The following is a 115,343-nucleotide window of genomic DNA, read 5'->3' as shown; positions in this document are numbered from 1 at the left end:
TTTGTATAACATGGCCCACTGAGCGTTATGCCTGTGCCCATCTCGTTTTTAAAGCAGTTTCCGTCTTTATCAATTTCCGCCTTCAAAAACACTGCATCAGGAATCCCGTCCGAGGAAAAGTCTACTGAATTTGCAACTTTTGAAACAATTTTTTTCCCTTCATCGGTCGAAAGAAGATTTCTCAGTCCTTCTTTTTTCGCATCATCAAGATACAAACAATCGAGCATTTTCGGATCTCCAACAGAAAACCAAGTGAAGAAATCAATAGTCATATTTCTAAGCTCATCGCTTCTTATTACAATATTTCCATCTTCATACTCTCTTCCGTATTTGTCCTTTGAAGTGTCCTCTACTTCTTCGCTCTCAGACTTTGAAGACTCGGTTTCATCATTTATTTTTTCATTTGTCGTTTTATTGCACCCTTGAAGGATGAAGATAAAAGCAAATAACAAAACCATTACTTTTTTCATAATTCACCTCATGATAATTCTGATGACTCTAATTTTAAACTTATCATTAAATCATTGTATTGTGTCGGTTCCAATAAATCGACTGTCTCATACTCTTCTTTTGTATAATTTTCAAGTTTTTTCATAAAACCTGAGAACTTAACAAAAACCAAATCTCTCCACTTTGCATCGTGTAAAGGACAATATGATTTTGAAAAAGCCATGAATTGCTTATCAATAAACGTCGAATTATTCATCAGCTCTCCAAATGCCATAATATTGTCAGCTATATTTTTATAAAATATTTTTCCTCCTCGAAACATCAGTCCGAAATAATTGTTTTTATTATCAACTCTCCCAGATTCAATCCCGCCTTCAATCGATGCAATTGAAATAGCAAACACAGCGTTTGCATTATACTTATCTTCCATCTCTCTAAATATCTTACCATAACCTTTTAAACTTGTTTCAGAAAGGATATGATCGATTTCCTCTGAAGTCAAGCCGCTAGGTCTGTGTATATTTGTCTTGTATATATTTGTGTTGTGAAAAACTTTTGGCTTTACTTCTGTTTTTAGCTCTCCCTCCGCTAAGGCAGTTGAAATCAACATTCCTACGCAAGCGAGAACAGTTAAAAATTTTCGCATATTACCTCCGTTCTTGTGAACATAAAATATTATATAATATTTTTCTAAATAATGCAAATTTTAAGAAAACACCCCCACTTTTATGAGCTATAATGCGGTTTATAAGATTTAAGTTCTCCACTTCCGGGTATATATCCATTGAAAAGGGGGTTTTGATTTTTATGGGAATAATTATAATATTCTTGCTCCTGGTTCTTGTCGTTGCAACGATGACAAACTCCGATTCAAACGGAGACCAAGATGGTGACGCAAAAGATTTCATGGGATATATGGATGAAATAAATAGAAAAAAATAACTTGTAATCAATTTCACAAGTTAGATATTGAGTCGTCAATATATAACTGACACGACTGTTTTATGTATTTTAAAAGGACATGCCATTTGAGCATGTCCTTTTTTTAAAACATATTTTTTATTGAGTCAACAGTTGAAATAATTCTGCTTAATACATCTTTTTTTGTTTCAAAAAACCCGTATTTAACTCCGTTTACTCCCCTTTGAAATAGATTAGAAACGCTTTCTGCTGTTTCTTTTGTCTTATTCCCCACTTCTTCAAGTCCGGTTGCAACTTTTCTTATCCCGTATGCAATATTATCAGTCGCATCTTTTGCTGTCCCTGTTACATGTGATACATCGTTTGAAACACTTGTCACATTGGATAGTATTGCTGCAATTTCGGGTTTGCTCTTTTCAGCAATTTCTCCGACACTAAAAGTTATATCTGAAACGTTTTCCATTACTTCAGGTAATACACTCATCGAGTGGTCTATTGCAGGTTTGTTGTCATCCAAAATAGTCTTTGCACTTTTCACAGCCTTTGCAAGATTGACCATAAATATTCCAAGTCCAACGAGAGCAAAAACTCCCGCACCCATAACGATATATAACAGGATATATTTAATTATTTCCCAAGTTGTCATAAATCGTCACCTATTTCTTTGCTTTTTCTACTTTTTCTTCTGCTTTATCTGCTGCTTTTTCAGCTTCTTTTTTTGCTTTTTCAAGGCCTTCTCTTGTGTTATCGATAGCATCTTCAGCTTTATCAAGAGCTTTCAACTTCAAATCATCTGCCTTATCCTTTGCATTGTCTAAGGCCTTCTTGCCCTTGTCATAAATTCCTTGAGCTTTATCTTGAACTTTTTCTCTAGCATTTCTTGCTATTTCTTCAGCTTGATCTTTCTTTTCATTATAGAAATTCTTAATGTCTTCTCTCGTTTCATCTCCACTCTTAGGTGCAAATAACACACCTGCTGCTCCGCCGATTGCTAAACCTGTTGCAAGACCAGCAAAACATTTCAACCCGTCTTCAATTAATTTCTTTCTTCTTTCTTCTCTTCTTTTAGCTTCAATCATATCAAAAATTTTCATATCTAAAACCTCCAAATATATTTGTATCAATAAATTCAAATTCTATTGAGTTTATTAAATCCAACTATATATTTGATACCCGTTATATATCATTTTAAACATAGTATAAAACATCATATAATATTTTTTTGACAGTGTTTATCTATTTTCAATTTAAGTTTTTCATAAATATGTGTTTATATTTTTTAACTTTGTGGTATAATAACTATTAGATGAATTATTTTTTTATTATTATATTTCGGTAACCGAAATGATAAGGAGGTACTATGAAATTTTTAAAGTCTATCTCAAGATATATGAAACCATATAAGACACAATATATAATGGGTGTTTTATGGCTCATTGTCATTGATACTCTCGTGATTTATGTGCCGCAAATCTTAAGAAATTTTGCAAACGACTACCAAAACGGTACGATTACAAAAGACAAGCTTGTTACTTACGCTCTTTTGACTATCGGCACAGGGCTTATTATGAGTATAGGAAGGTATTTTTGGCGAGTGTACCTCTTCGGAAGTGCAAGAAGAATTGAATATGATATAAGAAGTCAACTCTTTAACCACTGGCTTAGCATGGACAATGAATTTTACAATTACCATAAAATCGGGGATCTCATGGCGTATGCCACAAACGATATAAACTCAGTCAGAATGTTTACCGGTGAAGGTATTATGATGAGTGTCGACTCTTCTTTTATGCTTATTTTTACAATTATTATGATGATTCGAACAGTCGGAGTAAGAATAACAGCAATAACTCTTTTCCCGATTCCTATAACCGCCGTAATAATTATTGCTTCCGGAAAGGTTTTCTATAAAATATTTAGAAAAAGACAAGAGGCATATGCAAAATTAAGTGACGTTACTACCGAAAGTTTTTCAGGCATTTCCGTTATAAAAGCTTTCGTTGAAGAAGATGAAGCAAAAAAACGTTTCGACGAAGCAAACAGAAACTATTACAACAAAGATTTGAACGTTGTAAAAACGCAAACATTCTTTTTTCCGTTTATGGTTCTGCTTGCAGGAATAAGCTATATGCTTGTTATATTCTTCGGTGCAAAATACGTTATTGACGGCACTTTAAGCCTTGGTGACTTTGTCGCATTATATACTTATGTAGGAATTATTATGTGGCCGGCAAGAAGTCTCGGCATTATTATCGGACAAATACAACAAGGAAGTGCCGGTCTTTTTAGAATCGAAGAAATGCTCAAAAATAAACCTACAATCAAGGATGTTGAAAATCCAATTCGTCTTCCTGAAGACAAGACATCCATAGAATTTAAAAATGTTTCTTTTAAATATCCGGGTGAAGAAGATTATGCATTAAAAAATATCAGTTTTAAACTTGAAAATGGAAAGAGTCTAGCTCTTGTAGGTAAAACCGGAAGTTCTAAATCCACAATCTTAAAACTTATTTTTAGAGAATATCTACCGAACGAAGGAGAAGTTTTAATAGACAATCACCCGATTGAAAACATAAGAATAAATGACTTGTCTGAAAAAACCGGCTATGTACCACAAGACAATTTCCTTTTTTCTGAAAGTTTGAGAGAAAACATTGCTTTTTCATATGAGAAGGACTATGATGTCGACGAAGTATATGAAGCCGCAAAAAAATCCGGAGTTTATAACGATATCATGGACTTTAAAAACGATTTTGACACAGTCATAGGCGAAAGAGGTGTCACATTGTCAGGTGGTCAAAAGCAACGTGTTTCAATTGCCCGTGCACTTATAAAAAAACCGAGCCTGCTCGTGCTTGACGATTCGCTCTCGGCTGTTGATACAAATACTGAAAAGAGCATTTTGGATGCACTAGATAAAATTCATGCAACAGAAGTTATTATCGCACACAGAATCTCAACAATTAAAAGTTGCGATGAAATTATATTCCTCGAAGCCGGACATATAAAAGAAAGAGGAACGCACGACGAACTTGTAAAACTTGATGGCGAATACAACAAGATGTATCAAAATCAATTGCTTGAAGATGAACTGAAAGGAGAGTTTTAGATGCAAAAAGTAGTTAATGTAAAAGAAGATAAATCAAAGCTCTTCAAATATCTTTTAAAGTTTGCAAAGCCGTACACAAAGCAGCTTTTGATGGCATTATTTTTCGTCATCATTTCTACCCTGCTTTCGCTATTAAATCCGTATTTAGTAAAAATCGCAATCGATGATTATATTTCCGGCGATGTTATTCCAATGGTCGAAGTAAAAACGAGTGAAGATGCACTTAATGTTGGAGGAAGATATTTTAAACGTACAACCGAACTTAAAGAAGTGCCTGAAAATGCAAAGAATTTTACAATCGAAACTCATGAAAACGAAAGATATTTGGTTGAAGACGGAAAAAGAATTGAAGTTATCGATAAAGATGTCTATAAAGATTACCGTCAAAAGGATATTTCTGCTGTAACAAAAATCGGTTTATATTATTTAATCGCAGTATTTTCGAACTTCCTTGCAACGTGGATTTTTAACTTTACACTTGGAAAGAGTGGAGCAAGCATAATCTACGATATAAGAAAGCTCACATTCAACCACGTACTCGAGCAAAACCATACATTCTTCAACAATATGCCGGTCGGTCGACTTATGACAAGAGTTACAAGTGACACGCAAACGCTATCGCAATTCTACTCCAACGTTTTGATAAGTTTTATTGCTGACTTTGGAGTTATTGTAGGTATCATGGTTCTCATGCTTAAACTCAACTACAAACTTGCACTCATGTGTTTTACAATGATTCCTGTAATCGTTGCAATAAGTGTTGTCTTTAGAAACATTCAATTTAGAATTTTCAGAGCCGCAAGAACAAAACTTTCAATAATAAACACAGTTCTTAACGAATATTTAAGTGGTATGAGTATAATAAGAATATTCGGAAAAGAAAGAAAAATGGAGCAAAAGTTTGACGACAGAAACAAGGACTATCTCGACACGATTTTGAAGCAAGTTAAAAACCACGCATTTTTTAGACCTACAATCGAAATTATAAGATCGCTCGGAGAAGCATTTTTAATTTACTACGGCGGAGGTCAAGTTATAAAATCAAAGATTGAGTTCGGTACCCTCTTTCTCTTCATAACATATCTAAAACAATTTTTCAGACCTATTATGGAAATCACAGAAAGATACAATATCATGCAACTTGCATTTGCAAGCGTTGAAAAGATTATAAAGCTTTTGGAAACAGACACAAAAATAAGACCGCTTCCTGAATACGCAAAAGAAAATATAGAAGCGGAAGAAGGTTCGATTGAATTTCGTGATGTAAGATTTTCTTATATCCCGGGAGAAGAGGTTTTAAAGGGTATAAACTTCAAAGTTAAGAAAGGTGAATCGGTTGCATTTGTCGGTGCAACCGGAGCCGGAAAAAGTTCAATTATGTCACTTCTTGCAAGATTTTACGACATCGACTCCGGCAACATCTTTGTCGATGGCATAGATATAAGAACTATGGACACCGATGAGCTTAGACGTAGACTCGGATTTGTGCTTCAAGACGTATTTCTTTTCTCTGGCGATATAAAATACAATATCACGCTCGGAGAAAAATTTAATGACGAAGCCATCGAAGCCGCATCAAAACGTGTGCGTGCAGATGATTTTGTAAAACATCTAAGTGAAGGCTACAACACTCCGGTACAAGAACGTGGAAGCACGCTTTCAACCGGTCAAAGACAGCTTCTTTCATTTGCAAGAACTATTCTTAGAGACCCTGAAATTTTGATACTGGACGAAGCGACCGCTTCAATCGATACAGAAACAGAAATTCTGATTCAAGAAGGACTAAAGGAACTTATGAAAAACAGAACCACTATCGCAATTGCACATAGACTCTCGACAATAAGCGATATGGATAGAATTTATGTAATGAATAAAGGCGAGATTGTTGAAGTCGGAAACCACGAAGAACTTATGGAAAAACGCGGTTACTACTACAGACTCTATCAACTTCAACTCGACAAGAAAAACTAAAATTGCCCCGGCATGTCCGGGGTGTTTTTTTTGAATCTTTAATTTAGATTAGTTTTGATATTTTTATACGACTAAAATTGTTAAAAACAAATTTTTATTTCGTTGATATATATATGGTAGAATATATTTGTAAATATGTTATAATAATATTATAACGATTTATACAATTAAATTCATATTAAGGAGGAGAACATGATAAACAAAACACTTAAATCGTACTTAAAAAAGTATCCCGGAAAGAATTTTACATTTCTCGCACTCGTAATTGTTGAAAACCTTATTTGGCTGGTAAACACTTTTTTCAACATCAATCTTACAAACGAAGCCATTGCACAGGACAAACATGCGTTTCTCACAACGCTTGTCTACTCGCTTGTTTCTATGCTTGCACTTGTCGTTGTAAAGAGGCTCACTTCACTTTCGGGCTACAAGCTTTCTCAATATATCATTAATGACATTCGAAACGACTCGGCATTTGCAATAATAAATGCAACCGGTGTCTCTGATTTCAGCTCAAGCGGCTCGTATGTGAGTCAGCTTTCGACCGACACAAGCTACATAAGAAACAACGGAGTCGGCGCATATATTCAAATCGTTCGTGCAGCCGTTTCAATTATTTTCTCGCTTGTCGGAGCTGCGCTTGTCCATTGGAGCTATATCCTTATTTTCCCGCTCACAATGGTGCTCTCGATGATAACACCAAAACTTCTTTCCCCGAAAATCGAGAAAACAAGTGCATTTTACAGTAACTCACGCGAAACTTTTCTCTCCTTTTTGACGGATATCCTAAATGGATTCAGTATATTTAAAAGAAACAATCTCGAAAATAATTTTAAAGAAAAGATTGGAAACATATCCGAAAAATTTGAGAAAGACATCTATGAATATTATGTGAACATGTCTTTATATGAAAGTTTCATCTCATTCGCAAGCATTTTCAGTCAATTTATTTATGTTTTGGCAAGTCTTGTGCTTGTATATCTCGGGTACATTTCAGTCGGTGCAATTGTCGGGCTCTTCAATTTCTCTCAAACAATTTACGGCGGAGTGTCTTCTCTATTGAATGGATACGGCACAATTAATTCGATAAACCCTATTATTGATAAGCTGTTCCCAAAAAGATACGACACTGACGTAAAAGAGCTCGCCGACATCAAGAATATAGACTTTGAAAATGTTTCGATTTCCTATGGAGACCACGACGTTATAAAGGACCTCTCATTCTCGATCGGAAAGGGTGAAAAAGTTGCAATCACCGGAAAGTCCGGTTCCGGAAAAACTACGATAATAAAAAGTATACTAAAGGAACTCGAGCCGAAATCCGGAGCGATTCTTTTAAACGGTGACAACATCGAAAACATAAACTACAGAAGTATCTACGACAACATCGGAGTTATTAGTCAAGACCCATATCTTTTTAACACATCTATAATAGAAAATATAACTCTCGGTTTAAAAAATCCGCCGATGGATAAAATGGAAAAATTAATCGACAAACTTGACCTTCGAGCATTTATAAATTCTCAAAAAAATGGAATTGAAACTGTGCTTTCAAACAACGGACAAAATATTTCGGGTGGACAAAGGCAGCGCCTTGTTATTCTAAGAGAAATTCTTAGAAATAAAAACGTACTTGTACTCGATGAGGGAACGTCGAGTCTCGACAAGGAGACAAAGGACACAATAGATGATTTCCTTTTAAAAACTGATTTAACTATCATATACATCACTCACCCTCGCTCTGACGATGAGCTGAAGGATTTCGACAAAATTATAAATCTGGCATAATAAAAAAGAACGAATGTTTAAATGCATTTCGTTCTTTTTATTTGTCATTCATCTTCTATTTCTTCGCCGCAAAACGGGCAGTAAAAATGTTCCCTATAAAACGGAACGCGGTTCCCTAAATATCTATTGCAATTCGGACATCTCCAGAAAATCAAATCCGGTATAAGAAACAACAGCCCGAGTAAAATGAGTAAAAGTGTCAACGTCGTTGAATTTTTCACTTGATCTGCAACAACTGCCGCTCCAATTACATAACCGAAAAATAAAAATATTCGAAGTCTTCCCCAAAATTTTGCTTTCATATTAAATCCTCCTAGTTTTACTTTTGAGCACTTTTTATCTCTTCATTAAGCTTGCCGTTCACGTCAGCTTTTAAAATCTTATACAACGTTGCAGTAATCGGCACTGCTATAAGCATTCCAAGAATACCCATAATTCCACCACCTACCGTTACTGCGGCAAGCACCCAAATGCCCGGAAGTCCGATTGATGAACCTACAATTTTCGGATATACCAAATTTCCATCAGTTTGTTGTAGCACAATTATAAAAATAAGAAATATCAGTGCTTTTATCGGCGATACTGTTAAAATCATAAATGCTCCAAGTCCCGCACCGATATACGAGCCTGCAACCGGTATGAGTGCTGTGAATGCAACTATCGCACCGATCATTGTCGCATAAGGAAGTCTCAAAATAAACATACCTATTGTGCACAAAATTCCAACTATCATTGCATCCAAACATTGCCCTGAAATGAAACTTGAGAAAGAATCATTGAGAACAGAAAGAACATATTTCGTCCTTTCAAAAAATTTATCGTTCATATATCTTCTCATAACTTTATCGAATTGTCTTCCAATTTTTTCCTTGTCAACCAAAAGATACACAGCAAATATAATTGAAAGAACAGTAGTAACAATACTTGAGAAAACTGTTCCTACTACATTTACAGCCATACCCATAGCATTGCCGACTCCTGATGTTATGGTCGAAGTGAAATTCGAAAGTTTAGATTTCCAATCTATATTCTTTATCGGCTCCAGCCATTCAGATTTTATCCACTTTGAATCTTCTATTTTGTTTACTATTGTCTTTATTGTGTTCGGTGCACCGTTTACAAGTACCGTTATACTTGCAATAAGTTGTGGCACAACAAGCCAAACTAGTATGATTACTATTAGAACGAGTGTAAGAAAAGATAGGAGCAAACAAACCCCGCGTCTACTTTTTTCCACAGCTTTTTTATTCGACTTTGGAAAATAATGAGATTCATAAAAACGCATGAGTATATTTAAAATATAAGCAATTGCACTGCCGATTATAATAGGTGACGCCGCAACAAACGCCGTCTTTACAAATTTTGCAAAACTGCCCCAATAGCTAATACATAAATACACTAAAACTGTGCTTATACCTACTCTAATACATGTTTTCCAATCCAATCTCATAATCTAGCCTCCTCTTGTAACTATATTAAAATTATATCACAACAGCCTACTATTTTCTATATTAAAAAACTGCGACAAGTGTCGCAGTTTAAATTAAAGTTTTTTATAAAATGCAATTCTCGGTTTTATTCCATCTATAAAAACATCTCCAAGGTTCGTAAAGTCGTGACGTTTAATGAAAGCTAGCATCGCCTTATTGTCACGATGCGTGTCAACTCCGAAAATTTCATATTTCTTTTCAATTGCAATTTTTAAAATCTCATCAAAAAATTCGTCCGAAACGCCTTTACCCCGAAGACTTTGGTCCACCACGAATGTATGAAGCACTACATAGTTTCCGCTCAAGTATTCCTTATAGTCCGGATCTTTTTCGACAAGCGCACCGAACGCAGTTAAATCTTCGTTTATAAACCCATTTTCATGTTTCACATATTTTTCCAATGTTTCAGTTGATGGGCTGCCGTCTTGCCATTGGTCAATTCCCATATTTTTCATATTGACCTTTGCTTCGTTTATCATTTTCATGGCTGCGGGAATGTCCTCGCGTGTAATTGTTCTTATTTTCATTAAAGTCTCTTCAGTGCTCTCAAGTTTGCTTCGATTGTAGCATCGATAATTTCGTCAGTGTGTGCAGCTTGGAAGAAGATAGCTTCAAACTGTGCCGGAGCAAACATATAGCCTTCTTTAATCATTTCTCTGAAATATTTTGCAAACATTTTTGTGTCCGCTTTTTTTACATCGTTATACGATTTTATTTGATCGAATTCTCCAAAGAAAAGACTCATCATTGATTTATATCTCGTGACTTTTCCCGGAATGCCAGTTTCTTTTAAGTTTTTATTGAAACCGGCCTCGAGTCTTGTTGCCATTTCTTCGAGTCTGTCGTAAATGTCCTTGTGTGCTTCAAGAGTCTTTAATGTATCTCTTCCCATTTTCATTGCGAGCGGATTACCGGAAAGTGTTCCCGCTTGATAAACTCCGCCGACCGGTGATAGTTTTTCCATAATCTTTCTCGGTCCTGCAAATGCTCCAACCGGAAGACCGCCTCCGATAATTTTTCCGAAACAGAAGAGGTCCGGTTTAACGCCAAATTCCTTTGAAATCGAGCCAAATTGTGTTCTAAAGCCGGTTATAACTTCGTCAAAAATTAAAAGTATGCCATTTTCCTCAGTGATTTTTCTGAGTTCTTTTATAAATTCCATATCAGGCACAACAACGCCCATATTTCCTGCAATAGGTTCTATGATAACGCATGCGATGTCGTCGCCGTATTTTGCGATTTTGTCCTTTACGTCGTCAATGTTGTTGTACTCACACACAATTGTATAGTCCGTAATTCCCTTCGGCACACCGAGTGAAGACGGTGCGTTGTATGTTAGCGTACCTGAGCCCGATTTTACAAGTAGTCCGTCGCTGTGTCCGTGGTAGCAACCTTCAAATTTTATAAATTTATCGCGTCCGGTGTAACCCCTTGCGAGTCTGATTGCGCTCATTGTCGCTTCGGTTCCGGAGTTTACCATTCGAACCATTTCGGTTCCGGTGTATTTTGTGAAAAGTTCCGCCATCTCAACTTCAACTTCCGTCGGCAAACCGAATGTGATTGCTTCGTCGAGATAGTGCTTTGCGTTTTCCACAATTTCTTTCGGGCGATGTCCCAAAATCATCGGTCCCCACGAATCGATGAAGTCTACATATTTGTTGCCGTCGACGTCATAAATATATGCCCCGTCAGCTTTTTCAAAAAATATCGGGTCCATATCGACCGAGCCGAATGCTCTGACCGGCGAATTTACTCCACCCGGAATAACTTTTAAAGCTCTTTCATATAAATTCATTATGCTCTCTCCTTCAATAGTCTTGCCATTTCCTTCGCATGATATGTGATTATGAGCTTTGCTCCGGCTCTCTTCATCGCAATCATATTTTCATAAATAATGCTTTCGTTTAAAAGCCCCTTCTTTACCGCTTCTTTAATCATCGCATATTCACCGCTCACGTTGTAGACAACAAGATTTGTGTTGAATGTTTCCTTAACGCGACGAATTATGTCGAGATATGCAAGTGCCGGTTTTACAATTATAAAATCTGCATCTTCTTCGAGATCGAGTTCCACTTCCTTCATCGCCTCGTCGGAGTTGTGGAAATCCATTTGATAGCTCTTTCTGTCGCCGAAGCTCGGTGCGGAGCCTGCAGCATCTCTAAATGGTCCGTAATATGCAGATGCATATTTTGCGGCATAACTCATAATCGGCACATTTTTAAATCCGTTTTCATCAAGTGCTTCTCTTATTGCCCTCACTCTGAAGTCCATCATATCTGATGGTGCAACAATGTCTGCACCCGCCTTTGCATGAGAAAGAGCTGTGCTTGCAATATATTTTATAGTTTCATCGTTTATAACACATCCGCAGTCGTCAAGAATGCCGCAGTGTCCGTGGTCGGTATATTCGCACATGCAGACGTCAGTGATAACGATAAAGTCCGGATGGTTCTTTTTTATTTCTCTTACAGCACGTTGAACGATACCGTTTTCATCATATGCACCGCTTCCGACGCTGTCTTTTTTATCAGGTATTCCAAAAAGTATGACCGCTTTTATGCCGAGTCTCTCAAGCTCTTTGATTTCATCGTCAAGCATGTCCACAGAATAGTGGTATTGATCAACCAAAGAAGGAATTTCTCTTTTTATCTTTTCACCTTCAACAACAAACAGCGGATAAATAAAATCTTTTACATCTAAACTTGTCTCTTCCGTCATTTCCCTTAAAATCTTATTATTTCTTATTCTTCTCATTCTCATTTTTTAAGTCCTCCTCTACACAATCAATTATAGAATCTATAGTCGAATATTCCGACTCCTTATAAACATTAAGACCACACTCGCGAATCGAGTCCGTTGTTATAGGTCCTATTGAAAATATCTTTTTTCCACTCAAACTTTCTTTGCCGTACATTTTTATAAAATTCTTAAATGTTGAAGTTGCGGTAAAAATTATGTCTGTAAAATCCTCCGGCAATTCTTCAATTTCTTTTGGAATAACGCTGTCGTAAATCGGAATGTTATGAAATTCCCCAAGCGTGTTATACTCTTTCAAAAGTTCTTTTCGGGTGAGCCTTGAGTGCGGCAAAAAGATTTTTCGCTCTTTAAAACCGTCCTCTTTTATTATTTTTACAAGCTCATCGCCGGTGAACTTCTCCTTCGGTGCGACACAGCCTAAGCCGTATTTTTCAATCGCCTCTTTTGTCGCCTTTCCGACCACATATATTTTCACATTTTTTAATTCAGACAAATCTTGCTTTTTTAAAAATTCATCCATAAAAATCTTTATTGCATTTTGTGAGTGAAAAACCAAATGCGTGAATGAAAAATCTTCCACACATTTTTTTAACTCAGCCTCATTTATCGGAACAATTTCAATTGTCGGGATTTCAAAAACTTCCACCCCAAGTTTTCTTAAACCCGATGCAAGTCTTGAAGATTTTTCGCGATTTCTCGTGACCACAAATTTTCTTTTCGAGCTATTTTCCAATTGCATCTTTAAACTCCCGTGCAATATTTTTTGCTGCTTCTTCCGCTTCTGAAATTTTCACACATACACTCTTTTTTAAAAGAATATTTTTCGATTCATCTCCGAAACACGCTCTTAAAATTGCCTCACCTGTTTTTAAATCGACCTCGGCGTTGAACCCCATCGGACTGTGGCAGCCCGCATTCAGTTCACGTTGAAACGCCCTTTCAATATTCATCCGAACAGTCGTTTCCTCGTCTCTTATTTTCGAAATTATCTCAAGAATTTTTTCATCATTTTTTCTGCCTTGAATTGCCAAAATCCCCTGACAAGGTGACGGTACAATCTCTGATTTATCGAACACATAAGAAACTTTGTCGCCGTAGCCCCCTCTTAAAATTCCGGCATATGCAAGCACAACTCCGATAATTCCCTCTTCACCGACTTTGGACATTCTCGTTTCAATATTTCCCCTGATCGAAGTTGTGGAAATATTTGGACAAATTGTTTCAATTTGCAGTTTTCTTCGAAGCGATCCGGTTCCAACAATGCCTGAGCAAAGCTCCGACAACTTTTCTATTTTTCTTGAAGAAATAAGCACATCTCTTGCGTCCTCAGCTTTAGGCGGGTCAAAAAACATAAGTCCTTCAGTTTCGTCGCTCGGCATATCCTTCATAGAATGCACCGCCAAATCAATGTCCCCTCTAAGAAGCGAGTCTTCAATCTCTTTTACAAAAACTCCCTTTCCCACTTTGTGAATAGGATTTTTTAAGTCAACATCGCCCTTTGTTTTTATAACAACAATTTCGCATGAAACATTCGGATTCGCTTCTTCAATCATATTTTTAACCATATTTGTCTGAGTCAGAGCGAGCTTGCTTCCTCTCGTGCCTATTTTAATCTTCATTGTATATCTCCTCAAAAAACTTTATAACATCGTCCTTCATCTTTGACGGCTCCATCTCTTTTGCGTAAATAAGTGGCTCCCTCGATGCCTTATTTATTGAATATCTCACAATTTTTTCGACTTTTCTAAGCTCATGGCTCGAAAGATTGGTCTTTGCCTTTATATATGAAACAGTGTCGTTTGCAAGCCTTTCGATATAATTTTGTGCACTGTTGAAAACCGGGTCCATTCTCGTATTTTCTTCCCAAGTTAAAATCTCTTCAATTTTGTCTTCAATCTCAGGAGCATACGCCTTCAGAATCTTCTCTTTCTCTTTCAAATTTTCCTTCGCAACCATATTTATTGAGTCGATGTCATAGAGTTCTATATTTGGCAGATCGCCTGCATTTTTGTCTACTCCTCTCGGCACTGATAAATCAAGTACATAAGTCTTCTTAGATGAATGAATAAAATCCCCTTCGTCTAAAATTGTATGCGGTGATGCCGTTGCAACTACAACCACTTCGCACTCTCTAATGTATTTATTCACATCACTGTATAAAATTATATTTATATCTTCATTTTCACCTTTAAATTTCAACGAGTTCTCATATGTTCGGTTTGCAATCGAGATATCAGCACCTCTTTCCGCTAAGTACTTGTATGCAAGCATACCCATTTGACCGATGCCGATTATTAAAGCCTTTTTATTTAAAAGCTGAATCTTATCTTCAATCATTCTTATTCCCAAATACGCTGTTGAAGACGGCATGTCCGAAGCACGCGAAGTGGTTTTTACATATTTTGAGAACGAAATAACTTCACGCATAACTTTATTTAAAAATTTTTTCGCTCCACCAAGTTGTTTTGCAGTTTCATAGGCATTTATAACTTGCCCTTGAATTTGATCTTCGCCCACTACCATCGAGTCAAGACCAATCGCAACATAAAATAGATGGCGAAGTGCTTCCGTTCCCATTTTGTAGAATCTGTACTCCTCATCAATTTTTGTCTTGAAATATTTTTCGATATAGTTCCAAAGCTCATCCTTTGTAATGTTGTCCGAATAAATATAAATCTCGGACCTGTTGCAAGTTGACAAAATTACAATTTCACTGTTCTTTGTAAAAGCAAACTTTTCGGTAAATTCAATTATATCCGTATCTCTGAAAGAAAGACGCTCTCTTATTTCAATAGGCGTCTTGTGATGATTTATTCCAATAACAAAAAATTCCATATATTTCTCCAAACTATTTTAGATTGAGTGTAAAAGGAAATGATGCGATTATTGTAAAGTAATAAGAAATAAGTCTCCAAAGTAAAATCGCCATCAATATCGGTGCCCCTTCAGGCACAATTTGACTGTATATAAGATAAAATATTCCCTCTGCCCCGACGCTTCCACCCGGCATCGGAATGTATGCACTAACAAGTGCAATCGTTGTTTGAGCCGCGACACAAAGAAGGAATGAATCAATTTTCACATCAAACGAAAGAAAAACAAAATAACTGACTCCATAATAAAACACAAACGAAATTATGTTTTGCAAAATTAAAATAATATAAACTTTGAACTCCTGTCCACGGAAATCTTTGATCGAGTTGTAAAACATGCTCACTTCTTCTTGTAGTCGCCTGATCATCTTATCTTTATTCTTTACAAGTTTAATCCTTGACAAAAAATTTACTATAGCTGTTGAGAATTTTAATAATTTCTCAGGTTTATATGCTGCGATGAGCATGAAAATCGCAAGTCCCATATTTATCAAAATTCCAACCACAATAAATACAGTAAACGGATGACCGCCGGTATAAAAAAATGAAGTGAAGCAAAAAGTAAGTAGCAAAGTCATAATCATTCTTCCTATATGATAGAAAAAAAGTTGAATTCCCAAAATCGAGGTTGCTCTTCCACTAGTGATGCCCTTTTTATTTAAGTAAATAACTTGCATAGGTTGACCACCCGTTGCGAGCGGTGTGATTGCACTAAAAAATTCTCCAATCATAAAGGTTTTCAAAGCCTGTCTAAAAGACAAATTCTGTCCGACATTGTTTGCGATTTCCTTTGTGATAAGAGTTTGCATTAACCAGTATATAATCATCATAACTATTACAGTCCTAATTGTTATGATATTTACATTTGAAATTACGTTTTTTATAGCATCCGGTCCATCGAGAAAATATATCCCGACAACCAACATTAAAAATGTCAGTGCGACTATGAATCCGGTATATTTTTTTGACATTTCACACCTCTATTCTATATTATCATTTATTATAATTTTCTTCAACCTAAAAATGTTACAGCTTTTTAATAACTTACTTTATTTTTTATCCAATATTTAAAGAATTATTTCCATGAATATGTTATAATATTTTTATGGAGGTATGTAGAATGGATTTAAAACATTTTATGAATTTTCTTGATTCGTCAAGATTAAATATGAGTGCAGTTGAGAACTTAAAAAAGGAACTCGAATCAGCTGGGTTCAAAGCAATTAAGGAAAATGAAAAATGGAATCTCGAAGGTGGTGGAAAGTATTTTATTACGAAAAACGAATCTTCAATCATGGCATTTAGACTCGGACATGACATCAAAAAAGGTTTCTCGCTTGTTGGAAGCCACAGTGATTCCCCATGCTTTAGAATTAAGCAAAATCCGACAATGAAACGTGCGTCCGCAGTTTGTTTAAACACGGAAGTTTATGGCGGTGCACTGCTCGGAACTTGGTTTGACAGGCCTCTTACAGTAGAAGGAAAAGTAACTGTTAAAGGAGAGTCGGCTCTTAAACCAAAAACTATTCACTATAAAGGCAAAGACGGCATGATTTTTATTCCGTCAGTTGCAATTCACATGAACAGAGAAGCAAACAAAGGTGTTGAGATAAATCCTCAAGAAAACACCCTTCCGGTTTGCACAATGGATGGAGATTTTGATCTTATAAAATCAATTGAAAAAGAAATCGGTGCAGAAATTCTTTCACACGAACTTTATGTAGTATCGTGTGAAAAAGCACATGTTGTCGGAGTTAACGACGAATTTTTGATGAGTGGAAGACTCGACAACCTCGCAATGGCTTATGCAAATATAATGTCTCTTATAAATGCAAAAGCAGGCGAAATGACAGCTGTCGCTTATGTCGGTGACAACGAAGAAATCGGTTCAATGACAAAACAAGGTGCTTTCTCACCGTTCCTTCGCGACACACTTTTAAGAATTGTTGTTTCAATGGGTGGAACATACGAAGACTATCGCATCGCTCTTTCAAATTCATTTATGATCAGCAGCGATGAAGCTCACGCTTTCCATCCTAATTATCAAAACTATGCAGATCCGACAAACAGACCTCTCATTGGAAAAGGTCCTGTTATAAAAATTGCTGCAAACGGTGCATATACATCCGATGCAGTTTCAATCGCAGTATTTAAAGAACTTGCAAACGAAGCAGGAGTTGAAACACAAACATTCCACAACAGAAGCGACAAACGCGGCGGTTCAACAATTGCATCAATCACAACTTCAAAAATCGATATTCCTATCGTCGATGTCGGAAATCCGCTTTGGGGCATGCACAGTGCTGTTGAAACAGGTGGCATTAAAGATCAGGAAGACATGATGAAAATAATGGAAGTTTTACTTTCAAAATAATTTAAAGACTGATAAAGCTCACTTATGTGGGCTTTTTCTTTGAAACTTTTGTGGAGGTTTTATGAAAAAATTCGTTTTATTAATTATTCTTTTAATTTTTACAGGGTGTGCAAATTCAATAATTTCAAAGCCTGATATTGATTCCAATTATACAAAATTCTTAAATGATAACAACTTCGACTCGGACTACACTATTACAGTTAATATTTCAAAAAACGACGGCGAACCAAATAAGTTTATTTTTTCAAAGAAAGGCTCGCATTTTGCAAGAGCCGCATATAAAAGCGACGGAACAATCGGACTTAGAAGCTTCGACGACGAACGCACTCTCTACTCCATCGACGAATCTGGAGCGGTAAAAAAAGACTATATAAAAAAAGGTTCCGATCAAGGTGATGATCTTCGAAGAATTTTTACAGGTATACTTCTCTTTAGAAAAACCAATCCGGAAATTTCAACGGATGGTGACATAACAGTTGAAAAATTTGAAAAAGATGACGACATTTATGAGTATAAGTTTAAAAACGACAAACTCGTTGAGGTCAAATTGCAAACAAAAAATGAAACTCTAACAATGGAACTCATTTCGATTGAAAAGAGCGCCGACGAGTCGTTGTTTGTTGTTTAAACTCTTGAAAAACACGCTTTTTATGATATAATATAAAATAGATATAGAAGCATCTCGGTCTCGATATCGAGATGTAATTTTTTATTGGAGGTATGGTATGGATAGAGACATCAGTGTTGATAAAATCAAACACAAAACCACTTTTACGGAAGTATTACTAATTGGACTTGGAGTTTTAATGGTTGCAAGTGGTATACACTTTTTCTTGGTTCCATCAAATCTTTCAACCGGTGGAGCCAGCGGACTTGCAGTTGTTCTCAGTCACTATATTCCACTTGATTACGGACCTATTTTTGCACTATTAAATATTATACTTTTTGCTGTAGGTTTCATGATTATCGGAAAAGAATTCGGCATAAAAACGGTTTTAGTAACCGCTGCCCTCTCCGGTGCAGTTTGGCTTATGGAATATTTTTTACCCGTCACAAATCCACTAACAGATGATTTACTTTTAAATACAATTATGGGAACAATGCTTCAAGGAGTAGGCGTTGGAATAGTTTTAAACCAATACACCTCAACCGGAGGCACGGACATCATTGCAAAGATTTTACAGAAGTTTTTCGGTCTCGACCTTGGTGCCGGTTGTCTCATCACGGATGCTTTAATCGTTCTTGCAGCTGCAAATGCATTCGGAATTGAAATCTTTTTATATAGTGTAATAGGCATCATAGTAAACAGCGTTATGGTCAGTGTCACGATAAGCGGTATGAACACAAGCAGATTTGTTTTCATAAACTCGCTCAAACACAAAGAAATCTCAGATTATATTGTAAATGAGCTCGACAGAACAGCAAACCTTATTCCTTACGTTGGTGCTTATTCGAAAAAGGAAAATACACTCATCGTTACATGTATAAGCAACCGTGAATATATGAAACTAAAAGAATATGTCTATAGAATCGACAGTCGTGCATTTGTAATCGTTTCAAGTGCAAGCGAGATTTTAGGAGAAAAATGGAGAAGATTCCTCGATTAATATGAATAACGAAATTTTAAACTCAATCGACATAAAAAATGCCGATGAAATTATAGAAAAACTCGAGAGCAGAGCCGGAAACATTCCGGACAGAACATTGACGAGAATGAAAACTGCAATCGAATTTTTTGATTTAAAACCACAAAAAATTGTGAACATTGTCGGCACAAACGGCAAAGGCACAGTTTCGAATGCGATTTTTCAAACTCTTAAATCGTTCGGTTTAAAAGTGGGAATGTACACTTCGCCGCATCTTGTAAATTACACCGAAAGAATTGTGGACAACGACGGCGAAATTGACTATTCAGTCTTTTTAAAACTTGTGAAATATGTATCGGACCACGAAGACGAGATTGATTGTGGCGATTTCACATATTTTGAAGTGATTACACTTGCCGCTATGATTTATTTCGAGATGAAGAACGAAGACATACTCGTTGTTGAAGCGGGTGTCGGCGGTAGAACCGATGCCACAAAGGCTCTCGAATCATCAATCCTTCAAGTTATAACTTCGATTTCAATCGACCACAGCGACTATCTCGGCGACACTATTTATAAAATTGCGCAAAACAAATCCGGCATAATGAACGGTACAAAAACCATCACATTAAACACCGGAGATGCATTAAAAGCACTGTCTGAAGAAAAAGAAAAAACAAACACAACTCTTTACACTTCGAGCAATTTTGAGTTCACCGTCGGCGGAAAAATTGTGGAAAAAGAAATGATTCCGGTGTCGGGAGAATTTGGCGTAAAATTTTTGGCCCGCGAGATAAAAATAAATCCGAAACAATTCGGCGTTTTTCGCGGCGAAAACTATGCGCTTGCATTTGCCGCAATAGTGACTATTTTAAAAGAACTTAAAATAGAATATGACAACGACAGAATTGTAGAAGCTTTAAACACCGCATCGTGGATTGGAAGGACCGAAGTCATCGGACGTGAACCACTGACGATTTTGGACGGTGCACACAACATCGACGCTATTGAAAAACTTTTCAAATCTGTTTCCAAGATAAATCACAAAAAACTAATCACAGTTTTTGCGATAATGTCGAGAAAAGATCACGAGCATATTGCACCGATAGTTCGAAAAAATTCGGACATCTTAATCGTCACAACAAACAACGACAGCAAAGCTTTGGACCCTGAAACACTGAAAAAAGAAACGAGTGCCGACTACTCTTTTTATAACCTAAAAGACGCTTTAGAAAAATCCAAAGAACTCGCCGACAAAGATGACACGATTCTCATCTTCGGCTCGCTCTATCTCGTTGGAGAAATTTTAAAATTAATAAAGTAATAAAAACCCATTCGGAATTTGTAAACGGATGGGTTTGTTTTGTGAAAAAGAATTTATTCAATTAAACAGAAAATACCCTAAATAATACTGTTGTTTTTTCTGGGGGGGTGTTATAATATATATAGTAGATTGACGCATTGTATTACATAATGGTTTTTTAAATTAAAAATTACGGAGGTCCCTATGTTTAAAAAGATATCATCCGAGCTCGGAGTTTTGGACAAAATTCTCATACCAATCGGATTTCTCGCAGATTCTTTACTCAAAGTTTTTAATATCTTTATCATCGTTTTTGTACTGATGAAAAATGAAGAGATTAAAAACTTCGGTTTCGTTAAATTTTTTGCTCTTTTCACTCTCGCATTTCTATTCATATTTGCGATTGATTTTTTCATAAAAAAGCGAAATATTTTGCGATTTGCGGATTTAAAAGATAAATATTTTAAAATGTTTTTGGACCGATCAATGAGTATGCCGTATGATATGTTTGAAAATTCGGAAATTATGTCAAAGGGCAAAGAGAGCAACAGTTTTCTCGCAAGCTATGAGTCCGGGTTTCAAAACGCATACAATCAGCTCCTTACAATCGGCTCAAATCTAACATTTTTATTAATCATTTTTGCAGTCGCGATATATGTTGACTTTAAAATATTTCTTGCTCTACTATTTATCGTCGTTTGTGAATTTATTTTTGTGGATTTGATTTCGAAATACAAAGAGAAATATAAAAAAGACGGCTCAAAAATTGAATTTAAAATTACAAATTATTCCAATTTTGCAACCGACATAAAAAATGCAAAAGACATACGACTTTTTTCAGCGGACAAGATGTATGAGCTTTACCAAAACGAAACTTTAGAAACTTATATAAAATTTATGAACAAATATTATAAGGCGGAAAATGTTTACAATCTTATGCTAAGCATATTTACCGGAATTTCCATTTTTACTATTATTTTTATTTTAAAGGATGCATCCGTGGAAAGTATAATTTTAATCTCCGGAATTTTAAGCATTTTCAGTGCATCTGTTTCGATAACTTTAAAGAGTTTTATTCAGTACAATGAAGAAAAGCTGAGATACAATGTTTTTAACGAATTTATGACCACGACCGACAAACGCTATACGATAGATAAAACCCCAATCTTTAAAAATTCTATCGAATTTAAAAATGTAACTTTTTCATATCCGGGTTCGAGCGAAGTCATTCTTAGAGATTTATCTTTTAAAATTTCAAAAGGCGAACACATTGCCCTTTTGGGTTTAAACGGTGCAGGAAAATCGACGGTTATAAAACTTTTGATGGGCTACTACAAGCCTGACAAGGGACATATTTTAATTGACGGAAACGATTTGAGCGATTATTCCTACAAATCGCTATCCACGCTTTTCGCTCCTATGTTTCAAAATGTTGAACCGCTTGCTCTCACAATTGCGGAAATTGTTTCTTCGAGCGAGAGAGAAAATCAGGATGAAGAAAAAATTATTTCATCTCTAAAAACCGTCGGTCTTTATGAACTCGTTGAAACTCTTCCCGAAGGAATCCACACTCCGCTTACAAAAATATTAAATCCGACCGGCTATGTATTTTCGGGCGGCGGCAACCAAAAACTTGCCATGGCAAGAGTCATTTATAACAGCGAAAGACCAATTGTAATTTTGGATGAGCCGACCGCTGCCTTGGACTCCATCGCAGAGGAGCGTGTATACAGAGATCTCGATTCGGTCCTGAAAGACAGAAGCGCCATTTTTATAACGCACCGACTTGCTAGTGTCAAGTTTTTGGACAAGATTATGCTTTTAAACGATGGGAAAATCGTTGAAGAAGGAAGCCACGACGAGCTTATGATGAAGGATGGAGTTTATAAAAGTATGTACGAGAAACAAGCATATTATTACAAATTCGAGGGCGAGCTATGAAGAACATATTTAAAATTTTAAAAGACATTCATAAAATTGACGGAAAATACCTTTTCACCTCGGCTCTGTTAAGTATAAGCAAGACATTGGAATCTTTGTTTCTCGCAATTTTGCCGGTCGTTTTGATTTCTATTTTAAAAAACGACAGCGACTCACTAAAAATCGCAATTCTTTTTGCGGCCGTATGGACACTCCTTCATTTTATTTCGCAATATTTGGAAACATACAATAACAAAATCGGGCGAAAAATAAATACCGTATACAAAAATAAGTTTGCATTAAAAACAATAAGACTTCCATATCACATGGTCGAAGATGTTAATACAAATGTTTTAAAACGCGAGGCGGAACAAGCGCTTTTCAATATGAACATTCTCTCCGGAATTTTGGACAATATAGAAAAATTCGCCAAATCTCTTTTATTTTTCATTTCGGCGATTTTAATTCTAAACACAAGCAGCTACTATCTGATTCCGATATATCTTATTATTCTAAGTCCGATTATCATTCTCTCAATAAAAAGAGGTAAAATCGAAGGTGAATACGCTCCGAAGTCCGCACCTATAAGCTGGAGAGTTATTTATTTCATATCCGAAGCGATTATGCCGTTTCACCAAATGGACTTCAGAGTCTACAACACAAACAAACTTCTGAGAAAAAATATTGATGCTCTCACAGTTGATGAAAGAGCGCTTGTGCTTGAAAAAACAACAAAGACTTTCAAATACGACGAAGCAATTTCTCTTCTTCGCGGTCTAAACACGATAATACTTCTTTTGACGGCATATTTTATGAGCAGTAAACAAACATTTGACGTTGAGCTCTTCACTTTAATAGTTATGCTTATTCCGAGAGTTGTAGATTCTTTGACCGATATGATTGTTTCAGGTTCGGAGCTTAAAGAACTTGTGAGCGAGTTTAAACCGGTCGAAACATTTCTCAATCTCGATTCCGAAAATCGGATTAAGTCCGGTAATTCAAGTGCATTGAAATTTGATACGCTCGAATTTAAAAATGTTTCTTTCACATATCCCGGAAATACAAATCAGACTTTGAAAAACGTCTCTTTTGTTGTCCACAGAAATGAAAGAATTTCAATTGTCGGGCCGAACCTTTCGGGAAAATCCACAATCGTAAAACTCATTTGCAGATTTTATCTTCCGGACAGCGGTGAGATTTTATTAAACGGAATAAATATTAATGACATTCAAAAAGATGCTTATTTAAATTTGATTTCAACTATTTTTCAAGATTTTTCATTCTTCCCTTTCACAATCGGGGAAAATATATCGCTTGAAAAAGAGTATGATGACAAAAAGATTTTAAATTATATTGATGAGGTCGGTTTAAAAGATAAAATTGTAAGCCTTAAAAAAGGTCTCGACACACATCTAAACAAGGCTTTATATGACGATGCAACCTCATTTTCCGGCGGTCAATATCAAAAGCTTGCGATGGTTCGTGCAATGAACAAGGAAAGCGAAATTATGATTTTCGACGAACCGACATCTGCGCTGGATCCGATTGCAGAAAGCCAAATAATTGAAAAATTTGATGAAATAACTCAAAATAAAACTGTGCTTTTTATAACTCACCGCATGAGCACATGCGGATTTTCAGATAAAGTTCTGCTTCTCGAAATGGGAGAGGTCAAAGGTTTCTGTCCACATGAAGAACTGCTTAAGAAAAATGAACTTTATAATGAACTCTACTATGCACAGGCGAAATATTTTAAAGATATAAAAAATAAAAATCTGCAGGAATAATCTTGCAGATTTTTTTATTTCTCTAAATTAAAAATATAAACGAGATATAAGTATAGATAATATATCCGATTACAATGTGAAAGAACGTGTAAATCACAAGGCTCATCACGCGATACGGATTTATTCTTCTGTGGAAAAAGCTCACAAGTGTGCCGATGTAATTTAATACAAAAAGTATTGTCACCACAACTGTCCAAATTTTTATGGCTGTGTTTCCAAGGCCCGCACTTTTTATTATTAAAAGCAATTCAAGCGCAAAGAGGATAAGTGTAACAAGAAATATCACTATAAATTCTCTTTTTATCCATTTTGCATAGCCGAACAAAATTGACGAAGCGACGAGATATCCTCCGACAAGCTGCAATAATTTCAAGTTCTTTCCGATTAATATGCCGGCTGCAACAAACACGGCGGTTAAAACTCCAAATATAATTAAATTTGTTAAATTTCTTTTTCTCATATTCCCTCTCTATTCAAAATAAATTCTTTTAAGTCCGTTTTCATTAAGTTCCCAAATCTCGTCCGCGACTTCTTCGATAAAATATCTGTCGTGCGAAACAAAGATGATTGCTCCGCCGAATTCCTTCATCTCTCCCGTAATCATCGGAAGTGAAAGTGGTGATATATTTCTAGTCGGTTCGTCAAGAAGCAATACTTCCGGATTCTTTAATTGCATCTTTGCAAAGAAGAGTTTTGCCTTTTGCCCGCCGCTCAAGTTTTGAGTTTTTTGAGTGACCTCATCTTTCGTGAACTTTAAGCTTGCAAGATATGTTCTTATCTTTGTTTCCTCGTCTTTTGTATGCTCGCTCTTAAGATACATAATCGCATTTTCGTATAAATTCAAACCGTCTTCGTAGTTTTGCGGCATATACTCGACTCTCAAATCGGGGCTGATGTTTTTTCTTATCTCATTTAAAAACGTAGTTTTCCCGGCTCCGTTTTTTCCAACAATCGCAATTTTTTTCGGACCGAAAATCTCCAAGTTTATATCCCTCGACAAAACTTTTCCGTCAATTTCGAGTTCCGGCAGCTTTAAGCATAAAACGCATTTTCCGTTTTCAATAAGCCTTTCTTTGTTATAGTTTACAAAGATTTGCTCTTCGTACACCGGCATCTTCGTCATAAACTCTTTCTCACGCTCAATTATTTTTTCTTTCGCCTTGACCTCGTGCATAGTCTTTTTTAAAAGCCTGCCCATGTGATCGTTTCTCTCCGCTCTCAGATCGCGCTCTACTTTGTCGTGAACTTTTCTCCAACGTTCTTCTTTTTCATTCATACGTGCTTCGTCATTTTTTGCTCTCTGTGTCTGTGTTTTAATCGCTTCTTCCCTATTTTGCACATATGTATCGTAGTCGTTCGAGCTGACATTCACGCGTGATTTTGTTTTATTTTCAATAAGTTCGAAGTGCATGATTTTATTTGCCACATTTTGAATAAATCGCGTGTCGTGGCTTGCAAAAATAACTTTTCCGTTGTAATTTTTTACGATTTTTTCCAAAGCTTCAATTGATTTGAAGTCCAAATCGTTCGTCGGTTCATCCAGAATTAAGAGCGAGGGATTTCTTGAAATCGCAAGAGAGATAAGAATCTTTACTCTCTCACCGCCCGAAAATGTTTTAAGTATTCTTGTTAAATCGTAGATTTCAAGCTCAAACTGATTTAAAATTTTATAAAATTCCGAAACGTCGGCTTCGGAGCTTTCTTCATCATAAAGAAGCTCTTCAACGCTCTTTTCAAGATCTGCTGCATTTAAAATTTGCGGAACATATATCGTTGACTCATCTTTACTGATCTCACCTTTGACATTTGCATATTCTAAATTTTCACTTTCGTTTGAAATCGCTTTCAGAATTGTCGACTTTCCGTTTCCCTCTTCTCCTATGAGTGCAATCTTTTCGTTTTCGTTGATAGAAAATGTGAGGCCATCAATAATCTTTCTTTGGTCTTTCTTTAATGTTATAGTAAGATTTTTTATCTGCATATGTCCTCCAAATAAAAAAATGTTTTGCACCTACTTTGATTATATAATAAATAGATGCAAAACACAATAATTTATAAGAATATTTCTCTCAAGACAAATAGGACTGAGAGTACCCACATAAGTGCAGATACGTCTTTTGCTTTGCCTGTGAATGTTTTAATGAGAGTGTAGCTTACGATTCCGAATACGATTCCTTCTGCAATTGAGTATGCGAACGGCATCATTGCAATTGTTAAGAAAGCAGGAACTGCTTCAGTTAAATCGTGCCAATTTATTTCCATTACAGCGCTCATCATAAATACACCGACAACAACTAGTACCGGTGCTGTTGCAGCTGCAGGGATGATTGCAAATAACGGTGCAATGAAGAGTGCAAGTATGAACATAATTCCCGTTGTGACTGATGTGAGTCCGGTTCTTCCGCCTGCTGCAACACCGGCTGAACTTTCAACGAATGTTGTAACAGTTGATGTTCCCATGCATGCTCCGAAAATTGTTCCGACAGCGTCAGCTGTGAGTGCTCTTGAAACTCTCGGTAGTTTTCCTTCTTTGTCTAGCATTCCTGATTTTGAAGCAACGCCAGCCAAAGTTCCGACTGTATCGAAAATGTCGACGAATAGGAATGTGACAACTATAATCCAGAAATCCTTAGTCATTATTTCGCTGAACGGTACAAATTTGAATGCAACGTCTTTGAGTGACGGTGGAAGACTGAAAATTTTAAATCCTTCAGGAAGTGTTGTTACACCGAGTGGAATTCCAATTATTGTTGCAATTATAATTCCAATAAGAAGTGCACCTTTAACATTTCTTGCATATAAAATTGCAATAACAATAAGTCCCAAAAGTGCAACTATTGAAGCATTTGCTGTCAAATCACCGAGACCAATAGTTGTTCCTTCGTTTGCAACAATGATTCCGGCATTTTTAAGACCAACAAGTGCGATAAAAAGTCCGATACCTGCGGAAACAGCTTTTTTAAGTGAAAGCGGAATAAGATCGAAAATTGCTTCTCTAACTTTTAACAAGCTGAGTAAAATGAATATGATACCTTCAACTAAAACTGCTGTTAATGCGAATTGCCAACTTTGTTTCATTCCGATACATACGCTGTATGTGAAGAATGCGTTAAGACCCATACCCGGAGCAAGTGCAAACGGATATTTTGCATATAATGCCATGATAAGTGTTGCAACACCTGCTGAAAGAGCTGTTGCTGTGAAAACACCGCCGAAGTCCATTCCTGTTTCAGAAAGCATGCCCGGATTTACTGCGAGGATATAAACCATCGTCATGAATGTCGTTATACCTGCAAGTATCTCAGTTTTTACATCGGTTTTGTTTTCTTTTAATTTGAAATACTTTTCCATAAAAACCTCCAAAATTTATTATATTTAATCGGCAGGGAAAATCCCCGCCGTATAAATATTAGTGTTTAAAGTGTCTTGTGCCTGAGAAGAGAAGCGATACTCCAAGTTCGTCGGCAGCTTTAATCGAGAGTTCGTCTTTTATAGATCCTCCAGGCTCTACAATTGCTTTTACTCCATTTTCTGCAAGAAGTTTTATGCAATCGTCAAATGGGAAGAATCCATCAGAAGCAAGCACTGCACCCTTCGCTTTATCACCGGCTTGTTTAAGAGCAGCTTGTACAGCAAAGAATCTGTTTACATTTCCAAGACCGATTCCAACTGTTGCGCCGTCTTTTGCCAAAACAACTGCGTTGCTCTTTGCAAATTTTACAGCTTTAAGTGCGAAAATCAAATCTTCAAGTTCGCCATCTGTCGGATGAGCCTTTGAAACGACGTTTAATTTGCAATCTTCTTTGTCGTCGTGGTCTTGCATAATTACAGTTCCAGGTAGAACCTTCATGTCGAGACCACCTTTTCTTACTTCGCTGATTCCCGGAACTTCGAGAACTCTCAAATTCTTTTTCTTTTCAAAAACTTCGAGTGCTTCTTTTGTATAAGAAGGAGCGATTATAACTTCCAAGAAAATTTTTACAAGTTCTTCAGCTGTTGCCTTGTCGACTTCTCTGTTGAATCCAACAATTCCACCGAAAATAGATTGATCGTCACATGCATATGCTTTTAAATATGCTTCGTGAATTGTGTCAGCTTCACCGATTCCGCAAGGATTTGTGTGTTTAACAGCAACACAGGTCGGCTTTTTATAGAACAGCTTAACCATTTCGATTGTTGCGGAAGCGTCGTTGTAGTTGTTGTAGCTAAGCTCCTTGCCTTGACATTGCTTTGCTTCACCGATTCCTGATTCGTCCCCGTTATATAGAGTGTATGCAAATCCTCTTTGATGTGGATTTTCACCGTATCTAAGCTCGCTGATTTTCTTTAGCGGAAGTGTGATTTCATCAGGGAATTCAACTCCACATTTTTCGTTGAAATATTTTGCAATCCATGCATCGTAATATGCGGTGAGCATAAATGCCTTTCTTGCTAAATCTCTTCTTGTTTCAAGTGTTGTATTTCCATTTTCCTTGATTTCAGCAATAACTCTTTCGAAATCAGCGTTGTCTGTAATAATAGTAGTATATTTAAAATTCTTTGCCGCTGCACGAATCATCGAAGGTCCGCCGATGTCAATTTTTTCAATTATATTATCATCGCTTGCACCGCTTAAATAAGTATCTTTAAATGGATAGAGGTTATTTACCACAATGTCAATCGGTTGTGTACCAAGTTCTTTTATTTCCTTGACATCTTCAGGCTTTTCTCTACGATATAAAATTCCGGCATGAATTTTTGGATGAAGTGTTTTAACTCTTCCACCCAACATATCGTGAAAACCTGTAAACTCTGAAACGTCGCTTACATTAACGCCGGCTTTTTCAAGAGCTTTTAAAGTTCCACCCGTCGAAATAATCTTATATCCGTTTTCTTCCAATTCTTTTGCGAAATTTTCAATACCATCTTTAAAATAGCATGAGAAAAGTGCATGTTTCATTTATAATTCCTCCCTTACAAAACTTGTGATAGCCAAATTGTAAACGTTATGCTCTGTTTTAAGCACCTTTTGTTGAATTTCTTCTTTTGTCTTTAACCCCTCAATATTTACAAAAGAACGCAGATAAATCCTGCCCTTGTCGTAATTTTCATCAATAATATGGACAGTTGCTCCACTAAATTTTTCATTTGCATGTAACACCTTTTCGTGCACATGCTCACCATAACAGCCCTTTCCGCCGTATTTCGGAAGAAGTGCCGGGTGAATATTTAAAATCGGCGGAGCACCTGAGAAAAACCACTCAGGCACTTTTCTTAAAAATCCCGCCAAAATAATAAGCTCAATTTTTTCTTTTAAAACATATTCATGAACAGTTTTAAAAAAATCGGCTTTTACATAATCAGCTTGAAGCCCCAAAGACCTCGCTCTTTCAATACCATAACAATCTCTGTCGGAAAAAACATGCATGATATCTATGACTTTACATTTTTCATAGATTGCTTGCATATTTGTGCCCGATCCGGAAATCAAAATTATAGCTCTTCGATTACGCATTTATCGCCTTCTTGGTTTACAACTTCACCAATTACAACCGGTTTTTCGCCGATTCCTTCAAGGGTTTTAATAAAATCGTCCTTTGCATTTTTTTCAATCGCAAAAACAAATCCGATTCCCATATTGAATGTTCCGTACATTTCTTTTGTTTCAACTCCGCCCCAGTCTTGAATCAAATCGAAAATGTGTGGCGTTTTGATATCTTTAATTGTGACTTTTGCAGCCATACCTTCAGGCATCATTCTTGGAATATTTTCGTAGAAACCTCCACCCGTGATGTGGCACATTCCGTGAACAGCATTTGTTTTTAATGCTTCAAATACCGCTTTTTTGTAGATTCTTGTCGGTGTCAAAAGCACTTCATCGAGTGGTTTATCAAAGCCATCATAAACTTTCTTTAGGTCAATATTTTTTGTTTCGAGAATTTTTCTGACCAAACTGAATCCGTTTGAGTGAACGCCCGATGAAGGTAGTCCCACAAGAACGTCTCCGACCTTGACGCTTTTTTCGTAATCTATGATTTCGTCTTCTTCAACACATCCGACTGCAAAGCCTGCAATGTCGTATTCATCTTCCGAATAGAATCCCGGCATTTCAGCTGTTTCACCGCCGATTAATGCACATCCGGATTGAACACATCCTTCTGCAACGCCCTCAACAATGTCAGCCATTTTTTCTGCAATTAGTTTTCCGGTTGCAATATAGTCAAGGAAGAATAAAGGTTCCGCTCCTTGACACAAAATGTCATTTACGCACATTGCGACAGCATCAATTCCAACTGTGTTGTGGATACCGGTCATAAATGCAAATTTTAGTTTTGTTCCAACACCGTCTGTGCCTGAAACTAGAACAGGTTTTTTGTAGTCCTTGAGTTTAAATAATCCGCTAAAACCTCCAATGTCAGCCATAACTTCAGGCCTTAGAGTTCTTTTAATATGCTCTTTTATAAGTTTTACTTCCTTGTAGCCTTCGTTCTTATCAACGCCGGCATCTTTGTATGAAATAGCCATTATTCTTCTCCTTTATAAATTGTTCCTTCCGGGAATTTTCCTGTGAAACACCCTTGTGTAAAATCATCGCCGCCAAAAGCTTTGAAAAGTCCTTCAAGTGAAATGTATTCAAGGCTATCAGCACCAATCATCTTTGTAATTTCTTCCTTTGTGTGCATTGCTGCAACAAGTTCTTCTCTCGTCGGTGTATCCATCATAAGATTTGATGAATATTTAACCATAGGGCTTCCAATTCTTACGTGAATTTCCTTTGCACCTGCATCTCTAAGCATTTTTACAGTTCTTCTCATTGTCGTTCCTCTAACAATTGAGTCATCGACTAATACTAAACGCTTGTTTTGAATATATTCCTTAATCGGATTTAATTTAATTTTTACACCCAAATCGCGGAGTTCTTGATTTGGTTGAATGAAAGTTCTTCCGACATAACGGTTCTTTATAATTCCTTCTGTGTATGGAATTCCTGATTCTTCAGAGTATCCTACAGCAAAACTTATTCCGGAGTCAGGTGCACCGATTACCAAATCAGCATCTTGCGGATGTTCTTTTGCCAAAATTCTTCCGGCATTTAAACGGCTCAAATAAATGCTCCTGCCGTCAATAATTGAATCCGGTCTTGCGATATAAACCATTTCAAAAACACCGAGTTTTCTCTTTGATGCATCGCCTTTTCTAATAATATCAAGACCTTTGTCTGTTATTCTTATTACTTCTCCCGGCAGCACATCTCTAACAAATTTCGCACCTATTGAGTCAAATGCACAAGTTTCACTTGCAACAAGATAGCGACCGTTCAGCTCTCCTATTGAAAGAGGTTTTATTCCATATTCGTCTCTTGCAGCGTAAATAACATTTTCCGCCATGACAATAAGAGCATATGAGCCCATAAGCATGTCTAGCGTGTCAATAATCGAATGTTCCAAATCAATATTGTAATTTTTTACAATCAGTGTTGCAATAACCTCTGTGTCGAGATTTGATTGGAACATGTAGCCCTTCATTTGTAAATCATTCTTGAGTTTTGCAGCATTTGTTATGCAACCGTCATGAACAATTCCAAGTGCGCCATGTCTGTATCCGGCGACGATAGGTTGATTGTATGGATATTCAAATCCTTCTCCCCTTGAAGCCATTCTTACGTGACCAATTGCCAAATTTCCTCTCATTTGAGTGACTCTGTCATCTTTAAAAACATCGCTCACTAAACCTTGTTCCTTGTAATAATCCATAAGTCCGTTGTTGTAGGTTGCAATACCACATGATTGTTGTCCTCTGTGTTGAAGAGCATAGAGCATATAATATAAATATGCTGCAGCACCGTCTTTATCGGAATAAACACCCGCTATACCACTCATTTTAAGTCCTCCGAAAAATTATAATAAATTAAGCCTCGAGTTCCTTGTTCATCTCTACTACTTGGTCTTGTAATTCTTTTCTATAATCAACCAATTTCTTCTTTAGTTCATCATATTTTAAGCTAAGCATTGAAATTGCTAATAATGCAGCATTTTCTCCACCGTCAATTGCAACAGTTGCAACAGGAATACCCTTTGGCATTTGAACTACCGATAAAAGTGAATCCATACCACCCATAACTGATGTCTTTGCAGGAATACCAATTACCGGAACAATTGTGTTTGCAGCAATAACTCCACCCAAATGTGCAGCCTTTCCTGCGATTGCAATAATAACTTCAATTCCGTCTTTTTCTGCTGATTCAGCAAATTCAAAAGCTCTCTTTGGAGTTCTGTGTGCAGAAATTACCTCCATATGTGTTTCAACATTAAACTTGTCAAAAATTTTCTTTGCCTTTTCTGCGATTTCTCTGTCAGAAATGCTTCCCATAATAATAGCTGCCTTCAATTTAATACCTCCTCAAAAATTGAATCGTTAAAATAAAATAAGCCCGAACGGATAGGAAAAACCTACCCGCCCGGGCTTTTCTCCCTTCGGTGTAGAGAAGATTACTCTTCTCTTGTATCGCTCGGTCCTTCCATAGGTGGATCCCTAGATACACTTTTTCAAAAAAATTTAATTAAAATCTTTTCTTATATTCCTCTGACAAAATATCATTGATTTCATAATTTTTATAATATTCCATCGGAATCGGATCAGCTTCAGGAACGAAAAATATAACAGCATCTTTCATAAGATACATATTTAAGTCTCCGAACATGAATTGTCCTTTTTTATAACTTTCTTTAAGTTTGTTTACAATCTTTTCTCTGTCTTTCCAGGATACTTTTATAAAATCATCCGGACTTAGAACAGTTCCTTTCTTCAAATCAAAATTTATTGAGTTGAATATCTTTCTTCTCTTTTTACCTTTTTCCAAGAATCCGTCAAAGATAACACTAAGAAAATTCTTGTCATAAATCCCTATATCATATTTGACATACAAATTGTCATATTCATACTTATCAAAAGTTTCTTTTATATAAGCTTCAAGCTTTTTATTCACAAACGAATGCTTTTGATTTTCAATATAAGGATAAACAATATAGGTTGACTTCAGTGGAACAGCCTTTTTGGAAACTTTTTTAATATTTCCGTCGGCATCCTTTTCATTTACTTTATTTATTTCATAAATATATTTACTGTAGACTTTAGGCATTATGTCATCAATCTTATATCTGAAATATAAGTTGTCATTTAAATAAAACACATCGAGGTCCAAAACATAGTAAAAGAAAATATGAGGAACGTAAGTTACTCCATCTTTTATATTCGGACTCAAATACAATTTTATTTGATCGCCATATCTATTTTTATAGTTGTCCTGACCAACGGTTAGCGTAGCTTTGAACATTCCTTTTGAAACAGAAATATTGCCTTTTCCATTCCAATGAACATCAAAGCCGAGTGTCTCACACGTTTCGCGAAGCGGAATCATATAGATCGTTTCGCCGGTTGAATCACTAACACTATAGGGTTTTATATTGTATTTGTGATCTTTTATGCCTGTCATCTTACTTATTTCAGTCTCAGCTTTAACGGCAAAACTAAAAAAAAGTACAAACAACAAAACTGTTAAAAAACGTTTTTTCATGCTACCCCCCTATAATATAAGTCTTGCGACCAGGTCCTTTCTATAATAATCTATAAATAAATATCAACCGTACAACTCAATTGTATCACATTTAAAAGAAAAATAAAAGTCTTTTTTTCTAATCATCGAAACTTTTCCAATGAAAACCGAAAACTTGGTGTGCACTTGAAACAATCATGAATGCATTTTTGTCCAAGTCTTTCAAGTGGTTTTTAAGCTTGATAAAGTCTCTGTTTGTAACTACAGTTTGAACAATTGTTCTTTTTTCCATAGTATATGCACCGGTTGCTTCGTAAATCGTAGCACTTCTTCCAAGAAGAATAAGAAACGAACTGACATCCTTAGGGTGTTCAGTTGCGATGAAGCAAAGCTTTCCTGCGGTGAGACCATCTATTGTATAGTCTATTATAAGCCCGTTCATTATAACTCCAATTAAACAAAATAGTGCAATTTCAACGCCATAAGTAAAACCGACGGCAAGAGTTATTAAAAAGTCCGTTACAAGGCACCCTTTCCCAAGATCGAGCCCCAAATACTTATATAAAACCTTAGCAATTATGTCAGAGCCGCCCGTTGAGGCTCCTTGATTTAAAACAAATCCGACCCCTATGCCGTAGATAAGAACAGCTACAACTAAATTCAAGAATGTATTTTGTACAATCGGTGCATTCATTGGAATCAAAATTTCCAAAACCCAAACAGTGCCCGAAAGTGCAAGAGTCGATATGACGGTTAAAAATCCAAATTTATTCCCTATTAATATAAATCCAATAATAAATAATACTGCGTTTACAATAAGTAAAAGCGGTCCAGTGTCGAGCGGTAAAAGTTTTGCAAGAATAAGTGCAAGTCCGGTCGCTCCACCAAGAGAGAGATTGCTCGGTAAAAGAAAGAAATGAATTGACGCCGCAATCATTAGAACTCCGATGATAATAAATGCCACTTGTTTTTTACTTATTGAAGAATTTTGTTTAATAATATTTTCGACTTTTTGGAGTCGATTTTGTTTTTCACTCATAATTACCTCTATGTAATGAAAAGACGCGAGAATCAAACAAATCTCGTGCAAGCACTGTCAAATTAACTTCGCGTCTTTCATTTTATTAAAAATTTATTTTATTCTGCTTCTTTTTCGTATCTAACGATAGGTTTTCTTGCTGCCAATGTTTCGTCAGGTCTTGACACATCTGTTGTAAGAGGTGATTTCTTCAAGCTTTCCGGATTTTCTTTTGCAGTCTTTGCAATATCAATAAGAGCAGCAGCAAATTCTTCCAAACTTTCCTTGGATTCTGTTTCAGTCGGTTCAACCATAAGTGCTTCGTTCACAATTAGCGGGAAGTATACTGTTGGTGGATGGAATCCTCTGTCAATAAGTCCTTTTGCAACATCGAGAGTTGTTACACCTGACTTTTCGTAGTCTTTTAATCCACCCAATACAAATTCATGTTTGTAAAGTGTATCAACCGGAACATTATAGTAATCCTTAACAAGGTGGAAGAGGTAGTTTGCATTTAAAACAGCTCTTTCAGAAGCTTGTTTCAAACCATCTGAACCCATGCTCAAAATGTAAGAATAAGTTCTTACAAGAACAGCGAAATGTCCATAGAAATTCTTCATCTTTCCGATGGAGTATTCCTTATCATAGTTCAAGTGGAATTTGTCTCCGTCTTTTTCAATTACCGGAACAGGAAGGAATTCTTCGAGTTCTTTCTTTACACCGACAGGTCCTGCACCAGGTCCTCCGCCTCCGTGAGGAGTTGAGAAAGTCTTGTGCACGTTAAAGTGAATAACGTCAAATCCCATTTTACCAGGTCTGCAGTGACCTAAGATAGCATTTGCATTTGCACCGTCATAGTAGCAAAGTCCGCCTGCTTCATGGATTATGCCTGTGATTTCCTTTATGTGTTGGTCAAAAATTCCAAGTGTGTTCGGGTTTGTAAGCATAAGTCCTGCTGTATCGTCGCCGACTGCAGCTCTCAGTGCATCCAAATCAACCAAACCGTTTTCATCGCTTGGAACTTCAACAGGAATCAATCCTGAAACTGCAGAAGTTGCAGGGTTTGTTCCGTGTGCTGAGTCAGGTACGATAACCTTATTTCTCTTTGTATCACCATTCTTTTCATGGTAAGCCTTAATAATCTTTATACCTGTGAGCTCTCCGTGAGCACCTGCACCCGGTTGAAGTGTAACGGCGTCCATTCCGGCAATTTCTTTTAGTTGTTCTTGAAGATTGTACATAAGCTCAAGAGCTCCTTGAACTTCATCTTCATCTTGATACGGGTGAATGCCCGCAAAGCCCGGAAGAGCAGCCATTTCTTCATTTATTCTAGGATTGTACTTCATTGTACAACTTCCAAGCGGATATAATCCTGTGTCAACTCCGTAGTTCTTGTTCGAAAGATTTGTAAAGTGTCTGATAACATCAACTTCACTTACTTCCGGCAAATTCGGACATGAGTCCGCAAGATATTTTTCCGGAATTGCACTCTTTAAATCAGTTTCTTCAACGTCAAGAGGTGGTAAATTGTAGCCCTTTCTTCCCGGAGTAGAAACTTCAAAAATTAATTTATCATATTTTCTAAACATTATTTCCCTCCTAAAAGTTCTACTAATCTATCCATTTCTTGTTTTGTACGTTTTTCAGTAACAGCAAACATTACGTTGTCATAGTCTTTAAAGAATCTCTTTAGACCGAAACCACCGATCATTTCTTTGTCTTTCAATAGTTCTCTTTGCTTGTCAGCTGTTAGTCCTTCAACTACAAATTCTTTAAAGAAAGGTTGATTCCATTTGAGCTTAAAGCCTTTTTCTTCAAGTTTTGATTGGAGATAGTGAGCCTTTGACATAGATTGAATTGCGACTTCTCTGAGACCTTGTTTACCTAAAAGACACATATACATTGTTGCTGCAAGTGTATTTACACCTTGGTTTGAACAAATATTTGAAGTTGCTTTTTCACGACGTATGTGTTGTTCTCTTGCTGTTAATGTCAAAACATAGCAGCGTTTACCGTTGTTGTCGACAGTTTGACCGACAATTCTTCCCGGCATTTTTCTAAGGAACTTTTCGGTTGTACACATAAATCCGAGGAGCGGTCCTCCGAATTCTGTTGCTATACCGAGAGCTTGTCCTTCACCAATAACAACATCCGCACCCATATCGCCAGGTTTTTTCAAAACGCCTAAGCTGATTGGATCAACTGCTGCGACAAATGAGGCTTTCTTTGCGGTGTGTGTTATGTTTGCACATTCTTCTAAATCTTCGATAATACCGAAGAAGTTAGGGCTTTGAACCATAACGCAAGCTACATCGTCATCAATTTTATTTTTTAAATCTTCAATATCAGTAATTCCGTCTTTTTCTTTGATAAGAACTACTTCGATACCTTGTCCTTTTGCATAATTATCCAAAACTTTTCTTGAGCTTGGATTCAATGTTTCACTTACTAAAACTTTATTCTTTTTATTGACCGTCGCACACATTATAGCAGCTTCAACCACAGCGTTTGAATGATCGTAAACGGAAGCGTTAGCAACTTCCATTCCGGTCAAATCGCATAGAAGTGTTTGGAACTCGAAAATGTATTGTAAAGTTCCTTGTGATACTTCAGGTTGATATGGTGTGTATGATGTTAAGAATTCTCCACGGCTTACAATCGGAGCTATAATGCTTGGAATGTAGTGATCATAGAGTCCTGCACCGAGGAATGAAGGAACATCTGCAGATGAAAGATTTTTCTTTGCAAGCTTTCCGATAATGTTTCTAACTTCAATTTCGGATTTTGCTTTCGGCAAATTCAAAGCTTCCTTCATTCTCATGCTTTCAGGAACGTCTGAATATAAATCATCTACACTTTCCAAACCGATAGCTTCGAGCATGCTCTTAATATCGTTGTCGGTATGTGGTAGATATGGATGCATTCTATGCTTCCTCTTGTAAGAATTTTTCATAATCTGCAGCTGACATAAGTTCATTTACATCGTCTGCATTTTCCATTTTGATTTTGCAAATCCAAGCATCGTATGGCTTTTCATTTAACATTTCAGGAGCGTCTTCGAGTTCTTCATTTACTTCAACAACAGTTCCTGCTACAGGTGCAAACAAATCACTTGCTGCCTTTGTTGATTCGATTGCTGCAACTGAATCGCCTGCTTCAAATTCATCATCTTCATCCGGTAATTCAACGTAAACAATTTCTCCCAAGTGTTCTTGTGCGTAGTCGCAAAGTCCTATATATGCTTCTTCGCCATCAACTTTTAACCATTCGTGGTCCTTTGTGTAAAATAAATCCTTTTTAACTTCCATTATAATCCTCCTTATATTGGCTTTTTGCCTTAATTTATTACATCACAAATTACTTTGTGTGTTTGTTTCCTCTTGCTTCTAGGAATTTCTTTGATATGATTTTTGCAGGTACCGGTTTATTTCTGATCATAATATCAAATGTGTTTCCAATACCTTTGTATTCCTTTTCAATGAGTGCGTTACCTATTCTTGTTCCAAGTGTTGGTGACAAGTAACCTGTTGTAACATGTCCGATTTCTTTTCCGTCTTTTTCAATCTTGTATCCTGCTCTTGGAATTCCGCGTCCTTCAAGTTCAAATCCTACAAGAACTCTCTTTGGATTTGCAGCGTATTCTTCAAGTGCTTTTCTTCCGTTGAAATCATTTCCTGTTTTTAAATCAACGAAGAATTTAAATCCTGCTTCAACCGGGTTGATGTCAGGTCCGATTTCTTGTCCATAAAGTGGAAGTGAGGCTTCAAAACGTAGTGTATCTCTGCATCCAAGTCCGCAAGGAAGTAGGTTTACATCCTTTCCTGCTTCAAGCACTGCATCAAAAACAGTTTTAATTGATTCGGTGTCCGTATAGATTTCAAATCCGTCTTCTCCGGTGTATCCTGTTCTTGAAATGAGGCACTTCTTTCCTGCAATTTCAACTCCGTCTTTAAATGTAAAGAACGTGATTTTTGACAAATCTTCGTCTGTTAGTTTTTGAACAACTTCTTCAGCCTTTGGTCCTTGCACTGCAACTTGACCTGTTTCATCAGAAACGTTTTTGACTTCAACGTCGAATTTTTTGGATTCTTCTAAAATCCACTTGAAGTCTTTGTCAACATTTGCTGCGTTAACAACTAAATAATATTTTTCATTGTTATATCTGTAAACCAATAAGTCATCAACAACAAATCCGTTCGGTTCACACATAAATGTGTATTGAACTTGATTGTCCTTTTGACGCATAATGTCGTTTGTCATCATAAAGCTAACAAATTTTTCAGCTTCCTTTCCGGTTACCCAAATTTCTCCCATGTGAGAAACGTCAAATATTCCGGCCCTTTCTCTAACAGCTTCATGTTCTTCTTTTAGTCCGCTGTACTCCACAGGAAGATTCCAACCTGCATATTCAACCATATGCCCGCCGAGTCTTACGTGAGCATCATAAAGCGGTGTTTTCTTTGCCATACAACCATCTCCTTATATCAAATTCAGTTCAAGCCCGCAGAAATTTCTTATTACATTAAAGGGCTTGACACCTAAGTCTATTATACCCTATTATGTGATTTAATTCAACATATAATCAAAAATATTCTGTTAATAAATTTACTAAATCAAAAAAGCTCTCCGTTAATTTGGAGAGCCTCATATTCGAATTGTTCTAAAATAATTCATCATCACTAAAACTGAATTTAATGAATCTTTTCATAAGAATTTCAAGTATTATACATACGACAACAGCTTCAATTACAACTTTTGTTGCACGTCCGATAACGAGTGTTGTAAACGGTGTTCCGTAAAGACCGTTTAGCCAATAGCTGTTAAGAATTAAATGGACAATACCATAAACCGCAACAATCGATAAAATGATTGTAAGATTTAAATTCTTTTTCTTCTTCAAGAAATAGCATGCGACAAGTCCCGGAATAAGTCCCGTCAAAAGCGAACTCATTGTGAAACCTAGGTGAAATTGTCCGCCGGCGTTTATCATAAAACCGATCAAATCTGCACTAAGTCCTGAGATTGCACCCAATATCGGACCAAATGCAATGCCGACCATTAAAATCGGAAGCGGCCCTATGCCGATTCTCATCGATTCTGTCAGTTGTACTGAAAATAAACGTGTTAAGATGACTGAAAGTGCAGTCAAAACACCTGCCATAACTAATTTCCTGGTAGTAAATTTCTTATTCATTTGTTTCCCCTTAAAAAATATTTCAAAGTGGGCTTAGGGTAATACCCAAAGCGGTTGCGATAAAGAACCGCAGTCAAATGACCTTCGTTTAAGCTCGACAACCCATAGCTTAACACTTTACGCTCTTTACCTACTCTGATATTTGTATTATAATATAATTTAAAAGAAATTGCAATGGAGGAACTATGAAAAATTTTGAAAAATACATCGACTGGATGTACAAACGAGATGAAAAAAAAGGAAAACATACCCTTAAAAATATACAAAAACTGCTCGAAGCATTCGATAATCCACAAGACAAAATAAAAGTCATTCACATCGCAGGCACAAATGGAAAGGGAAGCACATGTAATTTTCTTTCGAACACCCTTTCAAAAACTTCAAAAGTTGGACTTTTTATTTCACCGTTTATGGAATGCATGACCGAATCAATCACGATAAACGGAGTTAAGATTTCCGAAGAAGACTTTGTAAAATACATCGAACTTTTTAAACCCGTACTTGAAAAACTCGACGCCGAAGGATATAAAAACACATACTTTGAAGTATTAACCGCAATTATGTACAAATATTTTTACGATCAAAAAGTCGACGTTGCTGTTGTTGAAGTCGGCATGGGTGGAACTTTGGACTCGACAAATATCGTTAAAAGACCGATTGCATCAGTAATTGTTACGATTTCTATGGACCACGTGGGAATTCTTGGAAACACAATTGAAGAAATCGCAATGAACAAAGCCGGTATAATAAAAGAAGGTGCTCCTGTTTTTCTCTATCCTAAAGACGAACACCTATACAAACTGTTTAAAGACGTTGCTGATTCGAAACACGCTCCCCTATATACTTTCAGTAAAGACGAGGTCAAAGTTCTTCAAATAAGCGACCACGAAAATGATTTTGACTTCAGAGACTACAAAAATATGCGAACAAGCCTTGTCGGTGTTCATCAATTTTACAATGCATCACTTGCGATAATGGTGCTCGATTATTTTAAAGAAATGTTTAATTTGACCGAAGAAATCATTAAAGATGGTATTTTCACAAGTCACAACACCGGAAGACTACAAATAATCTCAAAATCACCAAAAATTCTTGTTGACGGTTCGCACAACAAAGAAGCAATGGATGCACTTGTAAATTCTTTAAAAGTCTTCAAATATAATCATCTAATTTTGGTCTTCAGCATTTTGAAAGACAAAGACTACGAATACGCTATAAAAGAGCTTTCAAAAATCACAGACAAATTTATCATAACCACAATCGACAATCCGGAGCGTGCTTTCAAGCTCTACGATTTGGAAAAAGAAGTGAAAAAAGTTCGAAATGATGTTGTCGCAATCGCCGACAGAGTTGAAGCGATAAACTATGCGACAACAATCGCCGAAGCGGACGATTTAATCCTCGTATGCGGCTCGCTATATCTTGTGAGAGATGTTATAAAATTTGTAAAAAATAAATAATTAAAGAAAAAACATCGATGGAAACATAAAGTTTTGTCGATGTTTTTCTATACATATTAAAAATTCTTTTTATCGTTTTTTGTCACGTCAACAGTTTTATTTTTAACCTCAACTATATAGTTGCAGTAATTCATTATGTCGTTGTTGTGGCTTATAATAAAGATAATCTTGTCTTTGTTGTTTTCTAAAACTGCAGTCATAATTTCTGTTTCGGTTTCCTTGTCGAGTGAACTTGTAGGCTCGTCCAAAATTACAATCTGTGCATTCTCAACGAAATATCTGGAAAGTGCAATTCTTTGTTTGTCACCGCCGGATAAATTTGCTCCGTTTTCAATAATCATCTCGTCCAAATTGTTGAACTTGGATAAAAATTTCAAATTTTCATAAACACTTTTTTGAACCGGCTTTCTTCCGAAATTCAAATTGTTGTAAATTGTGTCGGAAATAATCGGCGTGTTTTGCGAATAATAAGAAATGTTTTTTAAATATTCTTCATTCTTTATTTTTTCAATCGGAATGTCGTTTATATAAATACCCTTGACGCTTCTGAATTTCGGAATCAATTTTACAAGTGTACTCTTACCCGTACCGCTTTCACCCTTGATTCCAACAATGTCGCCTTTCTTAAAACTCATATGAATGTCGTTTAATAAATTTTTATCATATATATCGACTGAATTTATGTCGAAACGGATGCTCTTTACATCACTCGGCATATCCAAAGCTCCGTCTTCTTCGCGATATTCTATCATTGTTTTTAAGAATTCATCCGCCGCTTTAACATCGGCAATGCCCAAGTTTGTAAAGGATAGACCTCTTATCGCATTTGAAAAATATGGGAATACAAGCATTACATAAACAACGCCTCCGAATGCGTCCTTATTTTTCAGTGCAAGTGCCGCCAAAAATACAATTGTGAGAGATTGAATGATTTGGTTTAAACCTATGAGAAGTCCGGAAACGCCGTTTGCAACATAATTTACTTTTTTTCGAACACCCTCCGACTCTAAAATATTTTTCTTGATCATCGGCAACAGATTTTCATTTTCGCTGTTTTGCTTTATGAAATCGACTTGAGATACTACGGAGTGGATATTGCTTTGCGACTTGGAACTTGCCTGTCTGAGTTTCACTGACAATTTCGCAAGTTTTTTGTTTAAGAGCTTAAATCCGAAATAATGAATCGGCAAAGTAATAAACATCAAAAGTGCAGCAATATGATTTAAAGTAAACGAAATATATATACTTACAATAATCGTTGCAATATTAACTATAAGACTCGGAATTACATCAAAATACAAACCCGCGTATGCATCCGCCGCGTTCCACACAAGGTCTCTTATTGCAGTTGGCCCATCTTCTATGTATTTATCATAATTGAGCTTAAATACATCAGCATATAAAATTTCAGCTGCTCTTCCATGATACTGTTGAATCAACTCATTTTTTATAAAAACCGAAATAAATTCGACTAAATATCCCGCTGCAAGTAGGAGTATAACCTTTATGATATCACTTGCTCCAATAGTTCCGACATTCTCAACCACATTGTTAAGAGTTATCGGTGCGATTACAAAAAGTATCGCGGACAATAAACTTAAGAATAACAGTAAAGCAAATCCCCATTTGTTCACTATTTTAAGCATTTCTTTCTTTTGTAATTTTAATTCTTTACTCTGCATTTTCTAACATCTTCCTCGCACATTTTTCATAATAATCACATAGATATTCGGTTCTTGTTAAGAAATTCCCATACATTATATATGAGTTTCCTCTACACCCACCACCACATATATTTCTATATGTACATTTATTACACTTCTCAACTTTTCTCACATCAAAAGAGTTTATCAATGAATTAATATTCGATGCTTTATATTTTTCATACCAGTCTTCTTGCAATATATTACAAATTTTTAATTCATCCTTCATTAAGAGTTGACAAGGATATACATCTCCTGCAGGACTAATAGAAATTATTGTGTCACCCGCTCCGCATCCTGAAGACCCACATTCTTCATCAATTAGTTCATACTTATCATAATTTGGAATGAATTTAATTTCATCTTGAACGCTTGGTATACATAACACTCCAATATGTTTAATTCCATATTCTTCCACAAAATCTTTTACATGTTGACTATCGTCCTCGTATCCATTTGTAAAAACCGACCTAACAAAAACTTTGCACTTTCCATCTTTGTTTAATTCTATTATATTGTTGAGTACATTTTTTGGTTTTAAACCTGTTCTCATTTTATCATTCATACTGTCCAAACTAATTATAATATTGTCAACATAATTATATAAATCATCTTTAGGATTTATTTTTGTGCCATTTGTCAGTAATGTTGTATTGATACCTAATTGTTTAGCATATTGAATGATTTCTTTAGCTCCACTATATAATAATGGTTCACCACCTGTAAAATGGACTCTTTGTAAGCCTTTTTGCTTCAATGTATCAAAAATCATTTTCCAGTCTTCAACTTTCAAAACATCGTGCTTATTTAGATTTTCCTTCTGGTAACAATATTTGCACCGTAAATTGCATTCAAATGTTAAATGAGCATAGACATCTTTTATAATTTTTTCTTGTCCCATATTGACGCTTACATATTCTTTAGACTTATATGTATCCATATCATCTACTAGAATATTATTATCAATTAGTATATCTATTTGCTCCTTCGAAAGTATATCATATATATTTTCAAAATCTTCATCTTGATTACATTTAATTAAATAATCATAAATTTCACTATTTAATTCTGTTAATGTGTTAGTGAAACTATTATAAAGCTTTACATCTTCTTTATTTTTGGATTCAATCAATGTTAAATCATTGCTTAATTTCATACTTCCTCCTTTCTTATCTGTTTTAATCCAATCTGATAAGACAAAGTCTTATCAGATTGGATTATGCTCCTTGTCCACATGTGTTTCCGCAACCGCATCTGCTGTTGCAAGTTCCTCTTCTAGAGAAGCTGATCTTTTTCACCTTCAAATCTTTAAGTCTTTCCATAATTACACCTCCTAAATAACTATTAAGATTCTAAATAAGAGCTATAGCATTTATTTAAATTCTTATTTATATTATAATACTATATTATTTTTTTGTCAATATGTTTTTATATATTATTTATTTATTTTTATATTTTATTTATTTCATGATATATATATGTATAATTATTTTTATAAAAATACTATATAACCAAATATTATTTATACAATATTTAAAACAACAAAAAAAAACCTGTAATCATTAAAATTACAAGGTTTATATTTTTTATAGTATTTCGAAAAACTATCGTTTTGAGAATTGAGTAGATTTTCTTGCCTTTTTGAAACCGTATTTCTTTCTTTCCTTCATTCTCGGGTCTCTTGTTAAGAAACCTGCTTGTTTCAATGAAGCACGAAGTTCAGGATCTGCTTCTAAAAGTGCACGGCTGATTGCATGTCTTACAGCGCCTGCTTGTCCTGACTTTCCGCCGCCGCGAACGTTGATTTTAACGTCGTATTTACCTTCTGTTTCGGTCAATACAAATGGGCTCTTAGCAAGTCTTCTCAATGTGTCAAGGTCAAAATATTCATCAACAGGTTTGCCGTTAACAAAAAACATTCCTTTGCCTTCTGTTAAGATAGCACGAGCTGTTGAGGTTTTTCTTCTACCAACTGATTGATACATTATCTGTTACCCCCTTTGATTTCATAAACTTCAGGTTTTTGAGCTTCATGTCCGTGTTCAGTTCCACTGTAAACACGTAATTTTTTGAGCATTTGTCTTCCGAGTGAATTCTTTGGAAGCATTCCTTTTACTGCAATCATAAGAGCTTTTTCCGGAGTGTTTGCCATCATAGTTCTATAATCGACAGATTTTAATCCTCCCGGATATCCTGTGTGCCAGTAATATTTCTTTTGATCGAGTTTCTTTCCTGTAAGTTTCATCTTGTCAGCGTTGATTACGATTACATAATCTCCTGTGTCAACGTGCGGGGTATAAATAGGTTTGTTTTTTCCGCGAAGAATCGTTGCAACTTCTGTAGCAAGACGACCGAGAACCAATCCATCGGCGTCAATAACAAGCCACTTGCGCTCGATTTCTTGCGGTTTAGCCATAAATGATTTCATATTAATTTTTCATTCCTTTCGAGCATTTTGTAGCGTTTATTAAGACAGGTTTCCGGGTCCTTTCTTAAAAAACAGTCTGCATATATTTTATATCTTCATAAAACAAATGTCAAGTGTTTTTAGATATTTTTATGAAAAGATTTTTATTGTAACTTTTAAACTATAAACTCGCCTTGAAATAACTGCAAAAACACCTTATAATTAGTTTGGTGGTATAATGTTTGAATTACTTAATTATGAAGAAACAACAGACAACGATTTATTTATTGATTTAAGAAGCAGCGAAGAATTTTATGATTTTCATATTCCCGGCTCTATAAATTTTCCAATTTTAAATAATGAAGAACGAAAAATTGTCGGCACTTTGTATGACAACGGTTCAAGACGGGAAGCAAAAAGAAGTGCAATAACTTTTGTATCGACAAAACTTTTGGAGCTTGAAGATTTGATTTATAAGAACAGCGACAGGCGAATAATTTTCACATGTGCAAGAGGCGGATATAGATCGAAGACAATCGCGTCTTTATTTTTCACACTCGGATACAATGTCTACAAACTAAAAGGCGGCATGAAATCATATAGACGCTATATAAACGAGAAATTGCCCGAAAAATTATCGAAAATTTCTCTCGTAACTCTCTATGCTCCAACGGGTTCCGGAAAAACCGAAATACTCCATCTTTTAAAATCGAGAAATATTCCGGTTATCGATCTCGAAAATCTTGCCAACCACATGGGTTCGACTTTAGGTGGAGTGGGGCTTGGAAAAGCAAACTCGCAAAAGATGTTCGAGTCCCTTCTTTTCGAAGCGATTGACGACGAGCCTAAAACATATTTTATCGAAGGCGAAAGTAAAAGAATCGGAAATGTCGTGATGCCGGATTTATTGTACGAAAAAATTCTCGAATCAAAAAAGATTTATCTCGAGACTCCAATGAGTGTGCGAATCGAAAGGCTCAAAGAAACTTATGCAAAACCTGAGCTTATCGATGAACTAAAGACAGCTATCGAAAATCTTTCGAAATATCTCGGAAAAGAAACGAGAGCGGCTGTCGAAGAAAATATGATTTTAAAAAATTATGACGAGGTTGCAAGGCTGCTTTGCGAAAAGTATTACGACCACAACTACAGATTCAAAGCTGACGAGAAAACTTTATTCATAGAAAACGACGATATAATGCGAACGGTTTCTACTCTTTTGGATTTTTATAAAAGAGAAACCGACAAATAATATTATTTTTAATAAAATATGCATGAAAATGCTTGACAAACGGATAAGTATGATATATAATTTTTAATGAATACCGCGGCAAATCCAATTTTAGGAAAGGTGATTCAAAAAATGAGTAGTTTAAAAGGAGCCAGAGTAAAGATTGTAAGAAGACTCGGTCTTAACGTTTTCAATCTTCCAAAGGCTAACAAAGGAATGAAAAAAGGAGCAGCTAGAAGCGACAAGAAGCTTTCAACATATGGCGAACAACTCCTTGAAAAACAAAGATTAAGAGCATATTATCAAGTACCTGAAAATCAATTAAAAGGATACTTCGATAAGGCTAGAAAGTCAAAAGAACAAACAGGTCACGCACTTGTAAAATTACTTGAAACAAGACTCGATAACATGGTATATCGTGCAGGATTTGCTTCAAGTATCAGACAAGCAAGACAAATGGTTGTTCACGGACACATTTTAGTAAACGGCAAAAAAGTTGACCGTCCAAGCTTCCAAGTTCAAGTTGGCGACGAATTGACATTAAAAGAAAAGAGCCGTTCAAACGATATGTTCAAAGACAATTTTGCTGTTGGTGGAAACAGCCCATACCCTTACATTTCAAAGGACGAAAACAAATTCTCAGCTAAATTGGTTAAAATGCCTGAAAGAGAAGAAGTTCCTATTGAAATCCAAGACGTATTTGTTGTCGAATATTATTCACACTAGAAACTTTAAAGATCCCATTTGGGATCTTTTTTATTGCAATAAAAAAGGGATACAACTTAGTACCCCAAATTCGGAAAGTCAAGCTCCGGATAATTTGTTATTACTCCATCGAGTCCAATTTGAATCGACGTATCATAAACTTCTTTGTAGTTTATTGTCCAAGCGTTCACCTGTATATTATTTTTGTGTAAATCTTCGAGCATTTTTTTGTTCACAGAGCTGAATACAGGATGATAAAATTGAAAACCGCATTGTTTCAAATATTTTTCCGGACTGATGAGAGTTGATCCGGTGAGTGCCCCTAGCGGAACTTCCGGATCGATTTCCTTCATTTTAAGAAGGCTGTAATGGTTAAAACTTGAAACCAAAAGTCTATCGAGCATATCGTTTTTCTTGAATGCATCATACACTTTCTTTTCAATTCCTTGATAGAGAAAAACTCCCGTTTTAAGTTCAATATTACTTACAAGTTTTGAATCTTTAAAAATTTCTATATATTCATCAAGAGTTATCGGGTTTTCGCCGTTTTCATATTTCAAACTTTTGAGTTCATCAAGTGTAAGGTCTTTTACAAAAGCCTCCTTGTTTAAAAGTCGTTTTAAATATTCATCGTGAATTATCACCGGCACTCCGTCTTTTGTAAGCTGTACGTCGGTTTCAATTCCGAATATGTCGAGGTCCAAACATTTCTTAAATGCCTCACTCGAGTTTTCAAAAAACTTGCCGCTATATCCCCTGTGTGCATAAATTTTTGCCATAAACATCCTCCTTTACATATTGAAGTAATTCTTCCGGTCTATCTAATATTATAGCACTTTTTTTCAAATACTCCACCGTTCCCCAGCGACAGTAGAAAAAGTCTATACCGGCGTCAATTGCAGCCATATGGTCGGTGATTGCGTTTCCGACAAAGAGTACTTCGTGTTTCTCGAGTTTCATCGTGTCCATATATTTTAAAAGCATCTCGCCCGACGGCTTCGGATTTAAAACCATGTCCGCATGCACAACCGTTTCGATGTATTTTTGAAGGCCGTATCCGTTTAAAGCTAAATTTGCCGCTTCGGCATTTCTGTTTGTCGCCATTGCCTGATGGATGCCAAGCTTTTTCACCGCTCTTAAAAGGTTCATAACTCCATCGAAAGGTTTTATAGAATCGTCAATTTCTTTGTACATATTTTCAATTCTTTCGAGATTTCCCTCTTCTATATTGAGATTAAACATTTTAAAACTTTCGATTTGCGTTTGATGAAAAACTTTTTCCCTCTCGCCTTCCGTGAGTTTTCTTCCAATCATATATTCATACGTTTCAATCGTCACATTTTTTGAATCAAGAAGAGTTCCGTCGCAATCGTATATTATCGCTTTGTACATTTCATTCTCCTAGAGTCCAGACGGAAAAACAATCGTCTCTTCCGTATTTTTATCGAAAATATAAAGTCTATCCACATTCGGCAACACTTTATAAACTCTTTCTTCATAAATGCTGTCTTCCGGGTCAAACCTCATAACGAGTTTCGCACCGTCATAATATGTGTAGCAGAAAAGGTCGCTTCCCATATATTCAACATTTGAAAAGAGCACTTCCACTCCGTCATCGCCCAAGACAAAGTCTTCAGAGCGAACGCCGAGATAAACTTCTTTTTTATCTGAATCTCTGAGTGCCGACGAATAATATTTCGGCAAATTTATATATTTCCCCAAAAATTTTATCTGATATTTGTCGTTAACTTTTTTAATTTCACTTTCGACAATGTTCATTTGAGGACTTCCGATAAATTCAGCGATAAATTTATTTTTCGGTTTATTGTAGAGATTAATCGGCGTGTCGAACTGCTCGAGAACACCTTTATTTAAAACTGCAATCCTGTCGCCCATTGTCATCGCTTCGGTTTGGTCGTGCGTAACATATACAAATGTTGTATCGAGTTCCTTGTGTAGTTTTACAATTTCCGTGCGCATTTCTACTCTGAGTTTCGCGTCAAGATTTGAAAGCGGTTCGTCCAATAGAAAAACTTTCGGCTTTCTTACCATTGCGCGTCCGAGTGCAACTCTTTGGCGTTGACCGCCCGAAAGCTCACTCGGCTTTCTGTCGAGTAAGTCGGAAATTTGAAGAGTTTTTGCAATTCTTTCAACTTTTTCCTTGATTTCTTCTTTCGGCACCTTTTGCATTTTGAGCGCAAAGCCCATATTGTCCCTTATAGTCATGTGCGGATAGAGAGCATAGTTTTGGAAAACCATTGCGATGTCACGGTCTTTCGCCTCAATATCGTTCACTGCATTTTCCCCTATAAAAAGTGTCCCGTCCGAAATATCTTCGAGGCCCGCAATCATTCTTAGTGTCGTAGACTTGCCGCAACCCGACGGTCCTACAAGCACGACAAATTCCTTGTCGTCGATGTTTAGATTTAAATCATTCACCGCGACATATCCGTCTTCATATTTTTTTGTTATATTTTTAAATTTTACTTCAGCCATATTTACCTAACCTTTCACTGAGCCTGCCGTAAGTCCCTTTATCATATTCTTTTGCGCGAAAAGGAAAATCATAAGCGATGGAATCATACAGACTACAACTCCCGCAATCATCAAAACCATCGATTGTGAATCCACTGCATTAAGCATCGAAATTCCGATTTGAACTGTTCTATATTTGTCAAGTCCCGTAATGAGAAGCGGCCACATATACATATTCCATGAACCCAAAAATGAAGAAACGCTAAGAGCAGCAATTGTCGGTCTTGAGAGCGGAATTAAAATGTTTAAAACGAATCTGAAATTCGAGCAACCGTCAATTTTTGCAGCTTCGTATATTTCCTTCGGGAAAGATCTGAACGACTGTCTAAACAAAAATATTCCCATTGCGGTCGTGAGGTATGGAAGCACGAGTCCCAAAAATGAATCTCTAAGGCCCCAACCTGACACCATCAAAAAGTTCGAAATGATTGTAGCTTCTCCCGGAATCATCATTGTGGACATTATTATCGCAAATAGAACCGATGCTCCTTTAAATTTTAAAAAGTGAAATGCGAATGCCGCAAGAAGCGCCGTAAAAACTTGTGAAAACGTTATTATTACGGAAACTATAATCGAGTTTAAAATATATCTCCCAATCGGTGCCGTTTTAAACACGTTTACAAAGTTCATCAAAGTCGGCTTTTGCGGAAGAAGACTTATGTCTTTTGTGAAAATTTCACTCGGGTCTTTTATCGCCATCAAAAATGCATAGATTATTGGAAACAGTACAACTGTAACGACGACAATATTCAAAAGCATGCGTAATGCTTTTTTTAAATCGAAGCGAAAAGACTTGTTTCTTTTTATATTTATATTTTCTCTTTCGAGTACCTTCTGCATAAAATCACCTTTCTGCAAGAGACTTGCCGCCTCTGTTTGTTTTAAACAAAATTATCGTAAAAATCATTACAATAAAAAATAAAACTATGGATTCCGCCGAAGCATATCCATATTTGTAGTTTTCAAACGCATTTTTATATATGTCGTGAACTATAACATTTGTCGATTCGCCCGGTCCACCCATTGTGAGCAGTTTTATCTGTGCGAACGATTGAAATGCGTTAATGACATTTGTGACAATTACAAAAAACATTATCGGTTTTAAGGACGGCAAAGTTATATATCTGAATTTTTGAAAGCCGTTCGCTCCGTCGATGCTTGCACTTTCATATAGCGAAGCATCGATTGCAGCGAGTCCGGCACTCAAATATAGAAAATTCATCCCCGAATTTAGCCATGCCGTAAGAACGCTCACCGATATGAGTGCCATTGTCGGGTCTTCGAGCCAACTTATGTCGGAGCCGAAAATAAGATTCAAAGCTCCGATGCTTCTGTTTAACATAACTTTAAACACAAGCGCCATGCCCGAAGAGGCGATGGCCATCGGAAGGCTGTATGCCGCCGAGAAAATTTTGATCCCCGGAAAACTTCTTTGACAAAGAAGTGCGGTCATAAAGCCGAGTCCGACGCCCACCAACACAACTATTAACACATACATGAAGGTCACAACGAGACTGTTATAAAACGACGGCGATGTGAAGAGCGTCGTGTAGTTCTCAAGCCCTATAAAGAGATTGCTGTTTCCCATTCTGTCCGTCAAAAAAAGACTTCTGTAAATAGTTTTTATAAACGGATAAAATGTGAAAACTAGAAACCCTACCATCGCCGGCATAATATAAGAATATGCGGATTTTGTATATTTGTTTTTGCTGTTCATGCTATTTCTTATTTGCTCTGTTGTAGTCGTTTATTGCGGAGTCAATATCCTTTTGCATTGCTTCCGCTGCTTCTTTCGGAGTTTTCACACCATTTAACATATCTTCAACATATTTTTCAAAAACTTGTCTGCTTTCTTGATAAACTGCACAAATTGCTCCTTGGCTTTCCGGAGTTGAGTCGTGAAGTTGATCTATTGCAGTTTTGAATTGCGGGAACTTCTTGATGTTTTCCTTAAACACATCTTCATCGTGTGCTTTCACATTCACAGGAAAATATCCGCTGTTTGCATTCCAATATGCTTGTGACTTCGGAGAAACCATATATGAAATGAAATCCCATGCGCCGGCTTTTCTCTCGTCGCTTCCCGAGTCTATCATATAAAGAGATGCACCGCCGATTGAAACCATTCCCTTGTCGTCTTTGTTTACTGCAGGATAATATGCAGTTCCGACTTCAAATTTATCTCCGACTTCTTGCAAAATTCCTGCAAGCGATGCTGTCGATCCGAAAGTCATTGCTGAAACTCCCGAAACGAATTCTTGTTTTCCACCCGTTCTTCCGACGTTTGGAGCTATGCCCTTATCGGCGAGTTCTTTCCATCTTTCGAGAATGTTTTCCATTCCGCCGTTTTCAACAAACACTGTTTTTGTAGGATTTCCTCCTCTTCCGTTGTTCATATCGAAGAGCGGCTTTTGTTGTTTCAACATAAATTGGTCGACCCACCAGCCGTAAATTGACATACTAAGCGGCATTTCAACGCCCTTTGCCTTAAGTTCTTCTCCGACTTCAACCATTTCTTCAAGACTCTTCGGCACTTCTGTAATTCCCGCCTTTTTAAACATATCCTTATTGTAATAAAGAAGCGGTGTCGATGAATTAAAAGGCATCGAGTTCAACTTTCCGTCGATTGTATAGTATGCCAAAAGGTTCGGCTCCAAATCTGCCGTGTTGAAATTTGTCTTGTCGATCATTTCTTGAACCGGAGTTATTAGACCTGAATCAATCATAAATCTTGCCCCTAATTCAAAAACTTGTACTATATCAACATCAAGAGCGCTGCCCGACGATGCCGATCTTAATTTTGTAAGAGCGTCGTCATATTCGCCTTGGAATTCAGCTTTTACCAAATACTTATTTTGAGATGCGTTGTAATCTGCAACCATCTTGTCGATTGCTTCGTTTAAGTTTCCACCCATAGAGTGCCAAAATGTTATTACGGTTCTTCCGTCTTCTTTTGCTGCACTTCCTGACTTTTTGCAACCTGCTGTGAAAAGCATTGCAAATACAGTTAATAAAATTAAAATTCTTTGTTTCATAATTACCTCCTTGAAACTAATTCTCATTATAGCGAGCCATTGTTTTTGTAATATTTGCGAGTTGTAAAATGTAAATAAAAAAATAATAAAGAATAGCATACAAGGATAAATATTTTTAATAAAGAAATTTAAATCACAAAAAAAGGAGGCTTAATGCTCCTTTTTATTTGCATATGGGTTGATGTAGCCTTTTTCCATGCCGGAATTGTAGGCTTCAACTATATTTTTCACGCCGAACTTTTCATAGATTGAGGCTATATGGTTGTAGAGGGTGCGTTCGCTGATGTGGAGTTTTTCGGCAATTTCCTTTTTGCTATCGCCCTTTACAAGTTCCGTGAGGACTTCCACTTCCCTGGGGCTGAGTTCGTTTACCATTTCGACAGCGATGGCCCGGGTCTTGCCCTCATGCACTTTCCTTAGCCTTTCCATCATGTCACCGATTTCTATGGACTTGTTGATAAAATCTTTGGCCCCGTATTCAAAGGCCCGCTGTCTATAATTTTCCAAATCATAAGAGGTCAAGATGACTATCTTTTGGTCGGGGAATTTTTCCAAGATTCCACCTATCATCTCTAAGCCAGTTTTTTCTCCCCGTAGATTTATATCCAGGAGCAAAATATCATAAGCATTTTTTAAATTTGCATCCAAGTCTTCCGGCCTAGCTATATAGGTGCACATCTCGACCCCCTCCTGCTCTTCCAAGAGGACCTTTATAGATTGGCCCAGAATCTTGTGATCGTCTAAGAGTAAAATTTTAATTTTCCCTCACCTCCATGAGTACTTGGGTAAACAATTTGTCCCCCTTCAAATCATAATTTATCTTTCCAGAATTGGACTCGACCAAAAGAGTCAGAATCAAAATCCCCCTCTTGGATTCCTGAATATTTTTAAAATCCTCCTTGGTTGCCCCGTCGCTCTCCAAATTTATAAGGACTTTATTATCCTCCATGCTAAGACTATAATTTAAATATCTTCCCTCCGAGTGCTTGTAAATATTGTTGACTAGCTCCTTGGATACCAAAAGCAAGAGGCGTTTTAATTTTTTATCCTTAATATCTGTAGCCTCAGGCTCTATATCCATGTGTAGATCAAGGTCCTTATCCTTGTAAAGGCTGGCAATATTTGCGAATACATGCTCCAAGGAAGCACCCACATCAATGTCATCGTAAACATTGGACTGGTAGTATTTCATAACCCCCCTGGCCTTGTCCTCCAGGTCAGTTAAAATTTCTTTTACGAAGCCCAAATCAGGGTCCTTGGCCGACAGGTAATTCTTGCAGGCAAAAATATCCTGGACAATATCGTCGTGGATAACGCGGGCAAATTCTTCCCTCTCTTGACCAATGTGGTCAGACAGATAATAGAGCTTGTAAATCTTGTCGTAAATATTTTCTTGTTCTTTAAAATATAAGGTCAAAACCAATTCAAAAAATAAATAGGTAAAATGATACATCAGGTCTATTGATTTTGGATCAATGCCAAATATATAAACCGTAACACCAGCAAACACTCCAAAACCCAAAGCCAAGATGAGCAAAGACCTCAATGTCAATGGTAATATATTAATATTTTTAAAATTCTTTATCTTTAAAACTTTCACAAGATAAATGCAAATAAAAACATAGGTCAGATAAATAATTTTAGTATTAAAACTAACAAAGTCCAAGGCACCAACAGCAATGGGGACCATAAATAAAATACTGTATATTAAAGAAGTCCTAAAAGAAATTTTATTATTAGACAACTCCACTGCAACAAAAATAATAATTACACGCCTAGCTAAATTTAATATTTTTCCCAGAACTACATAGTCTTTTACCAAAAGACCTGTCGCTTGAAGAATAGCAAAATACATCAGTATAAAAGCATGGATGCTAATATTTTTTAACATTTTCTTGTACATATACTCACCACAACCCCTCTATAGCTTTATTTTACCATATAGAAAGTAGTTATCACAGTCCTTTAAGAAAATAAGACAAATTTATAACCTTATAACTTGATCAAATCTTTTTAGTGTATTTTCATCATTTACATGGGTGATGACGATAACAATCCTATCTTTGATTCCAAAAATCAAATCAAAAATAATTTCGCTTGTTTCCTTATCCAAGTTACTTGTAGGCTCATCAAAAATCATAACATCATAATTTTCTACCAGAAATCTTGCAATGTCTATCCTTTGTTTTTCACCTGTGGACACTTGGTTCCTGCTCCCTTCTTCAATAGACTTATCTAAAAAGCTGTCATTAAATTTCAATTCCCTATAAAGACCATTATTAGCTTCCAATTTTCTATAGAGCTCTATGTTATCTCTTACAGATCCATCAATATAAAAGTCATTTCTTTGTATATAAGCAACTTTCTTATAAAGGTCGTCGGTCAAAATTGTATTTACATCTTGCTTGTTTAACTGGATCTCGCCTTTGTACTGGTCTGAGCCATAATATTTCATTATTAGCTTAGCAAGAGTGGACTTTCCTCGCCCGGATTCTCCTACTATGGCGTAGGTTTTTCCTTTTTCAAATTTTGTATTAAAGTCTTCAAAAATTATCTTATCTTCTGCAAACTTAAAATCCAAATCTTTAATGTCTATGGTTGAAATATTATTTTGAATTAGTTGACCTTTATTTTTCTCTGTTGATAAAATTTCATCAAAACTTTTCATTATGTCGCTAACTGTCCCCATCAAGTTTTTATTATAGGCTAATTGTTGCAAGGGATTAAACACGCCATTTAACAAGTTTATTGCAGAAATTAATAAACCAACTGTAATATCTCCCCTAAGAGCAAACCATACCCCTATTGACATGCAAGCCAATTGGGCAAAAAAGCTGAAAAAAAGTCCAAGGTCATTGGCAAGGCTAGATACAAATATATACGAAAACCTGCTTTTCTCATATTGTTTATCCCTATCAAGGTATTTTTTCAAAAAAATATCAGATACGCCAAGTAGTTTAATTTGTTCAAAGCCTTTTAGATGATTATTTATTACCTTTAAATAGTTCGCACTTTCATCTGAAAATTCATTGGTTTTTTTAGCCATTATTACTCCCGGTAATTGGGATAAAATTATCGTAACAAGGGAAACCCCAACGAATGATAAACCCAACTTCCAATTGATAAAAAATATTGTTCCAATACTAACCAAGGCCGATATAAAGTTCGCAACAATCTCACATCTAGGTGACAAATAGTTTGTTTGCAATAGGTCAATGTTTTTTGTAAAGTTGTTCAAATAATATTCATTTGACTTTGATACATAATCGTTCATTTCCTTTTTATTGACAGACACATAAAGGTCTTTTTTTGCATCTCTAATTATGTCTGATACATTTTTACTCTTTATATACGTGAATAAAAGGGAAACAATAAACCATCCGATTACAACCTTAAGACATGCTAATATTTTTGAAACAAAGTCTACATCTTGGTTAACTACAACGTCAACAACTGTCCCTAGTCTAACAGAAAACATGGCAAATAAAAACGCTGACCCTATACTTAAAATCACCGCCAAAACATATGTCAACCAATGTTTTTTGATTATTTTACTCATAATAAACCTCCTTTAACATTTTTTATTCTAACATGAGTTAAAAAAGATTACATGAGTAAATACTGCATTTTTTATTTTTTTCAATAAAAAAATTGTGGGTTTTTAGGCCCACAACTTTATTTTGTCATCTTAATTTTTACAATTTAATCTCTTTATTGGATATTTCTCCCGGCAAGTCATCATGGGAGATTATAAAGGTTATTCTCTTATTTCTCTCTTCATTAACGCGTGCGTAGATTTCACGAGCTGACTTGTCGTCTATGTTGGATGTGATTTCGTCCAAAATCAAGACATCTGGATCTCTATATATGACCCTGGCGAAGGCTATTCTTTGTTTTTCCCCGCCAGATAAATTGGCGACTGCTGGATTTATAATTGTATCCACACTTTTGTTTGCAAAGATTGGGGCCAGGAGTTTTTCATACGGTTTCGCTACCCGTTCTTCTCTCCTAGATGTCACCATCTAAAACATGCAAGTCGCTATTAGATTCGTCGGTAACTACGCTCTGTGGGGATTTTCACCCCAGCATTAGAACATGCCCGTCATCCAAAAAAAAGAGCCTTATAATAAGACTCTTTTTAACGACAACTTATGTCGTTGTTATGTACCTACTATTCACAAGGTACACATGATCCTGTTGGGCAAACGTCTGCACAGTTTCCGCATCCGATGCACTTTTCACCATCGATTGAGTAAATGTCGCCATCTGAAATTGCATCTACAGGGCATTCAGCTTGACATTGACCGCAAGCGATGCAATCATCTGTAATATGATATGTCATAGAAGTTCCTCCTTTGTATTTTGAAATGAGATCTCTTATCTCATCTACATATATTATACCACACTTTCATAAAAATTACACAGTTTTATATAAAATAATGATAAAAAAACGTAATCTTTTTAGAAATGTGAGTACAGTTACGTATAATTAGTGATGTTAATCACTAATTCATCATGTTCTATGTATAAGATATACTTTTAATGTATATTAAAAAATTAAAAGTCATATTTCAAAAGACTTATTAAAATTAAATCTGTTTATTTATTCTGTGATTTATGATAAAATGGATGTGGTGTTTTTTATGAGAATGAGAAAAAAATGGTGGGCAGTGCCCACATTGCTTGACAGCGGCAAGGCTTTCTTCTGGCCGGAAGAAAACAAAGGCCACTGGAGCGAAAAATTTAATAATAACAATCCGATTCATCTTGACATAGGTTGCGGAAGCGGTGGCTACTGTCTTGCACTTGCACGAAAAGACAAAAACAGAAATTTTGTGCTTTGGGACAAGGAAGCCGGTGTTTTAGTTTATGCACTTGATGAACTTCTCGAGTCAAATGTTGATAACGCTCTCATCATTCCACGAGAAATTGACCACGTCGAAAATATTTTTGCGGAAAACGAAGTTGATTCAATCACGATTCACTTTCCGAATCCTTGGCCGAAAAATAGACAAAATAATAGACGTCTTACCTATCCTTCAAGACTTTTAAAGTACAAAAATATTTTAAAACCCGACGGCGAAATCGACTTTAGAACCGACGACGATGAGCTTTATGTAGATACTCTTTCCTACATCGAAGAAGTGGACGGCGTAATTCTCGAAAAGTCGGACGACGCTCCACCGACAACTCCAATAAGTCACTATGAAGAAAGGTTCAGAGAAAACGGCGTTAAGATAAAATATATCAGATTTAAATTTTAAAATAACAGGACCCCTTAGAGTCCTGTTATTTTTGTGTTTGTATAAAAATAAATTGTCATATTTTAAATATGTGCATAAATATTTTTCCAATTAAATTTCACACAAACAAATTACATATTATAAATAGCCCCCATCAACTCGGAGGTTTGCTCCCGAAATATATGAGGCTTCGTCGCTGCAAAGAAAATAAATCGCATTCGAAACGTCGGTTGCCTCCCCTGCTCTTAGAAGTGGAATTTCCGAAACAAATAAATCTCTGTCTTCAATTTTTATATTGTCATTCATCGCCGTATTTATAAAGCCCGGGCTAACGCTGTTCACTCTAATGTTCGACGGTCCAAGTTCTTTTGACAGACTGTTTGAAAAAGCAATAATACCGCCCTTTGTTGCGGAGTAAACCGACTCGCAAGACGAACCCGTAATTCCCCACATCGAGGAGATAAAAATTATAACTCCGGATTTTTTCTCGATCATCTTTCCCACAAGTTTTTGCGTTATTAAAATCGGGGACTTAAGATTTACGTTAATAATCTTTGAAATGTCCTCTACTTTTGTGTGGTTAATCGTGTCGACAACACTTATTCCGGCACTGTGAATTATAATGTCCAGCCTTTTATAATCGCTGTCGATTTTCTTTAAAAATTCGACCACGCTCTTTTCATCCGAAAGGTCCGCTTTGTATGAATCGATTCTATAAGGAAACTCTTCCTTTAAACTTTCAATTTTTTGAGCGTGCGTATTATATTGAAGAATCATTCTAGCATCGCTATTTTCAAGAAATTTTCTCGCAATTGCGTATCCGATTCCCCCACTCGCTCCGGTTAAAAGTATATTCTTCATGCTCTTTTCACAAAGTCCTCAAAAATCTTTTCGAACTTTTCATGCTTATAAATCATCATTTCAGGATGAAATTGAACAAGGTGAATGTATCTCTCACCCGTCCATTCCATCGATTCAACAATGCCGTCCTTTGCACGCGATGTCACTCTAAAGCCTTCGGCAACGTCCTTTACTGCCTGATGGTGATACGAATTCACAATCTCTTTTTCTCCGAAAATATCAAATAAAATCGAATCCTTTTCAATTGCAATTGAATGTGTACCATCGGTAATATTTTGAGGATTGTTGTGATTTAAATTGAATCCCGCCGTTTTCAAATCCTGATAAAGGCTTCCGCCGTAGACCGAATTTATGAGTTGCATTCCTCGACAAATTCCCAAAATAGGTTTATTTATATCCCTGATTTTTTCTAAAAGCTTTAATTCGAATTCATCTCTTTCAAAAGAATATTTTTTGGTTTCAAGAATCATCTCTTCATTATAAATCATCGGATTAATATCAACGCCACCGGTAAAGAGAAAACCGTCACACATTTCGACGTATGAATCGATTAAATCATCATCGGCGATATTAGGCACAATAACAGGCACTCCGCCCGCTCTTTTAATCGCCTCGCTATATGCAATCGGCACAAGTGTGTTCCATTTGTCGTCTTCGGCATAAAGCATGCCGGTGCTAATCAATATTTTTTTCATATACTTCTTCCTTTGCCTTTACAAACAAAATAATTCCAAGCACCAATAATGGAATCGAAATCCATTGTGAGGTTGAGAGTGCTCCATAGATTCCTCTGATTTCGTCTCCTCTGAAAAATTCCAATATAAATCTTCCGATTGAGTACATTATTAGATATAGTCCGAAAATTCTGCCCGGGTGTTTATTCTTTTTAGAATAAATTAAAAGTGTAATAACAATTATAAAGTTTCCGACCACTCCGAAAAGTTGCGTAGGTAGAACCGAAACACCTGCCGGTGCAAGTCCACCTTTCGGAAATTGTACGGCTATGCAAGAATTTGAAGCTCTTCCATAGCAACATCCTGCAAAAAAGCATCCTACTCTTCCAAACATCTGTAAAATCGGCATCGATATTGCAAACATATCCAAAAGCTTCAGCGGTTTTATATGTTTGTATTTCTTTAAAAATAACACAACTCCGATTCCTGCACCGATCAGTCCTCCCAAGAAGACCATTCCTCCGCTAAATGAATATTGTATTCTTTGAAGGAGCGGATACTTTGAATCGAAAAGTATCATAAAACTCGACGGATCAGTAATCCAGTAAAGAAGTTTCGCTCCCGCTCCTCCGATAAGAAGTGCATATATCATCGCACTAAGAGCCGTATCGAAATCAAGCTCCTTATAATATTTTTGATACCTCAAATAGAGCATAATAAAACAAAGCCCTATAGCTATAAAAAAACCATATGCCGGGATCTTAGCTCCCAGCACATTAAAAAACATTTTCAAAACTTAAAACCTCCAGCTGCCTCTAAAATCTCTCATCATATTATCCATTGGTCTAAATCCGTATCCTCTGCATCCGAGGCATGAAACACAGGATATGCATGTTACAAAAAATATTGTTCCCAATATTATTCCAATAAGTCCCAATGTTTTTCCAACTTGTGCGACTGAATTTTTTCTGTCGACAATCATAGCCTTGCTTCCTTTGGACCATGCAATTGCACCAAAAATTATTGCAAGTATTCCGCTTCTCATGAATATTACAAGAAAAATTGATACTACACCAAATATAAACGAAAGAAGTGCGTCATCGTTTGGAGTTTTTCCAACTCTGTCTTCATCGATAATTTCATCGTCAGGTCCGTCATAATAAAAATCGTCTCTCAAAATTCAACCCTCCATTCTTTATTTATTTTTACCCTAAATTTAATAAAATAAGCATTGCAACTGTCATTGTTGACAATTAAGCGATTCTATACTATATTATAATATATATATTGTTAAAAATAAAGGAGAATGTTTAAATATTATGGAGACGTTATTTTTGGATGGGACCGATGGTCACAAGATTCCCGTCTATTGCAGTAGGATTGACGATGAGAAATTTACCGTTCAAATAGTACACGGACTGTTTGACAGCAGCGACAGATATTTTGATTTTATGGAAGATTTAAATAAAATGGGAGCATCTGCCGCGATTATGGACATAAGAGGCCACAAAAGGGCGATTGAAAATGCTTCGGAGTCGTTATATTTAGGGGAATTTAACGGATGGAACAATGCAACCGACGATATTCATGTTCTTAATTCTTATTTGCGTCAAAGAAACAAACCGAACTTTCTCATAGGATACGGTATTGGAAGTGACCTTCTTAGAACTTATGCGATTAAATATGGACACGAAACCGACGGTATCGTTCTCGTTTCGGCAGGAAAATATATTGGGAATTTAAGATATAATATATACAGCAAAATTTTAAGTTTTCTTATCTCAAACAAAGGCGAAACTTATCGCTCCGAAGCAATAAAAGATAAAGCTTTGAAAGATTTGAACAAGCCGTTTATAAAGAATTCTATGTTCTCATATATGACTTCAGATTTATATGAGGAAGATAAGATGAATAAAAATCCGTTTATGAAAGGTGTACCGACAGTTGCAATGTGGCGTTCGATCCTTCTTGCAAAGAAAAAAATTCAGGATGAAAACGCACAAAAATACATTCCTGACGATCTCCCGCTTCTTTTTGTTGTTGGAGAAAAAGACATCGTCGGCGGAGGAATAAAAAAACAGGAGGCACTTGTCGACTTCTACACAAGCATGGGAAAAAATGCGGAGCTCAAAATCATAAAAGATGGACGCTTCGATCTATATCATGACAAAACAAAGGAAATCTATTTAGAAATGCTGAGGGAATTTTTTGACACAATTATTTCACAAAGACAACTTGACAAAAATCCACAAGAATAATTTTATATTAATCGCATTATTTTTCAGTCTTGCGATGATGTATCGCTTCACAAATGTTGAACCGGTAAATCCGCTAGATTTAAGTTTTTGGCTCGACGATCAAATAAAATTGGTACCATGGACCGTTCTTATTTATCATTCATGGTATCCGACTCTATTTTTAATAATGTACTTTTTAAAAGACGACAAATACGATCGTGAATATATAATGGCTCTATTTATAGTAAAATCTCTTTGTATTTTAACATTTATTTTACTTCCGAGCGTTGTTAGCATTAGAGAAGATATTGTCCCAAGAACCTTTTATGAAAAACTAATAATGCTCACCTACAAAATGGATAATCCATACAATGGATTCCCATCGTCACACGTTGCGTGTGCTGTAGTAGCATATCATTACACAAATAACAAAGGTTTTATTGGAAAATTCTTCCAAGTACAAATGGTACTTATAATTCTTTCTACAATGACCACCAAGCAACATATTGTCGCTGATTGTATCGGAGGAATTTTATATGCTTATGTCGTTTTAAATATAATAATTCCGAAACTTCGAGAATATGACTTGACACTTTTCGACCCGACAATATAGTCGGGTTTTTTATTTGCCTCTTTATCTTTATTTAATGGGCATAAATTTATTGTGTTTTTTAGTAACAGTTTACACAAGAAATAAAATATGTTATAATTTATAATATCAAGGAGGTTTATATGATAGGTATAATAGAAAAGTTTACTACATTTTTATGGGACAACATGATTGCTTATATGCTTATTGCAGTAGGAATACTATACACCATCAGACTTGGACTGCCTCAAATCCTACGCTTACCAAGTATTTTTAAGGAAGCGTTCGGAGATCTTTTTAAAAAAGGCGAGAAGAAAGAAGGCGAAGTTAGTTCATTTCAAGCTTTGGCAACGGCAGTTGCTTCACAAGTTGGAACCGGAAACATCGGCGGTGTGGCAAGTGCAATAATGATGGGTGGTCCCGGAGCAGTTTTCTGGATGTGGATTTCCGGACTTCTCGGTATGAGCACAATTTTTGCTGAAGCAGTGCTTGCACAGGTCTATAGAGAAGAAAGAAACGGCGAACAATATGGCGGACCTGCATACTATCTTTCAAACGGGCTTAAGAATAAAAAGATAGGAAAAATATTAGCAACACTTTTTTCAATATTTATAATTATTGCCTTGGGGCTTGTCGGAAATATGGTTCAATCGAATTCAATTTCTCTTTCACTAAGTAACGGATTTGGAATTGCTCCAATAATAACGGGAATTGCACTAGCAGTTATTGTTGGTCTCATTGTTCTCGGAGGAGTTCAAAGAATATCCAAAATTGCAGAAACAATAGTTCCGGTTATGGCTGTTATTTATATTCTTGCAGGCATAGTTGTGGTAATAAAATTCCACGCTCAATTCATTCCTGTTATAAAAGCAATATTTACCGCCGCTTTCTCGAGCAAAGCTGTGCTTGGAGGTATGGTCGGTATTTCAGTTAAAACAGCAATGAGACTTGGCCTTCAAAGGGGACTTTTCTCAAACGAAGCCGGTATGGGTTCGACACCACACGCTCACGCTGTTGCAAATGTTCCACACCCTGTTAATCAAGGATTTGTCGCTATGGCAGGAGTTATCATCGGAACATTCTTCATTTGTACACTCACCGCATTTATAATTCTCGTTACAGGTGCTCATATAGAATCGGCGAATCTCGGTCTTGAGACTGTCGAGGTCACCCAACTCGGTTTTAAAATCGCATTTGGACACGCCGGAACTATATTCCTTGCAATAGCACTTGCATTTTTTGCATTTACAACCATTATCGGTTGGTACTATTTCGGCGAAAGTAATGTCGTTTATCTATTCGGAAGAAAAACACTTCCAATTTATAGAATTGTTGCAATATTATTTGTTACTCTCGGAACAATAGTTCCTGTCGGAACAGTTTGGCTATTCAGCGACATGTTCAATGCACTGATGGTTATTCCGAACCTTATAGGTCTTGTTGCTTTGTCGGGAATTGTAGTCAAAAAATATGACGAATGGAGAAATAAGCTTTAACTTTATTTGATTTATCATTTTAGGGAGGTATGGCATGATAGATACAATAAAAACTATTTCAAACTTTTTATGGGACAACATGGTAGTTTATCTACTTCTAATCGTAGGGCTTTTTTACACTGTGAAATTAGGATGTCCTCAATTCACAAAATTGGGAAAAGGATTTAAAGAAGCATTTAAAAACATATTCTTAAAAGACGGACGTGAAAAAGATCACGTTTCATCGTTTCAAGCACTTGCAGTTTCACTCGCTGCTCAAATCGGAACCGGTAATATAAGCGGTATCGCAAGTGCAATAATGGTCGGAGGACCGGGTGCAATCTTTTGGATGTGGATTTCAGGAATTCTCGGTATGGGAACAATTTTCGCCGAAGCTGTACTTGCTCAAACTTACAGAGAAAAGAAAGGCGACGAAGTTTACGGGGGCCCTGCCTATTATCTTTCAAAAGGTATGAAAAATAAAAAGTTTGGAAAAATTCTCGCTTCAATATTTGCAGTACTAATTGTAATTTCACTCGGCATTGTCGGAAATATGGTTCAATCGAACTCTATTTCTACATCTATGAGTGAAGGCTTCGGTATAAAACCTATTCTAACCGGTATAGTCCTTGCAGCGCTCGTGGCAATAATCATTGCCGGCGGAATAAAGAGAATTTCTAAAGTTGCCGAACTTATAGTTCCGGTAATGATTCTAATTTACATTGGAGTCGGTGTAGTTATTCTTGCAAAATTAAGCAATGAAATTATTCCTGCATTAAAATCTATTTTCACATCCGCATTTTCCGCAAAAGCAGCACTCGGTGGTGCAATCGGTATAAGCGTCAAAGAAGCTGTTAGACTTGGAATTCAAAAGGGTCTTTTCTCAAATGAAGCAGGTATGGGTGCAACACCACAAGCAAACGCAATTGCTGAAGTTGACCACCCTGTAAAACAAGGGCTTGTTGCAATGGTTAGCGTTGTTATCGACACAATAATAATTTCTACAATCACTGCACTTATAATACTTGTAACAAATGCACACACTGCACTTGATACAACTATGAACCCGATTACCGTAACACAAAAAGGATTTGAACTTGCACTCGGCGAAACGGGAACGGCATTCTTAGGAATACTCCTTCTCTTCTTCGCATATACAACAATGATCGGTTGGTACTACTACGGCGAAAGTAACATAGTTTATCTATTCGGCAAAAAAGCAGTTATTCCATATAAAATTTTAGTTGTTCTTGCAGTAATATTCGGAACTGTCACACACTTTAACTCAATTTGGACAATGAGTGATCTTCTAAACGCACTCATGGTTATTCCGAACTGGATTGGAATAATGCTAATGTCAAACATAGTTGTTAATAAATATAAAGAATGGAAAAGCTTAGAGCTTAAATAATGATTGGGAGATATCCTCCCAATCTATCTCCTGTACATAATTTATGAATAAAAATTCTGTATAGGTATAACAAAGTATTCTTTACTTTAGCGTGTTAGCATCGAGGTGGCTAGCACATAAAAAATTCGCATACTTTATGGAGGTTAGGTATGATAGATATTATTCAAAAACTAACAAGTTATCTTTGGGATAACCTTATAGCGTATATGCTTCTCGGGGTCGGTATTCTCTACACCATTAGACTTGGTTTTCCACAAGTAACAAAATTAGGGAGAGCTATTAAAGAAGCTTTCGGTGGAGTTTTTACTAAGAAAGATAAAAAAGGCGACTCCGGAGTCAGTGCATTCCAAGCACTTGCAACGGCAATTGCAGCACAAGTCGGAACCGGTAACATCGGTGGAGTTGCAGGGGCTATTATGGTCGGCGGACCGGGTGCAGTATTTTGGATGTGGGTTTCAGGAATCCTTGGCATGAGCACAATATTCGCCGAAGCTGTACTTGCTCAAACTTACAGAGAAAAGAAAGATGACACTGTCTATGGTGGTCCTGCTTACTATCTCACACACGGTTTAAAAAATAAAAAATTTGGAAAAGTTTTGGCAGTACTCTTCTCGATTTTCATCATTATAGCTTTGGGACTAGTCGGAAACATGGTCCAATCAAACTCAATTTCACTTTCACTTAAAAACGGTTTCGGTATTACTCCGGTAATTACAGGACTTGTTCTTGCAGTTTTAGTTGGAATGATAGTCATTGGCGGTATTTCAAGAATTTCAAAATTTGCTGAACTTGTTGTTCCGATTATGGCTCTAATATACATCATCGGTGGATTTGTCATTCTATTTAAATTCCATGACCAAATCATTCCTGTATTCAAGGGAATATTTACTGCAGCATTTTCAAGTGAAGCAGTCCTCGGCGGACTTGTCGGTGTGTCAATGAAAAAAGCAATTAGACTTGGCCTCCAAAGGGGACTTTTCTCCAACGAAGCCGGAATGGGTTCAACTCCGCACGCTCACGCAGTTGCTGAAGTTCCACACCCGGTTAATCAAGGTCTCGTAGCTATGGCAGGTGTAGTTGTTGATACACTCGTAATATGTACACTCACAGCTCTTGTCATTCTAGTAACAAACGCACACAATATTTCAGCCGGACTCGATCTTCAAACAGTTGCAGTAACACAAAAAGGATTTGAAATTGCATTCGGAAACGCAGGTCTCATGTTCCTTGCAATTTCTCTAGTATTCTTTGCATTCACTACAATCGTCGGTTGGTACTACTTCGGCGAAAGTAACATCGCTTACCTATTTGGAAAAAAAGCACTCACCCCTTACAGAATTCTAGTTCTCGTTGCAATAGTTCTCGGAACAATAATTCCGGTAGACACAGTTTGGATGTTCAGCGACTTCTTTAACGCACTCATGGTCATCCCGAACTGGATCGGCGTTGTACTTCTATCGGGAACTGTAGTAAAAAAATTCGACGAATGGAAAAAACTTGATAAGGAAATAAGAAAAGTTTCCGCAAAATAGACACACAAAAACTCGGTCTGTGAATAAAACACAGCCGAGTTTATTTTTTTAGAATCAAATCTCCTTCACATATTTGTTCGCGACAATAGGTCTGCCATGGGCGTCTTTGTCTTCGAACTCATACATAAATTCAAAATCAAGTTTATTGAGAAGCCGAATTGAATTGTTGTTCGTCGAGTACACATTTGCGGAAAGCCTCAACATGTTTTCGGATTTAAAAAACGGAATTGCCGCTTCAATCGCTTCCTTCATTATGCCTTGTCCCCAATAGGCCTTTGAAAGAGAATAGCCGATGCACATGGTTTTGCCGTCGGTGTAATCTTTATCCACAATAAAGTCAAGTGTTCCTATCGCCTTTTCATCATCCTTGTGGTATATACAAAAAACGGTGTTTAATTTCTTAAACATTTCAAGAAAATCTCGGGCGTCATTCTCTGACAAAAAGTGGTGCCATCCCGCCGCTTCGCCAACTCCTTCGACTTTGCCAAATTCATAAAGTGCTTCAAGATCTGAATCAATCCATTTCCTCAAAATTATCCTTTGTGATTGTATCTCATCTGTTGGTAATTCTATCAAAATATTTCTCCTTTGTTATACCTGTAAAACAAATTCCAATGTCCTTTTTGTCTGCGTCCTTGCCTATTCCTTCGGCAAACTTTTTCATCCCGACTTTTTCTTGAGTTCTCATCGAACGCTCATTGTTTACAAAATACCCCGCCATAACAAACTCCGCGTCAGTATTTTCAAAAAGATATTTAAGAACTGCACTCACTGCTTCAGGCATCAAACCTTTGCCCCAATATTCATTTGAGAGCACAAACCCAAGCTCGACAATGTTTTTCTTTTTAAATTTTTCATAAACAAGCTCCGGCATTTTTCCATCAGGCTCGTGAAGACCAAGTGTACCAATCATTTTTCCCGTATCTTTGTCTACAAGCGAAAAGATGTTCTTCTCTTTTATAAACATTTCCGCAACTTTTTTCGTATCCTCAATTGAGTTGTGATGAATCCAACCCGCTGCTTCACCGACTCCCGGCACTCTTGCATAATCGAAAAAATTCTCTAAGTCTTCAATTTGAAACGCTCTTAATATAAGTCTCTTTGTTTCGAGCGTGATATTTGTAACATCTATTTTCATTTTTCCTCCAAAAATAGGAAAAGACCAAACTTTCGTCCAGTCTTATCTGAAATTCTCGTTAATCAAATTATCGGCTTCAGCCTTGTTCATAATCCAATAACTTATCCCTTCGGCATCATTTTCTGCATGGCCCGGAAGAGTCATTGTCTTTATATTTTCAGTATCTATTTTCCCCGCAGATGTTGCCATCTTTAAGATTGTTTCAATCGGAATGTTTGTCTCCACATTCGGAAGCACAACTCTCAAAATTTTCGGGAGTTTGAAAACATTTTTAAAGCTTAGTGCTTGACTTATAACCGCCTTTATAAACTGTTGTTGATGCTCAATTCTCGAAATATCTGAGCCATCCGTCGGCATCGGAATGCCCGGCGAATTTTTTCTCCATCTTAAAAACTCAATCGCTTGTTGTCCGTTTATAGTTTGAAGCCCAGGTTTGAAATCAATCGAGAGTTCCTTACCTTTTGTTGTATCGAGATATTTCATTCTGAAAGGAATCTCAAACTCTACTCCGCCTATTGAATCAACAAGATTCTTCACAGCCATATAGTCAACTTTGGCATATTTATCAACTTGAAGTCCGGTAAGATTGTTTATATATTTCAATGCAAGCTCGCTTCCACCCGTCGCATGACCGGCGTTTAGCTTTACATAGTTGCCGTTTGGAAATTTATATTGTGTATCACGCGGCAAATTGAGCATTCTCACTTCACCCGTGTCAAAATTTATTCTCGTCAAAATCATCGTGTCGGTTCTTTGATGCTTTGCCTCCTCAGTTGTGAGGTCCATGCCGTCAATTCCCATCACGACAAAAGTAATCTCGCCTTTAAACTCCTCTTTCGGTTTTTTCATCTTTTCGAGGTCGATTTCTTTTTCTTGTGAGCCATTTATATCTTCATCTGTCGTCTTTTCCTTTTCTGATTCGACACCGATATATTTTGCAAACGGATTATGTGCATTTTTAACAACTGCGAAAATATAAAATGCCGTAAATGCAAAAAAAGCAGTTATAAATGCTACTTTAAACTTTTTCATTTCGTAACTCCATTTCATAACTATACTTTCTTTATTATATCATATTAAATTAAAGAACTCAATTTATCATTCCTTCTATATTTATAAAATCAGGGTAAGATTTTTTTGAATTCACAACAAACTTATTCTTTGTGAAACTGCACATCCAAAAGTCATTTTTATAACTGTCGGTGTAAGACTTTGACTCATCGTAAGAAACTTCAATCCCCTCTTTTTGGAATAGCTTTTCCAAATTTTCTTTCTTGGTCATTTTTGTATTGTTGTTTCCAATAACCTTGCCACCCGAGTGACCCGTCGCGATAAGATAATCAAAACCTAAAATTTCCTTTACATATTTCATATATCCATAAAGACTTGCAGAGCAAAGAATTGTGATATAACCCTCCTCATTGATCTCATCAATCAAATTTTTGTACCCGTGCGTTTCAACGAATCCTTTCGAAAACTCTTTTAATGCATTGTCAGGAACGGCCTCCACAACTCTGACAAATGCACTTTTTAATTTTTCAAATCTACCGGTGAAAAGCATAGCAAAAAAGCCCTTTATAATCCACCACGAGAGCCCGAAAATATTTATATATCCATTTTTTAATGCAAATCTTATAAGAACCCTGATCGAATCTATGTCGACCAGGGTCTTATCAAAGTCATATATTTTTATCTTTTTCACTATTCTTCTCTCAAAACGCCGTAGTCGCCGTCGCCTCTCTTATAAATTACAGAAACCTTGTCATTTTCAGAATCTCTAAAGAGATAGAAATCGTGTGTTACAAGGTCCATTTGAAGAGCCGCTTCTTCTCTCGACATCGGTTTCAAGAAGAATGCTTTTTCACGAACAACTTTCGGTCCTTCAACGACTTCCTTCGGTTCCAAATCAGGGATTTCTTCAAATTTTATGCTCTTTGTATTTTGGTATCTCTTTTGAAGTTTTGTTTTATGTTTTCTGATCTGTCTTTCAAGTTGATTTAACACTTTGTCGACAGATTCATAAAAGTCTTTTGTCTTTTGTTCACTCCTAAGAACTTGTCCGTCAGGAAGGGATATTGTCACTTCCAAAATTTCATCCGACTTTACCCTTCTGAACACTGCATTGCCCGTTATATCTTCTGCGAAGAATTTATCGAGCTTAGATAGTTTCTTTTCCGTTAATTCCCTTAAGTCAGGCGTCATTTCAAAGTTTCTTGCTACGATTGTAAGTTTCATAATATTCCTCCTTATCTTTATATATATTATATACCCCTTTAAATTGATTTTAACACATTAAAACTGTTATAATATAAACATGGAGGTATTTTATGAATAAAATTACACTGGACGCATTCACAAAATACAAATTTCTCTCAAAACCAACATTCTCAGATGGTGGTAAGAGATTTGTATTTGAAGTGACAAATATTAGCGAAGATAAAAAGTCATATGAGACGGGACTTTTTGAACTCGAAAACAACAACGCAAAAAGAATTACGACAAAGAGTGGGCAAGGTTTTTGTTTTTTGAATGAAGATGAGATAATTTTTAGAGATGATAGGGATAAATCTGAAAACAAATCTGCCGCTCCTTCAACTAAGATTTATAAACTTAATTTAAACGGTGGCGAAGCTGAAAAGTTTTTGGAATTTGATTCCAACCTTTCAATTGTCGATGTTGTCGGAAATAAAATTATTTTTATAGAAAACTACAACCCTATTTGGGACGGCTACGACAAGACCGACTCGAAGTCGAGAGAAGCGATGATTTCAAGAAACAAGAACGACGAAGACTATCATGTGTTCGACGAAATTCCTTTTTGGGGAAACGGCGCCGGCGTTACAAATAAAAATAGAAGTCGCCTCGCCTGCTATGACTTAGGCAAAAAAGAACTCACTTTTTTGACTGAAAAAGAAAGAACCGTCGAACTTGTCGACATAAATAAAAATACCGAAAAAATCGCATTCACGACAAATGTCTACAAGGACAAAATGCCGCTCACAAGCGAAGTGATGATGCTCGATTTAAGAACCGGCAAAATTGAAGACATAACTCCGCTCTACGGAATGAGTTATCAAATTTTGAAATTTATGGGCGACGACATCATAACTCTTGCAACCGACATGAAGTCGCACGGAATAAACGAAAACGGCAGCCTCATTTTGTTTGAGCCGAACGAAAAAAGAATTCTCAAAAAAATTATGCCGGACTTTTCATTTTGGTCAAGCGTCGGAAGCGACGTTAGATACAGAGAGGGCGACACTTTTAAAGTCGACGGCGACTATTTCTATTTCACAACCACAATCGAATATAAATGCGAACTTTTCCGCGTCGACAAAAATCTTGAAATCGAGCAGCTCACAAACTGCGGTGGCTCCGTCGATTCATTCGATGTGAAAAACGGAAAGATTTATGCAATTTCTCTAATCGAGCAAAAGCTTCAAGAGCTCTACGAGATAAAAGATGGTGAACATATTGAAATAACACACTTAAACGATGGATTGAAAGATGTTTATGTTGCAAAGCCGGAGCTAGTCGAATGGGACAAAAACGATTATCACTACACCGGATTTGTGCTTCTTCCGCCAAACTACGACGCGACAAAAAAATATCCTGCCGTCTTTGAAATTCACGGCGGACCGAAAACCGTTTACGGCACGGTCTTCTACCACGAACTCCAATTCCTTGCAAACGAAGGCTATATTGTGTTCTTCACAAACCCGCGCGGCAGCGACGGCTATGGAAACGACTTCATGGACATTTTCGGAAAATACGGCGACATCGACTACAAAGATTTGATGGACTTCACCGACCTCGTGCTCGAAAAATATCCTGCAATTGAAAAGGACAGAGTTTTTGTGACGGGCGGAAGCTACGGCGGATTTATGACAAACTGGATTATCGGCCACACGAACAGATTCAAACGTGCCTGCTCGCAAAGGTCCATTTCAAACTGGATCAGCATGTGGGGCACGGCGGACATCGGCTACTATTTCGCCGACGACCAAACGAGAGCCGCAATTTGGAACAATGTTTCCGGCTGGGGCGGTGTCGACAAGATGTGGGAGCAAAGCCCGCTCAAATACGCCGACAAGGTCGAAACGCCGACGCTTTTCATAAACAGCAACGAAGACTACAGATGCTACCACACAGAAGGGCTTCAAATGTTCACGGCGCTCAAATATTTCGGAGTCGAATCTAGACTTGTACTCTTTAAGGGCGAAAACCACGAGCTCAGCCGCTCGGGACTTCCGCACCACAGAATAAGAAGACTCACCGAAATAAGAGATTGGTTCAAGCTGGGATTATAAAATCCCGGCATACATATTTAACGTGCAAACATTCTCCACCCGCAATATATAAACTGTTGTTTATAACGATTTATTGGGTAATACTATATAAAAGAATTCAATATTTTACAGAAAGGAGAAATTATGAAAAAGATTTATAAAATGGCACTTGTTTTTCTTTCGCTTTTACTTCTTCAAACGCTCACAGTTGGAGCCGGCGAAAAGAAAATGAAGAACACAATCATTGGAGACTCTATAGTTTCACGTGCGGACGGTGAGTATCGAATCTTTTTAAATTCAAACAAGGACACGGCAAACTTTTACTCATTTAAAAATCTTTTGAATTTAAATTTGATTACAAAAATTCAGTTCAGTCCTTCACAGGAAACAAAAGATGGCGATTCGTTCGCACTCAAATCGAACAGACATGTGAAAAATATTTGGATTAAAGCAGAGCCGGCTTTGGACAAGAGTCCGATTTTTTACACGAAACCGACGACGGACATGAAAAACGATTTCTATTATATTGAATCAAGTTTTTGGGACTCGATTTTCGGAAAAAGACAGCTTCCGAATTTTATAGAATTGGGGTGGAACTATTATGAAAAATAAAATAATCGGTGTGCTTTTATTTATAGTCGCACTTGCGCTTGCGATATTTGCATTTCTAAAGATAAAGTCGACACCTCCAAAAAATGCGATGGACGTCTTCACAAACAAAGAACTGTACCATCTCGATGCAGTTTCCGAAAAAAATCCGAGCGAATTTACCGACGATGCGCTGAAACTTGTGGATGAATTTTTGGAAAAGGACATTCCATACTACACGCACTCCTCATTTATGCAAATGTACAAAAACGGAGTGCTTGAGCCGAGACAGACTTTCTTTTCAAAGGATATGTACGAGCTTGTAACGCCGAAGATTGAAAACGGAGAAGGGCTCGAAAATTATTTCGATTTCGACTACGAATCCGACGAGCCGATTCCTGTTTTAATCGGCAGCAATTTTTCGTCCGATTTCGAAACCGGTAAAACATATGAGGACAGCCTTTTCGGACACATCGTCAAGATAAAAATCGTAGGTACAACAGCTCCGAAACAAAGCTATCCGGACCTCTTGGAAAATACAAACTATTTCGACTCCGGGATTTTGTATCCTGTGAACAAAACCCTCTTTAAAAAATATGTGGACTCGCCGCAAGACGTCGATATGATGTTTAATCGTACGCTCTTTAAAAATCCTGAATCTGTAAATCTTTTCAGCGACAAAATGAGCGCCGACAAAAACGGAATCTGCGATTTGAAGTGGGTTAAGATTGACGAAAAAATTCAAAATTGGAAAAACGGATACATCAAATCGAGATACAACTCGGCATATGTAAAAATTGCCATAAGTGTTCTTCTCCTGATTGTTTCCGTATATGTATTCAGAAAAAAATAAGCGGTAATTTATAGCTTATTTTTGTATAACGGTTATATATAAACTGTTGTTTATAGTACTTTATTGGGTAATAATATATTAAAGAATTCAATATTTTTGTAGAAAGGAGAAATTATGAAAAATAAATCCATACGAATTGCAATGATTGCAATTTTAATAGCGCTGATGATATTCAGCGGATGCAAGACAAATGAAGACACAAAGAGCAAAAAGGCGGAGGAATTTGCAAATTTGTTCTTCGAACAAGTGAAAGTTTTACAAAAGACAGATAACCAAATCTTCACTTTGGAAGAACTGAATGAAAACGCTGACGACGAAGCGAAAAAGACAGTAAAAAAATATTACGATGACATGAGAGAATACATCTCCGAAGAACAGCTCATCAAATACTTAAACGACCAGGAACTTTTGAACACGAAGTATTATGAATCAAATGTCAAGGACTATAAAATCGAAAACTTCAAAGCCGTGCCTTCGGACAAAAAAGAAGGTGCCGTGGATGCGACTTTTGACGTAACTTTCATCAACGACTCAAAGGCCGAAATTGCAAAAAAGAGCTACAAAATAAGATGTATGTTTGACGGCGACAAGATGGTCGACGCATTTGGAGAAATGTTCCCTCCAACTGAAATCTCGCAAAATAAATAGAATTTATGTAAAATATTGAATTTCAAAAAGCTGCCCGTTTGGACAGCTTTATTTTTTTGTATTGATTTGTGTTTAAATCGTTCGGCTAAAACTTTTCCAAATCGATTATCTTGTTCGTTATTGAAAGCGGGCTTTTTCTGTGCGTTATGATGATTACAATCTTGCCTTCGTCGCCGAGTTTTTTTATATTTTGCACAATTTTATCCTCGGTTTCATTGTCGAGTGCCGACGTAAACTCGTCAAGTATGATTAAGTCCTTGTCGCTGTAAAGAGCGCGTGCAAGTGCGATTCTTTGTTTTTCCCCACCACTTAAATTTGCTCCGTTCGTTGTAAGCTCGTGATCGAGCTTCCCGTCTTTTTTCTCGACGAGATTTGAAAGCTCGCTCTCACTCAAAACATTTTCGGCGACAACTTCATTGTCAAATTGAATATTTCGAAGAATTGTATCTCTGAAAATAAAAGGCTCCTGCTCAACAAGCGAAAGATTGTCATAGTAGCTTGAGCGATTGATTTTTCTGAGCTCCGTGTCGTTCACAATGACCTCTCCGGTATATGTGTCCCAAATTTTCAGGATTATGTCTATAATCGTCGACTTGCCCGAGCCCGACGGACCAATGATGCCGACGATGTCGCCTTTTTCAAATTTGAAATTCACACTATTAAGAACCGGCTTTTGGGAATCATACGAAAAAGAAACGTCCTTAAACTCGATTGAATTTATACCGCGAATCTTCTCTCCGGTTTCTTCTTCCATATCGTCCTCAAGAAAACTCAAAACTCTGTCGCTCATCCCGAGACTGACGTTTATGCCCGTGTACCAATCCGAAAGATTCGTCATCGGCTCGTACAAAAAGTCGAGATATGAATAAAACGCAAAGAGATAGCCGAGTGTGAGTTGTCCCTTTATAATTAAAATTGCACCCGAAATGAGCACAACTATCGGAAGGAGCGCCTTTGTAAATCCGCCCACGCCGTAGCTTATTGCGGTGTATTTTTTTATATCCTTTGCCGAGTCCGTGTATTCATTTATTGTGTTTTTAAAATTGTCGAGGAAAAATTTTTCCTTGCCGTTGATTTTTATCTGCAAAACTCCGTTCAGATATTCCTTTACGGTTTCGGAAACTCTTGTAAAAAGTTGTCTCTCTTTGTTCGATGCCGTTCTTATTTTTTTGTCGATTCTATGGAATGTGAACGTGTATATCGGAACGATCAAAAGAGGTAAAATCGTGAGTATCGGACTCATATAAAACATCAAAACCACGACAATCCCAATTCTCAGCACGTTTAAAATGAGCATCGGAAAACCGATTGAAATGTCGTACGAAAGAATCGACGTGTCGTGCAAAATTCTGTTGGTGAAATCCTCGTCGTTCTCTTTGAAAAATTTTACATTCTTTTTTAGCGCTGCTTGCAGCATAATCGTTCTGAAATAGTTCAAATACTCCGTGCTGTACATATGCCATATGTAGTTTTGTGTCGAGTTTAAAGTCGCATCCAAAAGTCCGATTATGATCAAAAGTGCTCCGAATTTTAAAATGTCCGCGATAGGTGCACTCACTGTGACCATATTTACGAGCTTTCCGATGAAAAACGGCATTATAGAGCCGATTAAAATCGAAGCTGCGCAAAGCACTACGAGCCAAAATCGCCTTTTTCTAAAAGGTCCTATGTAACCCAAAAGTTTTCTGTATTTTTTAACCATCTTGCCCTCCTTGTATATAAATATTATAGCACATTCCCCCCCCTTTGCAAATTTGCACAAAAAAATGAGCCGTCAATGCAGCTCATTAATTTTTACATTCTTGCATCAATTGTCGTTCTTAAATCGTATTCTCCCTTTTCAACATGGCTTCTTATAAAATATGTTACGATTGAAAAAGCGAGTGACAGAAATACGAATTTAAAATTGTTCAAGCCTTCAAATGTGCTCAAGTTGTGGATGTCCGGCATATTTGAAAGTCCGATTAAATCAAATATCGAGAGCGTTGCGAAATAAACTTGAAGAATTACAGCAATTCCGAAAATGATTTGTACGAGTCCGCTGATTTTTTTCTTGACCGAAAAATAAAAGTTGAAGAAGTCGTAAAATCCGAGATAACCGAACCAGATTGCGTGGAGTCCGACGATGACTTTTAATATGCTCATCGTGCTTTCAAGTTTTTTTGGGTCCCTTTCGTAGATGCTTTTCATTGCGCCCGAGCCCATGAAAAGACTCACGATTAAAAGAACTGCCGCAGTCCAAATAATTCTTCCGAATCTTCCCTTTTTTGTAAAATAGCTAAATTTTTTGTACATAATAACCTCCTTTGTTTAATATGTAGTTTGCATGTGTTTTGATTGTGATTTTTGTTTCACTTATCTATATATATGGTATCACACCCCTCCCGAAATTTCAAATACATATTACCCATCAAATGTTGAAATTATGTTAAATTTTTTAAAGCGCGCAATCTACTTATATGTCTTTTAAAAAACGCAAACAAAAAAGCTGTCTTTTCGGACAGCTCTAGTCAGTAATTTCTTCTTTTATACTTGGATTTTTGTAGATGAGCATGAATATCATAAATCCGAACATTCCGCCCACAACGTTTAAAATGACGGCGTCAATGTCGCATCTACCGACGGTAATAAACAGTTTAAAAATTTCTTTCATCGCCGCTATAACAAAAACGCACCCGACCGTTCCCCAAAAATTTCTCAGTTTTTTAAACGCAACCGGCAAAAGCAGTCCGTACGGAAACGCCGCCATGAGGTTTAAAACAAAAAATTGGAATGCATAAATCGGAAGTATGTCTTTATTTTTAAGGCGTGTGATATAGCCTTTAATAGTTCTAAACGGCACGAGATTCGTCACGCGTTTCGCATATTCCGAGAAGCTTTCCCCCTCTTCTTTTTCCGAATTTACAACTATCTCATTGTCGCTCTTTTCAACGAACCAGTTCCCAATTTTCAAAGAGAGAAAACTGAAAATAAGAATCGAATAAATTGCAAGCACAATAAGTGTCATTATTTTATAAGGTTTCTTCTGCATAATTCCTCCTACAATCCCATATTCGGGTCGGCGACAAAATCAATTGGCGATTCGCCGTATTTTTCGTATTGTATAAAGCCTGCAACTCCAATCATTGCAGCGTTGTCTCCCGTGTATTTTGCTTCCGGCGTCAAAACTTTTATCTGAAATTCCTCGCCCGCTTTTTGTATGCTGTCTCTGATGGCTTTGTTGTTTGAAACGCCGCCCGAGATTGCGATGGTCTTTCTGTTTTTCATCTTTGCCGCTCTAATGACCTTGTCCACGATGACGTCAATCACCGCTTCCTGGAAACTCCTTGCAACGTCTTCACGCTTTATCGGATTTCCTTTCATGTTTTCTGTGTTGATATAATTTATGACCGCAGTTTTCAGTCCCGAAAACGAAAAGTCGAATGAGTCTTTAGAAAGATAAACTCGCGGAAAATCGAGAACATCCTCGCCGTCTTTCGCAAGTTTTTCAAGCTCCGCTCCGCCCGGATAACCGATTCCCATGACGCGTGCAACTTTGTCGAAGCTCTCGCCCGTCGCATCGTCTTTTGTCTCGCCAATTTTATGAAACTCGTCGTAGTCGACAACGTCTATGATATATGTGTGTCCACCGCTCACGACAAGTGCGATATACGGCGGTTTTAAATCCGGATTTGAGATATAGTTCGAAGCGATATGCCCCTTCATGTGGTTTACTCCGACAACCGGAATCCCCGTTGCGACGCCAAGCGCCTTTGCAAACGAAACACCGACAAGAAGACTCCCGATGAGCCCCGGTCCTTGTGTCACGGATATGAGATCAATGTCCTCGAGCGTTTTGTCCGCGCGAAGAAGTGCTTCTTTTAAACAGATTTCAATTGCATCGATGTGCATTCTCGAAGCGATTTCCGGCACAACTCCTCCGTATTTCAGGTGCGTGTCGATTTGGCTCTGCACGACATTTGAAAGAACTTTATTCGGTTTTTCGACAACCGCAATGCTTGTGTCATCGCAGCTCGTTTCAATTGCTAATGTTAACATATCTTCCACTCCATCAAAAGAGCGTTCTCTCCCCCTTCATAGTAGCCTTTTCGCATTCCTATATTTTTAAAATTGTATTTTTTATACATTTTTTGAGCATTTATATTTGAATCTCTGACTTCCAAAAAAATACTCTCCGGCTTAAAATTCTCGATAAAATACTCGAGCATCTTTCCGCCGATGCCCTGCCGTCTGAACTCATCACGAACGGCTATATAAATTATTTCCGCCTCACCTGCGACAAATTGAAATATCGCAAATGCCACGTTTTCGATGCCGATGATTTTGTAGTTTTCGTTTTTAAAAAACGATTCCACGTCGTCTGTGTGAAAAATTTCAGAAGCGATTTTTCCCACCCAATGAACATCATTTTTTTCGAGTGTTCTCAGATTCATAGCTTTTCTTTTTTCACAGTGACGACATCGCTGTCCTTTTTTAGATAATCGAGTCTCGATTCAAGGCTGTCAACATAGTCGTCCTCACTCACTCGAAGTGCTGCTTCGGTGAGACCCTTTATTGTTAAGTAAACATCTTTTTTCGGAATGAATGTATATCCTTTTTCCGTAAAAATATCTTTATATTTAAGTGCATTTTCTCCGACGACAACTGTGTTTTCCCTCGGCTCTATTGCAGCAACTTCCGAAATCTCGTCTGCTCTTTCGTCGCCGTAGTGCTTTTTTAAATAAACTCTGTCGCGCCTTGCATCCATAATCGTGAGAACGTCTTTTTCATAATTCGCTTCATGAAAAATCGCGTCCATCGTGTCCACAAGCACAATCGGTACATTAACGGCAAAAGCGATTGCCTTTGCGGCGGCAAGACCCACTCTGAGCCCCGTAAAAGAGCCCGGTCCCTTCAAAGTTGAAACCGCGTCAATATCTTTAATTGTCAAGTCTACATACGAAAAGGCATCCTTGATCATTTTAAAAATAGTTTCCGATTGGCGAATGCCCGTCTCGATTGAAATCGAAATCAGAGTCTCGTCGCCTTTTGTAATGGAAACTCCTGTGGATGCCGTTCCCGTAAGTAAATTAAGTAAAACCTTGTCCATTAAAAATCTCCTCTTTTTAATGCATCTCCTTCGAGATATAGCACTCGTTTTCCATCTTCGTATTTGAAAGTGAGCTTTAAATCGAACGGCTCATCACCCAAAATTTCTGGCCACTCAATAAACTTAATCGTGTCGTCGTCAAGAATTTCTTCGATGCCTATGTTATATGCTTCGTCGATTGTTTCAAGTCTGTAAAGGTCGATGTGCGAAATTCTTTTTTCGCCGTCATAAAGATTTACAAGCGAAAAAGTCGGGCTCTTTGCAAGGGTGCCGTAAATTTTTGCGATTTCATTCACAAAAGTGGTCTTCCCCGTTCCCAAGTCGCCTTCCAAAAAAACGACGTCGCCCGATTCTAAAATCTCCGCTATTTTCTTCGCAATTGAAGTTGTATCGTCTAAGCTTTTTAATTCGAATTTCAATTTGCGCCTTCCTTTTTCCTGTAGAGCAAATACGCTCTTATAAACTCGTCAATCTCACCGTCCATAACCGATGAAACATCGCCGACCTCAAAGTTTGTTCGGTGGTCCTTGACCATCTTATACGGATGAAAAACATAACTCCTGATTTGGCTGCCCCACTCGATTTTCGAATAGTTCCCGGCAAGGTCCTCAATCTTTTCCTTGCGTTCTTCCTCTTTCAAAGCTATGAGTTTTCCCTTCAAAATTTTAAGAGCGACTTCCTTGTTTTTGAGTTGGCTCCTTTCGTTTTGACAGGAAACCACAATGCCAGTCGGAATATGTTTTATTCGAACCGCAGAGTCAGTAGTGTTGACGCTTTGACCGCCTGCACCGCTCGAGCGATAGGTGTCAATTTCAAGATCGTTTTCATTTATCGAAACCTCGATATCGTCATCAAGCGACGGAATTACATCCACACTTGCAAAACTCGTGTGTCTTTTTCGTGCAGTGTCAAACGGACTGATTCGAACAAGTCTGTGCACGCCTTTTTCCGCTTTCAAATATCCATACGCATTTCGCCCTTGAACCGCAAAAGTAACACTCTTTATGCCGGCCTCGGTATCCTTTAAAATGTCGTATATATTAAGCTTGAATCCCTTTCTTTGCGACCATCGTTGATACATCCTATAGAGCATTTCCGCCCAGTCTTGTGCTTCAAGTCCGCCCGCCCCCGAGTGAATTTGAACGACTGCATCTCCCGTGTCGTATTCACCCGTAAGCATTTGGCTGTAGCTGTAGTCAACAACTCTCCTCTCGAGATTTTTGAGCTTTTTCAGCTCAATAGAATACTCTTTTTCATCCCCGTATTCTTCGGAGAGCTCGACCATAAATCGAAGCTCCCGAAGTTCCTTTAAGAGAGAATTGTAGTCGTTTAACTCCGACTCTATGTCATTTATCTTTTTCATAAGAAGAGTGGCTTCCTCCGGCTTGTCCCACAAACCCGACTCCAAACTCTTCTTTTTAAGCTCATTTAACTCATCTTTCTTTTTTTGAGGGTCAAAGAGACACCCCGATTTCTTGGACTTTTTCTATAAGCTCGTCTATCTGGTGATAAACGTCTCTAGTCACTTCCATTATTCATTCCTCCCGCAACAATTTTTGTACTTCTTACCGCTTCCACATGGACATGGATCGTTTCTTCCAACCTTAGGAGCTTGGCGCTTAATAGTTTGTTGCTTGTCAGAAGCACCTTCTTTGATATTTTTTGACATTCTTTTCTTTTCAACTTTTTCAGGATCTTCAACGTGGAATAAAAATCTCAAAAAATCTGAACGGATTTCTCTGTTCATATCTTCAAACATTTGTGAACCTTCAATTTGGTAAGCTTGAACCGGGTCCTTTTGACCATATGCTCTAAGTCCGATACCGGTTTTAAGCTGATCCATAGCATCGATTTGGTCCATCCACTTTTCGTCAACAACTCTCAAAAGGAGAATTCTTTCGATATTTCTGATGTTTTCTTCGCCAAATTCATCTTCGCGTCTCTTGTATTCGTCAAGAATCAAATCCTTAACTTCTTCTTTCATTGCATTCGGCGTGTCAGCTTCTTTCGGGACAACTCCAAAAACTCTTTCGAGCTCAAGAGCAGCAGCCGGTGCGTTCCACTCTGCAGTCTTATCAAAATCAACAGCAGCGGAATCCACAATGAAGTCGATTTCCGAATCAATCATATCAAGAATTTGTGACTTGATATTATCTTCATCAAGCAACTTCTTTCTTTCTCCGTAAATAATGTTTCTTTGTTGATTCATAACATCGTCGTATTGTAAAACGTGCTTACGTGTTCTGAAGTTGTTAGCTTCAACGTTTCTTTGAGCCGTTTCAATTCTCTTTGTGATGAGCTTGTGTTTAAGTGGCACATCATCGCCTTCGCCGTATTTTTGAATTAGATTTTTAAGCATTTCACCGCCGAAAAGTCTCATCAAATCATCCTCAGTTGAAATGTAGAACTTCGATGAACCCGGGTCTCCTTGACGACCTGCACGACCTCTTAACTGATTGTCAATACGTCTACTTTCGTGTCTTTGCGTACCGATAATGTGAAGACCGCCGGCTTCCATAACCTTTTGCTTTTCTTCTTTGATTTCTTCTTTATATTTTTCAACTAAATCGTGATATTTCTTTCTGTATGCCAAAAGTGCCGGATCATCAGTGTTTTCATGACCTTCGATATTTGGAAGAAGAGTTTCATCTTCCACTTCGCGTCTAATATCGTTCATTGCCATGTGTTCAGGATTTCCGCCGAGCATAATATCCGTACCACGACCTGCCATATTCGTTGCAATTGTAACCGCACCGAGACGTCCTGCTTGTGCGACAATTTCCGCTTCCTTTTCATGGAACTTCGCATTCAAAACTCTGTGCGGAATTCTTTCTTTCTTTAAAAGTCGTGACAAATGCTCAGAGTCCTCAATTGTTATAGTACCGACAAGAACCGGTTGTCCCTTTTCAAAACATTCCTTTATGTCACGAACAATCGCCGTATCTTTGCCCGCAATTGTTGCATAAATTTCATCGTCGTAATCTATTCTTTGAACAGGCTTATTTGTCGGAATTTCAATGACTTCCATATCGTAAATTTCTCTAAATTCACTTTCTTCAGTCATCGCAGTACCCGTCATACCTGAAAGCTTTTCATACATACGGAAATAGTTTTGGAAAGTGATCGTTGCAAGAGTCATCGACTCATTTCTAACATCCAAACCTTCCTTTGCTTCAATCGCTTGGTGAAGCCCGTCGCTGTATCTTCTACCGTACATAATACGTCCGGTGAACTCGTCAACAATAAGAACTTCGCCATCTTTTACTACATAATCCTTGTCCTTTTTCATAAGCGCCTTAGCTTTTAAAGCAATATTAATGTGGTGCATAATTTCAATATTGTCGATATCCGCAAGATTTTCAACTCCGAAAAACTTTTCAGCATCTCTTGTCCCAAGCTCTGTAAGTGAAACGGAATTTCCCTTTTCATCAATGACATAATCCACCGTTTCTTCCGGCATATCCTTGTCGAAATCAAGCGGACTGATTGGCTTTTCATTCGGGTCCAAATACCTGAACGTTGCAGTACTTGCAAAAGCCTTTGCCTTTTCATAAAGATCTGTCGGCTTGTCAGATTGACCACTTATAATGAGCGGTGTTCTTGCTTCGTCGATCAAAATCGAGTCGACTTCGTCAACGATTGCAAAATTTTGACCCCTTTGAACCATATTGCCCTTGTAAATGACCATATTATCTCTCAAATAGTCAAATCCGAACTCATTGTTTGTCCCATAAGTTATATCCGCATCATATGCGTCTCTTCTTTCGACATTATCCATTCCGTTAACGATAACGCCGACTTTTAACCCCATAAATTCAAAAACCTTGCCCATCCAATTTCTGTCACGCTTTGCAAGGTAATCGTTGACCGTGACAATGTGTACTCCTTTTCCTGAAAGTGCATTTAAATATGCCGGCAAAGTCGCAACCAAAGTCTTTCCTTCCCCGGTCTTCATTTCCGCAATCTTTCCTTGGTGTAAAACCATTCCCCCTATTACTTGTACTCTGAAAGGGCGCATCTTCAAAACACGATAATCCGCCTCTCTTATAGCTGCAAATGCTTCAGGGAGAATATCATCAAGCGTCTTTCCGCCGTTCAAAAGCTCCTTAAACTCGAGCGTCTTATTTTTCAAATCCTCGTCGGAAAGTGCTTTATATTTATCTTCAAGGCTCATAACCTCATCCACAATCGGCTCAATCTTTTTTAATTCTTTTGCGGACGGAGTGCCAAAAATTTTTTCAAATAAACCCATAATAATCTTCCTTTCATATAGCCATATTATAACATTTTATAAACAATATATCAATTGATGCAGATTACATATCATAAACAAAAACAAACACACAAATTAATCAAACTCTAGAAATATATATCCCGAGAAATGTCAAATTAGAAAAATGTGGGAATATTTTATTTTGTTTGTTTTTATTTTGTTTGTTTTTCTTTTCTTTGCTTTGTTTTTCTTTTCTTTGCTTTGCTTTTCTTTTCTTTGCTTGGCATCGTTTTGCATAGTACTTGCATATCGTTTGCATAGCGCTTGCATAATTTTGCATTGCTTTTAAATATTTTTCTCCGTCTTTGTATAAATCCAAAACAGAATTGATAAAAAGACATCATTCTTCACAAAAGACAATAATAACTTTTTTTGATTTTAAATGCATTTCGGACTTTTTTACAAGTACAATATTTTTAACTCAATTGCTATGCAAAAATAAATCTAACTATTAATTAAAATTTTACACACACAAATTCAGATGCATTTTAACTACTCTATTATTCTTTTTCACTTCTCCATTATTCTTTTTTCACTTTTCTATTCTATTTTTCGGTTCTCTTATTCTACTACACTCATTTTTTTTAATTAACCATTTAAAAACATAAATATAATATATCCCCCTTGGTGTGTTGGACAGTCCCCAAAAATCGGACAAAAAAGGAGGAGAAATGAACTACACAAAAGAAACAAAAAACAAAAGTAAAAGAACACCTAAACTCAAAAGTCTCACTCTCAAAATTTGTCAAAAGAAACAACATACCAAAATCTACCCTTTAAGACTGGATTAAAACCTACAACAACTATGAACCCGATGCATTCATGTACTCAAACAAAAGAAACAAATTGACTTTACAAGAACAAAATAATCTAGTAGAATTGTATCTAAGGGAGAAAACAAAACTAACAACATTTGCTAAAAAGCCACGGAATTATAAATTTTCGAATTTACTCATGTCAAAGGCTTCGCAACTCTTGACACTCGAATTCAAAAATTTATCCGTCTAGTAGAAAGCATGCTTAAGGATAAGTGTATAAATGTGTCCAATTTTTGGGGAACACATCAAATATTCGCTGTAAAGAGATTATACAACTATCTTAAAAGAATTAAACATTTCCACTTGTTATAAAAAATAATCTAAAAAGAGGGAGACTATAGTATGGATTACTTATTTATATTTATATTACTTATGACTTTTTTAATAATATTATTTTATACTTTGTGGATTAAGGGGTATTTAATTATAAGTAGGAAAACAGCTAAATTGTTTATTGCTTCGTTTAGAAATAAGAAACGATGTAGGATAAAATTTGTATCCTGCAATGGCTATATAAAAAAAATACTTAAGTTTAAGGAAAATCGCAGTTATGATTTTTGCTTAAACAGTATAGTTGAAAATGGGCTTGTAATGGCAGAAATATGGGATAATAACAAAAAAATATTGTTACACCTGAATTCTAATATGCCAAATGCTACTATAAATGTTGATAAAAAATGTCGATACTATTTGATTCTAAAATTTGAAGAAGCAACAGGTGAGTTGGAATTTTTATGGAATTAATGTAGAATATCGTTCTCTTAATGAAAAATTTAAGACAATATAGGATTATCTAAAAGTGATTAACCTTTAGTTGAAATTAACTATTGGTTAATCACTTTTTATATAAATCCAAATAAACTCCCCCAAACAAAAAGCAACCGAAAATATTCCCGAGATTTTCCAAAAATCCCGACAATAAATCAGTTGCCCAATATTCTATCTTAAATTATTTCAAAACACCCAAAACCGCATCAATCGGAAGACCCACAACATTGTAGTAGTCCCCGTCGATCGAGTCGACAAAGAGTGCACCGCTGTCCTGAATTCCGTATGCTCCGGCTTTTCCGTCGCTTTCTCCACTCTCGACATACTCCTCGATGAGTCTCGAAATAAGCTCCGAATTTTCTCTAAATTTTACCTTGGTCTCCACGGAAAATGTTCTCACTTCTCCGTCTTTTTTTATCGAAACTCCGGTGATAACCTCGTGAGTTTTTCCGAGCAGTTCTCGGAGCATTCTCTTAGCATCTTCGTGATTTTTCGGTTTTCCAAGAGCTTCATTTCCCAAAAATACAAGTGTGTCTGCACATAAAATTGTGTCACTTGAAAAATCCTTTTCAATCGATTTTAATTTAGAAAACGAGAGTTCCTTGACGAGTTCATTTTTGTCGTCGCCGTTTTTTATATCGAACTTCGCCCGGATGCTATCCTCGTCGACAATCGGTTTTACAACTTTAAATTTTACGCCCATCATGTCCAAAATATCTTTTCTTCTCGGAGATGAGCTGCCTAAAATAATCATACCAGTTTTAAAATCTCCTCCGGTTTTTCAATTTCAATCGCTTCGGCGTCGTGCTTGAGGTTCGTGCCCCACATGCAATATGCATAGTCAATTCCGGCGTCAATCGCTGCCAAATGGTCCGCAATTGCGTTTCCGAGCATGAGCGTTTCATCTTTTTTAAGATTGTACTTTTTTAAATAATATTTCAGCATGTCGCCTGATGGTTTAGGATTTTCACCGTAGTCTCTGCATGTGAATTTGTCGATATATTTTCCGATTCCATTCGCATTCATCGCAATCAGAGTTTCGCCCTCACTTCTGTTTGTCGCAACGCCCATATTTATATTCTTGTCCTTCAAAATCGCAAGCACATCTTCAACGCCGTCAAAAAACTTTATACTCCCGCTGTTCGCATCAAAAAGTTCCTGCAGTTTAAGCATATTTGCAGTAGTCGTCGGAATTCCAAGATTTATGACAGACTGTTCGGAAGAAGCGTGGAAAATATCGTCAGTTTCTTTTTCCGTCAAACCGCGATTGATCATAAGCCTTGCAAATGCATCGAATGCACCGACCGTCGCTTCGTTTGAATCGAGGAGCGTACCGTCGCAATCGAAGATGAGATTCTTATACTTCTTCACTAAATCTCACCTTTCCGTCTATTATTGTCTTTACGCATCTTGCGTTTGTGGATTCCATAAAATCTTCATTGAAAATTGCAAAGTCCGCATCTTTTCCTTCTTCAATCGAGCCGACTCTGTCTTCAACTCCAATTATTTCCGCAGCGTTAATCGTGATTGCTTTATATGCATCTTCTTTTTTCATGCCGTGTCTGTATGCAAGCATTGCGCACATTGTAAGGTTTTGGAGCGGTATAACCGTCGAGTCTGTCATAATTGCGACTTTAACTCCTGCATTTGCCAAAATGCCTGCTGTTTCAAAACATTTATCCTTAAGCTCGACTTTACTTCTGCCGCCGAAACTCGGTCCAACTATACAGCTAAATCCTGAATTTTTAATCAAATCCACAATTTTATGTCCTTCCGTCACGTGGTCGAGCGTGAGACCAAGGCCGAATTCTTTTGCAATTCTTATAGCAGTTGCAATGTCGTCCGCTCTGTGGCAGTGTGCCTTTAGAGGGATTTCATGATTTATAACTTTTTGGAATGCTTCAAGTCCCAAATCGAATTTGTGTTCCTTGTCCTTTCCATATTCAATAGCTTTGTTTATATATTCTCTCAAAAGTGAAGCGATTTTCATTCTTGTATAAGGGCTTTTCTTTTGAGACTGACCGTAAAATCTCTTTGGATTTTCACCGAATGCAATTTTCATTGCACTGTCTTTTTTTATAACCATTTCATCGACTGATGATCCAAATGATTTCAAACAGCAGAAAGTTCCACCAATAACATTTGCCGAACCCGGTCCGGCGTTGAAAGTTGTAACTCCACCTTCCATTGCATCCTTTATACCTGATTCGAAAGGATTTATTCCGTCAAGACCGCGACAATCCGCTTGAATAGGTTCGCTTGCTTCATTGTAGTCCTGTCCTTCATACCCGATGTCTTGTTCATCAAGACCTGTGTGACAGTGTGCTTCAACAAATCCTGGAAAAATAATTTTCCCTGTGCAGTCAATTACATCTTTGTCCGAACTTTCTCCGATTGATTTTATTTTTCCGTCTTCCACCAAGATTCCCGGATTATCTTTTAAAATTCCGTCTCTTGTCAAATATTTTCCATTTTTTAAATACATATTTTTCTCCTCCTCTTTATATTATAATATTTTTTATATAAAACTACAAATGAAACTTAAAAAAATAAGACAACAAAAAAATACCCGGAAATATTATTCCGGATATTTTATAATATCATTCAAATTTATATCTTGAATTATTTGCAATTTTTACTAGAGTCAGCATCACCGGCACTTCCGTTAAAACTCCGACAGTTGTCGCAAGTGCTGCAGGACTTGTCGTTCCGAAAAGTGCAATTGCAACCGCAACCGCCAGCTCAAAAAAATTCGATGCGCCAATCATTCCCGCCGGTGCTGCAATATCAAACGGTAAACGTATTGACTTTGCAACTCCGAAAGAAACAAAGAAAATGAAAAATGTCTGTATTATCAAAGGAATCGCTATAAGAACGATATGAAGCGGATTTGAAAGAATCACTTCCGCCTGTGATGCAAAAATCAAAACCAACGTTAATAAAAGTCCCACAGTCGTAATTCCGTCAAATTTATGAACAAATTCGCTTTCGAAGTATTCTTTGCCGCGTTTTTTTAGAACCGTCATCCTTGTCACAATTCCACCCGCAAGTGGAATTACAACAAACAGAAAAACGCTCAAAAAGAGAGTACTATAAGGCACACTTACATTTGAAACCCCCAGTAAAAATTTTACAATCGGCACAAAAGCGACAAGTATTATTAAGTTATTTGTTGCCACCTGCACAACAGTATAAGCCGGGTTTCCGTTTGTGAGTGCACTCCAGACAAAAACCATAGCAGTACATGGAGCCGCCCCTAAAAGAACCGCCCCCGCCAGATACTCTCTTGCAAGGTCCGGAGAAATATAGTTTTTAAAAATCACAAACAGAAAGAAATATACTATTCCATACATCGTAAATGGCTTTATAAGCCAGTTTACAATCCAAGTCAAATACAAACCTTTTGGATTTTTACCCACTTCTTTTACGCTATTAAAGTCCACTTTTATCATCATCGGATAAATCATAATCCAAATTAAAACTGCAATCGGAATCGATATATTTGAAATTTCAAACTTACCTAAAAACTCCGTAACGCCAGGCAGAAATCTACCTATTAAAATCCCGACCGCCATACACAAAAGCACCCAAAGCGATAGATGTCTTTGAAATGCAGTTATTTTTTTATTTTCCTCCATTTACTTCTCCTTTAAAATAATTCTTTAAGTTTTTCGCCTTTTATTTCATCTGCTTTCCACTCAATTACAGCAAAATTTCCATTGGAATGTTCTTCAACTTTCTTTATCCACTTGACTTCCTCATTTCCTTTTGCCGCAAGCAACTTGTCTGTCGAGTTTGCTTTATAAAGTGAAGAATTTATTATCCACCATTTTACAGGGATGTTCGCTCTCTTTAAATCGTCCTCCAAACGTAGCGCTTCATACACAGGCGTTGCCTCGGCAAGTGTTACTATTACAACTTCGGTTTCCTCCGAACGCAATCTCGGTAAAAGATTCTTGACCGATTCCGGAGTATTTCCTCCCTGTGTTCGTTGAACTTCTTTGTGATAGCTTTGGGATGAGTCCAACAGAAGAAGCGTATGTCCTGTAGGCGCGGTGTCTATAACTACGACCTTATCATCACATTCGTCCACAATTTCCGCAAAAGCGCGGAATACTGCAATTTCCTGTGTGCAAGGCGAACGCAAATCCTCTTTTATATATTCCAAATCATCTTCGGACATCGTTTCCCTAGCCTTCGATAAAACCTCTTCCTGATATTTTTTCAACTCTTCTTTTTCATCTATCCGGCTCATAGATATGTTTTTATTTTCACTTATAACATATTTTAAATGTGCCGCCGGGTCTGTTGTTGCGAGATTTACCTTCACCCCTTTTTCTGCCATTCCCATTGCAATAGCGGCTGCAACAGTTGTTTTTCCGACGCCTCCCTTTCCCATAGTGAAAATAACTTTTCTGCCGTTTTTATATAAATCGTCAATTACCTCTCTCAAATGTGGCAATCTATCTACTTCCGATTTTTCAACCTCATCATAAATTTTGTCGTCTGTAAATAATGTACGAATATTATCTATCCCTACAACATTGTACGCTCTTAAAGGCACAATATAAGTCTTCATACTTCTCAAATGCTCCGGCATATCTTTTAAAGCGTTTTGCTGTTTATTAAAGAGCTTTTTGGAAACCTCGTCCGTCGGCTCCTTTAAAACACCGTTGATAACCATCATCTGATTGTTTATATCAAGCTGTGCGAGCTCCTGAGATGCTCTCATTGCTTCCTTAATAGGAGTTTTCTCGGCTCTTGTAACCAAAATAAGTGTCGTGAGATTCTTATCACTCAAAGTTTCCACAGCTTTTTTATAAATATCTTTTTTACTCTCTAACCCTGAAAGTTGTCCCAAACAAGATGCACCGTGAGTATTTTCACTTATAAAACCGCTCCATGCCGACGGAAGTTGTAACATTCTAAGAGTGTGCCCTGTAGGAGCCGTATCAAAAATAATATTGTCATATTTTTCAGAAATTTCGCTGTCGGTGATGAAATTTGAAAACTCATTAAATGCAGCAATTTCAACAGTGCACGAGCCGGATAACTGCTCCTCCATATTGGCAATAACCGATTGAGGAAGCTTGCCTCTGTACGGCGAAATTACACTCTCTTTGTATTCCCCTGCCGACTCTATCGGATCGAGATTCAAAACCGTAAGTCCGCTCACTTCATCGATTTTAACACCCTTGTTGTCCAACTTTTTATCAAAAACATCCTGCAAATTGGATGCGGGATCAGTGCTTATAAGAAGCACTTTTTTTCCTTCATCCGCAAGCTTTACAGCCGTTGCACAGGCAATTGAAGTTTTTCCGACACCGCCTTTTCCGGTAAAGAAAAGATACTTTGTCAAATGGTTTTTGTCAGGCATAAAAAGTTCATACATATTTGTCCCCCCATTTTTCTTAACAACATCCACAGGAGCATCCGCCTTCTTTTTTGTCATTCTTTGAAACTTCTTTATCCTTTCTGTCTCCACAGCAACAAGTGTCGTCATCGTCTCCGCTGCAACATGAGTCATCGTAATCTCCACACCAACATGTGTCGTCATCGTCTCCGCTGCAACATGTGTCGTCATCGTCTCCACAGCAACATGTGTCGTCATCGTCTCCGCTGCAACATGATGTCGCCCCTTTTGGAAGAAGCATTTCCGCCGGCAGATTTAAAAGAGTCAATATCTCATCATTTGCAGGGTACCTTCCCTCTATTACAATCTCTCCGTCCAAAGTCACAACAGGCAAACCTTCGACACCCTTATCATTTAAATATTGGTTGACAATATTATTTTTGACAAATTCCATTGGTGCGCTGTTTAAATTAAATCTTTCAATTTCTACCCCTTCATTTTTTAACGTATTCAAAACTGTAGAAATACGAAGAAGTTCAGGGTCCACATTGACTCCGCAAAGGCCCGTTTCACAACATAGGGCAGGTTCATAGATACACATCTTGCTCATAATAATCTCTCCTTTATAATACATTGAAGATTTTCTATATGTGATGTTTAATTATAGCCGATGCCAAAATATGCATCGGCGTATTAATACAATTCAAACATAATTGTAAATCTTATTTTGTCCCACAACTGCAGTCTCTATCGCTTTCGCAACCACAATCCGATTCACTTTCATCGTCGCAACAGCAATCGCAATTGGAATCACCTTCTCTTCCGTTGTTTAAAATCTTGTGACAGATACAATCCGGTTTATCTGAGAACATGATATCTAAAGTTTTCTGCAAATTGTTCAAAGTGGACTGATTCAGACAATAATAAACATTTTTTCCTTCTCTGCGAAAATTCACCAATTTTAAATTCACGAGCTGCTTCATGTCGTGAGACAAAGTAGGTTGCGTTATATGAAACGCCTCCAAAAGTTCACAAGCACACAGCTCACCGCAAGAAAGCATGTCCACGATGCGCAAACGCTTCGGATCGGACAACACTTTCAATATTTTCGCTGTATCGTTATATACCTTATCCAAAATCTCACCTCATATAGAAATCTTTCTATATGTTATTATATCATCTAATTTTAAAAACGTCAATACCTTTTTATAAAATCGTATCATTAATTTTAATAAATCGGATGAAAATATAAAAAATATCTATGAGAGTTCTCACAAACATAGATATTTTGAAATCTTTTTAATTGTTATTTAGCCAATCTATTGCCGAGGTTACAATTAGACCAAGTCCAATTGGAAGTGCATCTTCATTAAATTCGACACCCGGATTGTGGTGGCTGAAATTATTTCCTTCAACTTTTGAATTGAGCATAAAATATGTGGTCGGAACTCTTTCAGCAACGAGTGCCATATCTTCGCTCGCCATAATTTGCATATTCGGAATGAGTTTTAATTCCGGATTTGTTTTTTTAATATATCCTACAAGTTCTGCAGTTAGCTTCGGATCCGATAAAAGACTCGGAACTCCTGCGAAAAAGTCGAGATTTATTTCACTTCTCGTTGTCTTCATCACACCATCGACAATATCTTGCATACGTGCTTTTAAATTCTTTCTAACTTCCGGACTATAAGTTCTAAGAGTACCTTGAAGTTCAGCTGTTTCAGGAATTATGTTAGAATTTGAACCGGCACTCATCATTCCGAATGTAAGAGTGACCGTTTCTTGAGGTGGTGCTTCTCTTCCGACAAGTTCCATAAAATTTTGATAAATGTTAAAAGCAGCATTTATCGGGTCGATAGTCGTGTGCGGATACGCACCGTGCCCACCTTTGCCTTTAATATTTATTTTAAAGTTGTCGCAGCTTGTCGTAAAATATCCTTCGTTATATTCAACCGAACCCGGTTCCTCATCAAGTGCAGTGTGAAGAGCGATTGCCACATCTACTTTTGGATTTTCCAAAATACCTTCTTCAATCATCATCTTCGAACCTTCAAAAATTTCTTCTGCCGGTTGGAACATAATTTTTACTTTTCCCTTAAAATTCTTTTTCTCTTTGATAAGCATCTCCGCTGCGGAAATAGCAATTGCTGCGTGAAGATCGTGTCCGCAAGTGTGTGCTTTGTCACCGGTTGCCGAAAACGGAAGACCGCTTTCTTCCTTCATCGGCAGAGCGTCCATATCCGCCCTCACGAGAATGCACTTGCCGTCTCCCTTTTCACCTTCGATTAAAACAGAAAGTCCTGATTCTCCAAGTTCTTTAACTTCAAGACCCAATGCTTTTAGCTTTTCCATAACAAACTTTTTTGTGTTAGGAAGTGAAAGCCCAGTTTCAGGCATTTGGTGTAAACTCCTTCTGTTCTCAATTAATTGATCTTTATATTCTTTTGCTTTTTCAAAATAATTAGTCATAATACCTCCATAGATTTTTATTTATAGTACTCTCTTTTCAATTCCCTTTTTCTTTGCATAAACCGCTGTAATATACGGCGTTATGATGCTGGTAATAACAACGCCCAAAGCAATTTGCGCAACCGCCACGCTTGCAATATCTGCGACGCTCGGGTCAGCAGCTGCAATAAGCGAAGGCACGGAAACACTGAGTCCCGCGATTGAGGAAATTGCAAATGTTGTTATTCCGCTTTCCTTCAAAACTTTTGTTTCAAATAACCAAAGAAGTGGGAATGATACGACATAGAAAATTACCGTAAGAAGAATTCCTTCTAAGCCCGCTTTAAATGCTGCAATCAAATTGATACCTGCACCGAAGGCCCAACCCATAAACGGCGTTAAAATCGGAACTGCTCCTGCAAAAAATTTGCCCAAATCTTTATCGAGATTTCCAATAACGATTCCCGAAACAATTGGAACTAGAACCGACACAACAGGCATCCAGTCGACGCCCGATACTTTAGACACGCTGTAAACAAGCATCGGAAATGCCGGAACACAAAGAAGTCCTGTGAGTCCAAATGCCGCTTCATCTCCCGGATCGCCGTAATCGGAGACGAGAGCAAGATAGAGTGACGGATTTAATGAACAAATCGTTGCGGTAAAAGCAATTGCCGAAATTCCAAAAATTCCATTCATACCAAAAAATTTAAAATATAAAAAAGAAAACAAAAAACAGATTGCAACTTTTAGTGCAAGAATTGAGCCTTGTTTTCGTATAACTTTTTTCATCTTTTCCAAATCGAGTGCCGCTGATGAACAGAAACACACAAGTGCGACTATGTAGTTGATTCCCTTTGTTGTATAAAACGCTTCGGTCATTCCGCCTATTTTAAATATATCCGGCAAAAATGTTGCAAAAAGCGCACTTATAAGCATAGGTACCAGAAGGAGTCCTCCCGGAATTTTTTTCATAAACTTTAGCATATTACACCTCCACTATCTTACTTATACCCAATATAAAGATAAATGTTCATAAAAAGGTATAAATAAACCCCCGAACGCAAATTCTATGCGCGGGGGATAATTTAAATTATAGTTTTGGTTTTGCTGTATAACTTGTATGAAGAAGTTCGTGTGCTCTTGGTCCTGCAACTTCTCCGAGATATGTTTCATAGAGCTCTATAATCTTTGGATTTTCGTGTGATTTTCTAAGCTTTTTGTTGTGGTCAACACTGTAAATTCCTTCAGCTCTTCTCTTCAGTATGCTGATGTCACCATGGTGGAAAGGTTGTCCACCACCGCCGATGCATCCGCCAGGACACGCCATAACTTCAATTGCATCAAACTTTTCTTCGCCGCTCTTAACTTTGTTTAAAAGTTTTCTCGTGTTTCCAAGCCCATTTGCAACCGCAATTCTGACTTCTCTATCACCAATTTTAACAGTGGTTTCTTTGATGCCTGTGAGCCCTCTCAAATCTGTGAACTCGAGCTTTTCAAGTTCCTTGCCGGTCAAAGTTTCATAAGCTGTTCTTACAGTCGCTTCGATAACTCCGCCCGTTGCCCCGAAAATTGCACCTGCACCTGTGGACTCTCCCATTGGATCGTCAAAGTCATCATCCGGAAGTTCTGTGAAATGAATTCCAGCTTCTTTAATCATCGATGCGAGTTCTCTTGTCGTTATAACCATGTCAACATCGGATGCTCCCTTGTGTTCGAGTTCCGGTCTTGCTGCTTCAAATTTCTTTGCAATACATGGCATTACTGAAACAACAACCATGTCTTCCGGTTTAATATTAAGCTTTTCGCAGAGATATGACTTTGCAATTGCACCGAACATTTCATGCGGACTCTTACATGTGCTTGGAATATCAATCATATCTGAGAATTGTTGCTCCATAAAGTTTACCCAACCCGGACAACATGAAGTTAAAATCGGAAGCTTACCGTTTCCTTTCATTCTTTCGACAAATTCATTTGCTTCTTCAACAATTGTGAGGTCCGCTGCAAAGTTAGTGTCAAAAATCATATCAAATCCGAGTTTTCTTAGAGCTGTAACCATCTTTCCTGTCACAACAGTTCCCGGTTCCATGCCGAACATTTCGCCGAGTGCAACTCTTACAGCCGGTGCTGTTTGAACTATAACAGTCTTGTCCGAATGGAGTGCTTTCCAAACTTTTCTCACATTTGAAACTTCCGTTAGGGCACCTGTCGGACAAACGCTCAAGCATTGACCGCAGAATGTGCACGTCGTTTCGTACATAGATCTGTTAAAAGTGCTGCCGACGTGAGTATAAAAGCCCCTTCCGATTTCAGCAAGTGCACCTACTGTTTGAACTTCATTACACATAGTTTCGCATCTTCTGCAAAGGATACATTTGTTAGGATCCCTCACAAGCGAAAGGCTGTTTGCGTCAATCGGAAGTTGTCTCATTTCACCTTGATATGGAATTTCTCTTATTCCAAGATCGTGAGCTATTTTTTGAAGTTGACAGTCGAGGTTCTTCGCACATGTCAAACAAGAATTCGGGTGATCCGAAAGAAGAAGTTCTACAACAGTTCTTCTAGCTTGAACAGCTCTGATGGAATCAGTTTCAATAATCATGCCTTCCTTTACAGGTGTTGCACATGATGGAAAAAGTTTTCCACTTTTTTTATCTTCAACCATACAAACTCTACAGCTTGCTAGTTTATTTATATATTTTATGTCGTGTAAATCCATATGACAAAGTGTTGGAATCTGGATATCTATCATATTTGCCGCCTGCAAAATGGTAGTGCCCTTCTCCACACTTACATCTATTCCGTTGATTTTAAGGTTAATCATTTTGACCTCCTAATCCAAAATTATTGCATTCACAGGACATGCGTCCATACATTGTCCGCATTTAATGCATTTTGTAGAATCAATTTCGTGTTTCGCTCTAACTTCTCCGGAAATACAGCTGACCGGACATTTTCTTGCACATTTTGTACAACCGATACATTTGTCGGTGATAAAGTAATTGAGAATGCCTTTACATCTCTTTGCCGGACAAGTTTTGTGATCACCAACGTGAGCCATGTATTCATCTTTGAAATAATGGAGCGTTGACAAAATCGGATTCGGGCTCGATTGTCCAAGTCCGCAAAGACTTGTTTCGCAAACAACTTTCGAAAGAGTTTCAAGCTTTTCAATCGTTGTTTCGTCGCCCCTTCCCTCAGTCAAATCGACAAGCATTTCATAAAGTCTCTTGTTTCCGATTCTGCAAGGTGTGCATTTTCCGCACGATTCATCGACTGAGAACTCGAGGAAAAATCTTGCAACGTCGACCATACAATCGTCTTCGTCCATTACAACCATTCCGCCGGAGCCCATGATTGAGCCGATTGCTTTCAATGATTCAAAGTCACATCCGGTGTCAAAAAGCTCAGTCGGAATACAACCGCCTGACGGTCCACCCGTTTGAACGGCTTTCGCTTTTTTGCCGTTTTGAATGCCTTCACCGATGTCATAAACTATCGTGTTTATCGAAGTTCCCATCGGCACTTCAACAAGTCCCGAGTGCTCGATTTTTCCAACAAGTGCAAAAACTTTCGTGCCCGGTGAATCCTTTGTGCCGATTGAATTGAACCAATCAGCACCCTTATTTATAATTTGTGCGATATTTGCAAATGTTTCTACATTATTTATTACTGTCGGCTTGCCCCAAAGGCCGCGTTCGGTAGTTCTGAACTCTTTGTTTCTCGGCATACCGCGTTTTCCTTCTATGGATTCCATAAGAGCGGTTCCTTCACCGCATACAAACGCACCTGCACCAAGTCTAAGTTCAATTGAGAAATCAAAATCGCTTCCCATAATATTTTTTCCGAGAAGATTTTTTTCCTCAGCTTCTTTTATTGCAATATTTAAACTGTCAACAGCTTTTGGATATTCTGCTCTTACGTATATAAAGCCATGTTTTGCACCAACTGCAAGCCCTGCAATAGCCATGCCTTCAAGCACACTGTGCGGGTCGAATTCGAGGACAGATCTGTCCATGAATGCTCCAGGGTCTCCTTCGTCAGCGTTACAAATTATATATTTCGTAGGTTCTGTTTGCACGTATGCAGCTTCCCACTTTCTTCCGGTCGGGAATCCTGCGCCGCCGCGTCCTCTTAGTCCGGATTTTTTAACAGTGTCAATAATTTCTTCGCGACTCATTTCGCTTAAACACTTTTCAAGTGCAAAATAGCCGTCTCTTGCAATGTACTCTTCAATTGAAGCAGGGTCAATGACGTTGCAGTTTCTCAAAACAATTCTCTTTTGTTTTTTGTAGAAATCGCCCTCAGGATATATGTCTTCACCGTCAATTACAAATCCACCCTTTTCAAGTCTTTCTATGAGATGAGGATAAGTATCTTTTTTAATTTTTGTAAGTTCTTGTCTATTCATATTATTTCCCCTCTGCATCAAATAATATTTGGTCAATCATATCCTTCTTTACAAATGGAATATTTTTTCCGTCAACAGTAACAACAGGTGCACTTCCACATTCTCCAACGCATCTTGTTTCAATTACTGAGAACTTGCCGTCCGGTGTAGTTTCTCCCGGCTTTACATTTAAAGTCTTGCAGAATTCATCCAAAAGTTTATCCGCACCTTTTACATAACATGCAGTTCCGAGACAAATACAAATTTCATGTTCTCCTCTCGGTGTCAATGTGAATTGTGAATAGAATGTTGCAACTCCGAAAATTTCGCTTGATGGCTTGTTGAGCTTTAATGCGATATAGTCAACTATTGGTTCCGGTATGTAGCCGAATATATGTTGTGCTTCTTGTAGCACCGGCATAACTGCCCCCGGTGTGTCCTTTTTCATATCGACAAATTTTACGAATTCATCAAATTTGTCCTTATCTTTTTTGTAGCAAAAAGTCATACGAAACTCCTTTCTAATTCATGTTTCTTTTACTCCATGAGTAAATTTCCCCATTATAAGTTTTAATTATTAAGTATAGATATATTATACATTATAAATAATTTGCTGTCAATATTTTGAAACAAATTAATCATTTTTATAACAATTAATAGGTTTTGATTTTTTAGATAAGGTATTGTATAATTGGATTGAATATATTTATTTGGAGGACAAAATGAAAAATAAAAATTTTAAATTAATTGTTTCACTATTCATGCTTTTCGTTCCAATCTTTTTATTGGTGACAAGTCAATATGGATGCACGAAGAATGAAGATAAAAATGTAACTGAAAAAAATGTTGAAGGCGAAGTTAATGATACCGAAACTTCAAAAGATGAAGACAATAAAGATGCCAAAGACGACGACAAAAAATCAGTTTCTACTGATAAGGATGATGAAAAAGATGACAATTCAAAAGCCGGTAAATCTTTGGAAATAGGTGGACTTAAAGTCTACACAATGAAGGGACCGACTGCAATGAGCATGGCTCCTATGGTCAATTTTCTAGGAACAAATCTCGTTATAACAGGTTCGATTGAAGAGCAAATCGCCGCACTAAAAAAAGACGAAGGCGACATCTATCTCATTCCGTCAAATCTTTTTGCAAAGCTTAAAAACAGTGGAATGAATTTGGAAGTTCTTTATGGAAATGCAGGAAATGTTTTGAATCTCGTTGGTAAAAATGAAATTAAAGACATATCTGAACTAAAGGGAAAGACAATTGCGCTTACAGGTCGCGGAGCCGTTCCTGAAATGATTTTAAACAAGCTTCTTGAAACAGCAAACCTTACACAAGCTGACATCAATCCGGTGTTTTTAAACGAACCAACAGAAGCTGCTCCAATCATAAAAAAGAACGCAGACGCTCTCCTTCTCCTTCCGGAACCTTTTGCAACTGCAATAGCGGGAAAGGTTGAAGGATTAAAACCGGTCATCGACATAAATAAAGTATGGAAAGATGCAGAGCTTCCGCAAGTCATCACATCTGTAATTGTTGCAAAAGCAAATGTGTACAAAGAAAAATCTCAAGATATCATTAAGTTCTTAAATTTCTATACAAAGGGTATCGACTCCTTGAGACAAGCACCTGCTGCATATTCTAAAGTGATTGAATCAATGGGCATCGTTCCTCAAAAAGTCGCCGAAAATTCTCTTCCGAAAATTGAATTCGTAAATTTGACGGGAAAAGCACTCCATGATGAGCTTGATAAATTTTTCTCCGCACTTATGGACACAAATCCGGAATTGATCGGTGGAAAATTACCGCAATATGAAAACTAGCAAAAAAAGATTCTTGGGGGCTGTAGCGCTGATTATTATATGGAGCGTTGCAGCCCTTATTGTTGATGACGAAATTATTCTGCCATCTTTTATAGCTGTTTTTAAAAGGATTACCTTGATGATTCAATCCCACACTCTTCAGCCGGCAATTTTAAAAACCACCGTGCGAATTTTAGTCGGTGTGTTAATCTCGATAGTTTTCGGAAATATTTTGAGCTATGTGTCGTATAAATTTAAACTGAAGGAATACTTGGAACCTCTCTTTTCAATTCTTCGAACGATTCCTGTAATAAGCATAGTTTTAATAGTGCTGTTTTTCGCAGAAAAAAATCTACTTTCAATAATTGTTGTTATCTTTGTGACTCTACCGATTGTCTACGAAAATGTCTACAACTCTCTCACAAACATCGACAAAGGTAAACTTGAACTCGCAGCTGTATATGAATTAAAAAGCTTCACAGTTTTTCGATATATTGAACTTCCTGCAATTGTAAAAAGCACGCTTATGAGCCTTAGAATCGCCCTCGGACTTTCATTTAAGGCGGGTGCAACGTCGGAAGTTGTGTCAGGTGCATCCGGCGGTCTTGGTGAACTCATGTATATCTCAAAACTTTCTTTTGACATGCCTGATTTGGTCGCAATCACATTTATAGTTATATTACTTTCATTTATATTCGAAATGATTGCCGGCTTTTTATACAAAAGGACTTTAAAAATCTATGATTAAACTTGAACTTAAAGAAAAAAGATTTGACGACAATTTAATACTTGAAAATATAAATCTTGAAATAAAATCAGGTGATATTTTACACATTATCGGCAAGTCGGGCGTTGGAAAAACCACTCTTATTCGAATTGTGGCGGGACTTGATTCCAATTTCACCGGACAGCTCTCAAACACCTTTCAAAAAGCGGCAATCGTTTTTCCGGAGAGAGTTTTTTTGGGTGGAATAAATATTTTTAAGGAGATAAAACTTTTTACAAATAGAAGTGACTCAGAACTTTTAGACGCATTTTTTGAACTTGGCCTCGATAAAGACATAAATAAAAAAGCATCCGAGCTCTCGACCGGCATGCGAAGCAGACTTTCGATAATACGTGCATTACTTTCGGATTCAGATGTTTTATTTTTGGACGAACCACTTCTCGGCCTCGACGATTACACAAAAAACATTACAATTAATTTCATATCAAAACACATCAAAGGTCGTACTGTTCTTTACACCGGCGAATCTATCGCTCCATTTTTAGAGCATGAAAAAGAGCTTTTTATTTAATTTTACAACATATCTATTAAAAAGGCTTATCTTTGAGAATTTTTAAGTATATAATAACTCTGTTAGCATAGTCTAATTTATAAAAGACCTTTTGAATGAGGAAAAAATGCCGATAATAATGGGAGATGAAAATAAAGATTATAAAATCTTAAGAGTAAGAGGACCCGAGGAAGTTGTAACTCATCTCAGAAATATGGGATTTGTTCCTGATGCAATTGTCTAGATTCTTCAAAAAACGGAGAGCGGCATAATTGTAAAACTTTATGAGTCGAGAGTTGCGATTGATAGAACGCTTGGATCTAAAATCGATGTTTGTGAGGCGTAATTATGAGAACTATTGAAGATTTAAAAATTAATGAAACTGCGACAGTGAAAAAGCTTCATGGATTGCTCCGCTCATCTATCTCATCGCAATTGCAGTTGTTATAATTGCAGGAATTATTTTAAAGCACACAAAGAGATTTAAGGGTGACCCGGCTCCGTTTGTTATGGAACTTCCTCCATACAGACTCCCGACCATCAAGAACGTTATTATTCACATGTGGGAAAAGGGTAAATCATTCATAATTAAAGCCGGAACTGTTATCTTTATCGCATGTTTAACACTTTGGGTTCTCCAAAGCTTCAATTTCAAATTCGAATATTTGGGAGAAGACACCGAAAGCTCAATGCTCGCTCAAATCGGCGGTGCATTAAGATACATCTTCGTTCCGCTCGGATTTGGTGATTCATGGGCACCGGCCGTTGCATCAATCACAGGACTTGTCGCAAAAGAAGTTGTAGTTGCAACATTTGCAAGCGTCGGATCAAAAGTTCCGATTTACTTCAGCTATGTTACAGCATTTTCGTTTATTATTTTCACAATGTTCGCAGCACCTTGCTTCGCAGCAATCGGAGCTATGAAACGCGAACTTGTAAACACTAAAGACACGCTCTTTACAGTCGGTTTCCAAACAACGCTCGCATACGTGCTCTCATTCATTGTAAATCAAGTCGGCAGCCTCATTTTCGCAGGCACAAAATACACCGAAAAAATTCATCTCGACCACTCCATCTTGGAAGAAGCGAGTGAATCGATCGACGTTAAAGGAAATTTGATTTTATATGTAATAGCCGGGCTTATCGTCGTTGCAGTTATAGGTGCACTTATTACAAGACTCAGACAAAAGTCTAAATACAAAAAGGTGGCATAAAATGCGTCCAGTTGATATAATTTTGGTTGGTATAATATTAATAGTTTTATTCTTTGCGATAAAACGTGTAAGAAGTTCTTTAAAGTCGGGCGGTTGTGCCGGATGTTCGCACAATTGCGACTGCCAAAAGAAACAAAAAGAACTTGAACGCGGTTACAAAGAATGGCAACAAAAGCAAAATAGAAAATAATAAAAATGTCGGGGAAAACCCCGACATTTTTTTGTACTTAATTTTTTTCTTTTCCTGTAATGCTTCTAACTTCAAGTTTATAAACGGCCGTTCTAGGCATTGCTGCCCTGCTCCACGGAAAATCTTCCATGTGATAGTGATCCATAATTTTTTGAAGTGCATGCTCCTTCTCTTTTTCGTCCTCAATAAAATGAATCTCGCCCGTTCCTATGACGCTCTTGTATCTAAATGTGCAATATCCACGAGATTCCTCCGAATAGAGTTCGTGAGCTGTGTCCATCTCAAAGCATACTTTGTTGTTCTTTTTTAAGAGGTCAATTTTCTTCCCTTCAAGTGCTGAGTGAAAATATAAAATAATATTATCCTTCATTTCATACCCAAAATTCAAAGGAACGATGTAAGGGTACTCTTCGTCATTTATCGCAATTCTGCAAACTTCGCACGAATCAATGACCTCTGCGATTTTATTTATATCTTTTATTTCTCTATTTTTTTGTCTCATCGTTTTTATTACTTAAATGCTCCTTATATAATTTTTTCATAAGCTCTTCGAGTTCGAATACGCTCATGCTCTTTCCTTCTTTTTCGTTTTTTGTCATGATTGCAAGCGTCTCAATATATGAAAATGCAAGTGCAGTGGTTAAAATCGACGCTGTGCTTCCGGAAATCAGTCCGCCTAAAATTGTGCCCGCCCCCGGAATAAGTTTTAAAACATTGGAAACGATATATCTTCCGAGAAATGTTGCACCGCCGGTCCCTCCGACCGCTGCAACTATTGACGTGAGCCGTGTCTTATCAAGCGAAAGTCCGAAAATCGCCGTTATATGAGCAAGCATCGCAACTTGCATCGGCACCAAAACTGACGCATCGCTGAACGGTATTGGAACAAATCCGACTCCGAAAGTTGTTGCAATATATTTTTTCGCCCAACTGCGTGCCCTTTTCACTTTCAAATCGATGTCCGCATGTTGGGCGTTAATAAAAGAATTTTTAGTCTCTTCTGGAATCAAACTTACAGTTTTTTGCACGAGTTCCTTTAAGCCCTGCGGTTTTATTACAAGGCTTGATGAAAGACGCATCTCCTTTGCAAGTACCGGAATTATATCCGCCACATTCAAATCAAGAGAATGCATATATTTATCAAGTTCTCTCGCTTCATCTCCAAAATATTTACTTAAAACCAAAATAACCGGCATAAATTTTGCGAGCTCATTTATAAGATTTATTTCCGCATCTTCGATTCTTGCACTTTGTGCGCTCACGACAAAATATGCGACGTGAATCGGATCGTTTTCCGACTCCTTGTTCTTTAAAAACTCACGCACTTCGGCAATTATCTCGCTTTCATTCTTTTGGAGTTCCAGACCCTTCGTGTCGTACAAAACTATCGGAATATTCTCTTTAGTAATTCTCATAACACTCTTTGTGACCGGCTTTCCAATACCTGTAGTCGCAAGATTCTCCCTGAAAATCGCGTTTATTAGAGTGCTCTTTCCTACACCGGTCTTTCCGACTACCAAAACGTTTACAGGAGTCATCTCCTTTAAAACATCCATAGTCTTGTCGAAAAGCTCGTCGGCAACATTTATATTATCAATATTTTTATTCATACCATCACCTACATATATTTTACCACATATATCACTTTTTAAACTTATAATTCCATTCGAGAAATTTAAAGATTTTATATTTTCAAATTGGGTATAAGTTTTTAGAGGTGAGAATTTTGAAAAAAATATTAGTTACAATGAGAGTTCCGAAAGACACTCTCGAGATACTTTCCAAAAATTTTGAATTGGACTACAATGACAGTCTCGAATTTTTACCGAAAGATATACTTAAAGAAAAAATTAAAACCGCCGATGCTGCTTTGATTCCTTTGAGCGAGAAATGGGACAAAGAAATCATCGACTGTGCGAAAAATTTGAAAATTATTGCAAACTTCGGAGCGGGCTACGACAACATCGACATTTCAGCTGCAAGAGAAAAAGGAATAATTGTTACAAACGCACCTGCTAAAGGATCTACGAATGCAACAGCCGAAATCGCAATGGGACTTATTGTGGACATTATGCGTGGAATAACTAGGGGTGAAGAAGCACTTCGCAAGGGTGAGTTTAAAGGTTGGAAGCCGACTTTTGGTCTTGGGCCTGTGCTTTACGGAAAAACTCTCGGAATTTTCGGGCTCGGGCGAATCGGAAAAGCTGTTGCAATCCGTGCAAAAGCTTTCGGAATGAACGTGATTTATAATTCGAGAACAAAACTCGAGGATGCACTCGAAAAAGAACTCGGCGTAAAATATGTAGAGTTCGATGAACTCCTGAAACAAAGCGACGTCATCAGTCTAAATCCGTCATATTCTAAAGAACTGCACCATCTCTTTAACGAAGATACATTTAAAAAGATGAAACCGACCGCATATCTTGTAAACACATCACGCGGGCCAATTATAGACGAGAAAGCACTGTCAAAGGCTCTCGAAGACAAGGTTGTAAAGGGTGCCGCAATTGACGTTTATGAATTTGAACCTGCTGTAACGGAGTCACTTTTAAAACTCGACAATGTAGTTCTCTCTCCGCACCTTGGAAACGCTTCTATCGAAGCAAGGGACGAAATGGGAATGATGGCTGCAAAAAATATTATCGCCGTTTTAAACGGTGAAGAAGCGCCGAATAAAGTAAATTAATATATCGACCGACGTGGAAACATGTCGGTTTTTTTATGTAAAAAGTCCACCTCCATAAACTCTAAAGCTTACAAAAGCGGACTGATTTTTTATCTTGTTTTTATTACGGTATCAATGTAAACATTTTCAATTGATTTTTGAATGTTTTTCTTGACTCCCGGTATTTCATTTTCCAAATTGTTTAAAAGCTCACGCATTCTGTCTCTCGTGGTTTCAATCTTGCCTTCGCTCAAAACGCATCTACAACCGAGCGATTCAAGCCCGATATAATCCCTAAACTTTATGATGTCGGACTCACCGACGAGATAGAGCGGTCTTATGAGTTTGATACCCGGATGGTTCGCACTGTCCAAAATCGGCATCATATTTCTATACGACCCTTGCATAAACATATTCATAAGCGTCGTTTGCACAACGTCGTCCATGTGGTGACCGAGTGCAATTTTATTTGCGCCAAGTTTTTCTGCCTGTCCATAAAGAGCACCACGTCTCATCCTTGCACACAAAAAGCATGGATTGTCTGCCGCCATCTCCTTTGTAATTTTGAAAATATCGGTGTCAAACACTTTTAATTCCATCTCAAGTTTGTCGTAGATTCCCTTTATGTGATTTACATAGTCGCTGTCAAATCCCGGATTCATCATAACATGGCACAGTTCGAAATTTCTCTCACCGTGCTCATATAGCTCCTCCATTAAAAGTGAAAGCGTGATTGAGTCCTTGCCACCGCTTACGCAGCACATGATTTTGTCGCCGGATTCAATTAATTTATATGATTTTATCGCCTTAATAAACTCACGGTAAATCGGTTTTCTAAATTTTTTTATTAAAGCTCTTCTCGCAGTTTTTCCATCAAGCATTATAATTCATCCTCCGGATCTATCAATTGTCCATTTTTTAGAATTTCAAAGTGAACATGGCTGCCTGTCGAATTTCCGGTCGAGCCCATAAGTCCAATTGCTTCGTTCTTGTCTACAATTTGTGAAACACTGACTAGCGGTTTTAAAAGATGTGCATAACGCGTTTGATATCCGCCCTTATGATCAATTATAACCACATTTCCGTAACTTCCACTAAAGCCTGCGAACACAACCTTACCTCTTTGCGATGCTCGTACAGTCGCTCCGAGATAGTTTGCAATATCAAGTCCTCTGTGGAAGCCGTCAAATCTTGGTCCAAATCCGCTTGTTACTCGTCCGATACTCGGCCAACCGAATTTCGGTTTCAAAGCTTCATCTCTATCGCCAACACGTTTGATTTCAGATGACGGTTCAACGCTGACCTCTTCATTTAAAATTTTAGTTTTTACAACCTGTCCGTTAATAAAGACATTTTCCGAATTTCTTAATAATTCACCGTCAATACCTTCTCTTTCGACAACCTCTTCCCCCTTCTCCAAAGTTTCATCGAAGTTTATAATTGTGGTTTGTGGAAGCACGACTCTCTCGATTCTGTTATCTTTTATAATTAAATCGAGCGAAAATGGCTCCTTGTTTGTCACAAAAACCCCAGGGAAATCAGATGCTTTTTTAAGCCCTGAACTATCCCCCAGTTTTTCATCTTTGAAAATAATTTTGCTTTTCTTTGTTGCCGTTAAAATTTTCGAATAGAACTCCGCCTTTGTCAAAATATCCTCGTCTCTCACAAGCGTGTGTTTCACTTCGACATCATCCATAAATTTAACATCGAGAATCTTTGTGTCCCTTTCAGTTCCGCCGGTAATTTTCTTGACAAAAAAAGTCTTAAACTGACTCAGCATGTCAAGCACATCGTCACGATCCAAAAGGCCACTTATACATTCTCCGTTTTTAAAAACTCCCCACGCGTTTACATATTTGGGAAGCTTGTTCACAAACATAGCCTCGAGCTCGAATTTGTCAACAGTCTTACCGAAAAGCTCATAACCTTTCATTTGTTTTATATCTTCATATAAAATTATTTTTCCAAAATTTATTGACTCTTTTGCCTCTTCAAATGCAGCTTTTATTTCATTTTCATTTCTAACTTTCGCATACATTTTTCCATTTTCGTCAAAAATATAAATTCGACTTGACTGTTTTTGAATAATTGCTGCACATAAAGAAAATAAAAGCAGGAACAAGCCTGCATAAATTAAAATTTTATTATCATTATTTTTCATATTCATCACGTGGTTATTTTACCACTTTTCTTACAATAATTCAAATTTTTCTAACTTTGCCGTAGATAACCGCCAAAATGTATATAAAAAGATTTGAAACAACAATAGTTGCACCGGTCGGAGTACTCAAGAAAAAACTTATAATTACACCCATCACAACCGATACAAATGCGACAATAGCACTTGCAACAATAGAACCCTTAAAACTCTTTGCTATTCTAAATGATGTGAGTGCCGGAAAAATCGTTAGCCCTGAAATCAAAAGTGCCCCGATAACCCTCATGCCGAGAACTATTACAATCGCAGTTATTACTGAAAGAATAACTCTATAGAAATTTACATTTATTCCAATTGCCCTTGAAAATGTTTCGTCGAATGTCACAGCAAAAATTTTGTTATAAAACAAAATATAATATAAAATTACAAAAATTGAAACAGCAACAGTAATATATACTTCAGCGGATGTCGTTGCAAGAATCGAGCCGAACATAAATTGATAAATGTCAACATTCATGCCTTTTGTAAGTGATGTCGCCATAACTCCAATCGATAGTGCTCCCGACGAAAGAAGTGCAATCATTCCGTCTGCATTTATTTTTTTGTTGTTGCTTATTTTAAGAGTAAAAAATGCAGCAACTATAACCACAGGTATCGAAAAATATAGCGGTGCCATGCCAAGACTTATCGCAATTGCAAATGCTCCAAATCCAACGTGACTGAGTCCGTCACCGATCATAGAATAGTTTTTAAGCACAAGGCTTACACCCAATACCGCTGCGATAACTCCAGTCAAAACTCCGACTATGAGTGCTTTCTGTATAAAAGCATATGATAGCATTGTTGATAACTCACTCATGAATATGCACCCCATTTAAAACTCTGAAAAGGTCGCTCTTTACATACTCGTTCTTTGGTCCGAAAAATAGTATGCCGCTGTTATTTGCACCGAGATGAAGAACCATATTCGCACAGTTTATAACATTTCTGACATCGTGCGAAATAATTACAATGGTTTTCCCGTTATGGTTCAATCTATCAATTTCATCATAAAACTCAGCAGTTGCAATTGGGTCGAGAGCGGTTGTAGGCTCATCCAAGAACAAAATCTCCGCCCCTCTTATCATCGCACGTGCCAGCATAACCCTTTTTTCCTGCCCACCTGACAAATTTGAAATCGGCTTGTTTTTTAAATCCTCGATGTTTAGAAGTTTACATATTTCGTCGAGCTTTCTTCTGTCCTCTTTTGAGAAAAATAGCTTTTTTCTTTCGATTAAACCACTCAAAATAACTTCTCTTACAAGTGCCGGGAAATTTTTCTGTGCACTGTTTACTTGCGGAACATAACCGATTTCCGTGAACTCGTTTCTTATAACCTCGCCTCCGTCCGGTTTTTTAAGTCCCAAAATAGCCTTCATAAGAGTGGACTTGCCCGAGCCGTTTTCGCCGACAATCACGAGATAGTCTCCCCTTTTTATCTCAAAACTTAAGTCCGAGAAAACCTTAACATCGCCGTAGCTCGCCGAAAGACTTTTTACCTCAAGCATTAGAGTATTCCTTTCCTTAACGCTTCAACATTGTTTTTCATAATCTCGATATACGTAAGTCCTTTTTTAAAATCATCTCTGCTCAAATTGTGACATGAGTGAAAAAGCACTGGTTCAGCCCCCGTTTCATTTGCAATTTCTCTTGCCATTTTCGGGTCGGTAAGTTCCTCGTAGTAAATAACTTTTGCATTCTTTTCCTTCATATCATCGATTATAAGTGCCATATCCTTTGCAGACGGCTCGCTGTCCGATGCACATGTTTGATAAATACTTCTGGCGTTTATATTATAATCGCGTGCGAAATACTTGAGTGCAAAAGGACTTGAAAAATACATTGTTGCATCTTTTGACTCTTTCACAACTTCAGTGAAAGCCTCGTCTATATTGTCAAGTTCCTTTGTGTATGCGTCAAAATTTTCTTTGTATTTCGATTCATTGTCTTTGTCCACATTGATAAGTCCGTCATAAATATTTTTGCACATAATTTTTGCAAGTTTCGGGCTCGTCCAAATGTGCGGGTCATATAAGTGATGATGGTGATGCTCATGCTCATCATGATCTTCTTCATCGTGATCGTCATGATCATCTTGACCCGATTTTATAAGCTCAATTCCTTTCGATGCATCGACAATCTTGCTGTCGTCGAGGGAAAGGCTTTCTCTTATTTTCTTAAACCATTCTTCCATATAATCTCCGGTATAAATGATAAGGTCTGCTTCTTTTAAAAGCTTCATATCATCCGGTCCCGGCTCAAATGTGTGACTGTCTACTCCCGGCGGCAACAGAAGAGTTGTGTCCGCATCGGTTGCAATAGCTTTTGCAAAACTATAATCCGGGAAAAGTGTTGCAACAATCTTTAATTTACCATTTTCTTGATTTATTTCTTTAATTTCTTTATCAGTTTTTTTGCACCCAAATAAAAAGAGTGAAAAAACACATAATATAAATAATACTTTTTTATTCATCGTCTTCCTCTTTTTCTTCGCAATCGCTGCAAACTCCATAAAAAATAAGGCTATTCGTGTCAATCGTAAAATTGTGATGTGACTTAATGTGGTGCTTAAAATTTAAAAGGTCGATACAGTCCAGCACAAACTTTCTTCCGCACTTTGTACATTTTAATGTTGCGACATCTCTGTCTTCGCGTGCAAGCTTATATCTTACTTTGCCTCCGACATAATATGTGTTTATGATTCCTTTTTCTGCAAGCATTTTGAGATGTCTATAAACTGTAGCAACACCAACTTTTTTCCCTTCTTTTTGAAGCGTTGAAACAATTTCATCGCAACTGTAATCGTCGCCGTTTTCAAGCAACTGGTCTATATTATTTCTTTGTTCTGTATTGTAAATACGTGCCATAATATCCTCCTTAAATTGAATATGATAATCATTATCCAAAAATATATTATCACTATATTCTTATTTTGTCAATAGTTTTTTACTGCCGTCATCATATATCGCACTCTTTTTGTAAGAGTAAATTTTGTTTAAAAACAGCGATTTCGGGTAATAATCAAATAGATATTATTTATTAAAAGGAGAATTTATGAAGTTAATCAGTTGGAATGTAAATGGCATTAGAGCTACCTTAAAAAAAGGTTTCATGGACTTTTTCAATAGCATCGATGCCGATATTTTTGCAATACAGGAAACAAAATGTCACGCCCATCAAGTCGAAATAGATATGCCGGGCTATTTTCAATATTGGCACCAAGCAGAGAAAAAAGGTTATTCGGGTACAGCAGTTTTTACAAAAGTCGAGCCATTAAACGTCAGACGTTCTGGCATTGATTTTTTCGAAGACTTCGATAACGAAGGACGCGTGCTTGAGCTCGAATTTGAAAAATTCTATTTTGTTAATTGCTACACTCCGAACTCAAAAAATGATTTGAGCAGAATTCCTTACCGTGTTACTTGGGAAGGAAAAATGCGTGACTATTTAAAGGGATTGGAAGAGAAAAAACCGGTAATTTATACGGGTGATTTGAATGTAGCACACAAAGAAATAGATTTAAAAAATCCGGACACAAATAAAAAGTCCGCCGGTTTTACACAAGAGGAAAGAGAAAATATGACTTTCCTTCTTGAGCGAGGATTTGTCGATACATTCAGACATCTTTACCCTGACAAAACCGACGTCTACACATGGTGGAGCTACATTACTAGAGCAAGAGACAGAAATGTCGGTTGGAGAATCGACTATTTCATCGTGAGCGAATCGCTTGTTCCTTATATTGAAGATTCAAAATGTTTGATGGACATTATGGGCTCTGACCATTGCCCTGTTGAACTACAAATAGATTTTAATAAAAATTAAATAATATTTTTTTAAATTGGGTAATATAATATTATATTTACTTTGAAAGGAGTGATATTATGAATGATGATTTTTACAATGAAAATGACGACTACGAAAGTTATAGAGAAAGGCGTCAAAGAGAACGTGAAGAAAGAATCAGAAATCTCCTAAATAGACGTGAAGCCTACAATAATAGAGAAAATAACGAAAATATTTACAATGACAGAAAATATGAAAGCTACAATACAAACGAACCGAAAAAGAAACGCAAAATCGGTCAAAAGATTTTATCGCTTATACTTTGTGCTCTTTTAGGTTTCGGTGGCGGTTACTTCGGTGCGAAAGTATTTGTTGAAAACAAACCGGCTGTCGAAGTTAAAGAAGCTCCTTCAAATGCACCGACAATTTCAATAAATCCGACCGGTGAAGAAGGTGTTGTTGAAGCAGTTGCAAAGAAAGCTCTCCCTTCAGTTGTCGGCATTACTACAGTTGAAACTGTGGAAGGCTTTTTCGGTGCACAAGAACTTCAAGGAGTCGGCTCCGGAATTATAGTCGCAAAAGACGGCTACATTTTGACCAACAGTCACGTTGTCGGCGACGGCAAAGCAAAGAGCATCGATGTGCTTCTTGATGACAATTCGACAGTGCCGGCGGAACTTTTGTGGAACGACGCAAGCATGGACCTTGCAGTCATAAAAGTCAACAAAACCGGACTTGTCGCTGCAGAACTTGGCGACAGCGAAAAATTAAACATCGGTGAAAAAGCAATTGCAATCGGAAATCCGCTTGGACTTAATTTCAACAGATCAGTCACTGCAGGATATATTTCCGGCATAGGAAGAACCTTGACAACGAGAGACGGCAAGGCAATTTCAAATCTTATTCAAACAGACGCCGCTATTAACCAAGGAAACTCCGGCGGACCGCTTTTGAATTCAAAAGGACAAGTCATCGGTATAAACTCGGCAAAAATCGGCGGCGAAGGAACTGAAGGTCTTGGCTTTGCAATTCCAATAAATACCGCAAAAGAAATTGTCACATCGCTCATCGAAAAAGGCGATGCAAAACCTATAGTCCTAGGCATACAAATTGCCGACTATGAATACTACAAGGCATATTTTAGAATTAAAGACAACTACAGCGGAGTTATAATTCTTAAAATCGAGCCGAATTCCATCGCACAAAAGAACGGACTCATGCAAAACGATATTATTACAAAAGTTGGAGATAAGAATATAAAAAATACCGACGACCTTAGAACATCGCTTATAAAATATAAGACGGGCGACACTTTGACTCTCACAATTTTGAGAAACGGCTCGGAAAAAACTTTGGATATACAATTATAAGGAGGAAATATGAATAATTTTTTAAAAGACTTGGGACTTAACTTTTCAAAAGACCCTGAAACACAAAGAGAAAATGCTGCCAGAAAACAAATAAGAGATTCTGAACAAAAGAGGGATTCTCTTGTCGACGCTTTAAACGAATCAGTCACAAAAATCGAACTTGAAAACAGAAATTTCTTCGAAGCAATCGGCAGAATTATTTACGAAAGAAATATTGATTTGAAAAATGCAGGACTTAATAATGCTGAAATTGAAACTGCAGTAAACGAAATCAAAAAGAACGAAGAAGAACTGCAAGAACTGGACAAAAAAAGAGAAGGAATCATCCAACGTTACAACGAAGAAATTGAGATATTAAGGTCTGCTATAACTTCTGAAACAAAGGTCGATCCTAATTTTAACAATTCGACTACCGGCAATGCCGTTCCTAACCAAAACTTGGCATTTTGCCCTGAATGTGGTGCTGCAAATCCGGAAGGCTCAATATTCTGTTCAAAATGCGGAACAAAACTTGAAAAATAAATTAAATAATGTAAATTCATAAATTTAAAAACGGCTCATTTGAAGCCGTTTTTTACTAAAAAAATCTATGGGGTTTGTCCCATAGATTTTTTATTTTATTTATTTTCATAAGTCCTAACCGAAACGCCAATCGCTTCATTCAGTCTTTCCCAAACTTTAACCATTGCAAATGTGTCAAGCCCGCAATAATTTAAAAGGTGCGTTCTGAAGTTTTCGAGCTCCTCATCGTCCATCGTCGCCATCCTCTTAAAGGTTGCCGATGCCTCAACTCCGTTGTGTACGCCTTCGAGATTGTGATAATCAAGAGACGGCTCATTCGGAAAGAGTGCCGGCAATACATATTTTATGGAGTACGAACCTTGCATCGCCCTCTTGTAATATTGCTTCTTTTGAAACGGAACCATCAGGTCCTTGATATTGTCGTGTATATTCATAAGATGCCCCGCCAAATCCGGATAAAGTGCGGCAAGTGATTTTATTCTCGTCTTTTCAAAAGCCATATTGTATGCGGTTGTACAAACGTCTTTCGGGATGTCCTTGCAAAGTTTTTCCGCAAGTGCTCTTCTCGGATCTTCGCCCGGATACGCCAAAAACTCAGTGTGCTTCAAATCTCCACCCTCTTCTTCGATGTAGTGAAGCGAATATTGAAACACAATTTGCTCGAATGGCTTCGAGTTCTGATATGCCGGAATTGCAGGTTGATAGGATTCAAAATCCAAAAAATAGAGCGGATATGAAAGTGTTTTCATAAACTCCTGAATCGCATCTTCTTCGATATAATCTGAAAGTTCTTTCACCTCGTGCTCAACTTGCTTCATCTGCGACTTTGAAAGTGCGTTCTCACGCAATATATCCTCAAACGATACAATGCCGTTTCTTAAACACTTAAACTTTGTGGAAGTCCTTGCGCCCGCAACATCAAACACATTAGGCGAAGGAAGATTTTTCGTGCAATATTTAAAACAATCGCACTTATAAGGCGCAAAACATTGTTCTCCAATTTCAATACCAGGCTCCGCTTCAGAATTTAAAATCTCGTAAAACCTCAAAACATTTTCCGCAACAGTCACTTCGCGTGCTTCCGCCTCGTCTGTCACATCTTCCACCACAAAAAGCTCGCCCAAATCAACTTCTCCAACGCGAACATAAGCATTATTTATATAAACAATGCACACACGCTTAACCTTGTATCCGAGTTTTTTTAATATATATCGTTGAAATGAGACGTCGTCGAGATAGATATCCTTTATCGACGTCGAACTCTTCACCTCGTAAATTTCCACCTCGCCGTTTTTTAGATTGTGCAAAATGTCGACGCTTGCAAAAAGCCCATCATAAAGAAACGATGCCTCCGCAATATATTCGCATTCCTCGTGAATGAGTGCAGTCGTTTCTTCTATCATCTTTAGTTTAAAATTAAACGAAACCGTTTTCACATTGTCAAATAATTTCTTTGCAAACTCGCCGACTTCCCTTCCGGTTTCAAGCACTGACTCATCCGCTCCCCCCTCAGGAAATACCTCCGGCTTTCGGTTTCTTAGCCACACCATCTTCGGGCATTGAACCGCTGCACAATAACTTGTCTTTGATAAGTTTAAATCCACAGAATCACCCCACATATTATATGTATTATTATAATTTAAATAAAATTTATTATCAACAAATAGAAATGGTTTGAAAAATTTGAACCAAAAGTTTTTCTTGCTAAATAATCAAAACATTATTAATTCAATATTTGCACACAAAAACTCCCGAGATTCGTTTAATCATAAACTCTCGGGAGTTACTCGTGGCGTTTAAAATGTTTAGGTTCAATCACAGTATTCGTTATTCTCCTTTCTACACAAATTTTACTTTTTAACGCTCCAACCGTGTTCAAGTTAGTTACGTCTTCCCTTACGCTCGATTTGATTTTCGGTTTTTCTAAATTCACTATTGTACCTTACTCTCTTCTCGCTTTTCGGTGATCCTTGCAATGTTTTAAATTCTTCGCCCTGACTTATTTCATCACTTCAAGCATATCGCTGTTCCAAAAGCCACTGAATATTCAATGTTTGAAATAAAGTCTATTTTGTTTTTTAGGTTCTTTTGACGCTTGTTATATTTTCTTGCCCTCTCAATGATTTAATATAAATTGATCTCGTCCGGGCCTTTACCCCGGCTGCTCGACAGACCTTTCAAATTCGGGAAGTGATCTTTCACTCAATAACTTTTGCGTCCCTCGTGTTAATTTTCGCCACGATATTTTTATAAAGGTAATGACGATATCTATTTTTGCACTCGGCATTTTTTTAGATCTGTGCTCTAGTTTTATCATCATCTTCCTTTGTAGTATATATATACCCTAGTAAAGTGATTCTAAACACTTTTTTGAGAAAATTTTTAAAATTTTTTAAATAATTTTAATTTTAAATAAATTCCAACTCTAAAAACGTTGATAAATGCAGCTTTAATTACATTTCTTTTTTTGAATTTAATATAAAAA

At 37.2% G+C, this 115,343-nt stretch carries 116 protein-coding genes, 1 pseudogene and 1 riboswitch (1 of these 118 only partly in view); of the genes and pseudogenes, 33 read left to right on the top strand and 84 right to left on the bottom strand.

Features of this window, described 5'->3' with window-relative positions; translation table 11 throughout:
- Both C7381_RS02700 and C7381_RS02695 read right to left on the bottom strand, forming a co-directional pair.
- Positions 1–470 carry the 5' end (the start) of a hypothetical protein gene (locus C7381_RS02700; protein ID WP_116479784.1) on the bottom strand. Its footprint begins 637 nt before the window's first position, so the window shows 470 of its 1,107 coding nt (coding positions 1–470); its start codon is at positions 468–470; its stop codon lies off the left edge, out of view.
- An 8-nt stretch (positions 471–478) separates the two neighbouring features.
- Positions 479–1,096, bottom strand: a complete 618-nt coding sequence (locus C7381_RS02695; protein WP_034544901.1) for a glucosaminidase domain-containing protein — start codon at positions 1,094–1,096, stop codon at positions 479–481.
- 161 nt (positions 1,097–1,257) lie between these two features.
- Here C7381_RS02695 and C7381_RS08770 point away from each other — a divergent pair, with 161 nt between their 5' ends.
- Positions 1,258–1,392: a hypothetical protein gene (locus C7381_RS08770; protein WP_281261749.1), complete on the top strand. Its 135-nt coding sequence runs from the start codon at positions 1,258–1,260 to the stop codon at positions 1,390–1,392.
- Between the two features lie 103 nt (positions 1,393–1,495).
- On the opposite strand, the gene C7381_RS02690 is transcribed toward C7381_RS08770, so the two are convergent.
- Together C7381_RS02690 and C7381_RS02685 are read right to left on the bottom strand one after the other, a co-directional pair.
- Positions 1,496–2,017, bottom strand: coding sequence for a hypothetical protein (locus tag C7381_RS02690; RefSeq protein WP_034544900.1), 522 nt, complete (start codon positions 2,015–2,017; stop codon positions 1,496–1,498).
- Between the two features lie 10 nt (positions 2,018–2,027).
- Positions 2,028–2,465 carry a YtxH domain-containing protein gene (locus C7381_RS02685; RefSeq protein ID WP_116479783.1) on the bottom strand — a complete coding sequence of 146 codons (438 nt, stop codon included), beginning with the start codon at positions 2,463–2,465 and terminating at the stop codon, positions 2,028–2,030.
- A gap of 266 nt (positions 2,466–2,731) precedes the next feature.
- Here C7381_RS02685 and C7381_RS02680 point away from each other — a divergent pair, with 266 nt between their 5' ends.
- The 3 genes from C7381_RS02680 to C7381_RS02670 all read left to right on the top strand — a co-directional run bounded on the left by C7381_RS02680 (position 2,732) and on the right by C7381_RS02670 (position 8,239).
- Entirely contained in the window at positions 2,732–4,480 is a 1,749-nt protein-coding gene (locus C7381_RS02680) for an ABC transporter ATP-binding protein (protein WP_116479782.1), read from the top strand.
- A complete protein-coding gene (locus C7381_RS02675) occupies positions 4,481–6,451 on the top strand; it encodes an ABC transporter ATP-binding protein (RefSeq protein WP_116479781.1) in 1,971 nt (656 codons plus the stop codon).
- 192 nt (positions 6,452–6,643) lie between these two features.
- Positions 6,644–8,239 carry an ABC transporter ATP-binding protein gene (locus tag C7381_RS02670; RefSeq protein ID WP_116479780.1) on the top strand — a complete coding sequence of 532 codons (1,596 nt, stop codon included), beginning with the start codon at positions 6,644–6,646 and terminating at the stop codon, positions 8,237–8,239.
- 44 nt (positions 8,240–8,283) lie between these two features.
- On the opposite strand, the gene C7381_RS02665 is transcribed toward C7381_RS02670, so the two are convergent.
- The 9 genes from C7381_RS02665 to C7381_RS02625 all read right to left on the bottom strand — a co-directional run bounded on the left by C7381_RS02665 (position 8,284) and on the right by C7381_RS02625 (position 16,330).
- Complete coding sequence (locus C7381_RS02665) at positions 8,284–8,541, bottom strand: hypothetical protein (RefSeq protein WP_034544895.1); 258 nt, start codon at positions 8,539–8,541, stop codon at positions 8,284–8,286.
- Between the two features lie 17 nt (positions 8,542–8,558).
- On the bottom strand, positions 8,559–9,689 hold the full coding sequence (locus C7381_RS02660) for an AI-2E family transporter (protein WP_034544894.1): 1,131 nt from the start codon (positions 9,687–9,689) through the stop codon (positions 8,559–8,561).
- Between the two features lie 93 nt (positions 9,690–9,782).
- Complete coding sequence (locus tag C7381_RS02655; RefSeq protein WP_116479779.1) at positions 9,783–10,256, bottom strand: GNAT family N-acetyltransferase; 474 nt, start codon at positions 10,254–10,256, stop codon at positions 9,783–9,785.
- A complete protein-coding gene (hemL, locus tag C7381_RS02650) occupies positions 10,256–11,524 on the bottom strand; it encodes a glutamate-1-semialdehyde 2,1-aminomutase (protein WP_116479778.1) in 1,269 nt (422 codons plus the stop codon). The genes C7381_RS02655 and hemL overlap by 1 nt, the downstream gene beginning before the upstream one ends.
- Positions 11,524–12,489 carry a porphobilinogen synthase gene (gene hemB, locus C7381_RS02645; RefSeq protein WP_116479777.1) on the bottom strand — a complete coding sequence of 322 codons (966 nt, stop codon included), beginning with the start codon at positions 12,487–12,489 and terminating at the stop codon, positions 11,524–11,526. The genes hemL and hemB overlap by 1 nt, the downstream gene beginning before the upstream one ends.
- Complete coding sequence (locus tag C7381_RS02640) at positions 12,464–13,225, bottom strand: uroporphyrinogen-III synthase (RefSeq protein WP_116479776.1); 762 nt, start codon at positions 13,223–13,225, stop codon at positions 12,464–12,466. Before C7381_RS02640 ends, hemB begins: the two co-directional genes overlap by 26 nt.
- The gene (gene hemC, locus C7381_RS02635; RefSeq protein ID WP_116479775.1) at positions 13,209–14,105 is read right to left on the bottom strand and encodes a hydroxymethylbilane synthase; all 897 of its coding nucleotides are present in this window, start codon (positions 14,103–14,105) and stop codon (positions 13,209–13,211) included. The genes C7381_RS02640 and hemC overlap by 17 nt, the downstream gene beginning before the upstream one ends.
- Positions 14,095–15,321, bottom strand: a complete 1,227-nt coding sequence (hemA, locus tag C7381_RS02630) for a glutamyl-tRNA reductase (protein WP_116479774.1) — start codon at positions 15,319–15,321, stop codon at positions 14,095–14,097. Before hemA ends, hemC begins: the two co-directional genes overlap by 11 nt.
- Before the next feature lie 13 nt (positions 15,322–15,334).
- Positions 15,335–16,330 (bottom strand): lysylphosphatidylglycerol synthase transmembrane domain-containing protein, encoded by a 996-nt coding sequence (locus tag C7381_RS02625; RefSeq protein ID WP_116479773.1) that lies wholly within the window; start codon positions 16,328–16,330, stop codon positions 15,335–15,337.
- Positions 16,331–16,479: 149 nt separating this feature from the next.
- On the opposite strand from C7381_RS02625, the gene C7381_RS02620 reads away from it, so the two are divergent.
- The 6 genes from C7381_RS02620 to C7381_RS02595 all read left to right on the top strand — a co-directional run bounded on the left by C7381_RS02620 (position 16,480) and on the right by C7381_RS02595 (position 24,329).
- Positions 16,480–17,733 (top strand): M18 family aminopeptidase, encoded by a 1,254-nt coding sequence (locus C7381_RS02620; RefSeq protein WP_165803567.1) that lies wholly within the window; start codon positions 16,480–16,482, stop codon positions 17,731–17,733.
- Positions 17,734–17,794: 61 nt separating this feature from the next.
- The gene (locus C7381_RS02615) at positions 17,795–18,361 is read left to right on the top strand and encodes a hypothetical protein (protein ID WP_034544879.1); all 567 of its coding nucleotides are present in this window, start codon (positions 17,795–17,797) and stop codon (positions 18,359–18,361) included.
- A 97-nt stretch (positions 18,362–18,458) separates the two neighbouring features.
- Entirely contained in the window at positions 18,459–19,340 is an 882-nt protein-coding gene (locus tag C7381_RS02610) for a YitT family protein (protein WP_034544878.1), read from the top strand.
- A gap of 1 nt (position 19,341) precedes the next feature.
- Positions 19,342–20,643, top strand: coding sequence for a bifunctional folylpolyglutamate synthase/dihydrofolate synthase (locus C7381_RS02605; protein WP_116479771.1), 1,302 nt, complete (start codon positions 19,342–19,344; stop codon positions 20,641–20,643).
- Between the two features lie 183 nt (positions 20,644–20,826).
- Positions 20,827–22,563 (top strand): ABC transporter ATP-binding protein, encoded by a 1,737-nt coding sequence (locus C7381_RS02600; protein ID WP_116479770.1) that lies wholly within the window; start codon positions 20,827–20,829, stop codon positions 22,561–22,563.
- A complete protein-coding gene (locus tag C7381_RS02595) occupies positions 22,560–24,329 on the top strand; it encodes an ATP-binding cassette domain-containing protein (protein WP_116479769.1) in 1,770 nt (589 codons plus the stop codon). The genes C7381_RS02600 and C7381_RS02595 overlap by 4 nt, the downstream gene beginning before the upstream one ends.
- Before the next feature lie 22 nt (positions 24,330–24,351).
- On the opposite strand, the gene C7381_RS02590 is transcribed toward C7381_RS02595, so the two are convergent.
- The 15 genes from C7381_RS02590 to C7381_RS02520 all read right to left on the bottom strand — a co-directional run bounded on the left by C7381_RS02590 (position 24,352) and on the right by C7381_RS02520 (position 40,073).
- On the bottom strand, positions 24,352–24,789 hold the full coding sequence (locus C7381_RS02590) for a hypothetical protein (protein WP_116479768.1): 438 nt from the start codon (positions 24,787–24,789) through the stop codon (positions 24,352–24,354).
- Positions 24,790–24,798: 9 nt separating this feature from the next.
- Entirely contained in the window at positions 24,799–26,310 is a 1,512-nt protein-coding gene (locus tag C7381_RS02585; protein WP_116479767.1) for an ATP-binding cassette domain-containing protein, read from the bottom strand.
- 71 nt (positions 26,311–26,381) lie between these two features.
- Positions 26,382–27,680, bottom strand: a complete 1,299-nt coding sequence (locus C7381_RS02580; RefSeq protein ID WP_116479766.1) for an NCS2 family permease — start codon at positions 27,678–27,680, stop codon at positions 26,382–26,384.
- Between the two features lie 58 nt (positions 27,681–27,738).
- Positions 27,739–29,268 (bottom strand): bifunctional phosphoribosylaminoimidazolecarboxamide formyltransferase/IMP cyclohydrolase, encoded by a 1,530-nt coding sequence (gene purH, locus C7381_RS02575; RefSeq protein WP_116479765.1) that lies wholly within the window; start codon positions 29,266–29,268, stop codon positions 27,739–27,741.
- Positions 29,269–29,823, bottom strand: a complete 555-nt coding sequence (locus tag C7381_RS02570) for a formyltransferase family protein (protein WP_116479764.1) — start codon at positions 29,821–29,823, stop codon at positions 29,269–29,271.
- Entirely contained in the window at positions 29,802–30,833 is a 1,032-nt protein-coding gene (gene purM, locus C7381_RS02565) for a phosphoribosylformylglycinamidine cyclo-ligase (RefSeq protein ID WP_116479763.1), read from the bottom strand. The genes C7381_RS02570 and purM overlap by 22 nt, the downstream gene beginning before the upstream one ends.
- Complete coding sequence (purF, locus tag C7381_RS02560) at positions 30,833–32,188, bottom strand: amidophosphoribosyltransferase (protein ID WP_116479762.1); 1,356 nt, start codon at positions 32,186–32,188, stop codon at positions 30,833–30,835. The genes purM and purF overlap by 1 nt, the downstream gene beginning before the upstream one ends.
- A 28-nt stretch (positions 32,189–32,216) precedes the next feature.
- Positions 32,217–32,696 (bottom strand): 5-(carboxyamino)imidazole ribonucleotide mutase, encoded by a 480-nt coding sequence (gene purE, locus C7381_RS02555; RefSeq protein WP_034544864.1) that lies wholly within the window; start codon positions 32,694–32,696, stop codon positions 32,217–32,219.
- 172 nt (positions 32,697–32,868) lie between these two features.
- A complete protein-coding gene (locus C7381_RS02550) occupies positions 32,869–33,882 on the bottom strand; it encodes a stalk domain-containing protein (protein WP_034544863.1) in 1,014 nt (337 codons plus the stop codon).
- A 118-nt stretch (positions 33,883–34,000) separates the two neighbouring features.
- A complete protein-coding gene (locus C7381_RS02545) occupies positions 34,001–34,900 on the bottom strand; it encodes a YitT family protein (RefSeq protein WP_052085322.1) in 900 nt (299 codons plus the stop codon).
- Positions 34,901–34,998: 98 nt separating this feature from the next.
- A complete protein-coding gene (gcvPB, locus tag C7381_RS02540) occupies positions 34,999–36,468 on the bottom strand; it encodes an aminomethyl-transferring glycine dehydrogenase subunit GcvPB (RefSeq protein WP_034544862.1) in 1,470 nt (489 codons plus the stop codon).
- Entirely contained in the window at positions 36,468–37,802 is a 1,335-nt protein-coding gene (gcvPA, locus tag C7381_RS02535; RefSeq protein ID WP_034544861.1) for an aminomethyl-transferring glycine dehydrogenase subunit GcvPA, read from the bottom strand. Before gcvPA ends, gcvPB begins: the two co-directional genes overlap by 1 nt.
- A gap of 1 nt (position 37,803) precedes the next feature.
- On the bottom strand, positions 37,804–38,187 hold the full coding sequence (gene gcvH / locus C7381_RS02530) for a glycine cleavage system protein GcvH (RefSeq protein ID WP_034544859.1): 384 nt from the start codon (positions 38,185–38,187) through the stop codon (positions 37,804–37,806).
- Between the two features lie 49 nt (positions 38,188–38,236).
- The gene (gcvT, locus tag C7381_RS02525; RefSeq protein ID WP_034544857.1) at positions 38,237–39,346 is read right to left on the bottom strand and encodes a glycine cleavage system aminomethyltransferase GcvT; all 1,110 of its coding nucleotides are present in this window, start codon (positions 39,344–39,346) and stop codon (positions 38,237–38,239) included.
- Between the two features lie 193 nt (positions 39,347–39,539).
- Positions 39,540–40,073, bottom strand: a complete 534-nt coding sequence (locus tag C7381_RS02520) for a folate family ECF transporter S component (protein WP_034544855.1) — start codon at positions 40,071–40,073, stop codon at positions 39,540–39,542.
- Positions 40,074–40,119: 46 nt separating this feature from the next.
- Positions 40,120–40,213: riboswitch (THF riboswitch) on the bottom strand.
- Positions 40,214–40,258: 45 nt separating this feature from the next.
- Between C7381_RS02520 and C7381_RS02515 the strand changes: the two genes are divergently transcribed.
- Positions 40,259–41,533 carry a bifunctional folylpolyglutamate synthase/dihydrofolate synthase gene (locus C7381_RS02515; protein ID WP_116479761.1) on the top strand — a complete coding sequence of 425 codons (1,275 nt, stop codon included), beginning with the start codon at positions 40,259–40,261 and terminating at the stop codon, positions 41,531–41,533.
- Between the two features lie 56 nt (positions 41,534–41,589).
- Here the strand turns inward: C7381_RS02515 and C7381_RS02510 are convergent, their stop codons facing one another.
- The 4 genes from C7381_RS02510 to rplM form a co-directional block, all read right to left on the bottom strand.
- Entirely contained in the window at positions 41,590–43,215 is a 1,626-nt protein-coding gene (locus tag C7381_RS02510) for an ATP-binding cassette domain-containing protein (RefSeq protein ID WP_116479760.1), read from the bottom strand.
- Complete coding sequence (locus tag C7381_RS02505) at positions 43,205–44,392, bottom strand: radical SAM/SPASM domain-containing protein (protein WP_116479759.1); 1,188 nt, start codon at positions 44,390–44,392, stop codon at positions 43,205–43,207. Before C7381_RS02505 ends, C7381_RS02510 begins: the two co-directional genes overlap by 11 nt.
- A gap of 448 nt (positions 44,393–44,840) precedes the next feature.
- The gene (rpsI, locus tag C7381_RS02500) at positions 44,841–45,221 is read right to left on the bottom strand and encodes a 30S ribosomal protein S9 (protein WP_034544852.1); all 381 of its coding nucleotides are present in this window, start codon (positions 45,219–45,221) and stop codon (positions 44,841–44,843) included.
- Complete coding sequence (rplM, locus tag C7381_RS02495) at positions 45,221–45,664, bottom strand: 50S ribosomal protein L13 (RefSeq protein WP_116479758.1); 444 nt, start codon at positions 45,662–45,664, stop codon at positions 45,221–45,223. The genes rpsI and rplM overlap by 1 nt, the downstream gene beginning before the upstream one ends.
- A 217-nt stretch (positions 45,665–45,881) precedes the next feature.
- Here rplM and mnmH point away from each other — a divergent pair, with 217 nt between their 5' ends.
- Together mnmH and rpsD are read left to right on the top strand one after the other, a co-directional pair.
- Positions 45,882–46,895 (top strand): tRNA 2-selenouridine(34) synthase MnmH, encoded by a 1,014-nt coding sequence (gene mnmH / locus C7381_RS02490; RefSeq protein WP_116479757.1) that lies wholly within the window; start codon positions 45,882–45,884, stop codon positions 46,893–46,895.
- A 111-nt stretch (positions 46,896–47,006) separates the two neighbouring features.
- Positions 47,007–47,600 carry a 30S ribosomal protein S4 gene (gene rpsD / locus C7381_RS02485; protein ID WP_034544847.1) on the top strand — a complete coding sequence of 198 codons (594 nt, stop codon included), beginning with the start codon at positions 47,007–47,009 and terminating at the stop codon, positions 47,598–47,600.
- A 56-nt stretch (positions 47,601–47,656) separates the two neighbouring features.
- On the opposite strand, the gene C7381_RS02480 is transcribed toward rpsD, so the two are convergent.
- The 11 genes from C7381_RS02480 to C7381_RS02430 form a co-directional block, all read right to left on the bottom strand.
- Positions 47,657–48,358, bottom strand: coding sequence for a glycerophosphodiester phosphodiesterase family protein (locus C7381_RS02480; RefSeq protein WP_165803566.1), 702 nt, complete (start codon positions 48,356–48,358; stop codon positions 47,657–47,659).
- The gene (locus tag C7381_RS02475) at positions 48,327–48,971 is read right to left on the bottom strand and encodes an HAD family hydrolase (protein ID WP_116479755.1); all 645 of its coding nucleotides are present in this window, start codon (positions 48,969–48,971) and stop codon (positions 48,327–48,329) included. The genes C7381_RS02480 and C7381_RS02475 overlap by 32 nt, the downstream gene beginning before the upstream one ends.
- A gap of 9 nt (positions 48,972–48,980) precedes the next feature.
- Positions 48,981–50,075: an ABC transporter ATP-binding protein gene (locus tag C7381_RS02470; RefSeq protein WP_116479754.1), complete on the bottom strand. Its 1,095-nt coding sequence runs from the start codon at positions 50,073–50,075 to the stop codon at positions 48,981–48,983.
- 6 nt (positions 50,076–50,081) lie between these two features.
- Complete coding sequence (locus tag C7381_RS02465) at positions 50,082–50,954, bottom strand: carbohydrate ABC transporter permease (RefSeq protein WP_116479810.1); 873 nt, start codon at positions 50,952–50,954, stop codon at positions 50,082–50,084.
- Positions 50,955–50,958: 4 nt separating this feature from the next.
- On the bottom strand, positions 50,959–51,831 hold the full coding sequence (locus tag C7381_RS02460; RefSeq protein ID WP_116479753.1) for a carbohydrate ABC transporter permease: 873 nt from the start codon (positions 51,829–51,831) through the stop codon (positions 50,959–50,961).
- Between the two features lies 1 nt (position 51,832).
- Positions 51,833–53,149, bottom strand: coding sequence for an ABC transporter substrate-binding protein (locus C7381_RS02455; RefSeq protein WP_245893693.1), 1,317 nt, complete (start codon positions 53,147–53,149; stop codon positions 51,833–51,835).
- 150 nt (positions 53,150–53,299) lie between these two features.
- Positions 53,300–53,902: a response regulator transcription factor gene (locus tag C7381_RS02450; protein WP_342748612.1), complete on the bottom strand. Its 603-nt coding sequence runs from the start codon at positions 53,900–53,902 to the stop codon at positions 53,300–53,302.
- Between the two features lies 1 nt (position 53,903).
- Positions 53,904–55,052, bottom strand: a complete 1,149-nt coding sequence (locus tag C7381_RS02445; RefSeq protein WP_116479750.1) for a sensor histidine kinase — start codon at positions 55,050–55,052, stop codon at positions 53,904–53,906.
- Positions 55,053–55,133: 81 nt separating this feature from the next.
- On the bottom strand, positions 55,134–56,708 hold the full coding sequence (locus C7381_RS02440) for an ATP-binding cassette domain-containing protein (protein WP_116479749.1): 1,575 nt from the start codon (positions 56,706–56,708) through the stop codon (positions 55,134–55,136).
- 136 nt (positions 56,709–56,844) lie between these two features.
- Positions 56,845–57,171, bottom strand: coding sequence for an ATP-binding cassette domain-containing protein (locus C7381_RS08765; RefSeq protein ID WP_116479748.1), 327 nt, complete (start codon positions 57,169–57,171; stop codon positions 56,845–56,847).
- Positions 57,172–57,320: 149 nt separating this feature from the next.
- Positions 57,321–57,491, bottom strand: coding sequence for a 4Fe-4S binding protein (locus C7381_RS02430; RefSeq protein WP_081935390.1), 171 nt, complete (start codon positions 57,489–57,491; stop codon positions 57,321–57,323).
- Positions 57,492–57,792: 301 nt separating this feature from the next.
- On the opposite strand from C7381_RS02430, the gene trmB reads away from it, so the two are divergent.
- Positions 57,793–58,413: a tRNA (guanosine(46)-N7)-methyltransferase TrmB gene (trmB, locus tag C7381_RS02425; protein ID WP_165803565.1), complete on the top strand. Its 621-nt coding sequence runs from the start codon at positions 57,793–57,795 to the stop codon at positions 58,411–58,413.
- 117 nt (positions 58,414–58,530) lie between these two features.
- On the opposite strand, the gene ymfI is transcribed toward trmB, so the two are convergent.
- The 4 genes from ymfI to C7381_RS02405 are packed head-to-tail and all read right to left on the bottom strand — an operon-like array spanning position 58,531 to position 61,104.
- Complete coding sequence (gene ymfI / locus C7381_RS02420) at positions 58,531–59,253, bottom strand: elongation factor P 5-aminopentanone reductase (RefSeq protein ID WP_116479746.1); 723 nt, start codon at positions 59,251–59,253, stop codon at positions 58,531–58,533.
- Positions 59,250–59,948, bottom strand: a complete 699-nt coding sequence (locus C7381_RS02415) for a gamma-glutamyl-gamma-aminobutyrate hydrolase family protein (protein WP_034544832.1) — start codon at positions 59,946–59,948, stop codon at positions 59,250–59,252. Before C7381_RS02415 ends, ymfI begins: the two co-directional genes overlap by 4 nt.
- Positions 59,929–60,714 carry a prolipoprotein diacylglyceryl transferase gene (locus tag C7381_RS02410; protein ID WP_245893697.1) on the bottom strand — a complete coding sequence of 262 codons (786 nt, stop codon included), beginning with the start codon at positions 60,712–60,714 and terminating at the stop codon, positions 59,929–59,931. The genes C7381_RS02415 and C7381_RS02410 overlap by 20 nt, the downstream gene beginning before the upstream one ends.
- A 9-nt stretch (positions 60,715–60,723) precedes the next feature.
- Entirely contained in the window at positions 60,724–61,104 is a 381-nt protein-coding gene (locus tag C7381_RS02405; RefSeq protein ID WP_034544831.1) for a DUF4190 domain-containing protein, read from the bottom strand.
- Positions 61,105–61,246: 142 nt separating this feature from the next.
- Between C7381_RS02405 and C7381_RS02400 the strand changes: the two genes are divergently transcribed.
- The 5 genes from C7381_RS02400 (at position 61,247) to C7381_RS02380 (ending at position 67,171) form a co-directional block, all read left to right on the top strand.
- Positions 61,247–62,185, top strand: coding sequence for an alpha/beta fold hydrolase (locus tag C7381_RS02400; protein WP_116479744.1), 939 nt, complete (start codon positions 61,247–61,249; stop codon positions 62,183–62,185).
- Entirely contained in the window at positions 62,136–62,777 is a 642-nt protein-coding gene (locus tag C7381_RS02395; RefSeq protein ID WP_034544829.1) for a phosphatase PAP2 family protein, read from the top strand. The genes C7381_RS02400 and C7381_RS02395 overlap by 50 nt, the downstream gene beginning before the upstream one ends.
- 119 nt (positions 62,778–62,896) lie before the next feature.
- Positions 62,897–64,249 carry an alanine/glycine:cation symporter family protein gene (locus tag C7381_RS02390; protein ID WP_116479743.1) on the top strand — a complete coding sequence of 451 codons (1,353 nt, stop codon included), beginning with the start codon at positions 62,897–62,899 and terminating at the stop codon, positions 64,247–64,249.
- 34 nt (positions 64,250–64,283) lie between these two features.
- Positions 64,284–65,639, top strand: a complete 1,356-nt coding sequence (locus tag C7381_RS02385) for an alanine/glycine:cation symporter family protein (protein WP_116479742.1) — start codon at positions 64,284–64,286, stop codon at positions 65,637–65,639.
- A gap of 149 nt (positions 65,640–65,788) precedes the next feature.
- Positions 65,789–67,171 carry an alanine/glycine:cation symporter family protein gene (locus C7381_RS02380; protein WP_116479741.1) on the top strand — a complete coding sequence of 461 codons (1,383 nt, stop codon included), beginning with the start codon at positions 65,789–65,791 and terminating at the stop codon, positions 67,169–67,171.
- 54 nt (positions 67,172–67,225) lie between these two features.
- Here the strand turns inward: C7381_RS02380 and C7381_RS02375 are convergent, their stop codons facing one another.
- From C7381_RS02375 to hpf, 5 genes are read right to left on the bottom strand one after another with little or no spacing between them, the layout of a single operon-like run.
- Complete coding sequence (locus C7381_RS02375; protein ID WP_165803564.1) at positions 67,226–67,747, bottom strand: GNAT family N-acetyltransferase; 522 nt, start codon at positions 67,745–67,747, stop codon at positions 67,226–67,228.
- Positions 67,725–68,309: a GNAT family N-acetyltransferase gene (locus tag C7381_RS02370; protein WP_116479739.1), complete on the bottom strand. Its 585-nt coding sequence runs from the start codon at positions 68,307–68,309 to the stop codon at positions 67,725–67,727. The genes C7381_RS02375 and C7381_RS02370 overlap by 23 nt, the downstream gene beginning before the upstream one ends.
- Positions 68,310–68,351: 42 nt before the next feature.
- Complete coding sequence (locus C7381_RS02365; RefSeq protein WP_165803563.1) at positions 68,352–69,341, bottom strand: LCP family protein; 990 nt, start codon at positions 69,339–69,341, stop codon at positions 68,352–68,354.
- Positions 69,342–69,399: 58 nt separating this feature from the next.
- On the bottom strand, positions 69,400–70,011 hold the full coding sequence (locus C7381_RS02360; protein WP_165803562.1) for an HAD family hydrolase: 612 nt from the start codon (positions 70,009–70,011) through the stop codon (positions 69,400–69,402).
- Positions 70,011–70,544 (bottom strand): ribosome hibernation-promoting factor, HPF/YfiA family, encoded by a 534-nt coding sequence (hpf, locus tag C7381_RS02355; protein WP_034544815.1) that lies wholly within the window; start codon positions 70,542–70,544, stop codon positions 70,011–70,013. The genes C7381_RS02360 and hpf overlap by 1 nt, the downstream gene beginning before the upstream one ends.
- Before the next feature lie 92 nt (positions 70,545–70,636).
- Between hpf and C7381_RS02350 the strand changes: the two genes are divergently transcribed.
- From C7381_RS02350 to C7381_RS02335, 4 genes are all read left to right on the top strand, one after another.
- Complete coding sequence (locus C7381_RS02350) at positions 70,637–72,619, top strand: alpha/beta hydrolase family protein (protein ID WP_116479736.1); 1,983 nt, start codon at positions 70,637–70,639, stop codon at positions 72,617–72,619.
- Positions 72,620–72,742: 123 nt separating this feature from the next.
- Positions 72,743–73,210, top strand: a complete 468-nt coding sequence (locus C7381_RS02345; protein WP_116479735.1) for a hypothetical protein — start codon at positions 72,743–72,745, stop codon at positions 73,208–73,210.
- Positions 73,200–74,039, top strand: a complete 840-nt coding sequence (locus C7381_RS02340) for a hypothetical protein (protein ID WP_116479734.1) — start codon at positions 73,200–73,202, stop codon at positions 74,037–74,039. Before C7381_RS02345 ends, C7381_RS02340 begins: the two co-directional genes overlap by 11 nt.
- A 114-nt stretch (positions 74,040–74,153) precedes the next feature.
- Positions 74,154–74,687 (top strand): hypothetical protein, encoded by a 534-nt coding sequence (locus C7381_RS02335; RefSeq protein WP_116479733.1) that lies wholly within the window; start codon positions 74,154–74,156, stop codon positions 74,685–74,687.
- A gap of 85 nt (positions 74,688–74,772) precedes the next feature.
- Here C7381_RS02335 and C7381_RS02330 read toward each other — a convergent pair whose 3' ends face one another.
- The 10 genes from C7381_RS02330 to C7381_RS02285 all read right to left on the bottom strand — a co-directional run bounded on the left by C7381_RS02330 (position 74,773) and on the right by C7381_RS02285 (position 84,329).
- Complete coding sequence (locus C7381_RS02330) at positions 74,773–76,389, bottom strand: ABC transporter ATP-binding protein (RefSeq protein ID WP_116479732.1); 1,617 nt, start codon at positions 76,387–76,389, stop codon at positions 74,773–74,775.
- Between the two features lie 92 nt (positions 76,390–76,481).
- Positions 76,482–76,982 carry a hypothetical protein gene (locus tag C7381_RS02325; RefSeq protein WP_116479731.1) on the bottom strand — a complete coding sequence of 167 codons (501 nt, stop codon included), beginning with the start codon at positions 76,980–76,982 and terminating at the stop codon, positions 76,482–76,484.
- Positions 76,983–77,193: 211 nt separating this feature from the next.
- Positions 77,194–77,718 (bottom strand): VanZ family protein, encoded by a 525-nt coding sequence (locus C7381_RS02320; protein WP_116479730.1) that lies wholly within the window; start codon positions 77,716–77,718, stop codon positions 77,194–77,196.
- An 8-nt stretch (positions 77,719–77,726) separates the two neighbouring features.
- Positions 77,727–78,734 carry a tRNA (adenosine(37)-N6)-threonylcarbamoyltransferase complex transferase subunit TsaD gene (gene tsaD, locus C7381_RS02315; RefSeq protein WP_185117039.1) on the bottom strand — a complete coding sequence of 336 codons (1,008 nt, stop codon included), beginning with the start codon at positions 78,732–78,734 and terminating at the stop codon, positions 77,727–77,729.
- Positions 78,719–79,120 (bottom strand): ribosomal protein S18-alanine N-acetyltransferase, encoded by a 402-nt coding sequence (gene rimI, locus C7381_RS02310; RefSeq protein ID WP_052085319.1) that lies wholly within the window; start codon positions 79,118–79,120, stop codon positions 78,719–78,721. Before rimI ends, tsaD begins: the two co-directional genes overlap by 16 nt.
- Positions 79,117–79,776, bottom strand: coding sequence for a tRNA (adenosine(37)-N6)-threonylcarbamoyltransferase complex dimerization subunit type 1 TsaB (gene tsaB, locus C7381_RS02305; RefSeq protein ID WP_034544801.1), 660 nt, complete (start codon positions 79,774–79,776; stop codon positions 79,117–79,119). The genes rimI and tsaB overlap by 4 nt, the downstream gene beginning before the upstream one ends.
- Positions 79,776–80,195, bottom strand: coding sequence for a tRNA (adenosine(37)-N6)-threonylcarbamoyltransferase complex ATPase subunit type 1 TsaE (gene tsaE, locus C7381_RS02300; RefSeq protein ID WP_034544799.1), 420 nt, complete (start codon positions 80,193–80,195; stop codon positions 79,776–79,778). Before tsaE ends, tsaB begins: the two co-directional genes overlap by 1 nt.
- Positions 80,192–81,308 (bottom strand): peptide chain release factor 2 gene (gene prfB, locus C7381_RS02295; protein ID WP_185117038.1). Its coding sequence is split into 2 segments (ribosomal slippage): positions 80,192–81,232 and positions 81,234–81,308, totalling 1,116 coding nucleotides; the frame shifts between segments, so codons are not numbered across the junction. Before prfB ends, tsaE begins: the two co-directional genes overlap by 4 nt.
- A complete protein-coding gene (gene secA, locus C7381_RS02290; RefSeq protein ID WP_116479729.1) occupies positions 81,308–84,028 on the bottom strand; it encodes a preprotein translocase subunit SecA in 2,721 nt (906 codons plus the stop codon). Before secA ends, prfB begins: the two co-directional genes overlap by 1 nt.
- 100 nt (positions 84,029–84,128) lie before the next feature.
- A complete protein-coding gene (locus tag C7381_RS02285; RefSeq protein WP_133240918.1) occupies positions 84,129–84,329 on the bottom strand; it encodes a hypothetical protein in 201 nt (66 codons plus the stop codon).
- An 880-nt stretch (positions 84,330–85,209) separates the two neighbouring features.
- Here C7381_RS02285 and C7381_RS02280 point away from each other — a divergent pair.
- A complete protein-coding gene (locus tag C7381_RS02280) occupies positions 85,210–85,611 on the top strand; it encodes a hypothetical protein (protein WP_116479727.1) in 402 nt (133 codons plus the stop codon).
- A 205-nt stretch (positions 85,612–85,816) separates the two neighbouring features.
- Here the strand turns inward: C7381_RS02280 and C7381_RS02275 are convergent, their stop codons facing one another.
- The 13 genes and pseudogenes from C7381_RS02275 to C7381_RS02220 form a co-directional block, all read right to left on the bottom strand.
- Positions 85,817–86,389, bottom strand: coding sequence for a Maf family protein (locus C7381_RS02275; protein ID WP_116479726.1), 573 nt, complete (start codon positions 86,387–86,389; stop codon positions 85,817–85,819).
- Positions 86,386–87,006 (bottom strand): HAD family hydrolase, encoded by a 621-nt coding sequence (locus C7381_RS02270; RefSeq protein WP_116479725.1) that lies wholly within the window; start codon positions 87,004–87,006, stop codon positions 86,386–86,388. The genes C7381_RS02275 and C7381_RS02270 overlap by 4 nt, the downstream gene beginning before the upstream one ends.
- Positions 86,993–88,120, bottom strand: coding sequence for an amidohydrolase (locus C7381_RS02265; protein ID WP_034544789.1), 1,128 nt, complete (start codon positions 88,118–88,120; stop codon positions 86,993–86,995). Before C7381_RS02265 ends, C7381_RS02270 begins: the two co-directional genes overlap by 14 nt.
- A gap of 115 nt (positions 88,121–88,235) precedes the next feature.
- A complete protein-coding gene (gene arsB, locus C7381_RS02260; protein ID WP_116479724.1) occupies positions 88,236–89,273 on the bottom strand; it encodes an ACR3 family arsenite efflux transporter in 1,038 nt (345 codons plus the stop codon).
- A gap of 11 nt (positions 89,274–89,284) precedes the next feature.
- Complete coding sequence (gene arsA, locus C7381_RS02255; RefSeq protein ID WP_116479808.1) at positions 89,285–91,027, bottom strand: arsenical pump-driving ATPase; 1,743 nt, start codon at positions 91,025–91,027, stop codon at positions 89,285–89,287.
- Between the two features lie 19 nt (positions 91,028–91,046).
- Positions 91,047–91,598: an arsenite efflux transporter metallochaperone ArsD gene (arsD, locus tag C7381_RS08680; RefSeq protein WP_116479723.1), complete on the bottom strand. Its 552-nt coding sequence runs from the start codon at positions 91,596–91,598 to the stop codon at positions 91,047–91,049.
- 112 nt (positions 91,599–91,710) lie between these two features.
- Entirely contained in the window at positions 91,711–91,890 is a 180-nt protein-coding gene (locus tag C7381_RS08835) for a hypothetical protein (protein ID WP_425433151.1), read from the bottom strand.
- Positions 91,891–92,091, bottom strand: a pseudogene (locus tag C7381_RS08830) (ArsR/SmtB family transcription factor); the annotation flags it as partial.
- Positions 92,092–92,287: 196 nt separating this feature from the next.
- On the bottom strand, positions 92,288–93,457 hold the full coding sequence (locus tag C7381_RS02240; RefSeq protein WP_116479722.1) for a M20 metallopeptidase family protein: 1,170 nt from the start codon (positions 93,455–93,457) through the stop codon (positions 92,288–92,290).
- Between the two features lie 21 nt (positions 93,458–93,478).
- Positions 93,479–94,423, bottom strand: a complete 945-nt coding sequence (locus tag C7381_RS02235) for a 2-keto-3-deoxygluconate permease (protein ID WP_116479721.1) — start codon at positions 94,421–94,423, stop codon at positions 93,479–93,481.
- A 106-nt stretch (positions 94,424–94,529) separates the two neighbouring features.
- On the bottom strand, positions 94,530–96,263 hold the full coding sequence (locus C7381_RS02230; RefSeq protein WP_116479720.1) for an NADH-dependent [FeFe] hydrogenase, group A6: 1,734 nt from the start codon (positions 96,261–96,263) through the stop codon (positions 94,530–94,532).
- Between the two features lie 9 nt (positions 96,264–96,272).
- Complete coding sequence (locus tag C7381_RS02225) at positions 96,273–97,850, bottom strand: NADH-ubiquinone oxidoreductase-F iron-sulfur binding region domain-containing protein (protein ID WP_116479719.1); 1,578 nt, start codon at positions 97,848–97,850, stop codon at positions 96,273–96,275.
- Position 97,851: 1 nt separating this feature from the next.
- Entirely contained in the window at positions 97,852–98,337 is a 486-nt protein-coding gene (locus C7381_RS02220; protein ID WP_034544782.1) for an NADH-quinone oxidoreductase subunit NuoE family protein, read from the bottom strand.
- A gap of 214 nt (positions 98,338–98,551) precedes the next feature.
- Here C7381_RS02220 and C7381_RS02215 point away from each other — a divergent pair, with 214 nt between their 5' ends.
- From C7381_RS02215 to C7381_RS02195, 5 genes are all read left to right on the top strand, one after another.
- The gene (locus C7381_RS02215; RefSeq protein WP_116479718.1) at positions 98,552–99,658 is read left to right on the top strand and encodes an ABC transporter substrate-binding protein; all 1,107 of its coding nucleotides are present in this window, start codon (positions 98,552–98,554) and stop codon (positions 99,656–99,658) included.
- Complete coding sequence (locus C7381_RS02210; RefSeq protein ID WP_116479717.1) at positions 99,648–100,385, top strand: ABC transporter permease; 738 nt, start codon at positions 99,648–99,650, stop codon at positions 100,383–100,385. Before C7381_RS02215 ends, C7381_RS02210 begins: the two co-directional genes overlap by 11 nt.
- Positions 100,378–100,935, top strand: coding sequence for an ABC transporter ATP-binding protein (locus tag C7381_RS02205; RefSeq protein ID WP_116479716.1), 558 nt, complete (start codon positions 100,378–100,380; stop codon positions 100,933–100,935). Before C7381_RS02210 ends, C7381_RS02205 begins: the two co-directional genes overlap by 8 nt.
- Positions 100,936–101,321: 386 nt before the next feature.
- Positions 101,322–102,128, top strand: a complete 807-nt coding sequence (locus C7381_RS02200; RefSeq protein ID WP_342748611.1) for a nucleoside recognition domain-containing protein — start codon at positions 101,322–101,324, stop codon at positions 102,126–102,128.
- 1 nt (position 102,129) lies between these two features.
- Positions 102,130–102,318, top strand: coding sequence for a FeoB-associated Cys-rich membrane protein (locus tag C7381_RS02195; RefSeq protein ID WP_116479714.1), 189 nt, complete (start codon positions 102,130–102,132; stop codon positions 102,316–102,318).
- 37 nt (positions 102,319–102,355) lie between these two features.
- Here C7381_RS02195 and C7381_RS02190 read toward each other — a convergent pair whose 3' ends face one another.
- Together C7381_RS02190 and C7381_RS02185 are read right to left on the bottom strand one after the other, a co-directional pair.
- Positions 102,356–102,820, bottom strand: coding sequence for a pyridoxamine 5'-phosphate oxidase family protein (locus C7381_RS02190; RefSeq protein WP_116479713.1), 465 nt, complete (start codon positions 102,818–102,820; stop codon positions 102,356–102,358).
- A complete protein-coding gene (locus C7381_RS02185) occupies positions 102,804–103,928 on the bottom strand; it encodes a YcjF family protein (protein WP_034544775.1) in 1,125 nt (374 codons plus the stop codon). Before C7381_RS02185 ends, C7381_RS02190 begins: the two co-directional genes overlap by 17 nt.
- 107 nt (positions 103,929–104,035) lie before the next feature.
- On the opposite strand from C7381_RS02185, the gene C7381_RS02180 reads away from it, so the two are divergent.
- Positions 104,036–105,004 (top strand): NAD(P)-dependent oxidoreductase, encoded by a 969-nt coding sequence (locus tag C7381_RS02180; protein WP_245893689.1) that lies wholly within the window; start codon positions 104,036–104,038, stop codon positions 105,002–105,004.
- A gap of 89 nt (positions 105,005–105,093) precedes the next feature.
- On the opposite strand, the gene C7381_RS02175 is transcribed toward C7381_RS02180, so the two are convergent.
- From C7381_RS02175 to C7381_RS02150, 6 genes are read right to left on the bottom strand one after another with little or no spacing between them, the layout of a single operon-like run.
- A complete protein-coding gene (locus tag C7381_RS02175; RefSeq protein ID WP_052085315.1) occupies positions 105,094–105,864 on the bottom strand; it encodes a tRNA 2-thiocytidine biosynthesis TtcA family protein in 771 nt (256 codons plus the stop codon).
- Positions 105,864–107,144 (bottom strand): peptidoglycan DD-metalloendopeptidase family protein, encoded by a 1,281-nt coding sequence (locus C7381_RS02170; RefSeq protein ID WP_165803560.1) that lies wholly within the window; start codon positions 107,142–107,144, stop codon positions 105,864–105,866. The genes C7381_RS02175 and C7381_RS02170 overlap by 1 nt, the downstream gene beginning before the upstream one ends.
- A 40-nt stretch (positions 107,145–107,184) precedes the next feature.
- Positions 107,185–108,000 carry a metal ABC transporter permease gene (locus C7381_RS02165; RefSeq protein WP_034544773.1) on the bottom strand — a complete coding sequence of 272 codons (816 nt, stop codon included), beginning with the start codon at positions 107,998–108,000 and terminating at the stop codon, positions 107,185–107,187.
- The gene (locus C7381_RS02160) at positions 107,993–108,688 is read right to left on the bottom strand and encodes a metal ABC transporter ATP-binding protein (RefSeq protein WP_116479711.1); all 696 of its coding nucleotides are present in this window, start codon (positions 108,686–108,688) and stop codon (positions 107,993–107,995) included. The genes C7381_RS02165 and C7381_RS02160 overlap by 8 nt, the downstream gene beginning before the upstream one ends.
- Positions 108,688–109,653 carry a metal ABC transporter substrate-binding protein gene (locus tag C7381_RS02155; protein ID WP_165803559.1) on the bottom strand — a complete coding sequence of 322 codons (966 nt, stop codon included), beginning with the start codon at positions 109,651–109,653 and terminating at the stop codon, positions 108,688–108,690. Before C7381_RS02155 ends, C7381_RS02160 begins: the two co-directional genes overlap by 1 nt.
- Complete coding sequence (locus tag C7381_RS02150) at positions 109,646–110,047, bottom strand: Fur family transcriptional regulator (RefSeq protein ID WP_034544770.1); 402 nt, start codon at positions 110,045–110,047, stop codon at positions 109,646–109,648. Before C7381_RS02150 ends, C7381_RS02155 begins: the two co-directional genes overlap by 8 nt.
- 187 nt (positions 110,048–110,234) lie before the next feature.
- On the opposite strand from C7381_RS02150, the gene C7381_RS02145 reads away from it, so the two are divergent.
- The 3 genes from C7381_RS02145 to C7381_RS02135 are packed head-to-tail and all read left to right on the top strand — an operon-like array spanning position 110,235 to position 112,858.
- Positions 110,235–111,005, top strand: coding sequence for an exodeoxyribonuclease III (locus C7381_RS02145; RefSeq protein WP_034544769.1), 771 nt, complete (start codon positions 110,235–110,237; stop codon positions 111,003–111,005).
- A gap of 59 nt (positions 111,006–111,064) precedes the next feature.
- Complete coding sequence (locus tag C7381_RS02140) at positions 111,065–112,336, top strand: S1C family serine protease (RefSeq protein WP_116479709.1); 1,272 nt, start codon at positions 111,065–111,067, stop codon at positions 112,334–112,336.
- Positions 112,337–112,345: 9 nt separating this feature from the next.
- Positions 112,346–112,858: a zinc ribbon domain-containing protein gene (locus tag C7381_RS02135; RefSeq protein WP_116479708.1), complete on the top strand. Its 513-nt coding sequence runs from the start codon at positions 112,346–112,348 to the stop codon at positions 112,856–112,858.
- 95 nt (positions 112,859–112,953) lie between these two features.
- On the opposite strand, the gene C7381_RS02130 is transcribed toward C7381_RS02135, so the two are convergent.
- The gene (locus C7381_RS02130) at positions 112,954–114,462 is read right to left on the bottom strand and encodes a DUF2779 domain-containing protein (RefSeq protein WP_245893687.1); all 1,509 of its coding nucleotides are present in this window, start codon (positions 114,460–114,462) and stop codon (positions 112,954–112,956) included.
- Positions 114,463–115,343 lie beyond the last annotated feature (881 nt).

The organism is Ezakiella coagulans (assembly GCF_003096635.1).
GTDB lineage: Bacteria > Bacillota > Clostridia > Tissierellales > Peptoniphilaceae > Ezakiella > Ezakiella coagulans.
The sequence above is the reverse complement of the archived record's forward strand: the minus strand, read 5'-3'. Positions and strand labels throughout refer to the sequence as shown.

What these genes read in the sequence shown, in the direction of transcription:
- C7381_RS02695 (WP_034544901.1), bottom strand. Translation starts at nt 1,096, where the DNA reads ATGCGAAAATTTTTAACTGTTCTCGCTTGCGTAGGAATGTTGATTTCA.
- C7381_RS08770 (WP_281261749.1), top strand. Translation starts at nt 1,258, where the DNA reads ATGGGAATAATTATAATATTCTTGCTCCTGGTTCTTGTCGTTGCAACG.
- C7381_RS02690 (WP_034544900.1), bottom strand. Translation starts at nt 2,017, where the DNA reads ATGACAACTTGGGAAATAATTAAATATATCCTGTTATATATCGTTATG.
- C7381_RS02685 (WP_116479783.1), bottom strand. Translation starts at nt 2,465, where the DNA reads ATGAAAATTTTTGATATGATTGAAGCTAAAAGAAGAGAAGAAAGAAGA.
- C7381_RS02680 (WP_116479782.1), top strand. Translation starts at nt 2,732, where the DNA reads ATGAAATTTTTAAAGTCTATCTCAAGATATATGAAACCATATAAGACA.
- C7381_RS02675 (WP_116479781.1), top strand. Translation starts at nt 4,481, where the DNA reads ATGCAAAAAGTAGTTAATGTAAAAGAAGATAAATCAAAGCTCTTCAAA.
- C7381_RS02670 (WP_116479780.1), top strand. Translation starts at nt 6,644, where the DNA reads ATGATAAACAAAACACTTAAATCGTACTTAAAAAAGTATCCCGGAAAG.
- C7381_RS02665 (WP_034544895.1), bottom strand. Translation starts at nt 8,541, where the DNA reads ATGAAAGCAAAATTTTGGGGAAGACTTCGAATATTTTTATTTTTCGGT.
- C7381_RS02660 (WP_034544894.1), bottom strand. Translation starts at nt 9,689, where the DNA reads ATGAGATTGGATTGGAAAACATGTATTAGAGTAGGTATAAGCACAGTT.
- C7381_RS02655 (WP_116479779.1), bottom strand. Translation starts at nt 10,256, where the DNA reads ATGAAAATAAGAACAATTACACGCGAGGACATTCCCGCAGCCATGAAA.
- hemL (WP_116479778.1), bottom strand. Translation starts at nt 11,524, where the DNA reads ATGAATTTATATGAAAGAGCTTTAAAAGTTATTCCGGGTGGAGTAAAT.
- hemB (WP_116479777.1), bottom strand. Translation starts at nt 12,489, where the DNA reads ATGAGAATGAGAAGAATAAGAAATAATAAGATTTTAAGGGAAATGACG.
- C7381_RS02640 (WP_116479776.1), bottom strand. Translation starts at nt 13,225, where the DNA reads ATGCAATTGGAAAATAGCTCGAAAAGAAAATTTGTGGTCACGAGAAAT.
- hemC (WP_116479775.1), bottom strand. Translation starts at nt 14,105, where the DNA reads ATGAAGATTAAAATAGGCACGAGAGGAAGCAAGCTCGCTCTGACTCAG.
- hemA (WP_116479774.1), bottom strand. Translation starts at nt 15,321, where the DNA reads ATGGAATTTTTTGTTATTGGAATAAATCATCACAAGACGCCTATTGAA.
- C7381_RS02625 (WP_116479773.1), bottom strand. Translation starts at nt 16,330, where the DNA reads ATGTCAAAAAAATATACCGGATTCATAGTCGCACTGACATTTTTAATG.
- C7381_RS02620 (WP_165803567.1), top strand. Translation starts at nt 16,480, where the DNA reads ATGGATTTAAAACATTTTATGAATTTTCTTGATTCGTCAAGATTAAAT.
- C7381_RS02615 (WP_034544879.1), top strand. Translation starts at nt 17,795, where the DNA reads ATGAAAAAATTCGTTTTATTAATTATTCTTTTAATTTTTACAGGGTGT.
- C7381_RS02610 (WP_034544878.1), top strand. Translation starts at nt 18,459, where the DNA reads ATGGATAGAGACATCAGTGTTGATAAAATCAAACACAAAACCACTTTT.
- C7381_RS02605 (WP_116479771.1), top strand. Translation starts at nt 19,342, where the DNA reads ATGAATAACGAAATTTTAAACTCAATCGACATAAAAAATGCCGATGAA.
- C7381_RS02600 (WP_116479770.1), top strand. Translation starts at nt 20,827, where the DNA reads ATGTTTAAAAAGATATCATCCGAGCTCGGAGTTTTGGACAAAATTCTC.
- C7381_RS02595 (WP_116479769.1), top strand. Translation starts at nt 22,560, where the DNA reads ATGAAGAACATATTTAAAATTTTAAAAGACATTCATAAAATTGACGGA.
- C7381_RS02590 (WP_116479768.1), bottom strand. Translation starts at nt 24,789, where the DNA reads ATGAGAAAAAGAAATTTAACAAATTTAATTATATTTGGAGTTTTAACC.
- C7381_RS02585 (WP_116479767.1), bottom strand. Translation starts at nt 26,310, where the DNA reads ATGCAGATAAAAAATCTTACTATAACATTAAAGAAAGACCAAAGAAAG.
- C7381_RS02580 (WP_116479766.1), bottom strand. Translation starts at nt 27,680, where the DNA reads ATGGAAAAGTATTTCAAATTAAAAGAAAACAAAACCGATGTAAAAACT.
- purH (WP_116479765.1), bottom strand. Translation starts at nt 29,268, where the DNA reads ATGAAACATGCACTTTTCTCATGCTATTTTAAAGATGGTATTGAAAAT.
- C7381_RS02570 (WP_116479764.1), bottom strand. Translation starts at nt 29,823, where the DNA reads ATGCGTAATCGAAGAGCTATAATTTTGATTTCCGGATCGGGCACAAAT.
- purM (WP_116479763.1), bottom strand. Translation starts at nt 30,833, where the DNA reads ATGGCTATTTCATACAAAGATGCCGGCGTTGATAAGAACGAAGGCTAC.
- purF (WP_116479762.1), bottom strand. Translation starts at nt 32,188, where the DNA reads ATGAGTGGTATAGCGGGTGTTTATTCCGATAAAGACGGTGCTGCAGCA.
- C7381_RS02550 (WP_034544863.1), bottom strand. Translation starts at nt 33,882, where the DNA reads ATGAAAAAACGTTTTTTAACAGTTTTGTTGTTTGTACTTTTTTTTAGT.
- C7381_RS02545 (WP_052085322.1), bottom strand. Translation starts at nt 34,900, where the DNA reads ATGAGTGAAAAACAAAATCGACTCCAAAAAGTCGAAAATATTATTAAA.
- gcvPB (WP_034544862.1), bottom strand. Translation starts at nt 36,468, where the DNA reads ATGTTTAGAAAATATGATAAATTAATTTTTGAAGTTTCTACTCCGGGA.
- gcvPA (WP_034544861.1), bottom strand. Translation starts at nt 37,802, where the DNA reads ATGCATCCATATCTACCACATACCGACAACGATATTAAGAGCATGCTC.
- gcvH (WP_034544859.1), bottom strand. Translation starts at nt 38,187, where the DNA reads ATGGAAGTTAAAAAGGATTTATTTTACACAAAGGACCACGAATGGTTA.
- gcvT (WP_034544857.1), bottom strand. Translation starts at nt 39,346, where the DNA reads ATGGCAAAGAAAACACCGCTTTATGATGCTCACGTAAGACTCGGCGGG.
- C7381_RS02520 (WP_034544855.1), bottom strand. Translation starts at nt 40,073, where the DNA reads ATGAATAAGAAATTTACTACCAGGAAATTAGTTATGGCAGGTGTTTTG.
- C7381_RS02515 (WP_116479761.1), top strand. Translation starts at nt 40,259, where the DNA reads ATGAAAAATTTTGAAAAATACATCGACTGGATGTACAAACGAGATGAA.
- C7381_RS02510 (WP_116479760.1), bottom strand. Translation starts at nt 43,215, where the DNA reads ATGCAGAGTAAAGAATTAAAATTACAAAAGAAAGAAATGCTTAAAATA.
- C7381_RS02505 (WP_116479759.1), bottom strand. Translation starts at nt 44,392, where the DNA reads ATGAAATTAAGCAATGATTTAACATTGATTGAATCCAAAAATAAAGAA.
- rpsI (WP_034544852.1), bottom strand. Translation starts at nt 45,221, where the DNA reads ATGTATCAATCAGTTGGTAGAAGAAAAACCTCAACAGCTCGTGCTATC.
- rplM (WP_116479758.1), bottom strand. Translation starts at nt 45,664, where the DNA reads ATGAAATCATTTATGGCTAAACCGCAAGAAATCGAGCGCAAGTGGCTT.
- mnmH (WP_116479757.1), top strand. Translation starts at nt 45,882, where the DNA reads ATGTTTGAATTACTTAATTATGAAGAAACAACAGACAACGATTTATTT.
- rpsD (WP_034544847.1), top strand. Translation starts at nt 47,007, where the DNA reads ATGAGTAGTTTAAAAGGAGCCAGAGTAAAGATTGTAAGAAGACTCGGT.
- C7381_RS02480 (WP_165803566.1), bottom strand. Translation starts at nt 48,358, where the DNA reads ATGGCAAAAATTTATGCACACAGGGGATATAGCGGCAAGTTTTTTGAA.
- C7381_RS02475 (WP_116479755.1), bottom strand. Translation starts at nt 48,971, where the DNA reads ATGTACAAAGCGATAATATACGATTGCGACGGAACTCTTCTTGATTCA.
- C7381_RS02470 (WP_116479754.1), bottom strand. Translation starts at nt 50,075, where the DNA reads ATGGCTGAAGTAAAATTTAAAAATATAACAAAAAAATATGAAGACGGA.
- C7381_RS02465 (WP_116479810.1), bottom strand. Translation starts at nt 50,954, where the DNA reads ATGCAGAAGGTACTCGAAAGAGAAAATATAAATATAAAAAGAAACAAG.
- C7381_RS02460 (WP_116479753.1), bottom strand. Translation starts at nt 51,831, where the DNA reads ATGAACAGCAAAAACAAATATACAAAATCCGCATATTCTTATATTATG.
- C7381_RS02455 (WP_245893693.1), bottom strand. Translation starts at nt 53,149, where the DNA reads ATGAAACAAAGAATTTTAATTTTATTAACTGTATTTGCAATGCTTTTC.
- C7381_RS02445 (WP_116479750.1), bottom strand. Translation starts at nt 55,052, where the DNA reads ATGTACAAGAAAATGTTAAAAAATATTAGCATCCATGCTTTTATACTG.
- C7381_RS02440 (WP_116479749.1), bottom strand. Translation starts at nt 56,708, where the DNA reads ATGAGTAAAATAATCAAAAAACATTGGTTGACATATGTTTTGGCGGTG.
- C7381_RS08765 (WP_116479748.1), bottom strand. Translation starts at nt 57,171, where the DNA reads ATGGTGACATCTAGGAGAGAAGAACGGGTAGCGAAACCGTATGAAAAA.
- C7381_RS02430 (WP_081935390.1), bottom strand. Translation starts at nt 57,491, where the DNA reads ATGACATATCATATTACAGATGATTGCATCGCTTGCGGTCAATGTCAA.
- trmB (WP_165803565.1), top strand. Translation starts at nt 57,793, where the DNA reads ATGAGAATGAGAAAAAAATGGTGGGCAGTGCCCACATTGCTTGACAGC.
- ymfI (WP_116479746.1), bottom strand. Translation starts at nt 59,253, where the DNA reads ATGAAGAATATACTTTTAACCGGAGCGAGTGGGGGAATCGGATACGCA.
- C7381_RS02415 (WP_034544832.1), bottom strand. Translation starts at nt 59,948, where the DNA reads ATGAAAAAAATATTGATTAGCACCGGCATGCTTTATGCCGAAGACGAC.
- C7381_RS02410 (WP_245893697.1), bottom strand. Translation starts at nt 60,714, where the DNA reads ATGTTTTTTAATGTGCTGGGAGCTAAGATCCCGGCATATGGTTTTTTT.
- C7381_RS02400 (WP_116479744.1), top strand. Translation starts at nt 61,247, where the DNA reads ATGGAGACGTTATTTTTGGATGGGACCGATGGTCACAAGATTCCCGTC.
- C7381_RS02390 (WP_116479743.1), top strand. Translation starts at nt 62,897, where the DNA reads ATGATAGGTATAATAGAAAAGTTTACTACATTTTTATGGGACAACATG.
- C7381_RS02385 (WP_116479742.1), top strand. Translation starts at nt 64,284, where the DNA reads ATGATAGATACAATAAAAACTATTTCAAACTTTTTATGGGACAACATG.
- C7381_RS02380 (WP_116479741.1), top strand. Translation starts at nt 65,789, where the DNA reads ATGATAGATATTATTCAAAAACTAACAAGTTATCTTTGGGATAACCTT.
- C7381_RS02370 (WP_116479739.1), bottom strand. Translation starts at nt 68,309, where the DNA reads ATGAAAATAGATGTTACAAATATCACGCTCGAAACAAAGAGACTTATA.
- C7381_RS02365 (WP_165803563.1), bottom strand. Translation starts at nt 69,341, where the DNA reads ATGAAAAAGTTTAAAGTAGCATTTATAACTGCTTTTTTTGCATTTACG.
- hpf (WP_034544815.1), bottom strand. Translation starts at nt 70,544, where the DNA reads ATGAAACTTACAATCGTAGCAAGAAACTTTGAAATGACGCCTGACTTA.
- C7381_RS02350 (WP_116479736.1), top strand. Translation starts at nt 70,637, where the DNA reads ATGAATAAAATTACACTGGACGCATTCACAAAATACAAATTTCTCTCA.
- C7381_RS02345 (WP_116479735.1), top strand. Translation starts at nt 72,743, where the DNA reads ATGAAAAAGATTTATAAAATGGCACTTGTTTTTCTTTCGCTTTTACTT.
- C7381_RS02340 (WP_116479734.1), top strand. Translation starts at nt 73,200, where the DNA reads ATGAAAAATAAAATAATCGGTGTGCTTTTATTTATAGTCGCACTTGCG.
- C7381_RS02335 (WP_116479733.1), top strand. Translation starts at nt 74,154, where the DNA reads ATGAAAAATAAATCCATACGAATTGCAATGATTGCAATTTTAATAGCG.
- C7381_RS02330 (WP_116479732.1), bottom strand. Translation starts at nt 76,389, where the DNA reads ATGGTTAAAAAATACAGAAAACTTTTGGGTTACATAGGACCTTTTAGA.
- C7381_RS02325 (WP_116479731.1), bottom strand. Translation starts at nt 76,982, where the DNA reads ATGTACAAAAAATTTAGCTATTTTACAAAAAAGGGAAGATTCGGAAGA.
- C7381_RS02320 (WP_116479730.1), bottom strand. Translation starts at nt 77,718, where the DNA reads ATGCAGAAGAAACCTTATAAAATAATGACACTTATTGTGCTTGCAATT.
- rimI (WP_052085319.1), bottom strand. Translation starts at nt 79,120, where the DNA reads ATGAATCTGAGAACACTCGAAAAAAATGATGTTCATTGGGTGGGAAAA.
- tsaB (WP_034544801.1), bottom strand. Translation starts at nt 79,776, where the DNA reads ATGGACAAGGTTTTACTTAATTTACTTACGGGAACGGCATCCACAGGA.
- secA (WP_116479729.1), bottom strand. Translation starts at nt 84,028, where the DNA reads ATGGGTTTATTTGAAAAAATTTTTGGCACTCCGTCCGCAAAAGAATTA.
- C7381_RS02285 (WP_133240918.1), bottom strand. Translation starts at nt 84,329, where the DNA reads ATGCAAAATTATGCAAGCGCTATGCAAACGATATGCAAGTACTATGCA.
- C7381_RS02280 (WP_116479727.1), top strand. Translation starts at nt 85,210, where the DNA reads ATGGATTACTTATTTATATTTATATTACTTATGACTTTTTTAATAATA.
- C7381_RS02275 (WP_116479726.1), bottom strand. Translation starts at nt 86,389, where the DNA reads ATGATTATTTTAGGCAGCTCATCTCCGAGAAGAAAAGATATTTTGGAC.
- C7381_RS02265 (WP_034544789.1), bottom strand. Translation starts at nt 88,120, where the DNA reads ATGTATTTAAAAAATGGAAAATATTTGACAAGAGACGGAATTTTAAAA.
- arsB (WP_116479724.1), bottom strand. Translation starts at nt 89,273, where the DNA reads ATGGAGGAAAATAAAAAAATAACTGCATTTCAAAGACATCTATCGCTT.
- arsA (WP_116479808.1), bottom strand. Translation starts at nt 91,027, where the DNA reads ATGTATGAACTTTTTATGCCTGACAAAAACCATTTGACAAAGTATCTT.
- arsD (WP_116479723.1), bottom strand. Translation starts at nt 91,598, where the DNA reads ATGAGCAAGATGTGTATCTATGAACCTGCCCTATGTTGTGAAACGGGC.
- C7381_RS02240 (WP_116479722.1), bottom strand. Translation starts at nt 93,457, where the DNA reads ATGACTAATTATTTTGAAAAAGCAAAAGAATATAAAGATCAATTAATT.
- C7381_RS02235 (WP_116479721.1), bottom strand. Translation starts at nt 94,423, where the DNA reads ATGCTAAAGTTTATGAAAAAAATTCCGGGAGGACTCCTTCTGGTACCT.
- C7381_RS02230 (WP_116479720.1), bottom strand. Translation starts at nt 96,263, where the DNA reads ATGATTAACCTTAAAATCAACGGAATAGATGTAAGTGTGGAGAAGGGC.
- C7381_RS02225 (WP_116479719.1), bottom strand. Translation starts at nt 97,850, where the DNA reads ATGAATAGACAAGAACTTACAAAAATTAAAAAAGATACTTATCCTCAT.
- C7381_RS02220 (WP_034544782.1), bottom strand. Translation starts at nt 98,337, where the DNA reads ATGACTTTTTGCTACAAAAAAGATAAGGACAAATTTGATGAATTCGTA.
- C7381_RS02215 (WP_116479718.1), top strand. Translation starts at nt 98,552, where the DNA reads ATGAAAAATAAAAATTTTAAATTAATTGTTTCACTATTCATGCTTTTC.
- C7381_RS02210 (WP_116479717.1), top strand. Translation starts at nt 99,648, where the DNA reads ATGAAAACTAGCAAAAAAAGATTCTTGGGGGCTGTAGCGCTGATTATT.
- C7381_RS02205 (WP_116479716.1), top strand. Translation starts at nt 100,378, where the DNA reads ATGATTAAACTTGAACTTAAAGAAAAAAGATTTGACGACAATTTAATA.
- C7381_RS02195 (WP_116479714.1), top strand. Translation starts at nt 102,130, where the DNA reads ATGCGTCCAGTTGATATAATTTTGGTTGGTATAATATTAATAGTTTTA.
- C7381_RS02190 (WP_116479713.1), bottom strand. Translation starts at nt 102,820, where the DNA reads ATGAGACAAAAAAATAGAGAAATAAAAGATATAAATAAAATCGCAGAG.
- C7381_RS02185 (WP_034544775.1), bottom strand. Translation starts at nt 103,928, where the DNA reads ATGAATAAAAATATTGATAATATAAATGTTGCCGACGAGCTTTTCGAC.
- C7381_RS02175 (WP_052085315.1), bottom strand. Translation starts at nt 105,864, where the DNA reads ATGCTTGATGGAAAAACTGCGAGAAGAGCTTTAATAAAAAAATTTAGA.
- C7381_RS02170 (WP_165803560.1), bottom strand. Translation starts at nt 107,144, where the DNA reads ATGAAAAATAATGATAATAAAATTTTAATTTATGCAGGCTTGTTCCTG.
- C7381_RS02165 (WP_034544773.1), bottom strand. Translation starts at nt 108,000, where the DNA reads ATGAGTGAGTTATCAACAATGCTATCATATGCTTTTATACAGAAAGCA.
- C7381_RS02160 (WP_116479711.1), bottom strand. Translation starts at nt 108,688, where the DNA reads ATGCTTGAGGTAAAAAGTCTTTCGGCGAGCTACGGCGATGTTAAGGTT.
- C7381_RS02155 (WP_165803559.1), bottom strand. Translation starts at nt 109,653, where the DNA reads ATGAATAAAAAAGTATTATTTATATTATGTGTTTTTTCACTCTTTTTA.
- C7381_RS02150 (WP_034544770.1), bottom strand. Translation starts at nt 110,047, where the DNA reads ATGGCACGTATTTACAATACAGAACAAAGAAATAATATAGACCAGTTG.
- C7381_RS02145 (WP_034544769.1), top strand. Translation starts at nt 110,235, where the DNA reads ATGAAGTTAATCAGTTGGAATGTAAATGGCATTAGAGCTACCTTAAAA.
- C7381_RS02140 (WP_116479709.1), top strand. Translation starts at nt 111,065, where the DNA reads ATGAATGATGATTTTTACAATGAAAATGACGACTACGAAAGTTATAGA.
- C7381_RS02135 (WP_116479708.1), top strand. Translation starts at nt 112,346, where the DNA reads ATGAATAATTTTTTAAAAGACTTGGGACTTAACTTTTCAAAAGACCCT.